80 protein-coding genes, 1 riboswitch and 1 other annotated feature (2 of these 82 cut by a window edge) are annotated in these 115,343 nt (G+C 43.9%); of the genes, 6 read left to right on the top strand and 74 right to left on the bottom strand.

Annotation, left to right across the window (positions count from 1 at the left end; translation table 11 throughout):
* The 24 genes from G630_RS0105870 to G630_RS0105750 form a co-directional block, all read right to left on the bottom strand.
* A protein-coding gene (locus G630_RS0105870; RefSeq protein WP_022762605.1) for an AzlC family ABC transporter permease crosses the window boundary here: on the bottom strand, positions 1 to 195 show its beginning. 522 nt of this gene lie to the left of the window's left edge; only the first 195 of its 717 coding nucleotides appear in the window; its start codon is at positions 193 to 195; the stop codon falls past the left edge of the window.
* Positions 196 to 212: 17 nt separating this feature from the next.
* Entirely contained in the window at positions 213 to 1,475 is a 1,263-nt protein-coding gene (locus G630_RS20915; RefSeq protein ID WP_044958790.1) for an alanyl-tRNA editing protein, read from the bottom strand.
* A gap of 83 nt (positions 1,476 to 1,558) precedes the next feature.
* On the bottom strand, positions 1,559 to 2,071 hold the full coding sequence (locus tag G630_RS0105860; protein WP_022762607.1) for a CarD family transcriptional regulator: 513 nt from the start codon (positions 2,069 to 2,071) through the stop codon (positions 1,559 to 1,561).
* Positions 2,072 to 2,408: 337 nt separating this feature from the next.
* Positions 2,409 to 2,864, bottom strand: coding sequence for a hypothetical protein (locus G630_RS0105855; protein WP_022762608.1), 456 nt, complete (start codon positions 2,862 to 2,864; stop codon positions 2,409 to 2,411).
* 249 nt (positions 2,865 to 3,113) lie between these two features.
* A complete protein-coding gene (locus G630_RS0105850) occupies positions 3,114 to 4,595 on the bottom strand; it encodes a DUF1846 domain-containing protein (RefSeq protein ID WP_334291021.1) in 1,482 nt (493 codons plus the stop codon).
* On the bottom strand, positions 4,595 to 5,641 hold the full coding sequence (rlmN, locus tag G630_RS0105845; protein WP_026498045.1) for a 23S rRNA (adenine(2503)-C(2))-methyltransferase RlmN: 1,047 nt from the start codon (positions 5,639 to 5,641) through the stop codon (positions 4,595 to 4,597). The genes G630_RS0105850 and rlmN overlap by 1 nt, the downstream gene beginning before the upstream one ends.
* Positions 5,642 to 5,665: 24 nt before the next feature.
* Complete coding sequence (rsmB, locus tag G630_RS0105840; RefSeq protein ID WP_026498044.1) at positions 5,666 to 7,051, bottom strand: 16S rRNA (cytosine(967)-C(5))-methyltransferase RsmB; 1,386 nt, start codon at positions 7,049 to 7,051, stop codon at positions 5,666 to 5,668.
* Position 7,052: 1 nt separating this feature from the next.
* Positions 7,053 to 7,775, bottom strand: coding sequence for a zinc metallopeptidase (locus G630_RS0105835; RefSeq protein ID WP_044958787.1), 723 nt, complete (start codon positions 7,773 to 7,775; stop codon positions 7,053 to 7,055).
* A 77-nt stretch (positions 7,776 to 7,852) separates the two neighbouring features.
* Positions 7,853 to 8,782: a methionyl-tRNA formyltransferase gene (gene fmt / locus G630_RS0105830; RefSeq protein ID WP_022762623.1), complete on the bottom strand. Its 930-nt coding sequence runs from the start codon at positions 8,780 to 8,782 to the stop codon at positions 7,853 to 7,855.
* 625 nt (positions 8,783 to 9,407) lie between these two features.
* Complete coding sequence (locus tag G630_RS20910) at positions 9,408 to 12,488, bottom strand: response regulator (RefSeq protein ID WP_049946113.1); 3,081 nt, start codon at positions 12,486 to 12,488, stop codon at positions 9,408 to 9,410.
* Positions 12,489 to 12,499: 11 nt separating this feature from the next.
* Entirely contained in the window at positions 12,500 to 13,702 is a 1,203-nt protein-coding gene (locus G630_RS20900) for a pyridoxal-dependent decarboxylase (RefSeq protein ID WP_049946112.1), read from the bottom strand.
* On the bottom strand, positions 13,699 to 14,847 hold the full coding sequence (locus G630_RS0105810) for a GGDEF domain-containing protein (protein WP_026498042.1): 1,149 nt from the start codon (positions 14,845 to 14,847) through the stop codon (positions 13,699 to 13,701). Before G630_RS0105810 ends, G630_RS20900 begins: the two co-directional genes overlap by 4 nt.
* A gap of 110 nt (positions 14,848 to 14,957) precedes the next feature.
* On the bottom strand, positions 14,958 to 17,012 hold the full coding sequence (locus G630_RS0105805; RefSeq protein WP_026498041.1) for a methyl-accepting chemotaxis protein: 2,055 nt from the start codon (positions 17,010 to 17,012) through the stop codon (positions 14,958 to 14,960).
* A gap of 182 nt (positions 17,013 to 17,194) precedes the next feature.
* Positions 17,195 to 17,683 carry a peptide deformylase gene (def, locus tag G630_RS0105800; RefSeq protein ID WP_022762628.1) on the bottom strand — a complete coding sequence of 163 codons (489 nt, stop codon included), beginning with the start codon at positions 17,681 to 17,683 and terminating at the stop codon, positions 17,195 to 17,197.
* Between the two features lie 151 nt (positions 17,684 to 17,834).
* Positions 17,835 to 20,099 carry a replication restart helicase PriA gene (gene priA / locus G630_RS0105795; RefSeq protein ID WP_026498040.1) on the bottom strand — a complete coding sequence of 755 codons (2,265 nt, stop codon included), beginning with the start codon at positions 20,097 to 20,099 and terminating at the stop codon, positions 17,835 to 17,837.
* A complete protein-coding gene (locus tag G630_RS0105790; RefSeq protein ID WP_022762630.1) occupies positions 20,099 to 21,595 on the bottom strand; it encodes a UDP-N-acetylmuramoyl-L-alanyl-D-glutamate--2,6-diaminopimelate ligase in 1,497 nt (498 codons plus the stop codon). The genes priA and G630_RS0105790 overlap by 1 nt, the downstream gene beginning before the upstream one ends.
* 175 nt (positions 21,596 to 21,770) lie before the next feature.
* Positions 21,771 to 23,555 carry a single-stranded-DNA-specific exonuclease RecJ gene (recJ, locus tag G630_RS0105785; protein WP_026498039.1) on the bottom strand — a complete coding sequence of 595 codons (1,785 nt, stop codon included), beginning with the start codon at positions 23,553 to 23,555 and terminating at the stop codon, positions 21,771 to 21,773.
* Between the two features lie 55 nt (positions 23,556 to 23,610).
* The gene (gene secD, locus G630_RS0105780) at positions 23,611 to 25,890 is read right to left on the bottom strand and encodes a protein translocase subunit SecD (protein WP_026498038.1); all 2,280 of its coding nucleotides are present in this window, start codon (positions 25,888 to 25,890) and stop codon (positions 23,611 to 23,613) included.
* Positions 25,891 to 25,910: 20 nt separating this feature from the next.
* Positions 25,911 to 27,338 carry a thioether cross-link-forming SCIFF peptide maturase gene (gene scfB / locus G630_RS0105775; RefSeq protein WP_022762633.1) on the bottom strand — a complete coding sequence of 476 codons (1,428 nt, stop codon included), beginning with the start codon at positions 27,336 to 27,338 and terminating at the stop codon, positions 25,911 to 25,913.
* Positions 27,339 to 27,463: 125 nt separating this feature from the next.
* A complete protein-coding gene (gene scfA / locus G630_RS20895; RefSeq protein WP_022762634.1) occupies positions 27,464 to 27,613 on the bottom strand; it encodes a six-cysteine ranthipeptide SCIFF in 150 nt (49 codons plus the stop codon).
* Positions 27,614 to 27,712: 99 nt separating this feature from the next.
* Positions 27,713 to 29,023, bottom strand: coding sequence for an HlyC/CorC family transporter (locus G630_RS0105765; RefSeq protein ID WP_026498037.1), 1,311 nt, complete (start codon positions 29,021 to 29,023; stop codon positions 27,713 to 27,715).
* A 24-nt stretch (positions 29,024 to 29,047) separates the two neighbouring features.
* Positions 29,048 to 30,439, bottom strand: a complete 1,392-nt coding sequence (locus G630_RS0105760; RefSeq protein WP_044958783.1) for an MATE family efflux transporter — start codon at positions 30,437 to 30,439, stop codon at positions 29,048 to 29,050.
* Positions 30,440 to 30,441: 2 nt separating this feature from the next.
* The gene (gene hisS, locus G630_RS0105755) at positions 30,442 to 31,710 is read right to left on the bottom strand and encodes a histidine--tRNA ligase (RefSeq protein WP_026498035.1); all 1,269 of its coding nucleotides are present in this window, start codon (positions 31,708 to 31,710) and stop codon (positions 30,442 to 30,444) included.
* 29 nt (positions 31,711 to 31,739) lie between these two features.
* A complete protein-coding gene (locus G630_RS0105750; RefSeq protein ID WP_022762638.1) occupies positions 31,740 to 32,012 on the bottom strand; it encodes a hypothetical protein in 273 nt (90 codons plus the stop codon).
* Positions 32,013 to 32,730: 718 nt separating this feature from the next.
* On the opposite strand from G630_RS0105750, the gene G630_RS0105740 reads away from it, so the two are divergent.
* Positions 32,731 to 34,524, top strand: coding sequence for a methyl-accepting chemotaxis protein (locus G630_RS0105740; RefSeq protein WP_026498033.1), 1,794 nt, complete (start codon positions 32,731 to 32,733; stop codon positions 34,522 to 34,524).
* 85 nt (positions 34,525 to 34,609) lie between these two features.
* Here G630_RS0105740 and G630_RS0105735 read toward each other — a convergent pair whose 3' ends face one another.
* The 15 genes from G630_RS0105735 to G630_RS23405 form a co-directional block, all read right to left on the bottom strand.
* Positions 34,610 to 35,917, bottom strand: a complete 1,308-nt coding sequence (locus G630_RS0105735; protein ID WP_026498032.1) for a GGDEF domain-containing protein — start codon at positions 35,915 to 35,917, stop codon at positions 34,610 to 34,612.
* A 99-nt stretch (positions 35,918 to 36,016) separates the two neighbouring features.
* Positions 36,017 to 37,324, bottom strand: a complete 1,308-nt coding sequence (locus G630_RS0105730) for a metallopeptidase TldD-related protein (protein WP_242829909.1) — start codon at positions 37,322 to 37,324, stop codon at positions 36,017 to 36,019.
* 39 nt (positions 37,325 to 37,363) lie between these two features.
* Positions 37,364 to 38,794 carry a TldD/PmbA family protein gene (locus G630_RS0105725; RefSeq protein WP_026498030.1) on the bottom strand — a complete coding sequence of 477 codons (1,431 nt, stop codon included), beginning with the start codon at positions 38,792 to 38,794 and terminating at the stop codon, positions 37,364 to 37,366.
* Positions 38,795 to 38,880: 86 nt separating this feature from the next.
* Positions 38,881 to 40,071: a nickel pincer cofactor biosynthesis protein LarC gene (gene larC / locus G630_RS0105720; RefSeq protein WP_026498029.1), complete on the bottom strand. Its 1,191-nt coding sequence runs from the start codon at positions 40,069 to 40,071 to the stop codon at positions 38,881 to 38,883.
* Between the two features lie 64 nt (positions 40,072 to 40,135).
* Positions 40,136 to 41,020, bottom strand: a complete 885-nt coding sequence (sdaAA, locus tag G630_RS0105715) for an L-serine ammonia-lyase, iron-sulfur-dependent, subunit alpha (RefSeq protein ID WP_026498028.1) — start codon at positions 41,018 to 41,020, stop codon at positions 40,136 to 40,138.
* Between the two features lie 95 nt (positions 41,021 to 41,115).
* Positions 41,116 to 41,784, bottom strand: a complete 669-nt coding sequence (gene sdaAB, locus G630_RS0105710) for an L-serine ammonia-lyase, iron-sulfur-dependent subunit beta (RefSeq protein ID WP_026498027.1) — start codon at positions 41,782 to 41,784, stop codon at positions 41,116 to 41,118.
* 68 nt (positions 41,785 to 41,852) lie between these two features.
* Complete coding sequence (locus G630_RS0105705) at positions 41,853 to 42,245, bottom strand: hypothetical protein (RefSeq protein ID WP_026498026.1); 393 nt, start codon at positions 42,243 to 42,245, stop codon at positions 41,853 to 41,855.
* A gap of 222 nt (positions 42,246 to 42,467) precedes the next feature.
* Positions 42,468 to 43,364 carry a hypothetical protein gene (locus tag G630_RS0105695; RefSeq protein WP_026498025.1) on the bottom strand — a complete coding sequence of 299 codons (897 nt, stop codon included), beginning with the start codon at positions 43,362 to 43,364 and terminating at the stop codon, positions 42,468 to 42,470.
* A complete protein-coding gene (locus G630_RS0105690) occupies positions 43,361 to 43,576 on the bottom strand; it encodes a hypothetical protein (protein ID WP_022762649.1) in 216 nt (71 codons plus the stop codon). The genes G630_RS0105695 and G630_RS0105690 overlap by 4 nt, the downstream gene beginning before the upstream one ends.
* Positions 43,577 to 43,701: 125 nt before the next feature.
* Entirely contained in the window at positions 43,702 to 45,204 is a 1,503-nt protein-coding gene (locus G630_RS0105685) for a GH39 family glycosyl hydrolase (RefSeq protein WP_026498024.1), read from the bottom strand.
* A gap of 137 nt (positions 45,205 to 45,341) precedes the next feature.
* Positions 45,342 to 46,109 carry a ParA family protein gene (locus tag G630_RS0105680; protein ID WP_026498023.1) on the bottom strand — a complete coding sequence of 256 codons (768 nt, stop codon included), beginning with the start codon at positions 46,107 to 46,109 and terminating at the stop codon, positions 45,342 to 45,344.
* A gap of 15 nt (positions 46,110 to 46,124) precedes the next feature.
* Complete coding sequence (locus G630_RS0105675) at positions 46,125 to 46,379, bottom strand: DUF6465 family protein (protein WP_022762652.1); 255 nt, start codon at positions 46,377 to 46,379, stop codon at positions 46,125 to 46,127.
* A 92-nt stretch (positions 46,380 to 46,471) separates the two neighbouring features.
* A complete protein-coding gene (locus G630_RS0105670) occupies positions 46,472 to 47,281 on the bottom strand; it encodes a creatininase family protein (protein WP_026498022.1) in 810 nt (269 codons plus the stop codon).
* Positions 47,281 to 47,925 (bottom strand): ECF transporter S component, encoded by a 645-nt coding sequence (locus G630_RS20890; RefSeq protein ID WP_022762654.1) that lies wholly within the window; start codon positions 47,923 to 47,925, stop codon positions 47,281 to 47,283. Before G630_RS20890 ends, G630_RS0105670 begins: the two co-directional genes overlap by 1 nt.
* A gap of 186 nt (positions 47,926 to 48,111) precedes the next feature.
* Positions 48,112 to 48,230: riboswitch (FMN riboswitch) on the bottom strand.
* 63 nt (positions 48,231 to 48,293) lie between these two features.
* On the bottom strand, positions 48,294 to 50,075 hold the full coding sequence (locus tag G630_RS23405; RefSeq protein WP_196805756.1) for a SpoIIE family protein phosphatase: 1,782 nt from the start codon (positions 50,073 to 50,075) through the stop codon (positions 48,294 to 48,296).
* A gap of 497 nt (positions 50,076 to 50,572) precedes the next feature.
* Between G630_RS23405 and G630_RS0105650 the strand changes: the two genes are divergently transcribed.
* A complete protein-coding gene (locus tag G630_RS0105650) occupies positions 50,573 to 51,451 on the top strand; it encodes an AraC family transcriptional regulator (RefSeq protein WP_026498021.1) in 879 nt (292 codons plus the stop codon).
* Positions 51,452 to 51,554: 103 nt separating this feature from the next.
* Positions 51,555 to 52,034: a flavodoxin gene (locus tag G630_RS0105645; protein WP_022763241.1), complete on the top strand. Its 480-nt coding sequence runs from the start codon at positions 51,555 to 51,557 to the stop codon at positions 52,032 to 52,034.
* On the opposite strand, the gene G630_RS20880 is transcribed toward G630_RS0105645, so the two are convergent.
* The 4 genes from G630_RS20880 to G630_RS20875 are packed head-to-tail and all read right to left on the bottom strand — an operon-like array spanning position 52,035 to position 54,151.
* Positions 52,035 to 52,928 carry a carbohydrate kinase family protein gene (locus G630_RS20880; protein ID WP_044958781.1) on the bottom strand — a complete coding sequence of 298 codons (894 nt, stop codon included), beginning with the start codon at positions 52,926 to 52,928 and terminating at the stop codon, positions 52,035 to 52,037.
* A gap of 52 nt (positions 52,929 to 52,980) precedes the next feature.
* Positions 52,981 to 53,370, bottom strand: a complete 390-nt coding sequence (locus G630_RS0105635; protein ID WP_026498020.1) for a C-GCAxxG-C-C family protein — start codon at positions 53,368 to 53,370, stop codon at positions 52,981 to 52,983.
* Positions 53,371 to 53,376: 6 nt separating this feature from the next.
* The gene (locus G630_RS0105630) at positions 53,377 to 53,964 is read right to left on the bottom strand and encodes a 4Fe-4S binding protein (RefSeq protein ID WP_026498019.1); all 588 of its coding nucleotides are present in this window, start codon (positions 53,962 to 53,964) and stop codon (positions 53,377 to 53,379) included.
* The gene (locus G630_RS20875; protein ID WP_022763245.1) at positions 53,933 to 54,151 is read right to left on the bottom strand and encodes a DUF362 domain-containing protein; all 219 of its coding nucleotides are present in this window, start codon (positions 54,149 to 54,151) and stop codon (positions 53,933 to 53,935) included. Before G630_RS20875 ends, G630_RS0105630 begins: the two co-directional genes overlap by 32 nt.
* Positions 54,152 to 54,811: 660 nt before the next feature.
* Here G630_RS20875 and G630_RS0105620 point away from each other — a divergent pair.
* Positions 54,812 to 55,027 (top strand): DUF1858 domain-containing protein, encoded by a 216-nt coding sequence (locus G630_RS0105620; protein ID WP_022763246.1) that lies wholly within the window; start codon positions 54,812 to 54,814, stop codon positions 55,025 to 55,027.
* 41 nt (positions 55,028 to 55,068) lie between these two features.
* On the opposite strand, the gene G630_RS20870 is transcribed toward G630_RS0105620, so the two are convergent.
* From G630_RS20870 to uxuA, 5 genes are all read right to left on the bottom strand, one after another.
* A complete protein-coding gene (locus tag G630_RS20870) occupies positions 55,069 to 56,460 on the bottom strand; it encodes a histidine-type phosphatase (RefSeq protein WP_196805755.1) in 1,392 nt (463 codons plus the stop codon).
* A gap of 561 nt (positions 56,461 to 57,021) precedes the next feature.
* Positions 57,022 to 58,650: a methionine--tRNA ligase gene (metG, locus tag G630_RS0105610; RefSeq protein ID WP_026498018.1), complete on the bottom strand. Its 1,629-nt coding sequence runs from the start codon at positions 58,648 to 58,650 to the stop codon at positions 57,022 to 57,024.
* Positions 58,651 to 58,735: 85 nt separating this feature from the next.
* Positions 58,736 to 58,997 (bottom strand) — a binding site (T-box leader).
* Positions 58,998 to 59,101: 104 nt separating this feature from the next.
* Positions 59,102 to 60,769 carry a hypothetical protein gene (locus G630_RS0105605; RefSeq protein WP_026498017.1) on the bottom strand — a complete coding sequence of 556 codons (1,668 nt, stop codon included), beginning with the start codon at positions 60,767 to 60,769 and terminating at the stop codon, positions 59,102 to 59,104.
* A 229-nt stretch (positions 60,770 to 60,998) separates the two neighbouring features.
* A complete protein-coding gene (locus G630_RS0105600; protein ID WP_026498016.1) occupies positions 60,999 to 62,624 on the bottom strand; it encodes a mannitol dehydrogenase family protein in 1,626 nt (541 codons plus the stop codon).
* Positions 62,621 to 63,700, bottom strand: a complete 1,080-nt coding sequence (gene uxuA / locus G630_RS0105595) for a mannonate dehydratase (protein ID WP_026498015.1) — start codon at positions 63,698 to 63,700, stop codon at positions 62,621 to 62,623. The genes G630_RS0105600 and uxuA overlap by 4 nt, the downstream gene beginning before the upstream one ends.
* 120 nt (positions 63,701 to 63,820) lie before the next feature.
* Between uxuA and G630_RS0105590 the strand changes: the two genes are divergently transcribed.
* Positions 63,821 to 64,711 carry an AraC family transcriptional regulator gene (locus G630_RS0105590; RefSeq protein ID WP_026498014.1) on the top strand — a complete coding sequence of 297 codons (891 nt, stop codon included), beginning with the start codon at positions 63,821 to 63,823 and terminating at the stop codon, positions 64,709 to 64,711.
* A gap of 538 nt (positions 64,712 to 65,249) precedes the next feature.
* Here G630_RS0105590 and G630_RS0105585 read toward each other — a convergent pair.
* From G630_RS0105585 to G630_RS0105555, 7 genes are read right to left on the bottom strand one after another with little or no spacing between them, the layout of a single operon-like run.
* Positions 65,250 to 66,182: an ABC transporter permease gene (locus G630_RS0105585; RefSeq protein WP_026498013.1), complete on the bottom strand. Its 933-nt coding sequence runs from the start codon at positions 66,180 to 66,182 to the stop codon at positions 65,250 to 65,252.
* Positions 66,183 to 66,223: 41 nt separating this feature from the next.
* Positions 66,224 to 67,693: an ABC transporter substrate-binding protein gene (locus G630_RS0105580; protein ID WP_044958778.1), complete on the bottom strand. Its 1,470-nt coding sequence runs from the start codon at positions 67,691 to 67,693 to the stop codon at positions 66,224 to 66,226.
* A 2-nt stretch (positions 67,694 to 67,695) separates the two neighbouring features.
* Positions 67,696 to 68,607 carry a carbohydrate ABC transporter permease gene (locus G630_RS0105575; protein WP_049946111.1) on the bottom strand — a complete coding sequence of 304 codons (912 nt, stop codon included), beginning with the start codon at positions 68,605 to 68,607 and terminating at the stop codon, positions 67,696 to 67,698.
* 21 nt (positions 68,608 to 68,628) lie between these two features.
* Positions 68,629 to 78,876 (bottom strand): non-ribosomal peptide synthetase, encoded by a 10,248-nt coding sequence (locus G630_RS0105570; protein WP_026498010.1) that lies wholly within the window; start codon positions 78,874 to 78,876, stop codon positions 68,629 to 68,631.
* A 12-nt stretch (positions 78,877 to 78,888) separates the two neighbouring features.
* Positions 78,889 to 80,061 (bottom strand): hypothetical protein, encoded by a 1,173-nt coding sequence (locus G630_RS0105565; RefSeq protein ID WP_026498009.1) that lies wholly within the window; start codon positions 80,059 to 80,061, stop codon positions 78,889 to 78,891.
* On the bottom strand, positions 80,045 to 82,285 hold the full coding sequence (locus G630_RS0105560) for an MFS transporter (RefSeq protein ID WP_026498008.1): 2,241 nt from the start codon (positions 82,283 to 82,285) through the stop codon (positions 80,045 to 80,047). The genes G630_RS0105565 and G630_RS0105560 overlap by 17 nt, the downstream gene beginning before the upstream one ends.
* An 11-nt stretch (positions 82,286 to 82,296) precedes the next feature.
* The gene (locus tag G630_RS0105555; protein ID WP_022763259.1) at positions 82,297 to 82,743 is read right to left on the bottom strand and encodes a Crp/Fnr family transcriptional regulator; all 447 of its coding nucleotides are present in this window, start codon (positions 82,741 to 82,743) and stop codon (positions 82,297 to 82,299) included.
* Between the two features lie 384 nt (positions 82,744 to 83,127).
* Here G630_RS0105555 and G630_RS0105550 point away from each other — a divergent pair, with 384 nt between their 5' ends.
* The gene (locus tag G630_RS0105550; RefSeq protein WP_022763260.1) at positions 83,128 to 83,529 is read left to right on the top strand and encodes a hypothetical protein; all 402 of its coding nucleotides are present in this window, start codon (positions 83,128 to 83,130) and stop codon (positions 83,527 to 83,529) included.
* 145 nt (positions 83,530 to 83,674) lie between these two features.
* Here the strand turns inward: G630_RS0105550 and G630_RS0105545 are convergent, their stop codons facing one another.
* From G630_RS0105545 to G630_RS0105455, 19 genes are all read right to left on the bottom strand, one after another.
* Positions 83,675 to 84,136 (bottom strand): hypothetical protein, encoded by a 462-nt coding sequence (locus tag G630_RS0105545; RefSeq protein ID WP_022763261.1) that lies wholly within the window; start codon positions 84,134 to 84,136, stop codon positions 83,675 to 83,677.
* 14 nt (positions 84,137 to 84,150) lie between these two features.
* Positions 84,151 to 85,962 carry a hypothetical protein gene (locus G630_RS0105540; protein WP_026498007.1) on the bottom strand — a complete coding sequence of 604 codons (1,812 nt, stop codon included), beginning with the start codon at positions 85,960 to 85,962 and terminating at the stop codon, positions 84,151 to 84,153.
* A 40-nt stretch (positions 85,963 to 86,002) separates the two neighbouring features.
* Positions 86,003 to 87,568, bottom strand: a complete 1,566-nt coding sequence (locus tag G630_RS0105535; RefSeq protein ID WP_022762093.1) for a hypothetical protein — start codon at positions 87,566 to 87,568, stop codon at positions 86,003 to 86,005.
* A 9-nt stretch (positions 87,569 to 87,577) separates the two neighbouring features.
* Positions 87,578 to 89,149 (bottom strand): KAP family P-loop NTPase fold protein, encoded by a 1,572-nt coding sequence (locus tag G630_RS20865; protein WP_049946110.1) that lies wholly within the window; start codon positions 89,147 to 89,149, stop codon positions 87,578 to 87,580.
* A gap of 90 nt (positions 89,150 to 89,239) precedes the next feature.
* Positions 89,240 to 90,829 carry a Y-family DNA polymerase gene (locus G630_RS0105525; protein ID WP_022762095.1) on the bottom strand — a complete coding sequence of 530 codons (1,590 nt, stop codon included), beginning with the start codon at positions 90,827 to 90,829 and terminating at the stop codon, positions 89,240 to 89,242.
* 11 nt (positions 90,830 to 90,840) lie between these two features.
* Positions 90,841 to 91,968 (bottom strand): BMP family lipoprotein, encoded by a 1,128-nt coding sequence (locus tag G630_RS0105520; RefSeq protein ID WP_022762096.1) that lies wholly within the window; start codon positions 91,966 to 91,968, stop codon positions 90,841 to 90,843.
* A gap of 16 nt (positions 91,969 to 91,984) precedes the next feature.
* Positions 91,985 to 92,695, bottom strand: a complete 711-nt coding sequence (gene deoD / locus G630_RS0105515; RefSeq protein ID WP_026498005.1) for a purine-nucleoside phosphorylase — start codon at positions 92,693 to 92,695, stop codon at positions 91,985 to 91,987.
* A 177-nt stretch (positions 92,696 to 92,872) separates the two neighbouring features.
* Positions 92,873 to 94,966, bottom strand: coding sequence for a hypothetical protein (locus G630_RS0105510; RefSeq protein WP_026498004.1), 2,094 nt, complete (start codon positions 94,964 to 94,966; stop codon positions 92,873 to 92,875).
* Positions 94,967 to 95,449: 483 nt separating this feature from the next.
* Positions 95,450 to 97,291 (bottom strand): YARHG domain-containing protein, encoded by a 1,842-nt coding sequence (locus G630_RS0105505; protein ID WP_026498003.1) that lies wholly within the window; start codon positions 97,289 to 97,291, stop codon positions 95,450 to 95,452.
* Between the two features lie 442 nt (positions 97,292 to 97,733).
* Entirely contained in the window at positions 97,734 to 98,252 is a 519-nt protein-coding gene (locus G630_RS0105500; protein ID WP_026498002.1) for a hypothetical protein, read from the bottom strand.
* Between the two features lie 223 nt (positions 98,253 to 98,475).
* Positions 98,476 to 100,239: a leucine-rich repeat protein gene (locus G630_RS0105495; RefSeq protein WP_026498001.1), complete on the bottom strand. Its 1,764-nt coding sequence runs from the start codon at positions 100,237 to 100,239 to the stop codon at positions 98,476 to 98,478.
* Positions 100,240 to 100,580: 341 nt separating this feature from the next.
* A complete protein-coding gene (locus G630_RS20860) occupies positions 100,581 to 101,468 on the bottom strand; it encodes a metallophosphoesterase family protein (protein WP_044958776.1) in 888 nt (295 codons plus the stop codon).
* 121 nt (positions 101,469 to 101,589) lie between these two features.
* Positions 101,590 to 105,162, bottom strand: coding sequence for an ATP-binding protein (locus G630_RS23400; RefSeq protein WP_049946109.1), 3,573 nt, complete (start codon positions 105,160 to 105,162; stop codon positions 101,590 to 101,592).
* 175 nt (positions 105,163 to 105,337) lie between these two features.
* On the bottom strand, positions 105,338 to 106,363 hold the full coding sequence (locus G630_RS0105480) for an ABC transporter permease (RefSeq protein ID WP_026498000.1): 1,026 nt from the start codon (positions 106,361 to 106,363) through the stop codon (positions 105,338 to 105,340).
* Complete coding sequence (locus G630_RS20850) at positions 106,360 to 107,880, bottom strand: sugar ABC transporter ATP-binding protein (protein ID WP_044958774.1); 1,521 nt, start codon at positions 107,878 to 107,880, stop codon at positions 106,360 to 106,362. The genes G630_RS0105480 and G630_RS20850 overlap by 4 nt, the downstream gene beginning before the upstream one ends.
* A gap of 26 nt (positions 107,881 to 107,906) precedes the next feature.
* Positions 107,907 to 109,034 carry a substrate-binding domain-containing protein gene (locus G630_RS0105470; protein ID WP_049946108.1) on the bottom strand — a complete coding sequence of 376 codons (1,128 nt, stop codon included), beginning with the start codon at positions 109,032 to 109,034 and terminating at the stop codon, positions 107,907 to 107,909.
* Positions 109,035 to 109,283: 249 nt separating this feature from the next.
* On the bottom strand, positions 109,284 to 111,920 hold the full coding sequence (locus G630_RS0105465; protein ID WP_044958771.1) for a hypothetical protein: 2,637 nt from the start codon (positions 111,918 to 111,920) through the stop codon (positions 109,284 to 109,286).
* A gap of 11 nt (positions 111,921 to 111,931) precedes the next feature.
* Positions 111,932 to 114,172, bottom strand: a complete 2,241-nt coding sequence (locus tag G630_RS20845; protein ID WP_044958769.1) for a glycoside hydrolase family 3 N-terminal domain-containing protein — start codon at positions 114,170 to 114,172, stop codon at positions 111,932 to 111,934.
* Between the two features lie 16 nt (positions 114,173 to 114,188).
* A protein-coding gene (locus G630_RS0105455) for a glycoside hydrolase family 43 protein (RefSeq protein ID WP_026497997.1) crosses the window boundary here: on the bottom strand, positions 114,189 to 115,343 show its 3' portion. 486 nt of this gene lie beyond the right edge of the window; the window shows 1,155 of its 1,641 coding nt (coding positions 487-1,641); the start codon falls outside the window, past its right edge; its stop codon occupies positions 114,189 to 114,191.

Below are 115,343 nucleotides of genomic sequence, written 5' to 3'. Positions count from 1 at the left end.
ATTAGTAGCTATGAGGTCGAGGGATGAAAACTGCCCCGCGCTCGTTACATTTGTAAGTGACATAAGAGATGCCTGAAAAACGGTCAAACCTGCTTCCGCCGCCTGAATGCCGAAGGCAAAGGATACCGCAAGGTATCCGAGGCAGACGGGAATTGCATCCCTTAAGCCTTCTATAAATTCGTTTTCTTTTTCCATAATTCTCCCCTCATCCGTCAGCCAAGCTGTCCGAATGTCTCCATAATATTATCAGCTGTTGCGCCTTCTATGCTGCCCTGGACCATGGCGGGTTTTCCGCCGCCGCGAACCTGAAAGCTTTTCCTGAGCTGCGTCAGAACATCGTTGCTGTTAAGTCCATCCGGGCATCCGATTATAAATCTGTAACCGCTCTCATCGTCTCCGAAAAAGATACCGCAGTACCCTTCTCTCTCGCTGACAAGTCTGTTCACAACACGTCTGATGACATTAGGATCCGAATCCTTGTCCGCTAAAAGACAGACATTTCGTACGTCTTCAGGTACCTTGTCAGCTTCTATATTCAGAAGCTTCTCGCCTGCCTCGGAAAGACTTCTTTTCAGAGTGGCTATTTCTTCCTGCTGCTTATGCACAATGTTTGGAATATTGTCACCGGAAGTAGATAGTTCTCCAGCTAGTTCCTGGATCATATTATGCTCACCCGACAAAAACTCGAGCGCTCTTTTCCCGCACAAAATGCTGACTCTTGTTCCGCCCTTATAATTCTGAAAACCAACAATTTTCAATATTCCGATCTCGCCGGTTCTCTTAACATGAGGCGCGCAGCAAGCGCAGACATCATAGCCGTCAACCTCGACTATTCTAACCGCCCCGGTCAGTTCCTTCTTACTTCGATAGTCGATATCCGCAAGTTCCTCAGGTGACGGGTAATATGCCCTGATCTCGCAATTTTCATAAATCGCCCTGTTCACCTGCAGTTCTACGTCCGCAAGCTGTTCGGGTAAAAGCTGACCGCTATAGTCCATTGTCACAATAGAATCGCTGAGGTGGAATCCCACGTTATCATAGCCGAATTCAGAATTCACTATTCCGGAAAAAATGTGCTCTCCGGAGTGCTGCTGCATGTTTGAAAAACGGTGACTAAAATCGATTTTCCCGAGAATCGTGGAGCCTTCCTCGAGCTCCTTATCAAGATAATGATAGATTATATCGGATTTGATCTGGACGTCGAGGACGTTGATATCATTTTCCCCTTGCGTAAAGGCATCGGCACTTTCAGATGTTCCTGCTGTTTTTAATCGCTCAATATCCTGTTCACTAAGGAGATAAACCACGCCTCTGTCGGGAGTCTGTCCGCCCTCTTCAGGAAAAAACAGAGTCCGGTCAAATACAGCTTTATACTGTCCGTTCTCGCCTTCTATCTTCTCACAGCTTATTACTCTTGCTGTGAACTCTGTTGAATATGCATTTTCATCATAAAGTTTTATTGTATTTTCGTTCATAATGCTTTATTTTACCACACTTTGAGGTTATTCAGAAATTTAAAAAAGGGATGCCTCATCGGCATCCCTGAAATAATCAATTATTATGCAAGTGTAAGCTGTGAAAGCTCGCTGGTAACGCGCTCTTTTACTGCGTCGAGCTTGGACTCCATTGAATAAGCCATCTCAGAATAAAGGAGCTTCTCAGCGATTCCGAGGTACTTCTCATCCATTGATGCGAACTTCTTGCCCTCGGCAGCTCTTGTAGCCTTAATCTTGCGAAGAGACTTAACAAGGCACATCATCTCGGGAGCCTTATTTCTCTTGATAACTTCTACGATAACAGCCTCAGCCTTCTTTCCCTGGGGAATATCGTATACTTCAAGCTCGTCGATCTCATCGATAAGTTCCTCGGCTTCGTCTGCATCAATAGCATCACGCATCTTAGCCTCTGCTCCGTCAACGGGAACATACAGAACCCCCTTGGTGTCTATGCTTGACACCATGCTGTAGTATAAGGTTTCATTGCCTCTCTCAAGAAAAGACGGAACCAAAATGTCTTTTACTTCACAAAGTCCATGGTTACCATAAACGACGCAATCTCCTCTACTCAGCATATTTTTTCCTCCTAAAAATAAAACAAGAAAAAGCCTTTTCGGACGGCAGAACCCCATCCGATGACTACTTCTAAAAAACAAGGGCGACACTAGAACAATCATAGCAATTTTTTACGATTAATGTAATATATCGGGCTCTTTTTTAAGAAAATCTTAAGAAACTATCAGAATATTGTTAGTATATGCTAATAGGGCCTGTTTTAACCGGCAAAAAGCCGCGCCAATGTAGCATTTCTAGCCAATAAAGAAGACCCGACGGAGGTATACTCGCGCCAGGCCATCTTCGCAACAATAACAATATAAGAAAGGAAAGGAGGAATTACTATAAAGCCGGGTGTTATAAAGCTTCACCGAGCTTTGTGTATATAAAACCTGTATTCTGACAGAACTCGTTAAGTTGCTGTCCAAACAGTTTCATATATGCATCTTCCATGTACTGAGCATCATTCGACAGGAACAACAGCACCTGTCCGCTCTTTAGGTCAAACTCAATATCCTTGGTGGGTTCAAGAGCATGTATGTCTTTAAACGACATTCCGTAATTTTCTCTGCACACTTCTTCTTTATTGGGCAGATCCATGGTCTCAGTGATAATCTGGTTCTTGATTTTTCTAAGGTCATCCAGAAAATGGAGAACCATAAACTCTGCAACATGGAGAGAAGTGATCTCATACCCGCCAAGTTTCATGTCGCTGATAACTTTTCCGAAATCTATAGTTGCGGCTGCAAAAGGATCAATCTTCTGCCCACCGACATCCACACAGAACACCGCATCGTATAAGCTTTGATTCATACTGAGCCTCCTGTCATCACGGGGAGTGAACTTCCATATGGTAATTATAGCACGCCTTCTTATAAACAAATCTTATAAATCTATAAAATCATTATTAATTAAATGTTTTTTCGTTAAGAATTTGTTACGAAATTGAAGTAACAAAAAAGAGGCCTGTGGTAGAGCCCCTCATCCGGCGCTGCGCGCCACCTTCCCCCCAAGGGGAAGGCTTATATTTTGGCGCTCCCCCTTGGGGGAAGACGCAAATTATCAACCGTGGAACAGTTTCTTGGTCTGGTATTGCGGCTCGCAGGTAAGGTTAACGCCCAGCTTGTGGAAGGTGGATTCATCAACAGGTGAAAGAATAACCGTTGAGTGAACCTCAGCGCCGCGAAGCTTGTCAACCTGCTCCAGTGCTGCTTTTGCCTGCTTATCGGTTGCAGCGCAGATTGTAAGAGCTATCAGTATTTCGCCAACATGGAGGTGCGGATTATGTCCGCCAAGCTGCTGGGTCTTGAGATTCTGAATAGGCTCGATAATTGTAGGTGAGATGAGATCAATTTCATCCGGCACTCCTGCCATCACCTTAAGGGCATTCAGCATCATAGCGCTGGTTGCACCCATGAGGGCACTGGTCTTACCTGTAACAACCTGGCCGTCCGGAAGCTCAATAGCAGCTGCCGGTGCGCCTGTAAGCTCTGCCTTTAAGTTAGCGGCAGCAACCACAGGTCTGTCCTGAATGCTGCAGCCGGCCTTCTGCATGAGGATTTCAAGAGTGTCGATTCGCTCCTGTGAGCTGTCACCCTTTCTCTTTTCACAGAGTTCCTTGTAGTAACGTCTGATTATCTCCTGTTTTCCTGCTGCCTGAGCGGCCTCGTCATCGATAATGCAGTTACCTGCCATGTTTACACCCATGTCCGTAGGTGACTTGTAGGGTGAATCGCCGTAAATCTCCTTGAACATTGTGTTGAGTACAGGGAAAACAGCGACATCTCTGTTGTAGTTGACAGTGGTCTGTCCGTAAGCTTCAAGATGGTACGGATCAATCATATTCATGTCAGCAAGGTCAACGGTTGCTGCCTCATAGGCAAGGTTAACCGGGTGCTGAAGCGGAATGTTCCAGATGGGGAAGGTCTCGAATTTTGCATAACCCGCCTTAACTCCGTGTCTGTTTTCATGATAAAGCTGAGACAGGCAGACAGCCATTTTCCCGCTGCCGGGTCCGGGCGCAGTCACAACTACAAGTGAATGCTTGGTCTCAATGTACTCGTTCTTTCCGTAGCCCTCCTCGCTGATGATGAACGGGATGTTTGAAGGATATCCCGGGATTGTATAGTGTCTGTAAACCTTGAGGCCAAGGGATTCAAGCTTCTTCTGATAAGCCATAACCTGCTCTGTGCCGTCATATCTGGTGAGGACAACAGATCCCACATAGAGTCCGTAGCCGTGGAAAGCATCGATAAGACGAAGCACGTCCATATCGTAGGTTATTCCGAGGTCTCCGCGGACCTTGTTTTTCTCAATATCACCCGAGTTAATAACAATTACAATCTCTACATCCTCTTTAAGCTGAGTAAGCATGCGGATCTTGGAGTCGGGCTGAAACCCCGGAAGAACTCTGGAAGCGTGGTAATCATCGAAAAGCTTACCGCCGAATTCCATGTACAGTTTTCCTCCGAACTGTCCTATCCTCTCACGGATCCTTTCTGACTGCATCTGCAGATACTTGTCGTTGTCAAAAGCCTGTTTCATCATTGGTTTTCCTCCTGGTTATTCTCTATGTGTCTTCTTCGAAGCTGTCCACAAGCTCCGTCTATGTCTCTACCCATCTCACGCCGTACTGTGGCGTTTATGCGTCGTTTTTCCAATTTCTTCTTAAAAGCCTGAACCCGCTCCGCGGTGCTCTCCACGAAATCCCGCTCCTTTATGGGATTGACCGGGATCAGGTTGACTACACAGTTTAGATTCTTAAGGATATCCGCGAGCTCGTCGGCATCCTCGTCCGTATCATTGACGCCGCCCACAAGCGAATACTCGAAGGTCAGCTGTCTTCCGGTTTTATCAAAATAGTATTCACAGGCTTCCAAAAGCTCCTCTATGGAATACTGATTCGCTATCGGCATCAGTTCCTGCCTCTTCTTCTGATTTGAAGCATGAAGCGATATGGCAAGATTTATCTGTAATTTTTCATCCGCGAGCTTTTTCATGTTCGGAACAATTCCGCAGGTCGATATCGTGAGATTTCGCTGCCCCATGTTAAGCCCGTTTTCATCTGTTAAAAGCCGTACAAACTTCAGAATGTTGTCGTAATTATCAAGCGGTTCGCCACTTCCCATGACCACCACTCTCGACACCTTCTCGCCGGTGTCGCACATTATGGAATATATCTGGTCAAGTATCTCAGAGGGTTCAAGGTTCCTCTCGACGCCGTCTATTGTCGATGCACAGAATCTGCAGCCCATTCGGCAGCCTACCTGCGAGGATACGCAGACACTGTTACCGAAGCGGTACTTCATAAAAACGCTCTCGATAAGGTTGCCATCGCCAAGCTCAAAGAGATATTTCCTAGTTCCGTCGATTTTGGATTCCTGCACCTTCACTACCTTAAGCGCCACAAAATCGCATTCTCCGGAGAGTTTTTCACGAAGGTTCTTCCCGAGATTGGTCATCTCTTCAAAGCTTCGAGCCTGCTTCTTGTGCATCCAGTCATAGATTTGCCCGGCTCGAAAGCCGGGCTCCCCCATGTCTTTAATAAAGCTTGTTAATTCTTCCTTTGTCAGTGATTTGATATCTGTCATTGAAAATCCTTAATGATACAAAAGTTATTCATCCTTGCGTCTGAACTTCGAAATAAAGAATCCGTCAGTGCCGAATTCCCCTGGTATTATCTGGATATAACCGGCTCCGGCCGTAAGAACTTCCTTCATCGGTCCCGGAAGCCTGTCCTCTATACTTACCGCCTCGAAGGGGAGATTTTCCAGAATCCATTTGTAATTCTCGAGGTTCTCCTCTTTTGTGAGCGTGCATGTACTGTAAATAAGTATACCGCCGGGCTTAACATAATTCCACACATTGTTTAGAATACTTCTCTGTTTTGCCTGAAGCGTCTCTATAGCATGCATGTCGGTGTTCATCTTGATGTCGGGTTTTCTTGCGATAACTCCAAGTCCCGAGCACGGAAGGTCACAGTATAACACATCCGCAGCATTTTCTAAAGTCTGATCATGTTTTTCGGCATCATGTTCTTCGACAACAACGTTATCGCATCTCATTCTGTTAACGTTTTCACGAATTAAAATACACTTATTTTGAGATATGTCTCTGGAAATGACTTTTCCTGTATTTCTCAAAACATCCGCAGCGTGAAGGCTCTTGCCCCCGGGTGCCGCGCAGACATCAATGACCGTATCTCCTTTTCTAAGTCCCGCAACCTCGGTAACGAGCATGGAGCTGATATCCTGCACCATGAAGGCGCCTTCTTCGAAGCCCGGAAGATATCTGATATTGTCGGTGTGATAGAGGTCCATCGCATAGGAAAGCAGCGGACTTGGTTTCATAACGATATTGCCGTTGTTCGCCTCCTTCATTTTTGCAAGAATTCCTCTTAGTTCTTCAGTTTCGAACCTATTGGAAAACCGCACCGTTACAGGTCTTGGTTCCAGGAAAAACTTGAATATTTCAACTGTCTTTTTAAAGCCAAAATCTTCCAGAAACTTTTTGGAAAGCCACTCCGGCTCTGAATATTTTACTGAAAGATACTTAATTCGCGATGCCTTGGATTCATCGTAATCCGGCCACTTTATATTGGCCTTGTTCCTTGCAATGTTACGAAGCACTCCGTTTACAAAGCCCTTGAGTCCCATGAAATGAAGTTTTGCCGCAAGCTTCACCGATTCGTTAACCGCAGCGGAATCCGGAACGGAATCCATGTAAAGTATCTGAAAAGTACCCATTCTTATTATGTACAGGATGGGCTTTGCCATTTTTGATATGGGTGTCTTGGAAAACAGGCTGATAACATAGTCCAGGCTTATCTGTCTCTCAATTGTTCCCTCCGCAAGATACTTGATGAAGGATTTTTGATTAGCATCAAGAAAATCATATTTATTTAGCGCAAGCTTTACCGCCGACTTCTGAAAAGAGTCGCTTTTTCCCATCTCAGCGAGAATGTCGTAGGCTATACGCCTTTCATTAATCTTCCCTGCCATTTTACCTCCGATTTCTGTTTCCGCCGTTTACCATCAAAACCAAACGAAGAAGCTGAAGTATTGATGATGCAGCAGCCGCAACGTAAGTAAGGGCAGCCGCATTAAGTACTTTCCTGGACTGGTCCACTTCGTCATCCGCAAGAATGCCGTAATCTCCGAGCATAACGAGCGCTCTGTGAGAAGCATCAAACTCAACCGGAAGTGTAACAAGCTGGAATGCCACTGCCAGTGAAAATACCCATATTCCGATCTTCGCAAGGGGTGTCATTCCGATAATAAGTCCAAGTATGATAATCGGTATTCCGATGTGTGAACCTATGTTGGCAGCCGGAACAAGCGTTGATCTGATCTTGATTGGCACATATCCTGTGTGATGCTGCATAACGTGTCCGCACTCATGAGCGGCGACTCCGATGGCCGCAACGCTGGTGGAATTATAGGTGCTGTCCGAGAGGTTAACGGTGTTATTTCTTGGATCAAAGTGGTCAGAGAGGTTTCCCGGCACATGGACAACCGCCACGTCATTTATGCCGTTTCTTCTCAAAATCTCGGTAGCAACCTGCGCACCTGTCATGCCTGACATGCTTCTTATTTTCGCATACTTATTGTAGGTGGACTTGACCATGGCACTGGCAATGATACACAGCAGCGCACCAATCAGCACCAATATATACGTAGCATCAAACATCATTCCCCTACCATATCCATAACTATATCTATACATACAAACTCCTCCAAAATGTAATAATACGGGCAAAGGTTCAATCTTTGCCGCCCAGTAATATATATAATATAAGAAAGTTACTCGAGGTTATCTCCAGTGTTTAAGGTGTATCCAAGGAGGAAGGATTTTACATCCATGCGTTTTTTGCCTTCGAGCTGAAGCTCGGTGATTTCAAGGAGGCCGTCGCCGGTGTTTACTGTAAAGCTGTCTTTATTGACAGCTGCTATCGTGCCGGGATTGCCATTTGATGTATTATTCTGAACTTTTGCTGTCCAAATTTTAAGCATTTTGCCGTTCAGATGAGTATAAGCGCTGGGCCAGGGATTCATGCCTCTTACAAGATAGGAAATCTTCGAAGCGTCGTCGTTCCAGTTGATCTGCCCCATATCCTTGCTGATCTTGCCGCACTTTGTAGCCTCGGCATCGTTCTGTGGAGTCGGTGTGAGCTCTCCCTTTTCGATTTTCGGAAGTGCTTCAACTATAAGGTCTGCTCCGAGGTACATGAGCTTGTCAAAAAGCGTACCTGCGGTGTCATCCTCTTCAATCGGGATTTCCTTCGTTATAAGCATATCGCCGGTGTCCATTCCTGCATTCATCTGCATGATGGTAACGCCTGTTGTTTTGTCACCGTTTAAGATGCACATTTGAATGGGCGCGGCGCCTCTGTATTTCGGAAGAAGTGACGCGTGGATATTGACGCATCCAAACTTCGGGATATCAAGAACTTCCTGAGAAAGGATCTGACCGAAAGCAGCAACTACAAAGATATCTGCTCCGAGACTTTTGAGTTCCTCGACTACCTCTGCCTCTCTGATTTTCTTAGGCTGCATGATCTTCAATCCGTGCTTTAGTGCACACTCTTTTACCGGAGAAGGAACAAGCTTATCACTTCTGCCCTTTGGTTTATCGGGCTGAGTCACAACTGCAACTATTTCATGACCTGCCTCTATCATTTTTTCAAGCGGTGGCACGGAAAAATCCGGTGTCCCCATGTAAACTATTTTCATACTAATTATTCTGTCTCCTTATACATCTATAATAATCCTTATAGGTTAGATGACTTCTACAAACAAGAAAAGCCCTCCATCCGTTATTTTAAACTAATGGAGAGCTTTTTACAATTTTGTAGGATTGATCCGTGGGCAAGGAAATAATCACATGCAACAAAAAATCCAATAATATTGGAATTTGTTGCACCTAAACTGAAGCTTATACAATAAAAATATTGATGCTCCCCGGATTTGTTGTAATCCATTTTCGTACAAACAATAAATATAAATGTATTATCTATATTTGTTGTCTATCAGAATTTTCTGAACAACAAATATGATGAAACGATTCAGATTTATTGCACTCCCAAATTATGCGTACAACAAAAGCAATTAGAAGATCAAGAATTGTTGCACTCTCAAATTTCCCACACAATAAACACGATGAAAAACACATGAATTATTGCAATCTAAAGACCATACATACAACAACACCCAAAGTGCTGTAAGTAGTGCACTCCTTCTCCTATTATTCGAAATATGAATGTCTATCCCAAATGATAGAGATTACGAAGTGCACATACCACTCATGTTTTGTTATCGCACTTATCAATTTTCGTATCTGAATCCGTTCAAGCTCTGCTCACTTTATAAACTCACTAAGTGTATCGAACAGCACTTCCGGTTGAACCGGTTTTGACAGGTGCGCGTTGAGGCCTGCCTGGAGGCTTTGCTGAACGTCCTCGTCGAAGGCGTTGGCGGTGAGAGCTATTATCGGGATGCTCTTTGAGTCAGCTCTGCCCATGGCTCTTATTGCAGCGGTTGCCTCGAGGCCGTTCATCTCGGGCATGCGCATATCCATCAAAATAGCATCATAGTAGTTCTCAGGGTGTGATTCGAACATTTCAACCGCAATTTTTCCGTTAACGGCAAGCTCGGTCTCCATCTCCTTCATTTTAAGAACCTTTATCATTATCTGTGCGTTGACATTCACGTCCTCCGCCAAAAGAATTCTGCGGCCCGTAAGATCTGCTTTCTTGGGCTTTTCCATTATCTGAAGGCGCTTCTTTTTCAGAGCGTTGCGGAATTCATCAAGAAGACTTCCCGAGAACAGAGGCTTTGAGATAAAGCTGTCCACACCTGCATCAGTAGCTTCACCATGGATTTCATCCCAGCTGTAGGCGGTCAGCATGATGATTGCAGAGTCATCCCCGATAATCTCTCTGATCTGTCTGGTTGTTTCAAGTCCGTCCATCTCGGGCATTTTCCAATCAACGATTATCAGATTGTAGGGCTCCATCCTGCCCTTATGCACCTTAACAAGGTCGATGGCTTCCTGGCCTGAGCGCACAGTTTCCACCGCAATACCTTCGTTGCCGAGCACAAGCTTTGCGTGATCTAAGGCAACGGGGTCATCGTCAATTACGAGAACGCACATCTCTTTGGGATTGATCTCTATATCACTGTTATCCTCGGAATGCTTTTTATCGGAATCCAGGAGTGTAACGGTTACGGTAAAAATACTTCCCTTACCCTTTTCACTCTGCACCTCAATCTTGCCATTCATCATTTCCACAATGCTCTTGGTTATAGCCATTCCTAGTCCGGAACTGCCATATTTGTTGGCTGCTGTGGTATCCTCCTGGCTGAAGGTCTCAAAAAGTGAAGGAAGGAATTCCTTGCTCATTCCTATGCCGGTATCCTTAATTCTAAAGCGCAGTGTGGAGTTTCCTCCGTAGCCTGCAGCCTTCTCAACATCCAGAGTTACCGCACCGCCTTCGGGAGTGAACTTAACCGCATTGCCCAGAATGTTTATAAGCACCTGCCTTAGCTTCGTGCTATCGCCGATATAATAGTCATTTAACTCCCCTATAATGTTGCATTTGTATTCAAGGCCTTTTTCCATGCACTGTCCGTTGAAAATGGTATTTATCTGCTCTAAAAGCTTCGAGAAGGCAAATTCCTCATTTCGAAGGACCATCTTACCGGATTCGATTCTGGACATATCAAGGATGTCATTAATAAGACTGAGAAGGTGCTGCGCAGATGATCCGATTTTCTCCAGATAATCCTTGGTTGCATCGGATATATCAGGTTCGTGAAGCGCAAGGGAATCAAGCCCTATGATGGCATTCATAGGTGTTCTGATCTCATGGCTCATGTTAGACAGGAAAATAGTCTTTGCTCTGCTTGCTTTCTCAGCGGTTTTAAGGGCATCAGAGAGTGCCTGGCTCTTTGCAAGGGAATCCCTCATCTGTGCATCTATATCTGAGAAGCCTGCTCCCACTGCATGAATCTTGTTATCCTGAACATCCCCCGGATGTCCGACACCTGCCATACGGAGCATCTCATAGGTCTCTTCGCCGTTTTTCTTTACAAGATATCTGTAGGCTATAATTGGCTCTTTTTCCAGCGCCTGCTTTATATTTTCAGGCTTTATGAAATCAATAAAGCCCTGGCGATATTCTTCTGCGACAAAAGACTCAGCATACTCTGTGAATTTTTCACTAAAGTTGAACCGGTCACCTTCACAGATGTCATCTTCGTGATTTTCATCTCCTCTGTAGCAGATTGCATTGTTATTCTCAAGATCAACATAATAAACACTGCGGTAATCCGAAGCCAGTGCGTTTATCATCTTATCCTGCTGCGTACGCACTTTTTCCTGGGCAATGAGCTCATCCTGGAGAGCAATCCTCTCCTCAAGTTCCTGCTGAAGTATTTCAGAGCTCTCCTGTTCTGCCGCGAGCTTCGCTGTCTTTTTTGTCTGGGTGATCATTATTACAAGAAGGGCAATCATTACAGCTGCCGTAAGAATAGACTGTATAAGGCTTCTGATGATTATGCCCTGAGAAATTGTATTTATCTGCTCGGTGATAACGCTCTCTCTTATGAGGTACGTAAGCACCCAGTCGGTTCCGCGCACCGGTACGAAAGCGATAGTTTCTTTTACTCCGTTGTAGGTAAATGAAGCTATTCCCTCAGTATTTTCAGCAAAGCACCTGCGCATCTCCTCAATGGAATATCCCTCATCAAACTTGGCTGATTCAAGCGCCGTGAGAATATTCTTATCCGCTGCAAGGCCGCCTAGAACCGCTCCTGTGAGGCTGCTTCCGTCAGCGGCATACAGATTACAAAAAGTGGTAGTACTGTCATTGGACTGAAGTGAAACCTCATCAAGGAAATTATTAATATCCATCTCCATGAAGCAGACAATAAGAGTGTGATCTTCCAGTTTCAGTCTGTCGATTGGAACAGCGATGATGATTTTCTTATTGTTTCCATCAGCATTTTTTATGGAAATCTCAGGCTCCGAAAGAGTCTTATGGTTGAAGGAATACAGATCTATATCCGTCCTGGTGCCGCGTGAGGTATAAATAATTCCTTCTTCATCAACAAAAGCGAATTTTTCAAGTTTGTAGAGCTGCTTCATTCTAAACTGATAAGCCTGAAGACTCTCCACGCTTTCCAAATCAGTTTTTTCAATAAGTCCTATCGCAGTATCAAGGTCACTGACATAGTTACTAAGGGTGGACGCAACAACCTGTTCCCTTCTGCCCGCCAGCTCATCAAGATAGAGGAGGCTGACTGTTTTGACCGCACTTTCCGTGTCTTTGCTCGCGCTCTGCCCCATCCATAATGTTCCTATGATCATTATGGCAACGACTATAATACCGCCGATAATTGCAACTCTTGTAAGCCCGCTCTTACTGTGAAGTTTCATAGCCTTGTTTTTCACCCTATAGAATCTTTAACTGCATCTACAAATACCTGAAGTCTGTCTTTAGTTACATGCTGCATAACTACGATATGAGAAAGATCGCCTCCCAGCCTGTCATCGTGGTCGGGAGCAAGTCCATATCTATCTGCAATTTCTTCTACCGGCCGCTTGAAATATACCGTGTTGGACATAGGCTCAAGCCATGCCGGCCATCCTATCTCGTCAAGCGCACCTTTAAGCCACCGCGCTCTTTCCAGCATTCCCTCCGACTGCTCGGTGAAGTCTTCCTTTGTCGTATGCTTTAATATCCACCAAAGCTTAAGCGGAGACATTGCGGAACGAGAGCAATTTATCATCGGCATGCTGGCATTCAGATAGCTGATTTCGAACGGAATCTGATTGTTCTTTACTTCCATCGATGTTAGGAAAACTCCGGCGGGTTCATCTATTCCAAAGAATTTATGTCCGCTTATTGCTATAGAATCAAACGGCTGCACCTTGCGGTATACGACATCCTTGAAACGTGTGTAGGGAAGGTATCCGCCAAAAAGCGCCGCGTCCACATGGCGATACACAGGTATTTCCGGATGCTTTGCAAGAATCGCATTTATAGCTGCCTGGTCATCCACTCCGCCCTTAAAGGTAGTGCCCATAGCAAACACAACAAGCGCAGGCTTATCAGGTACCAACGCCTTTTCAAATTCCTCGGGAATCATGCAGCCATGAATATCCGACGGAATAAGCTTCAGTTCAAGATTCTGAAGATTGGCAAGGCGCATACTTGAATAATGAGCAGCATCAGAGACATACAGAACCGGTCTTTGCTTCGTCTTTTTTACAATATAATTCGTGCCAAAGTATATTCCGTGATTGTTACCGTCGGTTCCACTGAAAGTGACAATTCCCCAAGTATCTCCGAGATCAAAGCCATACAGCGGTCCCATCATTTCAATTACTTCTCTCTCGAATACAAGAGTATTGAGTAATCCGTCATGAATATTGAACGGATCTCCCGCATTATTCGCCATTGCTAGATTGAGTCCGCTTCCGGAAAGCCATTTATAAAACTGCACCAGACGGCTCTTATGATTTATCGGGTATCCAAAGGCTCTGTTTTTCTTTGCAAACAGAGTACCGGCATATTCATCCAATCGAGCAACACACGGATCTTCATTTTCTGCATTGTTTAATACGTTATTGTTTTCACTGTTTGTCATCGTTCTCCCTCCTGCATCCTTACTTTAGTTTCAATTTCCCGGCTATTGACTACAACCTTGTTTCGGCCGCCTTCTTTTGCAATATATAATCTCTCATCAGCCAGATTTACCAGTTCCTCCGCAGTCATCCCATCCCTATAAGCAGCCGCTCCGATAGAAACAGTAATCTTCAGGTCTCTGCCATCTTCACGGAATGAGGTCTCCTCTACCTGGCTTCTTATGTCCTCCAGGAGACTCCCAAATTCTTCATAAGAAATGTCTTCCGGTGCTATAAGAAAAAACTCCTCACCACCCCATCTTCCGTAGATAAAGCCTTTGCTTGAATTTTTCTTAAAGATTCCTGCCAGCTGTTTTAGCACGTTATCACCGGCGATATGTCCGTAGGTATCATTGATATTCTTGAAAAAATCGATATCCAGAATCGCTACGAAAAGATCGTTTTCATCCGTCTCATTTTTCCTCTGCAATTCCTTATCAAGGATTCGCTGTACTCTCTGTCTGTTGTAAATCTCTGTCAAAAAATCGTAATCCGCAAGGCGCCTTAGTTCTTCATTTTTATGAGCCATGCTCTGATTGTATACGGCGGTATACAGCGTAATTGCACCAAAGCCTATCAAAGCATTTATACAATACAAAACTCTCGCCAGTCTTTCATCCGGATTATAAGTTGTAGGAAACATTTTCAGATCCGCACAGACATGAAGCATCAAAAAAGTTAATACGACGATAATGCTGAAATTTCCAATCTGTCGTCTTTGTTTTGAAGACATATAGGGCATGAAATATGGCAGGAAAATGCTGGCAAATGTGCCAAATAACCATAGCTGAAAACCGGATTTTATGCCAACGAAAACAGTGGCAAGGATTATATGAAAATAGACCTCCAATGCCATGAACCAGACAGAACGCAGGGTATTGCCGCTTCGAATAATAAATATGCTGACTACATAAACAAGCATGCTTACGATGTTAAGATAAATCATCGGAGTACAGGATAGCCAAATGTAAAAACCTTCAAAGAAAACGTGAGTAATCAGAAACGAAATGGCTATCATCATATACTGCTTTTGAGTAAAGTAATCACCATCTTCGGTTATATCGTTGTATACCCGGCTGCTATTCAGATTTTGATTATTATTATCCATAATTCGATTGTAAATCTACTGTTAGCAGTGTGCAAATTAAGAAAGTATAAACAAAAAAGATGTCCGAAGACATCTTTTTTGCTTATGGCTATGATCCCCAAGGGAACTCTTTACTGAATCTTGAACTTGCTGAGTTCGTCGTTAATCGATACAGCGGAGTCGGATACGGAGTTGGCAACACTTTCAACACCCTTGGATTCGTTTGCAATATCCTGAGCACTCTGAGCCAGGGTTGTTACGGTTGCGGTAACCTCCTCGGAGCTTGCCGACTGTTCCTCGGAAATAGCAGCCACGCTGGAAGCAATGTCGTTTACATCGCCCATCATTCCGATCATTTCCTTCATAGTTGCAGCTGTGGAATTAAGCTCCTCATAGATCTTGTTAAAGCTGTCGCCTGCCTTTGAAACCGCTTCGCTGTTTTCATTGATGGCATCCATATTAGCCTGCGATTTTTCTGCAAGGTTATGTATAAGCTGAGTTATCTCGCTTATGATGTCGCTGATCTCCTTAGTCGCATCCTGTGAATTCTGCGCCAGTTTTCCGATCTCATCTGCAACAACCGCAAAGCCTTTTCCTGCTTCACCGGCACGGGCAGCCTCAATACTTGCATTAAGTGAAAGGAGGTTCGTCTGCTGTGAAATAGAGTCGATCATCTCAACGATTTCGGTAATCTTATCAGCTGATTCGCCGACCGTTGTAACAACGTCGTTCATCTCACTCATGGATGTTGTGATAGTCTCCATATTCTGCTGAACAGTGTTCATGTCGTGCTGACCGACATCGGCCTGATCCACAAGTTCAAGCATGATCTCATTTGCTCTGTTTCCGCTATCGGTAAGATCAGCAACCGCACCTGCCAGCTGAGTTGCATTGTTTGCAAGCTCTCCAACCGCATTCGAAATATCGTCCATGGTGGTCTGAATCTGTCCCATGGAAATCGACTGCTCACTCGCACCCTCTGACATCTTTCCAGATGCATCTCTTGATGAAGTGGAGTCTGCCTTCAGCTGCTCTGCCTTGGACTGAATCGAATTGATGGTGCTATTCATAATCTGAACGTAATTGTCCATCTCCTTACTGATAAGACCAATCTCATCGCCCTTATCTGCAGGCATCTTGGTTGTGAAGTCACCACCGGAAATCTTTATAATGCTCTCAGAAAGTCCTTTTACAGGCTTTGTGATTACTCTGTTAATTGTGAAAAGAATTACAGCAGCTATGATGATAATAAGAACAATCATTGCAATTATTGCTATTGTCATGAATCTGTTAGCTGTTGCTTCAACATCACTTACGCTGACAGAAGAAATGAGCGTCCAGTTTGTTCCCTGAATAGGATAGGTTGCAATATACATCTTGGCCGAAGAGCCATCCTGCTGTATTGTTATGACCTCATCGGATCCGCTCTCAATATGTTTCTTCAGCGTATTGAGGTAGTTGTTCCCCGATTCCGAAACCTTGGTACCAACAAGGGACGGATCGAAGAAAGTGATGATGTAATCACCATCAAGTACCATTGAACCTCCGACTTTCAGAGGCTTTAAGTCATTTACAATATCCTGCAAATCATTTAGGTAAACATCCACACCGGCAACGCCGAATTCACCGTTATAAAAATCATTCTGCCTTACAAAGGTAACGCAGAGGTCTCCTGTCGTTGCATCCACATATGGCTCGGTTTCAACGAATGTCTCGTTTCCAAGACCGGCCTGATACCAGTCACGCTGTGTAGGTTTCCAATCATCATCCACTTCGGAATGATTTGCAAATATATAGGTATCATCCGAAAATCCAATATAGATACCTGAATTTTTAACTGCGCTGTAGCTTGCCGACGGTTCGATGTACTTAAGCATTGCATCGTGGTCAGCAAATTCCACCTGCTCAAGGGTGTCGCAGTATTCACCAAACTTCGCGGTCAGCATTCTGAATTTGGTGCCAAGTTCATTTGCATTAGCTCTGGTCTCAGCCTGAATGTCCATCAAAGCCATCTCGGTGATCGTATTCTTGGCGTTAATACTCAGCGCCATTATAATCGCAACAACTCCGATGATGATAATCGGCAAAAGGCTCATCAAAAGAGTTTTGCTAATGCTCTTCTTAACCTTATGTCTTGAAGGATTAGCTCCGTTTTTACTACCCTTTACATTAGTATCCTCTGCCATTTTCAAAACCTCCACCTAAGAAAACATCAAAAATATAATGTGGATTACATATTATAATTGTATACGGAATTACATCAATTAAAATGGATTTTATAGAAATGTTAGAGGGTTTAGAATACTTTTATATTTAGGGAAAATTGGCATAAAAAACGCCTTCCCCCCAAGGGGAAGGCGAAGTATAATTATTCTTCCGGTTGCTGGAGGTCCTCGTTATTTACGAGTTCTCCCTCAACCTTCTCAACGTACATATGTCCGTCAAGATGATCAAGCTCATGGCAGATTGCTCTTGCAAGGAGCTCTGTTCCCTCCAGTTCGAAGGGCTTCATGTCTATATCAAAAGCTTTTACCTTAACATAGTTGGGACGTGTAACAACTCCGGATTTTCCGGGAAGTGATAAGCATCCCTCGTATCCTGTCTGCTCGCCGCTGGTCTCAAGTATTACAGGGTTGATAAGAAGATGCGGCTCTTCTCCCTCCGGAGAACAGTCAATTACTACAATTCTCTTCAGGATACCAACCTGAGGCGCTGCAAGTCCCACGCCGTTAGCATCATACATTGTCTCAAACATATCCTCAATAAGCTCGCGAATCCTGGGAGTAACCTCTTTTACTTCCTTGCAGGGACGCGCAAGTACATCATCACCGTATTCTCTGATCTCTCTAAGTGCCATAATTTAGCCTTTCTGTCTGTTTTATTTCCCCTCATCCGGCGCTACGCGCCACCTTCCCCATAGGGGAAGGCTTTATTACAAATATAAAGTGTATGATAAACGGCATTATATTTCAATGCTTTATGTAATTCTTTCGCTTTTAGTATCGTAATCACATGAAATTCATGGGGTCGAAGTCGAACTGAACCTGGAGATTTCTTAAATATCCGAGCTTCTCCCACTCTGAAAGAACTTCCTCCAGAGTGTCCTTAATCAAAGTAAGTCTGCCGAAATCCTCATGCTTAACGTATATAACCATGCGATAGATATCGTTTATTTTGCCGATTGTCGCCGGCGCGGGACCGATTATTATTGCATTCTGTATCCGCATCCTGTCAATGAAGGCGCGAAGCTGATTTGCTTTCTCTTTTCCGAAATCCTCATCCTTAGCCCATAGCTGAATTGCAAGCATATGAGCTGCCGGAGGGTATCTGAGTAATTCTCTGTAGGAAATCTCCTCCTCGTAAAAGGCTTTATAGTCCTGCTTCGATGCGCTGACAATAGCATAGTTATCCGGCTGATACGACTGTATCACAACATTCCCCGGGACTTTTCCTCTTCCCGCTCTCCCCGCTGCCTGCGTAAGAAGCTGGAAGGTTCGCTCCCCCGCCCTGTAGTCGGAGGCGTTAAGTGACATATCCGCCGCGAGAATTCCAACAAGTGTTACATTAGGAAAATCGTGCCCCTTAACAATCATCTGCGTACCAACTAGAACATCTGCCTCTTCTGCGGCAAAGGCCGACAGAATCTTCTCATAGCTGCCCTTTGTCCTCGTGGTATCAGCATCCATTCGAAGAACCCTGGCCCTCGGGAAAAACTTAAGAACTTCCTTCTCAATCTGCTGGGTTCCTGCCCTGAAGGCTGACACGTACTTGGATCCGCACTCCGGACATATCTTCTGAATCGGCTGAGTGTGACCGCAGTAGTGGCACATAAGCATACCGCCTCTGTGCTCTGACATCGACACATCGCAGTGCGGACACTTAAAAACATAGCCGCAGGATCTGCAGGACACAAAACCGGCAAGTCCCCTTCTGTTTATGAAAAGCATTGCCTGATGTCCGTTATCAAGCGTCTCCTGTAGTCTTTCCTGAAGGCTTCTGCTAAAGATTGATCGGTTTCCGCTTCTAAGTTCCTCTCGTAAATCTGCAATCTCGACATCCGGCAGTGTGCCGCCCGTTAGTCTTCTGTTAAGCTCAAATAACCGGTATTCACCCTTTTTCGCCCTGTAATAGGTCTCAAGTGAAGGTGTGGCTGAGCCCAGGATCACATCTGCGCCTCCCGGCACAAGCTTTGCAAGCTCTATAGCTGTCTCCCTTGCGTGGTACTTAGGCATAGTCTCGCTCTTGTAGGTGGATTCATGCTCCTCATCTATAATTATGAGTCCCACATTGGGAAAAGGTGTAAAAAGAGCTGATCTGGGACCGATAATAATATCTATGTCTCCTTCTGCGGCTCTTTTTGCCTGATCGTATTTTTCTCCGGGTGACAATGTGGAATTCATCACCGAAACTCTCTCGCCAAAATGTCTGTAGAACCTCATGAGAGTCTGATAAGTAAGCGCAATCTCGGGAATCAGTACAATGGCCTGTTTTTCCCTGGCGATTATCTCATCTATCATTTTGATGTAGACTTCCGTCTTGCCGCTTCCGGTGATGCCGTGAATCAGGCAGGTCTCCCTGATGCCCTTGTCATAGTTTGAAATGACCGTGTCTACAATCTCCTGCTGCTCCTGACTGAGAGTAATATCCTTCTTCGCCGGATTGACTTCTCCCACAGGATTTCTGTAATATTCCTCGCTATCCGTAGCTATGACGCCCTTTTCGGAAAGAGCTCTTATCACAGCCGCTGAAACATTAAGCTTCCCTGTCACAAGTTCATAGGGAATCCGCTCCCCGGTATCCTCCAGTAGTGCTTCCAATAAGCGCGCTCTTGCCACCTGATGCTTTTTGACGCAGTTTTCGTAAAAATCCCGAGACTCCGCTTCGCTCATGGCAAGTCTTACATAACGCTTTACAAGGGCCTTGGACTTCTTCCTAACGGGGATGACTGTCCGAAGCGCATTTATCATGGTTGAGCCGTAGGTTTTCCTCATCCAGGCCGCCAGCGCAATCATAATACCCTCCGCGGACATCTCACCCTCTTCAATATCAAGAATTTCCTTGGTCTTTTCGGGATCAAACTCTGGAACATCGGTTATTCCTATGACGTATCCCTGTCTTTTAGTGTTTCCCCGTCCAAAAGGTACGCTGACGCAACAGCCTATCTCAATTTTGCCAAGAAGTCTGTCCGGAATTTTGTACTGAAAAGGTCTGTCCACCTTTTCATGGGAGATATCGATTATTATGTTGGCAAATGATAAACTCCCTCTTTCCATCAGGCTTTTTCCTGCATCTCCTCTAAAATCTCTTTGATAAGGACTCTCTCATCCATGGGGTACTTCACACCCTTGATTTCCTGATAGTCCTCATGTCCTTTTCCTGCAAGCACAATGATGTCGCCCTGCTCGCCGTGCTCTATTGCATAGCGGATGGCCTCTTTTCTGTCTGCAATCTTTATGTACTCACCGTCAGTCTTCTTCATACCGGTCTCGATATCGTTCATGATGTCCATGGGATCCTCGAATCTCGGATTATCCGAAGTTATGATAGTAAAGTCGGCGAGCTTTCCGCTGACCTCACCCATCTCAAATCTTCTAAGCTTTGAGCGGTTTCCGCCACATCCGAACACACTGATAAGACGAGTCGGATGATAATCTCTGAGAGTACTAAGGAGACTCTTAAGTGCCATAGCGTTGTGCGCATAGTCAATCATGAGAGTAAACTCATCTGATACTTTAACCATCTCGATTCTGCCCTTTACATGAGCCTTCTTTAATGCAGAAGCTATCTGCTCCTCGTCGCAGCCAAGGTGCTTAGCAACATCAATAGCGCAAAGTGCGTTATAAACACTGAATCTTCCCGGTGTGGGAACCTGTGCATGCATCTCGATTATACCTGTGGTATCAAACATAACCCCAAGTTCACCTGGCTTATGAAGATAAGCAAGGTTTATCGCACGAAGATCTGCATCTCCGGCAAAGCCGTAGGTTGTAAGCTCACAGGTGTGACCTTCAGTAACTTCCGTCATTCTGGGATCGTCCGCATTGGCAATTCCCACCTTACACTGCTTGAAAAGAAGTCCTTTACAGTGCATGTAGTCCTCAAAGTCCTTATGCTCTCCCGGACCGATGTGATCAGGCTCAATATTAGTAAAGACACCAATGTCATAAATGAATCCCTGGCTTCTGTGAAGCATAAGTCCCTGGGAGGATACCTCCATGACAACCGTGTCACATCCTGCATCCACCATTCTTCTCATGTATTCCTGAAGCTCATAGGATTCAGGTGTGGTATTTTCAGCATGAATATGCTCATCTCCGATGATTACCTCGATGGTACCGATAAGTCCACACTTGTGACCTGCGTTTTCAAGCATATTTCTAATAAGATAAGTTGTTGTAGTCTTACCCTTTGTTCCAGTAATTCCCACAGTCTTAAGGCTCTGTGCAGGATTTCCGAACCACTCGGCGGAAATAAATGCCATAGCATATCTTGTACTTTCCACTTTGACCACTACGGTCGATGAGTTTTCAGGAATTTCAACATCCTTCTGAACAACAATAGCTGCTGCTCCCTTCTCTGATGCTTCAGTCGCAGCGCTGTGACCATCGAAGTTCATGCCCTCGATACATATAAAGAGGCATCCTTCCGTGATCTTACGATTATCCTTTACTACCTCAGTGATCTCCACAGATGAAACATCCGCCTTTTCTTTGCTTCCCCCTACATAAGCTTCATAAGACAGATTTTTAAGCAGATTCTCCAGTTTCATAGCTTCTCTCCTCGTTTCTTAATAAAATCATAAACTTTTCTACTGTTTTTCTTAAGGTTTTGAACACAATCAGTTCACAATTTAACTGTATATTATAGACAAGATAGTTGATGAACTAACTATCTCCCCCTCATAAGAAACCGCAGACACACGCTTTTAGCGTGTGTTTTGTGGTTTATGGGATAAAATCTTTCAAAACGATCTGAATGCTTTCCACGCCTCTGTATTCATTAATTTTTGCCTGATATGCAATCTTAATAATCATTTTATCATGATTCGCACCGTTATATAAATTTTCCCGCTGTTCTTTTCCAAAATTCATATCAAGGAACTCATTCCATCTGTCAAAAACACTTCCAAAGACCATCATATCATAGAAATTGCCCTTTTCATCCCTGACTGACATCTTCACAGTATTGGCGTTCTTACCTATTACACGGCCTCTGACAAGCTCTACATCCCGCGAAGCAAAAAGCGGCTCAGGGTTTCCCTGTCCGAAAGGAGCAAGCTTATCTATCTCCTTTAACAATCCCATGGACAGATACTGTAGCGGAAGTACCATATCAAGGCGAAGTACCTCTTCAAAGTCATCTTCTGTGAGCTTACTGTTATCGTTAAGCGCTTCCCTGAAGGCCTCCACATTTTCCTTTTTTAGGGAGAATCCGGCTGCCATCTTGTGTCCGCCGTACTTCGTAAGGAGGTTCCTGCATTCACTAAGGGCCTCAAACATATGATACCCCTCAATTGAGCGGCCTGATCCCTTTACCAGGTCATCCCCTGTATCGGTAAGCACAAATACAGGGTGATTCACTTCCTCTTTCACTCTTCCGGCAATAATTCCCGCAAGTGATTCATGGAGCCCAGGCATATAGATAACAAGCACATCCGGAAGATTCTCTCCATAACCGGAAATGATTTCCATCGCCTCTTCCTTGCCCTCTGCGGTCATATCCTTACGACTGTCGTTGAGTTCCTTTAATTCCAGCGCTATCTCAGCAGCTGCATTTGAATTAGTCTCCGTCAGAAGCTCAAGGCCTCTCATAGCTGAATCAAGTCTACCCGTTGCATTAAGACACGGTCCGATGACAAAGCCGTATATATAACAGCTAACCCGGTAAGGATCTATATCGGTAGCACGAAGAAGCGCACGGAGCCCAATATTATCAGTTTGTGGAATGCACTTAAATGACTTCTTTACAATTATTCTGTTTTCATCTTTAAGGGGCATAACATCACATACTGTAGCCCAGCCTGCAAAGATTGACATCTCATCAAAGAAATGACTTAGTCTTTCATCCTGTGGCATTTCCATCTTCTCTGTAAGCACCTGAATGAATTTGTATGCCACCATTGCTCCGCAAATCTCAGGATACGGATATTCATCATCTAGTCTCTTCGGATCAACCACTGCATCAGCCGGAGGCAGAATCATCTCATCCCTATTCTCCTCTGAGTAGCTAACCTCATGGTGATCAGTGACTATGACAGTCATTCCCAGCTCTTTTGCATGCGCAATCTGCTCTATGGCTGCTATTCCGTTATCACAGGTGATGATAGTCCTCTTGCCTTCCTCATAAGCCTTATCAACAAGCCCTACACTAAGACCGTATCCATCCTCTATTCTGTGCGGAAGCCTTGCATCCACATCTCCGCCGCAGAGCTTTATTCCGGATATCAGAATATATGATGAGCATATGCCATCTACATCATAATCTCCAATTACCCTTATGGAATCCCCGGCCTGAATTCGCTCAGCCATAATCTCTGCCGCTTTATCTATATCTTTCAAAAGATGCGGATCATGAAGATTACTCTCATCAGCGTTCATGTACATGCTGATATCTTCATTGCTCGTAATATCACGATTTCTCAATAATCTCGCCGTTATAGGAGATATCCCATTCTCCTGTGCAATCTTATTAAAATCCGCACCTTTTCTAATTTCAACCCACTTTGCCATAAATTCCTCTTGAAATAAAACGGGCTGCCGTAGCTATCTGCGGCAGCCCTCTTTATTAGTTCTTTTTGAATTTCTTAAGATCAAGCCATATCGGTGATGCGATAAAGATTGATGAATATGTTCCGGCTACTACACCGACCATAAGAGGCAGTGCAAAGAAGCGGATATCCGGCACACCGAAAATAGCAAGTGAAAGAACCATGATGAAAGTTGTGATGGATGTAAACAAGCTTCGTGTAATTGTCTGGCTTACACTCTTGTTAACAAGCTCCTCGAGCTGATCCTGACGATTCATGAAAATATGGTTCTCTCTGATACGGTCGAATGTAACGATAGTATCGTTGATTGAATAACCGATAATTGTAAGAACTGCAGCGATGAAAGTACCACCGACCTGAATTCTTGTAAGTGCATAACATGTAATTACGATAAGTGCATCATGCGCAAGGGCAATGATTGCTGCTGCACCGAACTTGATATCTCTGAATCTGATCCAGATATATGCAAGCATAAGTACAAGTGCGATGATCAAAGCAACTGTCGCATCAGTACGCATCTCATTACTGATTGTGGAACTGATACTCTCAGCAGCGATATTCTCTGCAGGAACAGAGTAATCTGTCTTGAACATATTATCAACTGCTTCTCTCTGATCTACTGTAAGTGTTACAGTCTTGAAGATAACCTGGTTGGAACCTGCAACAGTCTGAACCTGAACGGAATCAACACCTGTAAGCTCCTTGATCTTCGGAACAACCTCGCTGTCAAGCTTCTCTGTTGTCCATGCCTCGTTAAAGGTTACGCTTGTGGATGTACCACCTACGAAGTCAAGGCTGTAGTTGAATGCGCCCTGTCCGCGTCCTGCATTTACACCCATGAATACAAATCCAAGAATGATGATTGCTGCAGAAATACCGTAGAACATCTTTCTCTTTGTAGTGAAATCGAAAAGCTTGAGTTCTTTTGCCTGTCCATACCACTTCTTATCCTCAAAGCCAAGGCCGTAGAAGATATTTGTAATAGCTCTTGTAACAAAGAGAGCTGTGAACATTGAAACAACAATACCAAGTGCAAGTGTGGAAGCAAATCCCTTAACAGTACCTGTTCCGCGAAGTCCGAGAATTGCTGCCGCAATAAGGGTTGTGATGTTACCGTCAAGGATAGCTGAAAGAGCCTTGCTGTAGCCGACCTTGATAGCTCCCTTTACATCCTTACCACCTGCAATTTCCTCTCTGATACGTGCAAATACAAGCACGTTAGCATCAACGGCCATACCTACTGAAAGGATGATACCTGCGATACCCGGAAGGGTAAGTGTAATCTCAAATGCAGAAAGAAGAAGAATCTCCAGTCCGCAGTAGAACATAAGTGCAATACTTGCAGCTACACCGAGCAGTTTATACAGAACAATCATGAATAAGATGATTGCGCAGAAACCTACGATTGCAGCGATCATACTTGTATGAATAGCATTTGAACCAAGCTGAGCTCCTACTACGTTGGAACGAAGTTCGTTAAGCTGAAGCTTAAGTCCACCTATACGGATCATGGATGCAAGATTTGCAGCATCCTCGAAAGTCTTCTCACCAGTGATGATAGCTCTTCCGTCTGTAATTTCTGCCTGAACGGTAGGAACTGAAATGAACTCACCGTCATAGTAGATACCGATTGACTCGCCGTTAGCATAAGCCTTCTTGGTAGCCTCAGCGAATGCCTGTCTTCCGGCCTCTGTAAACTCAAGAGAAACAACTACTTCCTGAGTGTTGGCTGTACCGGAATTCTGATATCCTGCCTCAGCCTGCGCAACATCCTCACCCTTAAGGACGATTGAACCTTCAGCCTCGAGTTCCTCGATAGTCTTGTTAAGTACGTATCCGATCTCACCATCGCCTGAAAGAACGTAGTTGCCATCCTCATCTACAGTGAAACCTGAATTGTATGTGTAGTTCTCATTACCCTGGCTGTCAGTCTGTGCAATAAAGTACAGATTACCGGGCTGACCTAGATCCTCAAGAATCTTGTTGGCATCTGTAACACCGGGAATCTCGATATTGATTCGGTTGGAACCCTCCTGATAAACCTGTGACTCTGTACTGTACTGATCTACACGCTGCTGGAGCTTGTATATAGTATCTGACATGTCTTCGGCACTGGGTGTTCCGTCGCCTACAACTTCATAGGTGATGCTGACACCACCAGCCAGGTCAAGTCCGAGATTGATACTCTTAAGTGAACCTGACTTATCGCTTCCAAGGCCATAATATGAAGTATAGCCAAGTCCGCCAAGTAGCAACAGCGCTACCAGCAAAGCGATTACTGATTTTACTCTTTTCATTTCTTAACCCTCCGTTATACTCATTCGGCAAGTGCGGCTTTAATCATGATTGCGCATTCTATACGCTTTCTCTGAAGTTCGCATCCCGTATGATAGGTTGTATTTATGTCGCCGTTAAAATTGTAGGCGTTTGCAGCACAACCTCCGCTGCAATAATATCTTGCAAAGCACTTCTGACACTCCGGTCTCGAGTACACATTGCTCTCCTTAAACTGTCTGCGGAGATCATCTCTTGTGATTCCGTCAAAGACATTACCCATAATGAAATCTTCATTACCGACAAACTGGTGACAAGGATAAAGGTCACCCCAGGGCGTAACTCCGAGATACTCACATCCCGAACCGCAGCCCGACAGTCTCTTAGCTACGCAGGGACCGCCCTCTAAGTCGATGTTGAAGTGGAAGAAATTGAAGCCCTTCCCTTCCTTATGTCTCTGAAGATAAAACTTGGCAAGTTCATCATACTGCTCACAAAGATAAGGGATATCCTCATCCTTGATTGCATACCAGTCTTCAGGCTTAGCCACAACCGGCTCAACCGAGATCTGTTTAAATCCGAGATCCGCAAGATGCTTAACATCCTCACAGAAATCCAGATTGTTGTGCGTAAAGGTTCCTCTTACGAAATATCTGAGCTGATGACGGCTCTCCGCCACCTTCTTAAACTTGGGAACGATGTTATCATAGGTTCCCTGACCTCCGCGCATGGGACGCATCTTATCATTTACTTCCTTGCGTCCGTCTATTGAAAGGACGATGTTCCCCATCTCCTTATTGGCATATTCAAGTATCTCATCTGTTAAAAGAGTTCCGTTGGTGGTAAGTGTAAAACGGAAGTTCTTGTCGTGTTCCTTCTCAAGGCCTCGTCCGTACTCTACTATCTTCTTAACCACATCCCAGTTAAGAAGCGGCTCTCCTCCAAAGAAGTCAACTTCAAGATTCCTTCTGCCACCGGAATTCTTTATAAGGAAATCAAGAGCAGCCTTACCGACTTCCTCGGTCATAAGCGCTTTTCTGCCGTGATATTCACCCTCATCTGCAAAGCAGTACTTACATCTGAGGTTGCAGTCATGCGCGATATTGAGGCAAAGCGCCTTGACTACGGTATCTCTCTCCTTGAACTCCTCAACATAATTCTCATAGACATCATCGGTATAAAGGACTTCACCTCTTCGAAGCTCCAATATATCGGAAATCGCGTCCTTCAGGTCCTCTTCACTGTAATTATCAAAGTCACCTGAAAGGGCAGCCGCAAGCTCTGAAGTAAGAGCCTCATCATCTGCATCGGAAGCACCCTCTGCTGTGATGTCGGCTGACTTAAAGCGCTTAATCAATTGCTCCTCCACGGGGTGGATAAGATCAAAAACAATGTCATCCACTACGTGAACAGAACCACTGTTTACATCCAGAACAATATCATAGCCGTTGTTCTTGTATGCATGTACCATATAAAATTCTCACTACCTTTTCTAATATGTGATGTTGTAAAAATGTATTCCTCACAGTTTTCATAAAGCAAGCAGCGGCATGGCCGCTGCCTGTTTAGTTATAACTATTTAGTTAAATACACCTATTACTTGTTAGCAACCTGCTCGCAGCTCTGGTTACCAACAGTGCAGGAAGTCTTGCATGCAGACTGGCATGATGTCTGGCATTCGCCGCAGCCGCCCTTCTTCATTGACTCCTTAAGATTTCTTGTTGCAAGTGTCTTTACATGCTTCATAACTCTTCTCCTTTTCATTCAGGATTAATACTGAAAAACAACACAGTTTTCCACGCTCCAGTAGTATACCATAATTTGTTCACTGCGAAAAGCACTTTTTCACCCAGTCACACTACCTTTTTCATCCTCGTTCTCAGTGCCGCTCTCCTTAGTGTCAAAAGCGCCCTCCGGAATATAAACCAGAACATCCGTGATACGGTTTCTCTTTATGGCACTCGCTGTGAGCTCCACACCGTTTTCAAGCTTTGTGGTCTCGCCGCCTCTCGGAAGTCTGTCCAGACTCTCGATCATCAGTCCTCCGATGGAATCGTAGTCGTCAGATGCAAAAGCCGTTCCCAGAGCATCATTGATATCATCAAGCTTCATATTACCTTCTACGAGGAATCTTCCGCCTCCGAGCTCTCTTATCTGCTCTTCTTCATCGGAGTCATACTCATCACGTATCTCTCCGACGATTTCCTCCAGAAGATCCTCCAGAGTGATCATACCAACGGTTGCTCCGTATTCACTAAGGACAAAAGCAACATTCTGCGCATTTTTTCTCATTTCCATAAGAAGATCCGCCGTCTTTTTATATTCGTAGGTGTAATAAGCCTCTCTCAGATAGTCGCTTATCTTGAAGTTATCCTTATCTGAAACCAGCACCATGTCCTTGATATTGATAAGACCGATGATATTGTCCTGATTGTCCTCATAAACTGGGATTCTGGTATACATCTCCTGTTTAAAAACACGCATAACCTCATGATACTCAGCATCGGAGCTTACACAGCTCATGTCTATTCTGGGAATCATGACATCCTTTGCAACCGCATCGGAAAATTCGAACACGTTGTAGATGATTTCCTTCTCACCGCTTTCGATTACTCCGTCCTCATGGCTTACATCGACATAGGTCTTAAGCTCTTTTTCTGTCATAAGCTGATGTGAATTCTTATCAACTCTTAATATCTTAAGCACAATATCCGCCACCGCATTAACAATCCAGATAACCGGAGAGAGGATTGTCATTATAAGAAGAATTATTCTCGCGTAAAAGAGCGCCATGTTTTCGGCATAAGTAGTCGCAATGGTCTTGGGAATAATCTCACCGATTATGAGAACCACGATAGTCAAAACACCGGTTCCGATACTGATGGCCCAGTCGCCCCACAATCTCTGAACAAAAATCGTCGCAAGAGCGGAAGCAGACAGATTGACTATGTTGTTGCCGATAAGAACCGCCGAGAGCATATTCTGATAATCATCGAGAATCTTCTGAACCGCCAGAGCTCTCTTATTGTTTTCCTCCACAAGCGTCTTAATCCTGACTCTGCTGACACAGCTCATGGCCGTCTCCGCAGATGAAAAAAACGCCGATAAAAATACAAGAAGAATCAGAACGATCAACTGTATTATATTTTGTTGCAAGTCTTTGTCCCCCTTTAGGTGTTGTTATGCTGTAACAGTACCGCCATCCATCTTCGATACCACTTTTTTCTTAATTATAAAGTAACTGATAAGATGTGCGGTAGATGTAATTGTCCAGGTCACAGGATAGGATATATAAAGTACCGTAAGGTCGTGATATATCCTGAACACAGTAAGTATCCATACAATTCGAAGTCCGCAGGCTCCAATGATCGAAACTATCATTGGCACAGTGGAATATCCCATTCCTCGGAGGCTTCCGCAGATGACATCCATGCATCCACAGAGGAAATAAACCGTGCAGATAACTGCCATACGCTGAACGCCGTACTGAATTGTAGCAGGCTCCTTGGTATATATGCTAACAAGCTGTGCACCGAAGAAATAGAAAACATTCCCCATCACAGCTCCGACCACAAATACAACCGCAAGGCAGGTTCTAAGTACCTTACCGATTCTCTCCGGCTTGTTTGCACCGACGTTCTGACTGGTGAAGGATACGCAGGCCTGGTATACGGAATTCATCGCCATATATACAAAGCCTTCAATATTTGCTGCCGCCGCACTTCCCGCCATAGCAACGGAACCAAATTCGTTGATTGAGGACTGGATCAGCACATTTGAAAATGAAAAAATCGCACCCTGAAGTCCTGCAGGAAGCCCGACACGAACTATCCTCTTTGTCTTGTCCATGTCCACTCTGATTTTTCTGATGCTCAGTTTATACATCTCATCCGTTGTTATCAGCGCCTTTACTATAAGACCTGCTGATACGGCCTGCGCAAGGATTGTTGCCAGTGCAACACCCGCAACATGCATATGAAAGCCTATTACAAAAATCAGGTTCAGAATTACATTTATCACGCCTGCATTCATAAGGTAGTAAAGAGGCCTTCTGGTATCTCCGGTCGCCCTCAAAATAGCCGCACCGAAATTATACAACATTGTTACCGGCATTCCGATAAAATATATTCGCATATACAAAGTCGAAAGGTCAATTACTTCCTTCGGAGATCCCATCATCTCCAGAATTGGTCTGGAAACAAGGATACCTATAACGGCAATAATAATTCCGCCGATAAGAGCAAGTGCAACTGTCGTATGCACTGTCTCTTCCATCTCCTTCTTCTGTCTTGCCGCAAAATATCTGGCAGCAAGCACATTGACACCCACGGAAAGACCCATGAATACACTAAGGAGCATGTTTATGACAGAGCCCGTTGAGCCTATTGCCGCAACGCAGTTGGCTCCCAGGGTATCGTCTCCCGCGAACTGGCCTACCACTACTATATCCGCAGCATTAAAAAGAAGCTGCAGTACGCTCGAGATAATTAAAGGTATGGAAAAAAGGAGAATCTTCGGAAGAAGAGCCCCCTTAGTCATATCTATCTCGTATTTTCTGTTTCTGTTTTTCATAATCAATGCTTAAATTCTGTTTTGTAGAAATCCTTGAAACCTGCGTAGCCCTGAGCACCAAGCTGTTCCTTCTGGAACTTTTTATTTTTGTTCATGCGCACAACAAGGACCTGGCGTCCGTTTGCTCTCTCCTTCTGTGCCTCGGCGATAATTTCGGAAAGCTGCTCGCCGCCGATACCCTTTTCAATAAGGAAAGCGACTTTATCCTTCTCATCGGGAATCTTGAAACCTTCATCCATCATGATCATGATAATACGCTCAAAACCGATTGAGAATCCGCAGGCAGGTGTGTCCTGACCCGTAAACTTGCCGACCATCTTATCATAGCGTCCGCCGCCACCGCAGCTTCCACCGTACTGAGGCATAGCTACCTCAAAAATAGTTCCTGTGTAGTAACTCATACCGCGAACAAGTGTGGGATCAAATACAAGCTCGAACTCCGCACTCTTTGTAGCATCAACACTTGAAATGATCTCCTGAAGGCTGTTCTTAACGTCAGCGTCAAGGAAGTCGCCGAGAGTATCAGCAAGGAAGCTTATTCCTTCAATAGCACCCTTTCCTTCAACATTTTTAAAGAGGTCAAGGTACTTATCAATGCTCTCCTTGGCAAAACCATCCTTAAGGAGTTCTTCCGCAACACCCTCAAGACCAATCTTATCCATCTTATCAAGTGTTATGAAAACAGAATCATAGGATTCCTCTGTAAAGCCAGCATACGCAGCCATGGCCTTAAGCATACGTCTCTCATTTATTCTGATCTGGAAGCCCTTAAAACCAAGTCTTCCGAGAGTTGTTGTCGTAGCAAGGATAAGCTCTATCTCAGCAAGATTGGTGGGCTCACCGAGAATATCAATATCACACTGCATAAACTGACGATAACGTCCCTTCTGCGGTCTGTCTGCTCTCCATACATAGCCCATCTGAAGTGCCTTGAAAGGTGAAGGCAGTTCATTCTGGTGGTTGGAATAGTATCTTACAAGCGGAACCGTAAGGTCATAACGAAGTCCCGAATCCGTAAGATCGTTTTCTTCCTTTGCGGTCTCGAGATTGAGCTTCTCTCCTCTTTTCATTACCTTAAAGATGAGCTTCTCGTTCTCGCCGCCCTGCTTGCTGTTAAGGTTTGCAAGAGATTCTACGCAGGGTGTATCTATGGAAGTAAATCCAAATCCTGCATATGTATCCTTAATAATACCGATCACATAATCTCTGAGTTTCATCTCCTCAGGGAGTATATCCTTCATTCCCGTTACGGGTTTCTTTATAAGTGTCATTCGTTAACCTCTTCTTTCTTTATTTATCCTTACAACCACCGCAAAGGGTTGCTGAGTACTTTTGCACGCTTTACGATTTCCTCGCGGTTATGCTTGATGTAGAACTCCAGGGCCGCAATCTCCTCTTCCTCAAATCCGTCGGATTTGAGAATTTTATATCCCGGGATAATGCCCTCGGCAGTATCGTTCTCCCTCAGCGATCTGGGCCGCGAAAAATAAATCCTTATGAATGTCTTTCCGGATTTTGACGTCAAAAAGCCTGTCTGCGTCATTTTCAGTTCCTGACCAAAATTCTTAGCCATATTTCCCCCATAAGCAAAGATAAAGTCTTAAATAATCCTTATCATCATACCATATAAAGGCATACATCAAAATATGATATATGTGACCGGCTAAAAATACAAGTCGGAATTCAAACTTCGCACAGCCCCCAGAGCTCCGTCCGCCGGCCCCGAACCGTATGCTCAGATGAACCGTCATCTGGCGAAATTCATCAGGCCCTTTGTTTGTCATCATGCGTGGGGCAACATGTCTGAGAGATGTTTGCTTAAAGCCACTAACGTCCTTAAGACTTTTTGCTTCTATATTCACTCGCTTGAATTTTCTAATGCTCACGCAGATTTCTTTTATTGTGCATGCTCGCTATAATCGCTTTTTCAAAGCTCGTTATCTCGCATGCACTTAAAATCTGCTATGTGAGCATAAGAAAATTCAAAGCTCAGAATAAATTGCAAAAGAGTCTTAAGGACGTTAGTGGCTTTTGCAAACAGCCTTGAGTTTTGTCCCACGCATGAATTAAAGAAAACAAAGGGCCTGATAAATGTTCTGAGCCAATTGACGGTGAAAAATGAGCATATGGTTCGGGGCCGGCGGACGGAGCTCCGGGGGCTGTGCGAAGTTTGAGTTAACGAATTATAAAATCTATTAAATTATTGTAAACATGCTCATTTTCATGCGTTTTATCGTAAAATTATAGTGTAGTGTATTCAAGTACATGTATTCGTAAAGGAGATCGTACAAATGGCTAACAACGAAAGCAACAGCGGATTCGAGAAAATCCCATTTATTAAGACCGTTGCCGGGATGAGTCTTATGACTTATCTTGCACTGCTGATTTTGTTCGCAATATCTATAGCAGTAGTTGTTACTGAAATGATGAATATCACGAAGAACTCCATAGCTCAAGCTGAGCAGGTGCAGGGTGTTATGAATGATATGCGTGTATTTGAAGTAGACATGCGTATTGTGGACAATGATGGTTTTGCCCTTGCATCAAACTATGAAACAATAAAGGGTCTGGGCCAGATTGAGACTAAGGTTCCGGAGCTTCAGAACTGTCTTGCAGAAATGGACGAAGCATCCGCCGGAATAACATCAACATTTACAGAACTTACCGGCGCAGACAGTACAGCTTCAAAAGCTGCTGCAGTTATAGCCGAAAACTATGCCACTTACAAAACAGGTTATGAAAAAGTTGTAACAGCTGCTCAGACAGGTGATGTAGACACAATCATTCAGGTCGTTTATGTCGAATGTGCAAATCAGCTTACAACCATGAAGGAACAACTTGAAATTCTTGATAAAGAAATTGATGCCGTTCAGCAGCAGTCCAGTGAAGCTGTCTATGCAAAAGCCATGAGAGCAATCGGAGTAGTTAATTTGAATATGGCAGTATATATCATCTGCATCATCGCATTCTGCTTCTTCAACTATCGCAAGGTGGGCCGAAAGGTTAATCTCATTGCCGATGAGATCAATGATATCATCACCAATATCAATAACCATCAGGGCGACCTGACAGTAAGACTTGAGACAAAGACCTCTTCCGAGCTTGTGCATATCAAGCAGGGCTTCAACCACTTTATGGAAACCCTTCAGAACATCCTTAGAGAGGTTAAGAACGGAACGGTTACACTTACCGAATCCTCTGAGAGTATGACAAACCAGATCGTTTTAGCCAACGATAATATAACCAATACTTCCGCAGCTCTTGAAGAGCTCGCAGCAAGCATGCAGAACGTATCAGATACCTCCAAGGTGATGAACGAGAAGCTCGACAACGTCAAGGAAGCTACCGACAACATCAACTTTGGTGTTGAAGACGGTACTGCTAAGGCTGAGGAGATCAGAGCTGAAGCTATCGAGATAAAAGATGGCGCCCTCCACAAGAAGGAGAATACCGGTGCCAAGATGGAGAACCTCTCAGGAGTGCTTGAGCAGTCCGTTAAGGATAGTGAAAAGGTTAAGCAGATCAACGAGCTTACCAATGTCATCCTTGATATCGCTTCACAGACTAACCTCCTTGCCCTCAATGCTTCAATCGAGGCGGCAAGAGCAGGTGAAGCAGGACGCGGATTCTCGGTTGTTGCTGAAGAGATCAGCTCCCTTGCCGACAACTCCCGCCAGACAGCTGCCAACATCCAGGATATCAGTAATGAGGTTACCCAGGCGGTTACCACACTGGCCGACAACGCTATGCAGGTTCTTGATTTCATCAACACCACAGTGCTTAGTGACTACGATGCTTTCGTAGAGACAGGTGAGAAATACGAAGAAACCGCAAAGCTCATCAATGAGATGCTTGACGGCATAGCTGATCAGACTCAGAACCTCAACACTATTATGGAAGAAATGAGTGATTCCGTTACCTCTATTTCACAGTCTGTAAACGAGGCTTCCGATGCGATCAACCAGTCCGCAGAGAACTCTCAGGACATCGTCGACGAGATCAGCGGCATCAGTTCCGCTATGGACACCAACAACGATGTTACAGAAAAGCTGAGCGAGAGCACAAGACAGTTCATAAATATCTAAAAAAATCTCTTGAAACAATAAATAGGGCTTGGGATCAATCTTTGGTCCCAAGCCTTTAATTATTTCGAAGTAATTCGAAAACCAATTATTTTAAAGTCACTTTATTTCTGCCACTTTCCTTTGACATATAAAGTGCTTTATCCACACGATTGAATACATCGTCGAAGGAATCCTCATCGCGAAGCTCTGTAACACCTACAGAGCAGGTCAGCTGACCGATTTCCGGAAAAGTTGCTGCTTCAACATTTTTCCTCAAAGTTTCAGATACCTCATAAAGCTCATCTCCGGTCTTCCCTCTGTAGACAATGACAAATTCTTCACCTCCCCATCTGCCAATATGGGCGTCTTTATCGACAACCGTCTCTTCAATGATGTGCGCGAATTTCTTAAGTGTGCGATCACCTGTGGAATGTCCGTGGTTATCATTAACCTGCTTAAAGAAATCAATGTCGATCATCATGAGGGATACAGACGTTCCCTCCTTTTTATGTGCATCGATAGCGTTAAGTATCTCCGTCTTAATTCCGCCATGATTGAGAAGTCCCGTCAGTGAATCGGCTATCGCAAGCTCCTCGTATTGCCTTAAGGTACTCATGATATCTTCAAAGTTCTCATGAATGTCCTGTACCATGAAGACAAATCTGAAGTCATCCTCATTAGCTGTTGCAGTCCTGCTGAAAATGAGTTTTACCCAGATATATGTACCCTCAAGGTTCATCATCATACAGTCAAGCGATATTGTGCGTCCCGGTGCCAGATTGGCCTTCAGGTATTCAGGATCCGTGATCTTAAGAAACTGATCCTTATCCTCCGGAGCGATCATATTTACAGTCATCAAGCGCCACTCTGAATATTTTATGCTTGAATTCACAGTCTCATCGGATATCTCCGTCACGCTTAAACTGCTGGTCGTATCCTGAACAAGGTCCACGTACATTGAAAACAGATAGGTGTTCTGTATCGTATTGACCTTTTTGGTGGTCATGAATTCCTCAACATACTCATCGTCGTCAAGTTCATCCATGACAAAAATATACTGTTTCTCATTTCTTGTCGGATAAACCTGCATCTGTACAAAACGAGGTGTACTGCTGCCTTCGAGAAAAACCTTCAGTCTTCTGCTGAATTTTCCTTTAAAATCCGCATAGTATGATACAAATGCCTTGTACTCGTCAGTAATCAGTTCACTTGAACCCTCAATATGAAACCAGAGCTTCTCTATCAGGTCATGATAATCACCGGTTTCCTCAATAAACTCTTTGAACATATTTCTGCGAGTCATTGCCCTGTATCTGTTGGTTGTTGCATCCACAAGAATAACAGCGTCGACATTTTCATGTAAAAGCTCAAGTACTTCCTTTTCCGTATAGCTTTCCAGGCTCTTTCTTGCCATTTTCCTTACCTCTGTAATGGGGCCTCTAATCATTCTTTTTATTGAGAATGAATTCCATTAACTTATTTATTATATATCAAATTCAGCCTGTATGCACGCTTATTCAACGCCTGTGACGCTGACATTCTCAAGCCTTGTGAGCGCAGGAATGTTGAAGTTGTCATACTGGCGCTTTTCCTTTGACATATACATCTCATTCACAAAGTCTGTCATGCAGCCTGAAATCGAACCTCCGCTTACAGGGGTAACCTTTTCGCCGTCGTGGTAATAACCAAGTCTTATCTCTCCCGCGATATCTCCCGAGATGGAATCAACAGCAAAATCCGAAAATTCAACTATCTCAAGGTATTTTCCGCTTCTGATCTCTTCCGAAGTCTTGGAACCGCCTTCCACATCAAAATTGCATGCAAGGTATGAATCCTTGATTCCAAGGTAATATCTGAATCTTCTTCCACCAAAGAAGGTGGTGGGAACATTTTTATCAAGAACTGTCATATCCCTTATTACAGCACCTTCATCATCCACATCGAAGTTTTTTGATGAGTTCGGCAGGTATTTTACGGATTTCAGTGTAACTTTATCTCCCTTTGCCCTAGGCGCAACTTCCTTGCCAATCTCCCAATCGGAATACTTGCTGTATATAAAACCCGCATTGCACTTTTCAACAAACCAGCTGTATATCTGGACCGCATCGCTTGTCGGGAAAACAACTGCTGCCTTTCCAAGCTTCGGAGTAGGTTTCGCAATCAGCTTATCCTTACCATATCTGAGTACCTCTGCAATGTCCTTTTTCAGATTCTCACTGTCGCAGCTTCCTGCCTTATACATGCGATAGAGCTCGATCTCATGCTCGCTATCCCTGGCATTTACCACAACCTCAACCATTGATGAGGGATATTCAAAGCTTATGTCTATTCCCTCCGAGTTGATGAATCTTCTCTTATTCTTCTCAGCAAAAATCTCATAGGAATTGATGTACTCTGTGTCCGTCTCCGGAAGCTCCTTCATTGCCTTTACGAAGTTTTCCGCAATTTGGGAAACATCCACGTCCTCACTTTTTGATACCTCATAATCTTCGGGCTTATTAAGCTCGTAAAAAGGGTTCTTTACATTTTCTGCCCTTGAGATGAGCTTATTGATTTCTTCTTTTATCTCTTCATCCGTAAGTGTCGGATATATCTCTCCCGAAGCACTTCCGAGCATCTTGCCGTCGTCAAGCTTCTTGTAAACCTTGACGTTAATATGCTCTACATCTCTTACTCTGTTCTGGTCCAGTCTGTGCTTTATGAAATAAAACTCATACGCCATTGTTGTTGTATCTGTAATCTCAAAGCCGTCCGCATCGGAGGCCTTGAGAATATCTATAATCTTGTCTGTCATTTTCTTTTCCTTTCGTCTTCCCCTCATCCGTCAGCTTCCCCCCAAGGGGAAGGCGCTTCGAGGTACTTAACCTAGTCTAGCAACCGCCTTCAGGTAAGGGCCACCGTCGGAGACTTTAACCCACTCCTTGTGTCCTTTACCGCAGCCGCCGTTACCGAAGGATTCACGGTCTGTACTTACCATTGAAATTGAGCCGAGAAGATCCGGCACATAACCGGTCATAACTACAGGAGCAACAACTTTTCCCGTGAACTTGCCGTCTATAATCTCACGGCCTCTCGCAACGATGCACTGAATGCCCCAGTGCTTCGGATCCTCCATGCCGGAGAACATACCCTCAAGATAGTAGCCCTTCTTAACTGAAGCGATCATATCCTCCTTGGAGTCACTTCCGCTGTCGAACATCGTATTTGTCATACGTGTATAAACCTTGTGCTCGAAGTTCTCGCGCTTACCGTTACCGGTGGGCTTTGTTCCAAGTCTGAGCGCAGCAAGAGCATCACAGACACCTGTTTTCAAAATGCCGTGATCAATCTCTGTAACATCACCTGCAAGTGTACCCTCATCGTCAAAGGCATAGCTTGCAACGTCAACAACGCAGTTTGCACCCTCGTGCATCGAAACAAGATCTGAACCGACACGCTTATCAATATACTCCGCACCGAGAGCTCTGCCCTTTACAAACATATCCATCTCAACGCCGTGGCCGAAGGCCTCATGGGCGATAAGTCCGGTAACCTCGGGACTTGTGATAATCTCATATTCCCCGGGAATCACGGGATCGGCATCCAGCATATCGCCAACAGAATTAACAGCCACCTCGATTTTCTCCTCAAGGTCGTCAAGAATTCCGGCACCACTTCTTCCCGAAACACCCTCGATTGACATGGTATTTCTGCCGTTCTTTGCACCGATTGCAAGAATAGAACCTTCTGTGTAGACATAGCTCTGGCGCATATCTCTGTTCTTTGTGAGGAACATCTTGCAGACGTGGGTGGACTTTGCGGATGCGGGTGCATCTATCATGAAATCCTTAAGCTTTACGGCTCTGTCGCTGTAGCTCTGGAGTTTTTCCATAAGTGCCCCGAGATCCACATCCTGAGGCATGATATCAGTCTCCATCTCTGTGAAAAGCTCGCAGGGCTCGTCGTCAAGCTTATCCGTATCAAAAACTTCTGTGGAAGTCTTTTTGATAATTTCAAACTGGTCATTCAGAATATTCTTTAGTTTTGAGGCGAAAGCGCTCACATCCTTATCAGGTTTGTTGAACGAATACTCGCTGTAAAGGCCATCCTTATATACTCTGACAACGCAGCCTCTTTCGGTCGTCATATTTTCACTCGTAATCGCCTTGCTCTTCTGCGATGCCTGTATAGAAAAGCCCTTGGAATCGCTGGCAAGAACGCTTACGTAATCATATTCCTCCGAGAGCTCATCGATCAGCATTTTAAGGCCGGGTGCAAGCTCTGTAAGGTATAAAGAAAACTTTGCTTTCATAAAATACTCCTAACATTATATTTTTTGCACAAATACTCCTCTATTATATACTCTCAGGAAAGATAAAGACTAATTTTTCTTCAGACTCACATCAATCCTGCATCCATATCTCTCGCTATCCTTGCAAGATCTTCGTACTCTTTCTTCTCACGCTTTACACCGTACCCGGAGACTTCCTTTACACGTATTTCTCCATCGGGAGTAGTTATCGTTTTCTCCTCACGGTGAAGCACGTAGCGATTGCTGATGTGCTCACGAATACCGATGGTTGTTGTATATTTGAAAATCTTTTTGACCAATTCTTCTTTTTTATCTTCCCTGCAGAGGACTGTCAGCATGGTTCCCGGCCGATTTTTCTTCATGAAAATAGAAGTGGTAAATACGTCCAAAGCACCCTCTTCCATGAGACGCTCAGTTGCAAAGCCTATTGCCTCGGGAGTCATGTCGTCGAGATTGCAGATGAGTTCTGTGATGGTATCGGTGAGAGCTTCGTCATCTTCATTGCCAAGCATCACCCTTACGCAGTTTGCCTTTGCGAAATCCTTTTTACCCATACCATAACCGATTTTATCTACACTCATAATAGGCTGAGGTCCAAAGCTTTTTGCAAAGTATTTGATAAGTGCAGCACCTGTGGGTGTGCATAGTTCTCCGTCGATATCTGCACTGTAGGACGGAATACCTTTTAAAAGAATTGCGGTGGCAGGTGCGGGAACCGGAAGAATTCCGTGCGCACATTTTACATGACCGCTTCCCACATGGATGGGAGATGCGATCACGCTGGCCGGACCTATTTCATTCATAATTAAGCAGGTCGCCGTGATGTCTGCAATGGCATCCATACTGCCTACTTCATGAAAATGTATCTCGGATACAGGCTCACCGTGAACGGTGCTCTCTGCCTCTGCAATCAGTTTATATACGTTAAGGATGTCCTTTTTAATGGATTCTTCTATTTTCAGTGATTCAATTATATGCTCGATATCATGGAGGCTTCTGTGGCTATGGTGATGCTCGTTATCATGGCTGTGACCATGCTCATGGTGATGATGGCCCACATCATCGCTTATCTCTTCTTCTCCATTTACCCTGACTTCCAGATGTTTTCCTGTAATTCCGCATTTTTCTGAAGTCACAAGCTCATAAGTCACCCCGGGAATCCCGGCTTCATTAAGCTTTTCAAGTATCTCATCTCTGTTCTCACAGATATCCAAAAGGGCTGCTGAGAGCATGTCTCCCGCAGCTCCCATCTTACATTCTATATAAAGTGTTTTCATGATAATTGTTATCCTTTCGATGGTTACGAGAATTAAATTGTATGCTACTTAATTATATCGCATTTTATTTATCTGAAAACACCATTTCTTTTAATTTTATTCCCGTAGGGGTCGTGGCCAGTCCTCCGGCCGCAGTTTCCTTTAGGGTTGTCGACATCACATCTCCGACTTCTTTCATAGCATCCAGGCATTCATCGGCAGGAATGTGAGCCTTAATTCCGGCAAGCGCCATGTCAGCACAGGAAAAAGCTATCATCAGTCCCGATACGTTTCTCTTAATACAGGGAATTTCCACCAGTCCTGCCACAGGATCGCACACAAGTCCCATTTGATTAGAGATTGCCATAGCGCATGCATCTGCGCACTGTGCAGGAGTTCCTCCCATCAGCTCCACAAGGGCTGCTGCCGTCATAGCTGCCGCACTTCCGCACTCAGCCTGGCACCCTCCCTCAGCGCCTGCGATACTTGCTCTGTTTGCCACAACCATTCCGATAGCTCCCGCGGTGAACATTGACATCACAATGTCCTTTTCATCAAAGCCTCTGTCCTCGTATAGGGAAACCAATGCTCCCGGCAAAATGCCGCAGCTCCCGGCTGTGGGCGCCGCAACTATTCGCCCCATTGACGCATTACAGCCAGCTACTGAAAGTGCTCTTGCTATCGCCTTTGACAACCCCTCCCCGCAGAGTCCGCCATCATTTTTTCCTGCGTATTCGTTCATGATATAGCCTTCACCGCCGGTAAGACCGGAAGTCGACTTAAGATCCTTCTTCATGCCCTCTTGAACGGATCTCTTCATAACATCGAAATTGATTTCCATCTTTTCATAAAGTTCAAGCTCTGTTATTCCCATGCTTTCAGCCTGATCCTCAAGAGCAAGCTGACTGAGCTTTATATTTCGGGCATTTGCAGCGGTCACGAGATCGCTGATGGATTCGTATTTTAACATTTTGTTCCCCTCATCCGGCGCTTCGCGCCACCTTCCCCCTAGGGGAAGGCTTTATTGTTATGCCTTCCCCCTAGGGGAAGGCTTAATGTTGCTCGCTAAACTCTTTTAATCAGAATTGCGTTAAGGACGTGGTCGATGCCTCTTATCTCATCTACCAGTGTCTCCGGCGGCTTGTTATCTATTTCGATGGTCATGATGGCTTCTCCGCCCTTTTCCTGGCGCGAGAGATGGAACTTGGAGATATTCAGATCCTCGTGTTCCCAGTGCATCATATTTGTGACGCTCGCAATAACACCGGGTTTGTCCTCGTGCATCACAAGGATTGTATTGTTGTCTCCGGAAAATTCCACGTCCATCCCGTTTATCTGTTTTACAAGAATATTGCCTCCGCCTACGCTGGCACCCTGCATCACGCCTTCGGAACCATCTTCAAGAAAGTAATGAATACGCGCGGTATTCGGATGTGCTCCCTTGATGTTCTCTTTTATAAATGTGTACTCTATTCCCCGCTCGGCTGCAATCTTATGCGCATCCCTGATCTCGGGAGAATAACTTTTATATCCCATTATTCCTGCGAGAAGTGCTCTGTCCGTTCCATGTCCCCTGTAAGTCTGGGCAAAAGATCCGGACAGGGTAATCTCAACCTTTTTTAGTTTTCTGTCATCTATAAGCTTGTTGACAACTCTGCCGAGCCGCACTGCACCCGCAGTGTGAGAACTCGAAGGTCCTATCATCACCGGTCCTATAATATCGAAAATGTTCATGGAATTACCTCCATTAAAAAAATGGAGCAGACACATCACACCAAAAGCGCTAGAATCTGCTCATCTTATTATTTTCCATCAAGGTCGGCAACTCTTACGGGTTCGCCGTTTAACAGGATGTAACCCTTTGGAAGCCTCGACGCATCCGACATGGAGGTATAGTGCCCTTTGTCATGTCTGTGTGGCATAGCACCTGCGTCGTTTCTTGCATTTTTCCTATTGTATGTATTATATACCCCGGCCGGCTTATGCGCGTGCGGCATCGATGAAGCTTCACGTTTACTGCTGTCAGCCGTTCCGCTCATAGCTGCCGTTTGTCCGGCCTTTTTTCTTAAAACTCTTCCAAATACTGATAGCACAAGAATCCAGACTACTAACGACACAAGTCCATCCAGATTCTCTCCTACCATGGGTAAAACTTCCTCCAACTTTTCTCCCAAAAGAGCTATTACCTGTTCCATATCTCCTCCCGATATCACATCATGATTCTTTACTTAATTCCTGAAGAATAGCATCCACATCATAATTAGGGGCATAGTTTTCAGCAATCTTGCGAATAACTTCTATTCTGGTCTCAGATTCTTCAAGGCGCATCTTACTCTTCCCAAAAGAAATTATACCACAAATAGGCATAGTTACACCGTATGATATGCCCCATATTCCATGTCTACCCCCCAATAGACCTAAAACAAATCCAGCATGCTATCCAGATATACTTCTTCCCTGACTTTTAGTTGGTATTCGGGCTTTGTCATGTAATAAAGTAAAAACTCCAGAATAATGGCGCTTCCAAGGCTTCTCCCTTCGATTTTGAAATTGGAGAAGCCCGCAGGCATGTATGTTTCTTGAATATCTTCAATTCCGATAAAACCGGGGTTCTTCATTGCATCGGAAAAGCGGTAGCCTCTGCCTGCTTCGGGAGAAACGCAGGCATGATCGGCGCAGTTTTCACCGAGACTTTTCCTGCTGACATTTTCATAGCAATTCTTTCTGTCATAACAATCAAACCAGCAGCATTCATTGCACAAAAATTCCACCTTCTGCTTCTGCAAAGGTGAAAGTGCGCATAGTTTATCCAATTCCTTATTTAGTCTGAAGTCTGGTACAACATAGCTGAATTCACTGCGGTCAAGCTCTTTTTCAAGCTCTGAAAACTCAGTCAACACCTTTGTCGTACTTGAAACAAAATAAAAACCGGGATAGTTTTCCTTTAGATATTTAAGAAGAATATCTGAGTGAAGTATTATTCCGTTACTCCCCTCTGCACCGCTTTTCTCAAACAAAGCACACAGGTAATTGCACTTCTTATCGGAAAGGTGCTTCTCCTCAAGCAGAGAATTACTGAACGTAAGCCGCGCAGAGATTCCGTACTGCTTCATCAGCAAGGCCACTTCTTCCGGGCCTGCATCTCCGAAACCCACTCTTCCGCCACCCCATGTGCAATCGCCGGGAGCGCCATAAATTGAGCCTATTTCACACCAATCATAAAAATACTCCCTGCGCTCTCTAAAGAGCGGCAGGAAGATTTTGTATAAGTCATAAAAATCGAATAAACCGGGGAGATGATAATAAGCTGTCATTTTATCCCTCGTCTCTCCATTGCCTGGATCAGATACTTGATTTTCTTTTTTACCACGTCTGCATATTTGGGTTTTAACTTATTCTGAACACCGATAAAATCTCTGATAGTCTCGATATCTTTATCTCTCATATATGCCAGAGTTTCTTCATCCAGTTTGAGTATATCAATATTTTTATCACAGATTCGTTTAGATGCTATATATCTTTCCATTCAGAACTTCCTTCTTTCAATAATTATAAAGCCTCTCTATATTATATTCCAGAAATCTAAACCTCCGATAAAGTTGAAATTAAAAATACGAAAAGCATCCGCTGCGAATTATATTCCATTTTGTGTTAATGAAACGAAATCACCTTGTCGTAGTCATAGCCTCGGTCAGGAGTGAAATCTCTCTTAGTGAGAGTAAAATATAATACTCCATGCTTTTTCAATGTAAATGAAACATCCACCGTTCCGTTCTTTGATACTTCAACAGAGCTCGTCGTAAGAGGCCATGCGGCGCTCTTAATCATTTCCTTCTCCGCCTTCGACGGGTATGCCGGCTCTCCCAAGTCGTGCCACAATTTCAAGGGATTACAGCAGGTCTCATCGACAGTCTTTTTGATAAGTGTATACTCACCGGCTTCCGGAAGCTCAAAGTCCAAATCAGCGCTAATCTCCTCCTCACCTATATTCCACAATACTCCCGCGTAGCCAAAATCATTCTTCACAATTACCGCCTTGTCATCGCGGTATACACAACCCTCGCCAAACATTTTTAACTGCTTATAAAAATAGAAAGTCCAGAAGGTCGGCTTGGGAATATTCCCATCCGCAACCATTCCAAAGCCTCCATGGAATAGGGAATGCTGAACTCCCTGCTCCTCGAACACATCTCCGAAGGTCCAGTAGGAATATGCTTCATTCACATCCCCAAGTCCCGCCAGCTGACCTGCGAGATATGCGGCATTTAAATTAGTGTCATGGATTACACCCCTTGGAGTATACGAGGTGCTAAATTCCGACAGATGTATGGGGAGCCCTCTGAATTCATCATAAGAATCCACAATATCCCTGGTGGACTGAAGATTCTCAAAACGCATCTTTGGATCCTCCAGTTTGGAATAATCATAATGTCCGATGCGCTCCGGGAATTCCACAGTGTAATGATGTCTGGTAATCCTGTCGGGTTTTATGCACTCCTTTTTGCAAAACTCAAGGAAAGCCTCTATCCACTCCGCATCCCTTACGCCGCAGATGGCAGGCCCTCCGACCTTATATCTTGAGTCATAGTTCTTAATTGCAAGAAAAGTCTCCTTGAACAATTTGAAATATTCCTGCATGTCAGCCTTGTACCAAAAGCCCGGCAGATTGGGCTCATTCCACACCTCAATAGGCCATGTCACAGTTTCTTCTCCGTAGCGCTTTTTGAGGTGTGACAGAAGAGCAATAACCATATCTGTCCACTTTTTGTAATCCTTGGGTGGAGTGGTATTCCCCTTCCAGTAAAAGATCGTCTGGGTTCCGCTGGCAAGCTGGCCGGGCATGAATCCAAGCTCAAGATAAGGCCTGATGCCAAGTCGCAAAAAGCTGTCAAAAATCCTGTCTATATAAGTGTAGTTGTACTCTACTTTTGTCTCGCCGTCCTCTTCGTACTCATTGTAGATAGCCACATCATCAGAGAAAAGGCCGTGACCTCTGATGTAGGAAAAGCCGATCATCTCCTGCACAAATTCAAGCTCTTTGAGGTATTCCTCTGTAAGTGCAAGCCCGAGCCTTCCCGTGCCGACGCAGTAATCCACGTTATTATTGAATTCCATCCTGTTATCTTTTTTTACGATTATTTTTTCTCTGCTCATACCCTGATTCTCCCTGTTCCCTAAAAAAAATAGAATTATTAACAAAATAAAAAGCCTTATATGCTGCATTTTTAATGTAGCATATAAGGCTCCCGCACTCTAAAACAATATTGTTTTTATCATGCCAATTATTGCGATTATTTCCGTGATTTTTTCAGAAGCTCCGCGGTAAAGTCGATATAATCAAGGCAGGTGTTGCACTTGGGAGCATAGTCTATCAAAAGTCTCTTGGCTTCCTGAGCTTCCTTTGTCTTTATACATTCACGGATAACTGTTTTAAAGAGCTTCGTATCCATCTTCTTTGCTGTCTTTTCTATATTGTCACGGGTTCCCTTCTCAAGGTTGGATCTCCCCGAATATCTGACAAGAAGAAGTCCGGCGATGGAAAGATTTCTGTTCTGTCTCTTTTTCACAGACATGATCGTGTCGTATAACTGACTGATTCCCTGCATCGCATAGGAGTCCGCAGTAACAGGGATTATCACTTTATCAGCTGCAATAAGGCAGTTATAAAGGATGATATTAAGTGATGGCGCTGTATCAATAACGATGTACTCATATCCATCGAGCTCGTCCAGTGCATCCTTAAGGCGATAGAAGCCTTCAAGGTCACCGTCAAGCATCTTCTCCGCTTTTACAAGAAGAGGGTCAGATGCTACAATATCGCCGTTTTCTGTATGCTGGATAGCTTCCGCAATCGGCAATTTATCAGAGTCGATTATTACATCATAAAGCGTAGCGACGTCCTCAATCTTGGCATCATAGGTGCTTGTGCTGTTGCACTGAGGATCAGCGTCTATCAAAAGTGTCTTTGCTTTTCTTCCAAGAATTCCCGCAAGATTGGTTGCAGTAGTACTTTTACCGATGCCGCCCTTCTGGTTGGCAACCACGAATATAGTAGACATTTTTCATCCCCTCCCTCAGAAATCAACGCAGCCGTTTACATTACCGTTAACAACATAGAAAACCTTGTGCTCCTCAGGCTTTATATAGACATCGATTTTCTGAAAATCCGCTTCCGATACTCCATGAGAAAGCGCATCCTCTTTGATTTTCTTTAAAATGTCATCGGTAGTGCGGTCACTGTTTTGATACTGAACGACGATGTTTTTCTGAGCAGTGGCAAAACTTCCGGTTGCTTCAAGTGCTCTCTTAACACTGCTTTGTCTGGCCATTTTTCATATCCCCCTTTGCAAGTCATTAGAAACTACAATGATTATTTTATCAAATCCTTTGCCCTCTGACCACTTAGAAGAGGTTTGTTTTTTCAGCAGGTCACCATAAATTTCATTATTTCCTTTATTCCGTTTGCGGCATCCCTCGCACTAACCTCAAGAATGATCTCACCTTTTTGGGCTGTCGCACCGCTGGGATCTCCGCCTATACCGATAGGCTTTCCTTCATCGGTGATGAAGTCCTCCCCCATCCAGGGAAGAGATGTGCTTCCGAAAAATGCAAGCTTTGCACCTTTTTCCGAGATTGAATAATGCCCCGTGCTTGAAGTCGTAAGGTCCACAAGGCTCTCATCCCTTGCCATCACCATGGCGGTTTCCATTTCTCCTCCGTGAAAATCGGCTTCATTTCCCGGAGTTATTGTCTTCTTTACTTCCGGATCCGAGAAAGAACCCGATGAAATCAAGTAGACATATATCCCAAGATCACGCCTTATCTGACGACTGACTATCTCTGCTGTTGCGCGGTTCCCTCCGTGGCAGATGAGAAGAGCTATATGCTTAAAGCCATGCCTTGTCAGGCACTCTGCTATGTCATACAAAACACTGTAGTAAGTCTGCGGTTTGAAAGATATCGAACCGCAAAAAGAAAGGTGTTCAACACTGTATCCCACAGGAATTGTCGGAAAGAAAAGAACCGATCCCGAAAGGACTTCATCGCTTTTATCCAAAGAGAGCTTCCCCATTATTCTCTTTTTCATCTCATCCGCAATGATCGTATCGGTGCCAAGAGGCGCCTGGTTTCCATGCTGTTCCAGTGCGCCGAGCGGTACCACTACGAGAGTCTTTTCTTTATCCACCTGCTCCATCTGCAGCCTTGAAAGATTTTGGTATTCCTGTATCATCAAGCTGCCTCCTGCACCTGTTCATTATCTGATCTGAGTCCCCTTGCTGAAGGAACAGCTGCGAGAAGTCTGTCATATACTGCGTAGCCTATGAGACTGTTGATTGCCAGTTTTACTACATTGAAAGGTATTGTCGCATAGATGATAAATGTCTGAAGGTTCTGGATTCTTGCATTTACTCCACCGACCATTTTTACGACATCATCAAGAGATACTCCCATCGCTTTTGCATATAAAGGAAGTGAAATGCAGGCATTTAAGAAGCATGCTGCACCGGTTCTTATAACAACACTGACTATAAGTGCTACCATAGCGGCCTTTCTTGTCTGTCCCATCTTCTTATAAACAATCCAGGTGGGAATTATGAAAAGAATGATGGCCATAAGGTTTACAAGCTCTCCGACATACATTGAGTTAGTTCCCGTGAGAAGTAGCTTTACTACAAGCTTGATGATCTCAACCAGTGCGCCTTCCGCAGGTCCCATAAGGAAAAGAGCGATGATTGCAGGCACGTCGCTAAAGTCAAACTTATAGAACGGCGGCATCATCGGCACCGAGATCTCCAGTGACATGAGTACGCCTGCAAGTGCTGCGAGCATTCCTGTTAATACGATTTGCTTTGTTGTGAATTTGTTTTTGAACATTTGATTGTTCCTCCCCGTGTTCTTTAGATTTTTGAACCGAAGGATTCCCGAGGAATAACAGCCATATCCGCATTTTTATGCGCCTGAATCACGAAGAAAAATCGTGAAACAAAAAAGGCGAAACCTGCATGGGGGCTTCGCCTTAATACGCGCACAATAAAACAGCAAAATAACAGCTATTATAATGCATTACTTCTACCATCCAGACTTTACTGTCGGTTTTGGAATTTCACCAAATCAGTCGCTTTCGCGAGTCGCGGACTGTCACCGCCGGTCGGGAATTACACCCTGCCCCGAAGAATTATTCGATTTTCTTTTTATACCTTATCAAAACACCTATGTATCGTCAATAGGAAAAACAGCGCTTTTCAGGCTTTTCCTCTATAGATGAAGCTCAGCATCGTAATGTCGTCAAACTGCGGTGCTTCTCCTACAAATTCATCAATCTCCTTTTTAACCGCCGGCAAAAGCTCTGTCGGTGACGCATCCGGATTTCGGTTCAGCGCATCAATAAGCCTCTGCTCTCCGAACAGTTCCAGATTGGCATCCGTTGCTTCCGTAACCCCATCCGTGTAGACAAACAGCCTGTCTCCGGGATCGAGATGGAACTCGCTCTGACGGAATTTAAGTCCTTCCATAGTGGCAACAGCCGGTGAATGTTTTGTCTTTATGAGTTCGTAGGAACCATTGCCTCTCCTAAACGCCGGATACTCATGACCTGCGTTGGCCTCGAGCGCATCACCTGTAGTAAGATCAATAACCACTGCCCATACTGTTACGAAGAGCTCAGCGTCATTTCCCTCGCAAAGCTGATTATTAACATTATATAGTGCCTCGCCCGGCTCTTCTCCCATCTGGAGGCGGTTCTTTATAAGTGTCTTTGCAATAACCATGAAAAGTGATGCCGGGACACCTTTTCCGGAAACATCTGCAATTACAAGAGCAATATGATTTTCATCCACCAGGAAAAAGTCGTAGAAATCACCGCCTACCTCTTTCGCAGGTGTCATGGTCGCATAAATATCAAGCTCTTTTCTGTCGGGGAACGGAGGAAAAATCTTGGGAAGCATATCCGCCTGGATCTGACTTGCAATGCTCAAATCCGCATCAATTCTCTCTTTTTCCGCGGTGACCTTCTGAAGATTAACCATGTAATCTTCAAGTTCCGTAATCATCTCTCCAAAGCTCTTTGCAAGCATACCAATCTCATCCATGATTTTCACATGAGACAGAATATCCTTTGCTATCTCCGGATCTTTCTTTTCGGAGTACTCTCTTACCTCGCGCTCAATGCCGATGATACGATGCAAAACATTTTTACTAAGGAGCAGGTAAAGAATAGCTGTAAATATGATAAGCACAACCGCTGAAACCAGTCCCTGGATGATCACATTTTTCATGATCTCGGAATTAACAACCGCCACACTTATTTCAGAGCATAGAAGTCCGACCTTTTCACCATTTATAACCACCGGAGCACAATAATTATACTGTTGGCCGAATTCGTTATTCATGATATCAAAGCCGTTCTGAGCTCTTCCTGTAAACCAGGTATCCCACATGGTTTGATGTATCTCCGGATCCTCGTAAACAACTTCCCCAAGCTTTAGAATTTCACGTCCATCTGGCGCTGTTTTCGTTTCCATCGTAGGATCAAACATATAGTTCATCTTCAGATCATTTTCACTCTCAGGATAGATGAAATATGTATACATCAGATCAAAACTGTCCGTCGCCTCAAAAAAAAGAGTAAACCATCGTTCAAAGGCGTAGTTGACATATAACCGCTGTCCTTCAAGATCAAGGTCATTAAAGAAAAGCGTTGTCCCGTAATCTTTTCCCGGATAATTTTCAAGAATATAATCATCAAAAGCACTCTTACTGACCGGAAGATCACTTTTGAAATCCACCGGAACCTGCACCAGATCAGGATGTTCCTGAAACCAGGCTTTCAGATATATGAACTCATCGCCTTCACTTTGTATCTGATTTACCAGATGTGTCGTTATCCTACGCAAATCCGAGACACACTCACTGTGATAGGATTCTGTCTGCGCAATATATGTCATAGTCCCGTTTACCAGGATCGTTCCCAGTGCAAATAAGGCAAAAACAATTATGAACATTTTTACCAGACTTTTTTTCTTCATTTCGTTAAGCTTCTGAGTATTTTCCATATCCACCATTTGTCCTTTTCATCATATGAAAAACCACATGAACCCTACATTTATATTGTATAAATGCTGATTCGTATAGTCTACTAACTTTAGAAAAACTTTATACTTAATTCCGTACTTCAAATGGCAATAAAGAAGGCTGTGCACTAATTTAATGCACAGCCTTCTTTTATAATTTTGAAAAGGTTTTACTTGGTGTTATCTGTAAACGTACATGTTGTACTTGCCAAAATATTCAACATACTCTTTCCATGCTTTTTTATAAAAATCAACGATTCTCTTCATAATCATAATTCCTTTCCGGCGTTATTACTATGCCTTCCGTATCGGTCAATTTCATATTACGTGATTATAATACCTCGGAGAAAAATATTAATCGCGTCATAACATGAATAAAAGTAGCCAAATCTTGCATTTGTTATCAGACAGGTTATACTAAAAGAAACGGTGTTTTTCAGAGAAGGAGCGCAATGAAGCCATTATTCGAGTCATTTGAGGATGATATAGAGATATATAAAAGAGCCAATATTCACACTCCGCCGCACCTCCACGGATTCATAGAATTCATCTACATTTCAAAGGGCACTATGGAGATCGGCGTGGGCCAGGAGCTCTACCACATGGAAAAGGGCGATATGGCTGTAATTTTCCCCGGTCAGATCCAGCACACCCAGGTATTTGATACGGAAAAAGGCACCGGACTGTACCTTATTGCATCGCCTTCCTACGCGGGATCAATCTCGGACACTCTGCTGAAAAAGGTCCCGGTCTGCCCGGTGATCAAAAGCAGTAATATACACAAAGAGATTCAGTTTGCCTTCAATGCTTTGTACGAAGAAATCGCAAAAAACAAGGAAAAAGGGCGTGACATAGATGCTTCAAGCAAGGTGCTTTACCAGTCCTACATCAGTATTATTCTGCTTAGGTCTCTTCCAGTTTTAAAGCTTACAGAGCGCGATGAAAAGGGAAACGGCGACCTTATCTACAGAACCGTTTCTTATATAGCCAGCAATTTCACAAAAGAGATATCCCTTACAAGCATGGCGAAGGATCTCTATGTCAGCCCGTTTGCCCTGTCGAGAGTTTTTTCCGGAACCTTCCACACCAACTTCAACAGATATCTAAACGAAACCAGATTCATCTATGCGCAGAGTCTGCTTCGCTACACCGACCAGACGATAACCGAAGTATATGAAAACGCCGGCTTCGAGAGCCAGCGAACCTTCAACAGAGTATTTACGGAGAAACTGCACATGTCTCCAAGGGAGTACAGGAAAATAATAAGACAGGACCTTGAAAACAGCACCGATGAGCTGTTTGTGTCAACCATGGGAAGCAAAGATGACTAATTCTTAAAGTTGAATGAACTTTTTTACTTTATGATGAAATAAGATTTGTGATGTGAGAAAATTGTAATTGGAAGATTTCTAAACAATCTAAGGAGGACATACTATGAGTAAAACATTGGTAGCATATTTCAGTGCCAGCGGTGTAACCGGGAAAGTTGCCGAAAAAATTGCAAAAGTAGCGAATGCAGACCTTTTTGAAATTGTACCTGTGACACCTTATACCTCTGAAGATCTTGACTGGCAGAACAGCAAAAGCCGCAGTTCTGTCGAAATGAATGATGCCACCTGCAGGCCTGCCATAAGCATCAAAATCGGAAATATATCAGGTTACAATCATGTTTTCCTGGGATTCCCGATATGGTGGTACCGTGAGCCCTCCATCATAGACACCTTCCTTGAGAGCTATGATTTTTCGGGAATCATTATTGTACCTTTCTGCACCTCAGGCGGCAGTAATCTTGGCGATACAGTAAAGAACCTTCAAAAAATGGCTAAAGGTGCAATGGTTATAAACGGAAAACGATTCACTCCGGATACACCCGAAGAGGAATATAAAAAGTGGGTGGACGAGATTATGGCATGATTATGCCTGTGTTCCTGTTTTTCCAATAATCTTCGCCGCAACTTCATTACCTTTTTTGCAGGCATCATCTATGCTCATATTGTTCATGAGTCCATAGGTAAAACCGGCTACGAAGCTGTCTCCCGCACCGGTGGTATCAACCACCTTAACCTTGCGGGTGCTCACCTCGCCTTTCTGGCCATCTGAGTAGTAAATGCAGCCTTTTTTGCCGCATTTGATAATTACGTTTTTCGCACCATTTTGAGCGAATATTTCAAGGCTCTCTTCCGGCGTCTTCCCGCCTGTTAAGAGAGCTGCTTCATGTTCATTTGGAATAATGTAATCTATGAATTCAAAAAGCGGTGCGATGTCTTTTATTGTCTCACCTTTTTTGGCTGTCGTCATATCGGCAATAAGTGTGCGCTCCGGTTTCTCTTTTATCTTTCCGAAAAGCACACCCATGTTTTCTATATCAAGCATCGGTGATACGAACATACTTGCAAAGCAGACAATGTCCGCAGCATCGTCTATATGCGGAAGGATGTGCTCTAGTGACAGCTTCCGCAAACTGCTGTAAGGATTGGTGATAAAATAGCGCTCACCTTCATCATCGTTGAGGACGATATTCATACCTGTTGTAAGACCATCCTCAATCGTGATTTTCTCTGTCGAAACGTTGTTTTCTCGAAGATTTTTCAAAACGCTCTGACCGGTTTCATCTTTGCCGATAACTGATATGATCTCGGTTTTCACACCAAGTCCGGACAAAACCACTGCTTCGTTCAGCGCATCTCCCCCAAAGGATATGCACATCCTGTCCGCAGGAACAGAGCCTTTGGAAAACAGATCCCCCGGAACAGGACCTGCATGGATATCCATTATTGCCGCGCCTATGACGGTTACTTCTTTTTTCATAGCATCCTCTTTTATAGTAATTATTTGTTTCAGGCCTTCCACTACATGATGGTTATAACCCCATGACTTCTCCGTAGATCATAACTGCGTTTCTGACACAGTCCTCACAAGGGCATAAGGGCTTTCCGTTTGTTACGGCTTTTAAATCTTTACATTTTAATGCGCCGCATCTTTTCCCAAACTCTACCTGAATCTGCTTCGTTACTGAAAGAGTTCCTTTTCCTTCTGTCTTAAGACCCGCTATCATGCCCGCACCGATAAGTGCACCGCAGGTGGCTTCCATGTTGCCCATACCTGCACAGAAGCCTGCAGATATCTGTTTAAGCTGCTCTTCGCTAAGTCCTGTCTGGTCTGCCAGTGCTGCCGTCACAGCCTGGGAACAGTTATACTGTCCGGAATTCTTTAAAGCTACTGCCTTTTCGGCTCTCTCACTTAATGTCATAATCTCTTACCTTTCCTTATTTTTCAATTTGCAGATTCCCTGCGTCATTGTTCCCATCGGACAAAATGAGCACCAGGTTCTCTCTTTATAAAGTGCCATTACTATAAGTCCTATCAGCGTTGATGTAAGCATCAGACTATAGAATCCAAATCCAAACTGCGCTACCCAGTCCGGGAATATACTTCCATTATAAGCCCATTTCCACGGCACTTTAAATGTCCAGAAAAGCTTTACCACTTTTCGAAGTGAACCCGCTCCTGAGAACACAAGATAGGTCTGGAAAATCATAGTTCCAAACATAGTAAGGAAAAATACAAGGAATCCATAGCGAAACCACTTGGAAGAGATCCACCTCGGAGCCTGTTTTCTTCTGGAACATTTAAGGTTCCTTCCGAGCACCCAGAAGAGCTGCCCTCTTCCGCACATGTGATTACAAAACCACTTATTGCCGCCGACTATTGCAAAAATCAGCGGCAATATGAAATCTATTATTCCGAGCCACGCAAACAGGATATTAAAAAATCCCAGCGCAAAATAAACTATTGTCCATATCCACAGGTAATCATACCAGTGCTTTTTTCTGTTTGTTGCCATCATCCACCTCTTCAACCTTTATAGAGCCCGCCGGGCATGCTTTCTCGCATATGCCGCATCCCACACATTTGTCGGTATCAACAACTGCGTAGCATCCCTTGAAAATATCTATCGCCTCTCTGGGACACTGCGCGGCGCAGACTCCGCAGGCAACACATCTGTCTGTATCGTTTGCTGCCTTTCTCATCTGTAAAGTCCTTTCTAAATTCTTTTTTCAGCTGATGGTTTTATTATAGGTGGTATTTTTTTTATATCAAGTACGCAGATTAATTATAGGTGGTACGAAAAAGTGTACCGGACGGAATACTGCGTGATATGGTTAATTGTCCCTTTCATATCATGAATTTGACTTTTGGTACGATTTAACCCTATGATGCAATAAATCTTTTTCTAATTCATATTTTTGTTGCACGCTCCCACGCTGGTTTACAACAAGTCTTGTTATTACCGGAATTATTGGTGTACACCAATTTTCAGAGTACAACAAATCTTAACCGACTCTTTGTATTTATTGTTTTTTAATCTCCGTCGTACAACAAATCCTAATTGCTATGTCATATTTATTGTTCCAATAGTTTTCGCATACAACAATCACCCTCTTCGTTACGATTTTTGTTGTTTACATATTTTCAGGTTACAACAATTCAGGGATATTTCTTCAAGCTTGTTGCATCATCCCTAAGATTTAGTGTATATCTGCTGCACTCAAATCAGCTCTCAACATGCAATAAAACGCCTCACACTTTTCGTGCTTGTAAAAAGTATCGATTCTTGTTAAAATGCATTATCTAAAATAGATTGTGCAAATTTTAATTTGTAATTTTTGAGATACAGGAGGAATAAAATAATGAGCGAACAACCTATCAGTTCAGATATGCTCGTGGGTGAGATCATCACAAAGCACCCTCTCGCAGCACAGTTTCTTATGGAGTGCGGCATGGGCTGCATTCACTGTCCCGCGTCACAGATGGAATCACTTTCTGAGGCATGTGCAGTACATGGCATCGATGGTGACGAGATCGTAGATGCACTTAACGATTATCTCATTGAGCATAATTCATAATAATATATAAGGGCTGCCGCATAATTGCGACAGCCCTTATTTTAGGCCGCTTTATCAGCGTATTGCTCATAAAGTTTCTCATACTCCCCGATTGCATCCTCGAACATTTTCATGATGTCATCATTTTTGTAGAGTCCATCACTGTTTTGTGATATCCCATCAAACTTCATGTTATAAATCATGGGCTGTTTGTTTAAATCCAAAAGGGATGTATCTCTAAGCTGCTGCGTGGACTGGTATACAAGATTCACTCCCCAGAAGGTCTCACCCTTGGAATCAGTCCATTTTGAAAATACAAGCTTACAGCCAATCGGTGTCTTTTTCTCAATGGTTCCCGGAAGTTCATAGCTTGAGGCGCCTAGAGCCGCAAGGACGCTGCCTACATTTGAGTCATGTCCGCAAAGGAAAGTGAACACTCTTCCATCAGTATTCATCTCGGAATAGATTTCCTCAAGAAGCGGATTTGCTACATTACATGCCACAAGCGGAGCTGTAAACAGGACATCACCGTAAACATCCTTGATCTCCGAAATACTTTCCCACTGCTCCTGACTGAGGCCATTTCCAAAGCCCGCTTTTTTCGCATCGCTTTCCTCATAGTACTGAAGGACAAGTGCATCACTTACAGAGCAGGCCGTTTTCAGAGAGCCTGACATAGCGGGCTCTGCGCCGGTCTCCAGCTTAATCACGCTGTCACTTGTAACAAAATCTCCTACATCTCCGCTTTTATAGCTCTCGGACTCTTCCATATCTATGACATCTGTGATCAGCTCGTAGTTGTCCTTCAGGCCTTCAATCGCAGGGCCGTACAGATCAAAAATCTGCTCCGTAGCATCATCAGCATACTCATCACCCGTAAAGGTAAGCTGCGGATTAAACACCGGATCCATCGTATCAAAATCGGCATGCCATTCAACGTCAAGACCTGCTGTCGGAAATGCCCCGCTCGAGAAATACTTTGCCGTAGCTATTGTGCGCTGCTTGGAGTTAGCATATATTCTGCACTCTTCACCGGTTGGATGCCAGTTTTCCGGGATAAGACTCTCCTCTTCCATCCATTTTCTGAAAAACTGCCCCATCTCTGTCTCGAGTACGCCGCCTCTAAGTGAAAGTTCACTGGGTGCTGACGACCACTCAAACCACTCATGCGGAGTAATTGTTCCAAGTAGTGACCCGCCTCCGCTAAGCGGAGACCTGATATTGTGCCTGCTCAGAACAACAACCTTCTCAAGCTTGTAGCCATCATGAGATAGTGTGCCGTTTTCCACAACATTAGTGACTGATTTCTGTTGTTGTCCCTTTGATTGCTCCTGCTTAGAGGCAGCTTGTTTCATAATTGCGGTACTTCCGACAGCGATCAATGTTGCCACTAAAGCAAAGACAACAATTATTCCAACCAGTTCCTTAGCCGTATGATTCAGTATTTTTTTCAAGTTTCATCCCCCTCATTTTTTGGTTGAAACTAATTAACGTTTACTAATAATTTTTCGTCATTTTCTTGGCTGTTCTTTATACTCCTTATTATTCTTTTCTGCTCTTTACTATGCTTTTCTATTCTTTATTGCTATATCCTTTGCTGCTTCCTGCTAAAATTTTTGTATTCTGCTATTTTTATCTGTTTTTTGCACGGAAGTTCGATAACCGTAAGTCTATTTGCTTACTTTTTGATTTTAGACTTATGCTTTTCGATGTTTTTGAGTCTATTTACGTTATATAGTTCATATTTGCTCAATATTGCATAAAAATATAGTGAGAATCCCCATTTTTCATTCTTAATATTGATAATTGGTAAGTCTATTTCAAGAAAATTGAGAAATAGACTTACGACCCAGTAAAATATTCTGTTAGAAGAATATTAATGAACTCAATAAAGTATAAAATCCCCTTCCCACAATATCAAGTATCTAACAGTAACTTATAACACTAACTTACAACATCAACTTATAGAAGCAACTGATAGCATTAACTCAAAACAACAGACCCTCACCACCGGCTCACAAATCCTTAAGTTTATCTCTCTCCTCCGCTATGACAGTTTTGTCGAGGCGCTCGAACAGGATTGATATCTCAGGAAGTCTGTAACCTGAAGGAATCACTTTGAACTCCCAGTCCGTATTTATTCCAAACCAGCTGCAGACCTTATCCGAGGAAAATGGCAGGAAAGGTGCAAGTACTACAGCCAGATTCGCAATAATCTGAACACACTGATACAAGGTATTTCTGCAGGCTGCCTCGTCGCTTGTTCTGGTTTTCCAGGGCTCCTGTTCGTCAAAATATTTGTTGGCTTTTCGCACCACTTCAAATACACCTTCTATGGCATCCTTGAAATTTCCTTTTTCGATCTGTTCACCTGTAGAGGTGTATAGCTGTTTCAGCGTATCATCCCAGTCTCCTGCGGAAGTTCCCTCCGGGATTACCCCATCAAAGTATTTGGCAATAAACGTAAGTGTTCTGTTTATGAAGTTTCCGTAAGCCCCGAGAAGTTCGCCGTTGTGATTATTGACATATTCTGACCAGGAAAAATCGGAGTCCTTTTTCTCGGGTCCGTTCGCCAGGAAATAATAGCGAAGAGAATCGGGATCATACTTATCCAGAAGGTCTTTTACCCAAATCGCATAATTTCTGCTTGTGGAAATCTTCTTTCCTTCCAATGTGAGATATTCACTTGATACTATCTGATCAGGAAGACGATATCCAGCGCCGTGGGCAATCAAAAGTGCAGGTAAAATAATAGTATGGAAGGGAATATTATCCTTACCATGGACATAGTAGTGCTTTGCATTTTCTCCGAAAAGCTCGTCAAAACTCTCACCTTCCCGGTCTGTTACCTGCTTAGCTGCAGACAAGTAACCAAGCACATTTTCTGCCCAGATATAAATTGTCTTTTTCTCATAGCCTTCCTTTGGAACAGGAATTCCCCATTCAAGGTCTCTGGTAAGTGCTCTGTCCCTAAGTCCCTCATCAATGTAGCGGTTTGTGAAAGATATGGCATTTTTTCTCCAGTTCACCCCATTATCAACAAGGTCGCGGAGCTGTTTTTCCAATTTACTTATAGCAATGTACAGATGAGTAGATGCCCGGAATGTCACCGGGTTCTTACAGACAGCACAGATAGGCTCTTTTAAAATTTCGGGATCAAGAACTGTTCCGCAGGCGTCACACTGATCTCCCCTTGCAGGCTCACCGCAAACAGGACAGATACCGGTTACAAATCTGTCCGCAAGGTAAGTATTGCAGCACTCGCAGTAGGCCTGAGGCGTCTCCTTTTCATAAACATAATCTCCGTCGTAGAGCTTTCTGTGGAATTCCTGCACAAATTCTTTATGCGCATCGTCGGAAGTTTTGGTGTAGCAGTCGTAGGTAAATCCAAGACGATTAAAGCAGTCCACAAATTCCTCATGATAATGATCACTGATTTCCCGGGGCGATTTTCCCTCAGACTTAGCCCTGATGGCTACAGGTGTTCCGTGACAATCACTTCCGGAAACAAAATACACTTTGTCCTTACAGGCTCTGTGATATCTTGCTAGTACGTCGCCGGGAAGAAGTCCCGCAATATGTCCGATGTGTAATGAACCGTTGGCGTAGGGCCAGGCACCACCTATCAATATATTTCTGTTCATCTCATTTCCTCCTTTGAATTAAGTTTGATAACAATCAGCAGTTTCTTAATTTTTTGTACAAAAAAGCCCTCCTCTCTGAATTATTTTCAGGGACGAGAGCTTACGCTTCGTGTTACCACCCTAATTCACTCACACCTCACGATATGAGCCTTAGCAACTACGGATGGGAAATGATCCATCGATAGTCCGGCACTGTAACGGGCGCACCCGTCGTAGCCTAAGTTCAAAAGAACCTCGGTACGCGGCTCCAAGACCATGTTCGGTTGCTGCTTGCTCACCGGCTCTCACCAAACGCCGACTCTCTGTAAAGCTCCTAACAACTTACTCTTTCTCTTCTCAGCTTTGCTATAGGTTAGTACAAACATATAGTTATGTCAACTAAAATAAAAATATAAACTCCCCGGAATCTGTTTATGATTTCCGGGGAGAAGAGAATTATCTACAATAAGTTTCACTCAGCGACAGGCTGGAAATTGATGATCTCTGCATTCATTGCTTCATCAAACATACGCTGAAGCTCTGTATCATCACCTACCTTGTCTTCGCCGACATAATAGGTTGCATTTCCGTCGGTATCGAAGGTCTCGGAAGCTTCCTCAGCTACTGCAAGTTTTCCATCCTTGATTGTGTTCTTGGTAACAAAGTGGTGACCTGCTGTGATAAGCTTGCCATCAGCCATTGCCAGGGGATTAGCTGTTCCCTGTGAAGTAACACTGCCAAGATACTCAACAGCACCGTTATCATCATATATGAAAATCGATGAATCAATTGCTGCGTCTGTGTCATCCCACTTGTAGCAGCCGCTTGCTACCAAAAGAGCATCCGTTCCATCGATAGTTACATTTGCGTAGCCCATTCCGGGTTTCAGGCTGTCAACGAGTTCAGTGAAGGTTGCGTACTGTGACATATCAACTTTTGAAAAATCTACAGGTGCAATATCTGAAAGAGGCTTTAGTTCAACGTCTGATTCCTTCTGGTCCTCATAGTTCTTCATAGCTTCATCGTACTCTTCCTCAGAGATAGGAGTCCACTCCTCCATATCATAGGTAGCAAACCAGGGCTTTTCCTCGTCCTCGTAGCCATCGTACTTATAGCCGTACTGACAAACCATATCTGTGTCATTGTTCATAAGTGCATAAAGTGTAACGCCGCTTTCCTCTGCTCCGCCGGAGTATTCGTTGGAGATAAATGAATTGTTGTATACATAGTATCTGTCTCTTGCTCCGCCGCTTACTACGTGAGTTGCTTCTTTGTCTACCATTGTGAATACATCGTAGATCGCACCGCTCTCAATATCACCTATGAAAAGTTCATCAATACCGTCTACGTTTACATCCTTGTATGCAAAGCCGATTTTTGAAAGGCCGTCCTCGCCCTCTGCCTGCATTATTGCATAGTAGTCAGGTGCATAGCCCATCTCCTCGAGCTTATTGGCATCTGCGCCTTCATTTAAAGCGTCAATGAAATCACTAAGTGTATAAGCGTAAAGATCCTCGCCCTTCATACCTGCGCCGTAGCTGAAGGTTCCGCCATTTGTAGCAGTGATATTTTTGATAATGTCCTCAGCAGCATCATAAAGTTTTCCGAAATCCTCGGGCATGTCCTTGTTGTAGTCCCACTGAACCTCGGTTGCTTCGCCCTTTACCACATCGTAGCTAGCGCCATCCTTGTCAAACAGCTCACCCTTCTTCATATAAGGTCCGCCGGCATATTCTGAAGGTGTCTCTCTTGCCCAGATTGAAAAAATCAGTCCGGGGAAGCCTTCCTCTCTGGTCTGCTTATGATAAATATCTACTCTGCCTTCGCTGACCTCTGCTTCAAAGATCCCTGAAAACTCATCAGGTATTGTTACTTCGAAAAGATCTGCTGTGATAACGTTGTCGGTTATAACCTCGGAATTCTCATCCTTCTCGCCTTCTTCAGAACTCTCCTCATCGGCTGCTTCTGTCTCCTCTGAAGCTTCAGCCTCTTCCGGTTCCTCTGTTGTCTCTGCCACTTCAGTTTCCTGCGCCGTTGTCTCTGCAGGCTGCGATGTTCCTACCTCTGTTCCGCCGGTCTGTCCGCATGCAGAAAGTACAAATACCAATCCAAGTGTTGCTGCTACAAGTCTCTTTTCCATAATTATCTCTCCCTCACAAAAAAGATTGTTTTTCGTTGTTTTCACCTTACACGCTTATTATATTTCCTTAATTATCACATTTATATCACACAGAAAAATCAGTTCATTCAAATCCGTTATAGAACTACTCAAATAATATTTTTATCGTGTAAGTATCATCACTTGAATACCTTATCATCTCCAGTCCTACAAAATGTCGTCAACATTATTACGTCATATAGAACCCCCATTATAAGCAGACCACATCTTTAAGCGTCTCCCTAACTGCGCCTTCGCCTTCAATCATGGCTGCAAAGTAGTCTGTTACCCTGTCTGCAAGACCTGTCTGCTCAAGGTCCACGCCAAATATCTTCTCATCCTTAAGAAGCGGAAGAACCTTCGCCTTCAGCTCATCTGCCGAAAGTTTCTCACCGAGACGAATATCCTTAACATACTCCTGACACTTTGTAAGAAGCGGATCGGGACTGGGCTCAAAGGTCTTACCATCGTCTGTTACTCCCATAAGGTAACGAAGCCAGCCTGCAAAAACAAGAGGAATACACTTAAGGTCCATCACATCAAGAGTATCAGAAGCCGCATAGGCTTTAATTGTCTCACCGAATCTGATCGGAAGCTTTTGCGATGTATCACAGGCGATTCTCTGCGGTGTATCCGGCATGAACTTATTAGGAATTCTGACGTTAACTACTGTGTCTATAAATTCCTGAGGTTTGATTACTCCGGGATCCGTAACAACGGGAAGTCCCTCGACATAGCCAACCTTCTTAACAAGTGCCACAAGGTCCTCATCCTTCATCTCTTCGGAAATCTTGTCATAGCCAAGGACGCATCCGAATACTGCAAGGGATGTGTGAAGTGGATTAAGGCAGGTGCAGACCTTCATTCTCTCAACTTTATCAACTGTCTCTTTTGTTGTGAAAATAACGCCGACCTTTTCAAGCGCGGGTCTGCCGTTCGGAAACTTATCCTCTATTACAAGGTACTCGCTCTCCTCTGCATTTACGAAGGGGGCTACCCAGGTGTTCTTACTTGTTACAACTGCTTCCAGTTCTTCTACTCCGTCATTTTTCAAAATCTCATTAACGGAGTCGTCGGGTCTTGGTGTGATCTTATCAATCATGGACCAGGGGAAAGATACCATGCTCTCATCCTTAATGTAAGAGAGAAAATCCTTGTCAGCCTTGCCATTCTTTACCCAGTTCTCCGCAAAGGCACTTATAGCTTCGAAGAGTTTGTCGCCGTTGTGTGAGCAGTTGTCGGTACTTACCATGGCGATGGGCTTTTTACCTGATAAAAATCTCTCATATAAAAGTGCCGCCACTTTTCCGATATAACTCGCAGGCTTTTCGGGGCCGTTCTCAAAATCTGCTGCCACAGCCGGGAGGAGCTCCCCTGCGGGATTTGTAAGACAGTAACCCTTCTCCGTGATCGTAAATGTAGTAAGCTGCAGAGAGTCTGCCCTGAATATCTCCTTAAGTCTCTCGAATTCTTTTTCATTTTCAGAATCTAAGATACAGGACTCGGCGATGCTTTCAACTACTGTTTTCTCCACACTGCCATCAGCCTTGAGAGTAACAAGGATTGAGAGGTTGTCGTGCGGTCTGTACATCTTCTCTATTATTTCATAGTCGAAGCCCTCAACTACGGTGAGGCCCTTGGTAGCGTGGCCTTCTTCCAGCATTCTCTGGGCGAGATTTGCCTGGAATGCTCTGAAAATGTTACCTGCTCCAAAGTGAACCCACTGGGGAGTGGCTTTGGTTTCTTCTATCATTTTGTCCCTGTCGAAGGTAGGAAGGATGTAACCTTTCTCCTTCCAGGTGGTGTCTGATTTTATGCTTGATGAATTTAGTTTCATGGTCTATTCTCCTGATTTGTTTTCTCGATTGCTTCCCAGAGGCCGTTTATGTAGGTTGCGCCGAGGGCTCTGTCGTAGAGGCCGTAGCCGGGCATTGCAACCTCGCCCCAGATCATTCTGCCGTGGTCGGGACGGATAGGGCCGTCGAAGCCGGTCTCGTAAAGGGCCTTGACGATCTCATACATATCGAAGGTTCCGTCTGAAGACAGATGTGCAGACTCCTCGAAGTTAGTGGGTGATATGAACTTGAGGTTACGGACATGTGCAAAATGAATTCTGCCCTCGAGAGCTCTTATCATGTGCGGAAGGTCGTTCTCAAGGCTTGTACCGTAGGAGCCTGAGCAGAAGGTCACGCCGTTGTGAACATCATCCACTGCCTTCATAAGCTTTAAGATGTTCTTTTCATTGTTGATGATTCTGGGAAGTCCGAAGACAGACCACGCAGGATCGTCGGGATGGATTGCCATCTTGATATCATACTTGTTGCAGACAGGCATGATAGCCTTAAGGAAATAGACAATATTTTCAAAGAGCTTGTCCTCATCCACATCCTTATAAATCTCAAAGAGTTCCTTTACATGAGCCATTCTCTCAGGCTCCCAGCCCGGCATTACAGAGCCGTTTGTATCACCTGCAAGAGATTCAAACATCTTCTCGGGATCGATGGCATCAACTGCTTCCTGGGTATAAGCAAGAACCGTTGAGCCGTCTGCTCTCTTTCTTGCAAGCTCGGTTCTGGTCCAGTCAAACACAGGCATGAAGTTGTAGCATACCATGTGGATGTCTTCTTTTCCGAGATTCTCAAGAGTCTTGATATAGTTGTCGATGTGCTCATCCCTGTCTGTGGTTGCGGCCTTGATGGCATCTGAGACATTTACGGACTCGATACCGGCGATCTTAAGTCCCTCTGCCTCGACATCCTTTTTCAGTGCCTGTATCTCACTCTGCTCCCAGAGTTCGCCCGCCTGTTTATTATAGAGAGTAGTGATTACTCCATGAACTCCGGGGATCTGTCTGATCTGCCAGAGCTTAACCGTATCGTAATTTGTGCCATACCAGCGAAGTGTCATTTCCATAAAAAGATTACCTCCAAAATTTTCCAAAATAACAACATCTATACCTTACTTTTTTGACCTTTGATTTAGAATAGAATTAGTTGTTGCGCACTTTGCAAAAATTGCCATATAATATTTTTCATGAAAAATAAGCTAAGATCATCCTTTAATACAAGACAATATATGCTCTCCTCGGATTTCGAGGTGTTCTACTATTCGGACAGGAATTTCCCAACCCTTAGTCCTCACACCCACGATTACTATGAGTTCTACCTTTTTATCGAGGGTGATATTACGATGGAGATTTTTACCGGAAAGGGCGAATCCACTCTTCACAGGATGTCTCCCGGCGATCTGATGATTGTTCCTCCCGGAACAGGCCACCATGCCATCATGAATGATCCCACGCAGAATTACAGACGTTTTGTCTTCTGGATCAGCAAAAAATGCTGTGAGAGCCTTACGGCAGAATCTGTTGATTACATGTATCTCATACAAAAAGCGGAAGCTTTTCACAAGTACATATATCACCTGTCACCCTCTGAATATCATCAGGTGGAGCACAGGTTTTTAAGACTTCTTGAGGAGATATCAGCCGAGCGCTACGGCAGCAGTACAGCAAGACATCTGTGCCTATGCGATCTCATCATAACAATAAACCGCGTGATCTACGAAGAGGAGCATTCGGGATCCAAAAATGATGAGCTCTCACTTTTCCAGAATGTCCTCTCCTATGTTGAAAATAATCTCGAAGAGTCTCTCTCCCTCGATGATATCGCGGGGCAGTTTTTCGTAAGCAAGTATTATATATCACATATGTTCAAGGACACCCTGGGCATCTCACTCCACCAGTACATAATCAAAAAACGCCTTGCCGAGTGCCAGAGCGCCATCACAAACGGCGAGAGCATCAGCAAGACGTATGAACGATTCGGCTTCCGAGATTATTCCAGCTTCTTCAAAGCCTTCAAAAAAGAATACGGCATGTCCCCCAAGGAGTACCAAACCCTCTACTCCCACGACCACGCATAAGCAGGCTTCGCCTCCAACGGCGCCTGCCGTAACCGCCCCTCAGGCCCCGGCCCCAGCCCCGGACCATATACTCAGATGAATCGTCATCTTGGCGAAATTCATCACGCTCTTTGTTTGTCATCATGCGTGGGGCAACATGTTTGAAAGATGTTTGCTTAAAGCCACTTACATTCTTAAGACTTTTTGCTTCTATATCCACTCGCTTGAATTTTCTAATGCTCACGCAGATTTCCTTTATTGTGCATGCTCGCTATAATCGCTTTTTCAAAGCTCATTATCTCGCATGCACTTAAAATCTGCTATGTGAGCATAAGAAAATTCAAAGCTCAGAATAAATTGCTAAAAAGTCTTAAGAATGTAAGTGGCTTTTGCAAACAGCCTTGAGTTTTGACCCACGCATGAATTAAAGAAAACAAAGAGCGTGATGAATGTTCTTCGCCAACTGACGATGAAAATGAGTATATGGTCCGGGGCTGGGGCCGGGGCCTGAGGGGCAGTTACGGCAGGCGCCGTTGGAGGCGAAGTCTCATATAAGGCATCACCCGAGGCTACTGTCTTCGTCTATCTTTTTAATTATGGTGTTGGTCAGGATAAGGAGGATACAGCCAACTGCACTCTGTAGAAAGGCCGCAGCGGATGAGAAGCTGAAGTTGGCCTGTTTCATCAAAGCCTTATAAACATACACATCCAGAGTCTGTGTCACAGGTTGCAGTGAATTAGAATCCAGCGGCACCTGATAGAATAAGCCAAAATCCGATGCCAGGAGACTTCCCGTCCGAAGGATCAGAATCGTTGCAATGGTTGGCTGAAGCAGCGGCAGGGTTATGTATTTCGCCCTGTCCATAAAGGTCGCTCCGTCGAGAGATGCACTTTCATAAAGCGAACGGTCTATCGCTGTAATCGAGCAAAGATAGATTATCATGGAATATCCGGTTGATTTCCAGAGCTCTGTAATTATCAAAATAAATCGCCAATACTGCGGAGACTGGTACCACTGCACCGAGGACAATCCAAAAAGGCGGAGAATGTGATTCAGCTGTCCTTCATCGGTTGCAAGGAATCCGTATACGCAGTAGCTCACTACTACAAAGGATAAAAAGTACGGCAGCACCGTGACCATCTGAACATAGCCGACAAAAACCTTATTATGTAATTCCGTCAGGCATATCGCCAAAATTACAGGTAATGCAATTCCCAGTATTAAAAAGATTATATTGTAAGACAGTGTGTTAAAAATTATCTTTGGCATGTCGGAGGATCTCAGCAAAAATGAAAAGTTCTTGAGCCCGACAAATCGGCTGTTAATAAACAGATTTCTAAACAGCGACTGCCCCGGCACCGGAGTAAACTGTTTGAAGGCAAAGGCCACACCAAACAACGGAAGATAGGAAAATAATAAAAACCAGATAATCGCCGGCAGTGCCATAAGAAGGAGATCTTTTGTATCCTTTCTTTTTTTCCTGTTAACCATTTATACAACCTCCGAAAATGCATTCAATATTGGCTTATGTCTCATTTTGCCTGAGTTTCCCAAGCCTGAAGCTGACTGTTTATATCATCCAAAAGTTCATCTATTCCTGCTGCTTCCATTCGCTTTTTTATCTCCGGAATAACCTTGTCCGGGTCGCTGGTTCCCGTGCACAGTTCAGTGGAATAATCACTGTAGACAGCTCTGACAGCGGTTATTATATCCTCATTATTTACAGGATCGTAGGCAAAGCCGCCGGCTCTGCTGTAAATGCCGTCCTCAACATATCCCTCATATACAAGCTTCCACTGATCGGGATCCGCCAAAATAGTCCGGCTTACAGATTCAACTGATGCACTTACTGCCGATCCCGTCTGATACAATCCCGTATGGTATCTGTCATTTCCTGCCGGAAGTCTAAGTATTGTTCCATTATCCAGATATTCAAAATGTGTTCCCTCAATCCCGTAAGCGAGAATATCTCTGAACTTTTGATCCGTATTAAGGAGCTCGAGATACTTAAGGCATGCCACCGCTTTTTCTTCCGGGCAGGCTGCACATATAGCAAACAAAGCCCCCTGCTCACTTGAGCGGGACAGATACGGTCCCTCATAGATTGAGGTCTTCACGTTAAATCCCCACTGATCCGGATTTGAATATCCCTTATATCCTCTCCAGGCAACACCGCCCCTTACAGGGATGGAAATGTCTGCTGCCGTCGACTGAATCGTAGCTGCATCCGGATGTATATATCCTTTGGAATACCACCTATGAAGTGTGCGGTACTTATTCACAAGTTCATCGCATTCCCAAAAAGGAATCGCCTTTACCGCTTCATCATCGCAGTCATAAGGGATCACAATTATACCATCCACTATTCTCTCAACGCAGTTCAGATACCCGGGAACTCCACTCTTATCCATGGCCAGAGGATATTTATCAGGATAGTCATTTTTATAAGTTTCAAGGAAGGGCTCAAGATCATCAAAGGTCATCTCTTCCGGAATTGTCATCCCCTTCTGCCCTTCAAAATAATCGGCATTTAATCTGAACATTTCTTCAGCGCCCATATCCTTAAGAGTGGGAACGCCGTATATCCTATCCTCCAGCTTTGCACAATCCCAGTATTTTCCGATGGTATCATAGAGCGCAGGCGTCTCTCTTTGCACGAGCTCAGTTATATCAAGGTAGCATCCAGCAGCCGCATTTTTATCAAAGCTGTTTAGCCATGAGCTGGTAAAAACCATGTCATAGTACTCACCGGAAGCCATCATCAAATTGATCTTTTCACTGGGCTGGAATTCCAGATCCACCTTCACTCCGATTTTTTCAGCTGATACTTTGTTAGCCTTTGCTATTACCTCTTTGGCATCCAGCGGGATGCTTCCGTTGTCATAGGTAACCCACCTGAGAGTAATTATGTCATCGTCTCCCTTAGCTGAACTTATACTGCAGCCTGTCAGGATCAGCATTAAGAGAAAAATTATGGAAAAATACAGATAAGCTTTCTTCATAATCATCCTTTCACAGCACCTACAGTCATTCCTGTGGTCAGAAACTTCTGGAAAAACGGAAACAGTATCATAACAGGAAGTACAACTATTACTACCATCGCCATACGTATAGTAGCAGCCGGAGCAACGCTCGCCTGCATTCCCGATAAGTACTGTGCATCCTTTGTTATGGCATCTATACTTCTCTCCATATTTACAAGTACATACTGAAGCGGATAAAGCTCGGTATGATTGCTGTCAATGTATAAAAGCGACGGATACCAGCTGTTCCAGAATGAAAACATCTGAAGAACTGCAACGGTCATTATTACAGGCTTTGCCACCGGAACAACAATAAAAAGAAAAATCTGCGGATGCCGGCATCCGTCGAGACCTGCCGACTCGATAAGTGAATCCGGAATAGCACTTTGAAAATAGTTCCTCAGAATCAGAATGTACCAGGTGGAACATAATCCCGGGAGGATCAGTGCAAAATAGGTATTGTTCAAATGCAGCACCTGTGTGTTGACCATATAGCTGGCAACCATTCCTCCGGAAAACAGCATCGGAATCATAAGAAATACCAGAAGAATTTGGCGATAACGAAATTCTTTTCTCGAAATGACATACGCCATGGGACACATCAGAAAAAGTCCCAGGAGCGTTGCAGAGATGGTGATCAGGACAGAGTTAAAGAAAGCTCTTACCAGATAGCTCCCGGAATTCATAAGATACCGGTATGCATCGAGTGACAGCCCTTTCGGGAAAAAACTGTACCCAACTTCCGTGATACTGTCCATAGTTGAGAACGATACGATAAACACAAGCAATATTGGCAATAAAATCAAAACCGTCAAAATAAAGAAAAGTATTGTAGCAACAGCGTTAGCGCGCTTAGAATAAGCGCTGTCATTTGGACTGACTAAATTTTCCACCTGCTTATCTCCCCTTAATATCTACCTCATAAGTGTTTTCAATATCTGCGATATCTGCTTTTTATATTTAGATAAAAATGCAAGATGATCGTCATCAGGTCCGCCGATAATATATGCCTCTCCTTCTGTCTGTGAATATGAGCTCCATGGATCATTATCGCATTTAGCCGCATTTCCTTCGTTCATATCACCGTTTTCGCAAAGAACGACACTGTCTATCTCTGCCTTAACCTTCCCGCTAATATTGACGCTGTTCATCACGTTTGATGAATAAACCAGGTAGGTTTCAAATATAGCGTGAAGCAAAGCATCATTAGCATTATCTCCGAAGTTTTCTTTAAGATACTTTTCAAAAAATGTTCTCTCAGACAGGCTATCCTCTGCGCCGGGATCTGCGATTTTTGTCTCTGTCCTTCCCGCAAAGATTGCAGCTGCCGCAGACATTCTTTCATACTTACTTTCTTCATCGTATGTTTCACCTGGCTCCGGAGCTTCCAGCATAATAATCCTGTCTGCTTTAAAGCCTTCACTTTCAAGCCTTTGTGCTGCAAGAAACGCAGCCGGTCCACCCTGCGAATATCCGATAATAATGTCTCCGTCCTTAAACAGACCTTGCATGCTTTCGTAGTAATGCTCTATAGTTTTGCCCCACATGTCTGCACTTTCCGGCTCGTATGCCATAAGCTCCTCAAGCGTCATATCTGCAAATAGTGCATACTTATCATCCGTAAGGCCGTATACTCTTCCGTCGTAGTCAAGCTCTTTTATCAGCGGAAGATAACATAACGGCATTCCTCCCGAAGGTGGAATACAGAACAGTGCCGGCTTATCCTTGCTTCCTTCTTTAAGCAGAGCTGCCTCATCTTTCCTTCGCTCCCATCCTCTGTATCTCTCAAGCAGGAGTTCACCGAAAAGTCTTGGCGTAGGCGCCTTGGCAACATCTGAAATACTTATGTTGTATCCGTTAAGTTCCGAGATAAGGCGCATCATATCAAGGGAACTTCCGCCAAGTTCGAAGAAGGAATCATCCCTTCCAACCTTCTCCATGCCCAGTATTTTTTCATACAGAGCTGCTATCATCTCTTCAAGATAGCCCTCAGGTTCTGCTTTATTCTCAGTAAATTCGGGAACGGGCAGTGCGTCAGTATCAAGTTTGTCACTGGCATTTCTTGGCAGGCTATCAAGTGTTACTATCGCTACAGGCACCATGTAGGCCGGGAGTTTTTTCTTAAGATAAGCCCTAAGCATATCCGTATCCACAGCCTCGTCGCAGGTGATATAAGCGGCAAGATATGCTTCCCTTCCGTTATCACTTCTGCTAATAACCGCGGCTTCCCTGACAGATCCGAACTCTCTTATGCGGCTTTCTATTTCTCCGGTCTCAATGCGGTATCCGCGAATCTTGACCTGGTCGTCATATCTTCCCTGGCAATATACGTCACCCTTCGCATCAAAATATCCAATATCACCCGTACGATAAATGCGCTCCTTTGTATAAGGATTTATTACAAAAGCCTTGGAATTAAGTTCCTCTCTGTTATGATAACCTCTTGCAAGACCCATTCCACCAATGCATATCTCACCCTTTTGCAAGGTTCCGCACAGCTTATTACCCTGAAGGATATATACCTTTTTATTTACATAAGGTCGTCCTATCGGTATAGCTCCCAGGTGACCCTCCTCATATTTATAGGAGAGCGCATTGACACAGGCTTCGGTCGGGCCATAGTCATTTACCATAAGCCTTGCATGCGTTACCCATTTTGCGAAAATATCATTGTTTGCCGCATCTCCGCCTGCGCAGACAGCATCGATGGTTTCGAAGTCATCCGGATTAAGTGCCTGCAAAAAGGCATTTGTTGTCGCTATGCAAGTCACTTTGTTTTCCTTGCAATACCTCGCAATGGCTTCAGAACTTCCAAGTTTTTCCTTCGAAATCATGCACACTGTGCCTCCGTACGCAAGAGGCACAAATATTTCATATACAGAGGCATCAAATACATAATTGGCCATCTGTAGTATTACATCTGTCGTATCACCGAAAAATTCCCTGTTGGACCTTACCATAACAGTAAGGGCCTCATGATCTATCTCAACACCTTTGGGAATTCCCGTTGTTCCCGAAGTATAAATCATATATGCAAGAGTCCCCGCCACATCGCTTTCCGGCCTGGGCACACTATAATCCGCATCTTCCTGACTAATAAGTTCCTCGGTGCAGACATCTATGATACGTAAATCTGCTTCATTAAAAAGCTCTGATCTATCCTGTGTTCCCGGGTTTATACTCCGAAGCACAGCCACAGGTTCACAGTCAGAAAGAATAAAGCTTATACGATCATCCGGATATTCGGGATCCAGCGGCACATACGCAGCACCTGCAATAAACGAGGCGATCAGCGCCACTATCATTTCGGGATTCCTGTCGGCATAAACTGCCACGAAACGTTCCTCTCCAAAGCCAAGTTTTGATGCAAGAGCGCAGGCTCCTCTCCATAATTGCTCATAGCTTAGAGTATTGCCCTCCATTATTACCGCGGCTTTATCCGGATTTTTCTTTACATTCTCATATAACATGTGGATAAATGTTTCAGAGCCAAACTCCTTACGGGTTCCCGATATATCCGAAAGCATGTAACTTATCTCGCTCTGAGGCACCCTTTCAAGCTCTGAGATTTTTATATCCTCGTTTGATATTATCTGAAGGATCAGGTTCTCATATCGTCCAAGAAGCCTGTCTATGTAAGCGCGTTCATATATTGTTTCATCATACTGAATTTCAACGCTGAAACCGTCCTGTTCCTCTATACCTATAGAGAAGGGATAATCAACCTCCTCATGTTCCATACTTATCCTGTATCTGTCATCACTGTCCTCTGCCGGATAATTTTCATAGACATAAAGAGTTTTTATAAGACCGGCGCCCGCCTTCTTTCTGGACATTATCTTATCAAGAGGCGCATTTTCATAAGGCTGCATACTAAGATAATCTTCCTGTCGCCTCTTCATAACGAGGGAAACAGGTGTATCAGCCTCCCATTTAATCCTTGTGGGTATTGTATTAATAAGCATGCCTACAGCATCTTCGATACCTTTGGCATTTATGTTTCTTCCCGATACCGTCTCTCCAAATACGATATCCTTCATATCATTTTCAAAACCGAGAAGAAGTCCGAAGACCGTTCCGAAAAAGGTGCTTAAGGTAATCGCTCTGTTCTTCGCATATTCCCTTATCTTCTTTTCTTTTTCACCTTTTATGGAAAGTTTCACATAAGCAGCTTCGCCCCCGCCCTCGCTTTCGGCGGATTCTCCGATTCCCGCTCCCTCATTTATTCCGCTGAGATATTCCTCCCACTTGGTGAGAGCGCTTTCGCTGTCTCTGTCGCCTGTAAGACGCAGATATTCCGCAAACCCGAGTCCCCCGGCAGCTCCTTTTAACGCTTCATTCCTAAGCTCGTCATAGGACTCATCGCCGCATAATCTGAAATAATAATCCGTAACAGTATCTATAAGTATTCTGAAACTCCATCCGTCAAATATGCAGTGATGGGAAGTTATAAGAAGTTCCTTTAAATCCCTGTCCGCAGAATCCGCATTGAAGGTTACTCTTAGCATCACATCTTCTTCCGGATCAAAACCTCTGCGTAAATCGTTTGCTGCAATATCCTCGATGCTAAGTCCGCTCATCTCACAGAATTCAGGAGAAGCTGTGCCTTCACTAAGTATTATCTGCCAGAGCTTCTCGTAACCGTTTATAGCAAAACGTATTCTGAGTGCATCAAAACGAACGGCTGCAAGACTCAAAGCCGCGCAAAAAGCGTCCTTATTCCATTCACCCTTAAGAAGGAGCTTATCCTGTAACATATATGCGGCTGTCCCGGGCTCAGCAGCAAGGCGGTACAGCATGCCCTTTTGAAGAGGTGTCGGAGTGCCTATTGCCACAATATCTTCAGGAGATATTGACATAGTAAGCCTGTTCCAGTCGCGCATACTCATGATGTCCGAAACGCAAAGATCCGAAGGTGAAATAACTCTTCCCTCGTCAGGTATGCTCTCTATCGATGACTCAATGAATGATATGTATTTATTTATAAGCTCTTCGATTTTGTCAGCGGAATATATATTGTCATATACGCACTCAATTTCAAAGCCGCTGAAGGCCGCCCTGATATTAACGGATATTGTCCCCGGATCAACATTCTCTGCATCCGATTCACGGCCAGCATATTCATCGGAGTATTCTATTAAAGCTCCGTGGCTGCTGCGAAGGCTTCCAAGATAGTTGAAAACAAATCCGCCGATATCGACCAGATCATCAAATAAAAGGCCGTATCCCAGACCATAATTGGGCACAGCTGCCAGCTCTTCCTTGACCTGAACGATCTGCTCATCCGTGTCTTCAGTAGCGGAAATGAGCATAGGATATACAGCGGTAAACCATCCTACTGTTCTATCGCATCTGATATCCTTCCCCAGCTTCCCTCTGCCGTGACTTTCCATCTGGAATAAAACAGTTCTGTCGCCGTATAAGCCATTGATTGTCCTTACTAATCCTGCCAGCAATATCACAGCAGGGCTCGCCTTATACCTGCTGCCCGAAATCCTTATCAGCTTATCCGATATTTCCTTCCCTACAGACGCAGTTATATAGCCAGATCCATTTGTCTGTGATCCGTCATTTTTCAAGAAGTTACTAAGAAGTTCTTTGTAACCCTTTCTGTATTCACTTATTCTTTCATGTATCCTGCCCCAGTAATTTCTCTCCGGGATGAAGCCCTGAGATTTGCTGTACATCTCTAGTTCCTTGGACCATTCCCCAAATGACACTGTCATAGGAGGCAGAACGTCTTCGCTTTTTGCACCGCAAAGTGAATTAAGATCCTGCGCTATAATCTCCCAGGATACCTCATCAATCACATAGTGATGGAAGGTAAGGAATAACCTGTCACCTGCTTTTTCTCTGAAAAGAGCAGCCTTCATAATCCTTCCGCTCTCCGGATCAAGCGAAGCATTTAAGTCATTCATTACCTTTATTCTTTCCTGCTCATCGAGATCACTGTATACGGGAAGGTCTATCCTGCTAACTTCTTCCTTTTCACGAATCCTTATTGTGCCGTCCTTTTCCAGTACCATCCTGAGCATACCGTGATACCGGACAAGAGCATTAAGAGCCTGTTCAAGCGACGCAGCATCAGCACTTTCTTTGATAGTGAAAACTGCTGCCTGATCGTAGTACGACGGATTGCTCATCTTTGCCATATTGAACATGCGCATTACAGGAGTCGGTATGACCTTTTCAAATTCCTTGTACTTCTTCTCCTCTTCCTTCTTAATATGCGCACTAAGTCCGCGCACCGTCTGGCTTCTTAAAATATCTGCCGCATCAACGTTGTAACCCTTCTTGCGAAGAAGCGATACAATCATTATTGCTTTTATGGAATCACCGCCGTATGAAAGAAATTCATCGGTGACACCCATATTCTTTATATCCAGAACTTCCTCAAACGCCTCAAGGAGGTCCCGTTCTTCCTGCGTTGCCGGAAGGACTCGACTACTTGCATTTTTAAATTCTTCCCGATAATCTTGGGGATCCGGGAGCCTTCTTCTGTCAATCTTGCCGTTTATGGTGAGTTTAAACTCCTTAACGGGAATGATCACAGAAGGAATCATATAAACCGGAAGGCGCTTTTCAAGCTGTTTTCTTATATTCCGGATTTCCTCATCCGAATTTTCTGCGTTCTGTAAAATGCAATATCCAAGTAGCTGTCTCTCGCCTTTTTCATTCTTGCGAATTATAACTACAGCGTCATTAACTTCGGGGAGCGAACGCATAGCTGCTTCTATTTCGCCTGTCTCAATTCTGTAGCCCCTTATCTTGACCTGGTCGTCAATGCGGCTTATAAACTCGATATTGCCATCCTTAAGCACCCTTACAAGGTCACCGGTCCTGTACATTCTGCCCTCACCAAAGGGATTATTTACATACTTCTCTTTAGTGAGTTCCGGTCTGTTGTGATATCCTCTGGTCACCTGCCTTCCGGATATGCAAAGCTCACCCTGCACACCGATTCCGCAAATACTGTCTCCTCTAAGGACATACGTCCTTGTTCCCGGGATAGCCCTTCCGATTGGAACATTTTCCTTTTCACCACGAGCTTCAAACAGTATTCTGCCCTTGTCCGCAAACTTAAAGCTCGTTGCATTTACTGTTGTCTCAGTGGGGCCATAGGTATTAAATACCGTCCTGTTCTTGCTCCATGCCGTAAGAAGCGATTTATCCGGTGCCTCACCTCCGACATCAAGGAGTCGCAATTTCGGTAGTCTCTCAGGATCCATAAGTCGTAAAAATCCCGGAGTGAGAGATGCGACGGTAACGCCCTTGTCCTCGCAGTATTCAGAGAGTCTTTCCGGATCCCTGACAATATTCTCAGGGATGGTACAAAGACATCCGCCCACGGTAAGTATATGAAAAATGTCCCACACTGACTGATCAAATACAAAATTTGCGAACTGAAGAACAGTGTCGTTGCAGTCAAGCTCATAAATATTCTTATATGCATCAAGAAGTGACGACAGCTGTGCATGCTCTACAACAACGCCCTTTGGCTCCCCGGTTGATCCTGATGTATATATCATGTAAGCATTCCGGTTCGGCATGACCCTTGGAAGCCTGCAGTTTTCATCAGCCTTCTCTTCAGTTCCGGTACCAAACTCTTTTTCCGATAACCTGATGACAGGCAGCTTATTCAAATTCTCTTCTATGTCATCGCAAATGTCCGAATCCGCATCGCATACCAGCACAAGATCAGCTCCCGAATCCTTTAGCATAAAGCTAATACGCTCATTTGGATATTCGGGTGATATCGGCACATATCCCGCACCTGAGCGCAGTATTCCAAAGATTGCCGCAATCATCGAAAAGCCGCGTCCCGCTATAAGGCCAACCCAGCGCTCCTTACTCTCCTTATCATTTTTAAGAGAACCATATTCCTTCAAAAGTCTCCCGGCGATTCTGCCCGAAACCTCCCACAGCTGTTTATAGGTCATAACTGATTCGCCATATACAACCGCTTTCTTATCGGGATGCTCCTTTGCCTGCTGCCCCACTCTGTCTATGACAGTGTCCGATAAAAATACCTCATCGTTCCCGGCGCCATAATTCATAATAAGAGACTTCTCTTCCTCACCCAGCATGGAAACAGCACTTAGTGATTCCTCCTCTTTTCCTACACACGCTTTAAGAAGAGTATTAAAATGTCTGCTCATCCACCTGATGCTTTCCTCATCAAACAGATTCCTGTCATACTCGAAAACAAAATAGTATGAGTCCTTTTCTATTCCGCCTTCAAGTGTGAGGTCGTACATCGGCATCTCATCATAGGGCCAGTACATTTTCGAAGGTCGTCCGTCCATGTCAGGCAGCGCACTGTCAAAATCACGCATCACAAAAAAGACATCAAATAACTGGTGCCCGTGTGCAGTGCGCCTTGTGCCTCCAAGCTTTTCATAACCGGCTGATATATCCTCCAGTGAAGCCTGCCTGTTATCCAGCATGAAAAGTACCTTATCCCTGACACTGTCAAGGAGCTGTGAAAAGGTCATACCTTCCTTTACGTTCATGGCTATCGGCAATGTATTTGCGAACATTCCCTGAAGTTTTACCGTGCCTTGCTGCTGCCTTCCATCCACTGCCGTTCCGAGAATAAGCCTTTTCTTTCCTGTATACTTATGGAGCATAACCGCGAAAACCGTGACAAAAAACATGTAGGGCGTAACTCCGAGATCCCTGCAGTTTTTCCCGATTTCCTTCGATAGTCCATCACCGAGTTCAAGCTTTACATGCCCTGCCTTTGCCTTTTCGGACTCATTAAACACTCCATCATATGGAAGCCTTAATTCTCTGCTATCGGCATGATCTGATAGGAGCCCTATCCACTCATCTATACAATGCTTATAGGCATCCGCCTCCATCCATTCACGCTCCCACGAAGCGTATTCCTTCTGGTGAATAGCTGTATCTTCAAGCGCTTCTCCGTTATAGAGAGCAGCGAATTCCTGTCCAAACATAGCCATTCCGGTACCATCATTTATGATGTGATGCCAGTAGAATGTAAGTCCCTTATCTCCAATACTCCACATAAAAAGCGGAGCATCTTCAAGTTCAAAACATGCGGGAGCTTCCTCTGTATATGCCTTTTCTACAGCTTCCGTTATCCACTTGCTGTCAGCTGGCTGAATCCTCTGAACTATATCAGATCCCTGCATATAAAATGAAGTTCGAAGGCTCTCATGACGTTCAAAAAGCTTATAAAGCACCTCTTTGGTTCTTCCCTTATCAGGCCTTTTTTCAGTCATTACAGACATGCTAAGAAGATACGTGGAATCGTTATCGTCAAGGAGCTTCTGCGCAGTGTATATTCTCTCCTGCGCTTTACTAACAGGATAATAATCCTGCTCCGGCAGAAGTTTTTCATCGATAGGTCTAAAGCCCGAATCCGTATCTTCCAGACTCCTTTTTTCAATAAGGTTAGCAAGCTCGGAAACAATAGAATTCTCCATGATATCCCGCGTACTTAATCTGCATGAAAAATGTTTTTCGATTTCAAACAGGAGCCTTGCAGCAAGAAGTGAGTCGCCGCCTATCCGCATAAAATCGTCGTTTCTTCCGACTTTCGTAATGCCAAGAAGCGCTTCATAAATTAGTGTCAGTTCCTTCTCCGTATCATTCGCCGGTGCTTCATATTCAGCCTTGTTAAGGTCAAAATCCGGCACCTCAAGCTTTTCATAATCCACCTTTCCGTTTGTATTAAGGGGAATACTGTCTATTCGTATAAAAAAGGACGGAACCATATAAGAAGGCTTAAACCTGCGAACATAATCCTCAAGCTCATTGGTATCAAGTTCTGAATCCGCAAGATAATAAGCGGCTATAACTCTCTGTCCTCCTACCTCGGGAGTCGAGATAACCACATCATCTATTCCGTCATAGCCTCTTAAGAGTTCCTCTATCTCTGCAGGCTCTATTCTTATTCCGCGTATCTTGACCTGTCTGTCGGCCCTTCCCATAAATTCGAAGATTCCATCTTCATGTCTTATGACAAGATCACCGGAGTGATACATCCTTTTGTATTCGGGATCATCAGAAAAAGGATTGTCCGTAAATGACTTCTCTGTGAGCTCCGGACGATTTAAATATCCAAGTGCAACATGGGGACCTGCTATGCAAAGTTCGCCTATCTCTCCCGGTTCTTTCTCCTGTCCGTTCTCATCCACCACATATAATCTGACCTCGTCAACTGCTTTTCCTATGGGCGCCTTGCCCGGATATTCTTTATCTATAGGAAAAATCGTCGTATACAGTGTGCACTCAGCCGGGCCGTAATCGTTAGTCAGTGTGTATCCGGTCGGAGGAGCCACTGATACAAGTGCTTCTCCGCCAACTGTCAGATGACGAAGACAGTGGTTTGAAACAGTCATTGCAAACTGTCTTCCAAGCTGCGTTGTCATTGTAAGATGAGTGATTCTATGCTTTTCAAGAAAGCTGTTGAGCTCACCTAAATCTGTTCTTATCTCTTCGGGAATGATATAGATTGAAGCACCTGAAGTAAGCGGAAGCAAAAGTTCCACTATCGCAAGATCAAAGACAAAACTCGGATGCTGTGCCATACGGCAGCTATCATCCACTTCATAATATTTCAGATGCCATTTGCAGGCAGAATATATATTGCCATGTGTCAGGACGATACCCTTGGGCACACCGGTGGTACCTGATGTGTACAGTATTACAAAGCGGTCATCGCCGTTTACGTTTTCCCAAATAACTTCGGATGTATCCGGCAGCTTAGGGATATCCTCCATATAGAGTATTGTGCACTGTTTTCCGCCTTCACACGCAAACGTTATCAGATGTTCAAGCTCTTTTGAAACTATAACGACAGGTGCATCCGCATCCTCTATCATAAAGCGCAGACGCTCTTCGGGGTAAGAGGGATCCAGTGGCTGATACGCTGCTCCCGCGCGAAGTATCCCAAGCGGAGCAATAGTCATATATTCGCAGCGGGGCACAAGAACGGAAATGACATCCCCCTTTACTATGCCCTGTTTCTTTAAAAAGGCTGCCAGTTTTCCGCTAAGCTTATCAAGCTCACCGTAGGTATATTTATTTTCCCCACAATAAAGCGCAGGCATATTTTCATATGCCCTTGCAGACTCCGCTATCAGCGGCAATATGGATTTTATTTCATAAGGTCTGACCGGTTCGTGCATCATCCATGTTCCCCATCACTTTTTATCATCTCTGTAGATATAGTCCACCAGCTGAAGGTTGCTAAATGAAATGTCAAAATCTACTTTCTGCGCCGTTGTATAATTCACTCCTATCTTCGGCGTAGTTTCACATACCATATCCAATTGATCAAAGGGTACCCCCTCCTCGGCATATCTTCGAATCTGCTGTACCACATGATTTGCCGACTCACTGCAATCAGTCATGGTAATTCCGAAAAGGACACCGTTGACAACAGGCATAAGCTCATCCTGAGCCATGGTTTTAATCTTTTTCGGAATAATACAGTCATCAAGAAGCTCCTGCATTTTTTCCTCGTACTCAATGGAGGATATCGTAACAAGCAGACAGTCTATGCCTTTATCAGCGAGCTTCCTGTAGGCCTGTTTTAATTCATCATAATATCTTTCATAATCATCATCCGTAACAGGCTCATCCACATTTTCATATACAACCTCGAAGCCGTATTCCTTTGCCTTTGCTTCTATCGTCGGGATTCCTGAATAGATATATGCATCCCGGGAATCCTCATATACAACTCCAAGCTTTTTAAACCCAATGAATTTGTAGCCGGCATCCAACTGTCTGATATAAGGCGTGGTATCCATAAGCGCAAATGACCTGTCATCGAACCGCTCCGTCTCGCTTTTTACAATGCCCGCCTCAATGGGATCTGCCGCATACATATTTATGAACTTATTCTTTTTCTCGTTATTTTTAAGATAAACACCCGACGCTGTTCCCATCGACAGAATAATATCTACATCATCGCGGTTTGTGACGCTCTTATAATCCTCTTCATTCATATCATCAAGATTGAAAAATGCATCTCTTACAAATACATATTTTGCCCCGGCAACACCGGCATCGCAGATATCGTTCCATAATTTTAATGTATCACCCGATGATAATTTTTCTTCAAAATTCACGTTCTTATATTTCTCTGCAAAGGACTGACTAATGCTTCCCTCATAGGTGAATTCAATGGCTATATCCAACAGGAGCTGGGTAAACGAACCGTATTCCTCGCTCTCAACATATCCTAATCTGATGGGAGTGCCGGGAGTTACATTTTCCGAAGCATTCGCTTCGCACACCTTAGTAAGGGAGGAGATGATTAAAATACAAATTATGCAGATAGTTGCAGTCAGCTTATTTCGTGTTTTCATTATCTGCCACCTCCTTCGCTCTATTATCCTTGCTTTTAAAATAGAGTATTGCCGCTCCGTAAACTACCAGGCCGATTACCAGAGCTACCACGATAATTCCGGTAGCATTAGCAGCGCCTTTGTTAAGACGCGAGGTTATTGCAATAGGTCCTATTCCTATCGCGATCTTACCAAACACCATCTGAAGAAGTGTACTCTGCTCCGTGACGGTTCCCTCGACATGATCCAGTCCCGAATCGATTACAACCATACCGAAGCAGTCCCACAGACTTGTAAAAATGATAGCCAGTATCGCAGCCCAGATACTTGATGTTAATACAAAAAGACCAATGCTCAGGGTCTGAAACAGCATATAAAGAAACATCGCCGGCCTTGTGCGCATCCTTTTCGTAACCCATTCCGAAATCGGATCTGTAAGGTATGCAATTATCATGAAATTGGCCATCAGGAGTCCCGCCACCATTGAATTGGAGAAATTCATCTCATCTCCGAACAGCGGGAATGTATACTCCACAAACAGCGAAGCCATGTACAAAGGAATAACTACAAAGATCATGAATATGCTGACCTGGGGGATTCTGAGTTCCTTTACAGCTTCGAAAAATGAAATTCCTTTCTCGTTTTCCTGCTTTTCAGGAAAATGGGCGATGAATATAAGAAACAGACACAGACATCCGATAGCCGCACCTACCAGGAATACAACTGCATAGGATGCCACATCCGCTATAAGTCCGCCTATTACCACACCGCAGCATACACCGAGATTAATTGCCGCCATGTATTCCACGAGAAGTCTGTTATGCATCTCCTGATTTTTCTGAGATGCCGCATACAGCCTTATGGCATTTACAATTATGCCGTCGCAAAAACCGAATATAAATCTGGATACGATAAGGAAAGGCAGATTAGGTGAAAAGGCGCACAATATATATCCGAGGATTCCGGCTACTATTCCGGCAATCAGCGTCTTCTTCATACCGAATCTGTTTATCAGAGTGCCGCAGCCAAACAGGCCGATTAGCACCGCAACCGAGAACATGGTATTGGGCATTCCGCCTAAAAAGGACATGGACTCGGGCAGATTCATCGCATCAAACATTTTATTACTGAACACCGAGAAAAAGCCGCTGTCCAGTGCAAAGGCAATACCTTCTGCAAAGACAAACAGACGAAAGCCCGGGATATATAGCTCTTTTTCCCGGCGGCTGTCCCTGTATTCGATGTGATTGGTAAGGAACTTTATCGTCTCCAAACTCATAAAGATTGCTATGAGAATCAATATGATAATATCTATGGCATTGTTAATTTTTTTTCTGTTTATATAATCAATGCTGTAATTACAATTAAGGTTAATTCCATCCTTGTTCTGAACATCAATATTTATACATTTATTCTCGTCGCCATCACTCCCGGCTTCCGTCATTATCTCCATACTTGATATTTCCGGAATGTTCAGTGACAGGTCCTCAAGGTATTCCTCAAGTCCTGTGAATTCATCATAATCTACTCCCTTGTTGATGACCTCGTTTATATCATTTTCCACCGAGCGCGCTGTCATTATCGCTATCTTATCCAGGGAAGTATCGAAAGCAGAACTCACCTTCATCATCGAAAATGTGCCAAGCAGACACTGGGATGCAACAAGTATTACGATAGCCGTAATGCGCATCCGCTTTACGGTAAGTTCCTCTCCTCCCAGGATGAAACAGGAGGCGAAAGCCGCTATGATTACTGTAAGCATGACAGCTAAGCTTACCCTTGCTATGTATTCCAGATATTCTCTCGTAGCAGCTTCTACTGATTCCTTATCAAACTTAAGAATCATCTCACCGCCATCGAAATCCACAAAAGCGTACAAACCATCAGACCTGATAACGTATTCCTCATCCGGAGTAGTTCTTCTTACCGGCTCATCAATGTCACCGATTGCCTCTACTCTCTCCCTTTTGCTGTCAGTGACCTCCACACCGATAATGTCTGTAGACAACGCGGCTATGCCCTCCATGATGTCCGTAAGACCATAGAACTTATTGATCGGTTTTCCAAAGCTCAGCGCATAGTTCATCTTCCTCACGGCACTTGTCGTATTAAGGACTCCGGAATGGACCACCGTGTCAGCCTGCAATTTGCGGTATGACATGGTATTCAGGGCAGCGGAAAAAAGCGTCATTACGACACCCAGGAGAATCATTGTAAGAATTACGCGATTTCTCTTTATCTTCATAATGTCTGTCCTTATCTGTTATAGATATACCGCTTTAGCATTTCCTTATTTTTTCCGACTATGCGTTTATTGACTTTGTTTTTTTCATCCAGTTCCGTGCTGAGCTGATTTATATGGCTCTGCATCAGCATCATCGTGCTCGCCATGCTCTTCATCATCTGCAGGATATTCACATGGTTTTCACGGATGAACTCATCTATCTTATCCTCTGTCACTCTGTATATGATGATGTCCGAATAGGCAATTACCGTATACGGAGACTTCTCGTGAAGCAGCAGTCCGAATTCCCCAAAGCAGGCACCTTTCCCAAGGAGTCCAAGAAGTGTCTCATTCTCCGTGCCATGTGCCAGATACACCTCGGCATTCCCTTTTAGTATCTTGAACATGTCCTTGCTGTCTTCTCCCTCACGAAGGATTATTTCGTCGGGATGAAAAGTTAAGATGCTATTGTTATCCACTAGCTTTCCCTTTCTGCGCCGGGGCAAATGGTTTCTGCACCGGGCAGAATGTTTTCTTTGCCGGGCAGAATGCTGAAAAAGTAAATACAGAAGCAAAATAGCACTTTTGGTACCCTTTTGGGGCGGATTTTCCTGCTTTTTCATTACCTGTTGTAAATGAGCGCTCATTTTTGCCAGTTTGGTACCCCTATTTTCTCAAATCATGGGTACCAAAACCGAAAAAATCCACTTATATTTACTTTTTATTACTTTTATCCATTAATTTTACCATTTTCCATACAATGATTATCTAAAATAAGTATAAAAATATTCTCATGTAAAACAGTGTATAAATGATAGAATCTGACATTGTACCGGTTAAAGAGTCTCGTTATACTATTAGATATGGATAAGTACGCAGAAATAATTAATCATGAAAAACCGATCTCGAAGAAACATCCCCCTATGCCCCTCCAAAACAGGGCTGCACAGTTCATGCCCTTTGCTGCTCTTGTGGGTTATGATGACGAGGTGTCAGAAGCGGGAAGATTTACCCGCGAGAAGATCGAGCTGACTGAAGAAAAACAGTCAGAACTAAATGAAAAGCTCACGGAAATGATTAATTCCCATGAGCCCGGTGATACATTATCTGCGACTGTGACATATTTTGTTCCCGATGGATTAAAAGATGGTGGGGAATATGTCACGAAACAGGTTAATATTGGAAAAATCGATACCTTCAAAAGGTGTCTCGTACTGGATGATAAGTCCGTAATTCTGATAGAGGATATTATATCTATTGAGTAAGACTCTTTGTTCTTCCCCAAAATATTATAATTGCGGTCGCATTTTGTGACCACAAATGCAGGTTTCCTATATCAATCCTAATCTATTTTGTATTTTAACAATGAGAAATCTGGTAATCCTTCTTCCTACATATGCTAAAGCATAGCTACTTTTTCTTTTTCCTAAAAATAGACACAATGCTCAATACACCCAGTGCAAAGAATATCAGTGCAAAAATCGCTGAATATTGCACGCCACTATTTAAGGCTGATGACGAAAGCAAAAAGCATACGACTGCTGCTATGACTTTCGTCCATAAATCTGTACCATTGGAATTGCTTCGTACATTTACATCAACACCACCCGGTGCTTTATGTCCTCTGACATAATATGGACACTGCGTATACCTTCCGTATCCTTTGAGCACTCTTCCTCCACATCTTGCAGCCTCCTCCGTATTAGTAGGCATATGATATCCAGTAGTTCCTCCGTTAGTTTGAGGTCTTTTGGGGCTATAGCACCACGCTTCATATTGAGTCCATCCACCACCCTTGCCATATGAAGTCATCTTGGCACATGGACAAACCTTATAATGAGTCCCATCATAATTCCCTCTTCCTCTCGCCATACATTATCACTCCTTTAGCTTATATCAGTTCCTGTAATAAGTTCGTTCCATAGCAATGGTTTCTGGTTCCAGGAATCCCCTAAAACACTTTTTTCAGTATCCGACCACTCATTTGCATCCAATCCATCAAGCACAATAACACGGTCTGCCATCTCTTCATATTCGACCATATCATCATCCGTTACCCATTCTTTGGGTGATACAATAAGCAGTTTAGCTTTTTCCCCATCTACTTCAGGTTGCCAGACATCATGTAATGGTTCTGCTGCCATCATGTAAAATTCGCATGCAGGTGAATGCTGACCATGATACACAGTAAGAATCCCGCTTTCATAGATGCTTACATCATCACACCACGAAAGCCCCATAAATGTTTTAAATACTACTTTATCATCCTCACAAAATACCTGATATAAAGTTCCTTCTGTCGTTGCACATTGATTCAAAATGTATAAAATGCTTTTACCATCATGCTCCATCATGCAATAGAAGCATCCAAAATCTGATGGGATTTCTATAGAGTTATCATCCTGTTGTTCAATTCCCCCTTGATTATTTAAATACTTTCTTATATCTTCTGCCAAAAGTTCATAAATACTTATCTGTTCTCCACCATTTTCAGCCGTAATCTCTCCATGTAAAAAAGCTGAAAACATGCGAGCTGTTTCAGAATTTAAGTTTGAATCTGCCACAACATCATTAAGGATTAGATTGTAAGTATTATCACTCTTAGCAGTATCCTCTTCATTAAAGTTCTTAGCTGCTTCATTAAATGCTTCCAAAGGCGAAAATTCAGGTTCTCCGGCATAAAATTCATCTACGCTTAGCCCAAATTCTTCAATATATTTTTTTACCTCAGAATCATATTCCTGCTTTGGAATCCAGGGCATACCTCCTTCTGTAAGTATCTGCTCAACAGTAAGCGAGTCAATGCCACTATCAAAAATTTCATATGAATAGATGGTTTTACCATCATCCTGACCAAATGAAAATGTAGTTGAGTACAAATAAACCTTGTCTCCCCATTCATTCCACTTATCACTCATTGAAGATAGATCAATACCATTATCTCCACCACAATAGGTCGAAGGTATTGCCTCTGCATAACACTCATCTGTATAGAAAAGATCGCAACGCTTTCCATCTTTATCCACACCGGCGCAATCCGTATCCATTCCACAGCCGGCATATGCCGTCATAGATCCAAAACTAATTCCATATTTGTTTATCGCCCCAGCATTTCTGTAATGCCATATTTCCTCAGTGCAAAACTGAAGTTTGCCATCAATATATTTGATAACAATTGCACAATCCGTATCACCCTCATATTCTGACATTTCAGTTGAATCAGAAAATGATATAAGTAGCTCTGGAATACCATCATTTCCACAATCTATATAGGCATATTGAAAGTCATGATAATTGTGTTCTTCAAATCCACCATTCTCAGAAATAGCCTTTATAACATCCCGGAAGACATACCCCTGACCAGCAACAAGTCCATCCATCGCGTAATTATCAAAATATAACTCTTCTTCCAAATGTAGAAATCTCTCGTATGCTGCCATGCTTTCATCACTTAGAAGTTGCTGTTTATCAAGGTTATTATTGTCAGAAGAATCAGCATTATCAGCAACCACGAGCTCAGAATCTGGATCTTTCTTAGCCTCTAATACTGTTTCTTCCACCGTAGACATATCCTCATTATTATTCTTTTCATCCACAATCGTGTTTTCTGTATCAATAGTTGTATATCGATTTGAACACGCCATCAAAAATACTAAATTAGCGCTTATTAATAACAGTATAATTTTTCTTTTTCTCATAATTTTGTTCTTTTTCTAATAAATTGATATACAATCGACACTAATTCCATTTATCTATTCCAACGCGCTCCTTTAATATCAATGTCGCTTGAGGATTAGTTCTTGCCAGCCCTTCAAAATCGTCAAAATTTCTAGGTAACTGTGATACACCATTTGCATCATAATCACAATAAACATATTTTGAAGAAACCAGAATTGACTCAGTGACACCATGTCCTCCACCAGACAGACAGTACTCTTTACCATTTCGTGCATATCTGCATAGTTTTGAATAGTGCGGAGCAACATAACAGTTTTCAAAGTCGAAATATAATAACTGGCTACTACATTCTGAAACAGGGAAAACAGCTGGCTTTCCACTTTGCTTAAATGTTGCAATTCGTTCAAGTCCAGGATTGTTGTACAAAGGTTTTAACACCCACCACTCCATTCCTTGCGGCGGTGACACAGGGATTGCAAAAGAACAATTAATGTTATCAATTACAGAAAGCTCTGTTATAGCGCATTTACGATTAAAATCAATTGTCTTTATACGAGACACGGATTTTATTTCGTCCTCCATGACTCCTGACGATTTTTGATAAATCCGACAGACAGATGATATTTGCACCCCCTGGGCCTTGTCATAGAAATCCGTGTTCATTACTACTGCATATTTATCCTGGCCACAAACAACCCTGCATATATGTGAACTGTCATCTTCATGGAGCGCCAGAGATAGAATTTTATGCTCTCCTCCTTCATTGACTCTATACGCTGTTTCTATGGTCTCTGATTCCCTGCAGAAATAGAAAAGTTCATCTCCATATATGTAAATATTCTTGAGTAACAGAACACCTTTCTTTTGATTAATCTTATATGCCTTTACTTTTTTATTTACTATATCGCAACATACTATACGATTAATCCATTCACTATCATCCCATGTATAACCTGTGCCATATTCAGCGAACCAAACTCCTTCATTATTAAATCCAAGCAGAAATGAATAATTATTGCAATCCGGCAGCTTTTCCTTAACCAGAAAATTTCCAGTTTCTGTCATAAATTGCAGCATATTTTTGTATGGATCCCAATACAAAATCCAATCTCTGTTTACTTGCATTCTCCCTACAAAGTCCTCGTGCCCAGAATTAAAATAAAACTCTTTATGAGCCGGTACGGAATCAAGGTCTGTAAAAATATCTTCCAACTCGCGTTTATGAATTGCATCCTGGTCTTCTTGCAACCTCCACCCGTAATCAAATTCTGATTTAGCTTTTTCCAAACTATCATATTGATAATTATTGTCTAAATCTACATTATCAAGAGATCCTTCTGATACAATATCGCCATCATATTCATTCCCACATTTCGTTATTATAATCAGCCTAGTATTCTCATCCCACTCTGCTGAAATAACATCGCCTTCACTAAAATTGGAATACTGATATAGTTTTGCAAGTCCATCAATTCTTCCTTTTGCTTTAGAATGCATTTTCGCCTGATACTGGTTGTGCTCATATTGTACCGTAACCGATGTACCCGCTCCTATATCAAAATCCTTTCCAAATGTCATAATTTTATATTGAACATCTGTATGTCCCAACTTTTTTATAGCTTTCATATTTCCCCCTTATTCCTCAGTTATTTTTTCAAACAACAAATGACCTTCGGCATAATCGTAAAACACATGTATGCGATCACCTTCATGTAAATCATTATCACTAAACAAAGCTCCAAGCCTATCTACTCTTCCTTTTATAGAATTGTGCATTTTAGCATTATAAATTTTTCCGTTGTATTCCACTTTCACATACTGTCCAAGTCCAATATTAAAATTCGTTCCTAATACACATATCTTATATTTTACATCAGTAGCACCTAAAACTTTTACTTTTTCCATGTTATGATCAAGCACTTTCTCACCTTGCATTTTGGAATCCTTTTCTCCTGATGCAGTAACTGTAGAAAGTGCTGTAGTCTCATGTAATAATTTTATTCGCTCTTCATCATTACCTGCACTTCCGTCTATCAATGAAACAAATACTTGAAAGAATGGTCTCCATTGTTTTAATTCCTCTTCATCAATAAACTCAGAAAAAACATCTGGTACTATTTCCTCAGTTGCCAGCGCTCGTATATCGTTCATCTCCAATCCTGATATTTGTCTTATAATAATATTATACAAATTCTCATCAGCATACTGCAGGCATAGTGTTGCAAAAAGAAGATTCCGTGTAGCTGTATTATCCCAAAGTGATTTTGGTGTTATGTACCGAAGAAGCAGATATGCATTAAACAGTCGCTTTATTGCCCTTGGATTTGCACCAATAGAACATTCAATCAAATTTTCACAATTTGATAGCTCATTATCATCACTTTGTATTCCTATCTCCTCCAAACAGTTTTTCACGTAACGAGTTATATTATAATTTGCTACAGGGAGTCTAAATGGTACCTGTATTATTTTATCAAAAAAGTTTTTTCCTTTATCTTCATCATCAAATCCATACTTAGCTTCCACTCCACTAACAACGACATCATAATCAATAGCCAGAATAAAAACGCAATTTGGACAATCCAAAAATAATTTCAAAACCTCAAGAAGTTCTACTGCTCTACGAGGTTCAAGCCGATCTAAATCATCAATAAAAATCACAATCCGACTTTTTTCTCTCTTTATCAGCGTTTCCTGTATATAACTTTCGAAACGTTCACGCATATTGCGCATTGCTTCTATCGGATTAAAGTTCTTCTCACCGCCGCTAAGTCCCCGTTCCAAATTATCCGCAATTCTTCCCCCAAGCTGAGAGTCCACTATAGACAGTAATATTTCCTTTGATGCAGATGTAACTTTCCTAAAACCTTGTGTAAGTCGTGATATCTCATCTTTATCAGATTCAGACAACTCGAGCTCTGAGCATAAATACTCCAAAAATGACAACGCCAGCTCATCATCCATATGGAACTGAGAAAATTGCCAGGTGTTAAACCAAATCATTTGTATATCATCGCACTGTTTTAAGGAATCCCTAACAATATTCATCACTGTAGTTTTCCCTGTCCCCCATGCCCCCTGTATAGAAATTGTCATTGGCGTACGGCATGCGGATATAAACTCGGTAAGCCCTTTAGTATATTGGCCAATATCAAACAAATCCTCTACAGATGCCACATCAGTAAAACCAATATTACTTTTTTTCATCGTCTAGCTCCTTGAAAAATCAACAATTATTGTTTCTGTCTCACAACTTAGATAATCTTAAACACATCTGAATAGCAATCTTACATACCTTCATGCCTTATGCCCGCCGATTTGCTTTCCTCTCTCCAATCCGGTGGCACCTTCCTGAAGCGAAGTGCCTTTTACTATGGCGTTTTTCCCGAATTTCTTCTGAATCTCAAGAGTTGCCTTCTGAAGGGCAAGCTGCTTCTCATCGGACTTGGCAAGCTGCTTTTCGTCGGACTTAGTCTGCTCATTTTCACCGTCTCTGCCCTGCTGCCGGGCATCAGCTTTTTGCGGATTCATAACATCAAAAAGTGAAAGCTGTTCGTAAGATTCCTCTGCCATCTTTTGTGAAGCGGTTTCATCAAGTACATGCGATGCGACGATTGTCACTCTTCTTATCAAAAGTTCGGGAGCCACTTTTTCATCATAAATCTTTAATGCTGCATCTATGATATGTCCGGAGAGGGCCGTGAATTCGTCAAGGTTACAACTTCCGTGCGCATGCTCCGGAACCTCTCTTCCATAATAGTCCTTCTTGATTTTCCCCTTGTATTTCTTAGCTATTCCGGGAAGCTTAAGACTTTCCATGTCATAGCCTATGGTCAGAACTATCTGGTCGGTGACCTTTTTCTCCTCCAAAAGCTGCATGGCAAGGGCATCTGCCATCTCCCTTACAATTATCCTAGCCTTATCAAAATCATAGGGACAATGAAGAACCTGACCCTGACTTAGGCTGCTGTTCTCGGGCTTATAAGCCTTTATCATCTCCATCGTACAGGGTTCGTATCCCCACGCATGATCAATGAGGAGCTCAGCGTTAATTCCGAAAAGCTTGTAAAGAAGCTCTTCGTTATGGAATTCCATATCCTTTCCGAGACTGCATCTTGCGATATCTCCCATCGTATAAAGCCCGACCTCGGAGAGCTTTTTCACGTAGCCTCTTCCGACTCTCCAAAAGTCCGTGAGAGGAGTATGATTCCACAGTTTTTCCCTATAGCTCATCTCATCGAGCCCTGCAATTCTGACTCCGTTTTCATCGGGTTCAACATGCTTAGCCACGATATCCATCGCAACCTTTGCAAGGTAGAGATTTGTACCAATTCCCGCAGTTGCCGTAATTCCGGTGGCCTCCTGAACATCCTTTATCATGTCCATTGCCAGCTCCTTCGGAGTTCTGTTATAAGTCCCAAGGTAGCCCGTGGCATCTATGAAAACCTCGTCAATCGAGTAGACATGTATATCCTCGGGGGAAATATACTTCAGGTAGATTTTATAGATCTCAGTGCTTATCTCCATGTATCTTGCCATCCTCGGCACGGCGGCAATGAAATCCAGCTTAAGAGATGGATTTGAAGAAAGCGCGTTGTCATCATCAGATTCTCCGGTAAAAGTTCTTCCCGGAGCGTTCATCAGCCTCTTCGCATTTATCTCCTTAACCTTCTGCTCAACCTCAAAAAGTCTGGCCCTCCCGGGGATCCCATATTTTTTGAGAGCGGGAGAAACAGCCAGACAAATTGTTTTTGAAGTTCTGCTTCTGTCCGCAACTACGAGATTTGTAGTCAGCGGATTCCTGCCAATATCATGGCATTCGACAGAGGCATAAAAGGACTTCAAATCTATGGCAATATATGCTTTTTGTTTTTCGTTTTGAGACATAGACTTAAGTATCAGTGTATATTGTCAAATACCTTAATTTTTATTTCAGTAGTCGGCATCGCTGCGATGTCATTTGAAATATTAACATTTCCCTCATACATTGATGAAACAAGTGCCTTGTAGTCATCAATGGTAAAGTTTTTCATGGACCAGGTATCCATCGGAAGCTGTACATAATTCGCTTCAGGGTCATCGCCCGAAACAATTCCCAGACTCATAATTTTGCCTGCGTAGTTGTCCCAGTTTCCGTCGAACAGATCTGTAAGCGCTGCCTTTATTGACGGAGCAATTCCCTTCATGGCAGAAGTCACACAGATTCCGTCTCCGTAAAGACCGTCCAGAGATACAGACTGATCGACATCAACACCTATGATCTTGCCGCCTGCCTTCTTTGCAGCTTCTCCTGCTGATGTGAAAATTCCGCCGCCGCAAGAAAATACTATCTCTGTGCCATTCTGGTACCAGGTATCCATAACTGCGGTAATCGACTCATCGCCGAAGAACTGCCCTCCGTATACATAGTTTACTTCAACTTCCGAGGTATTTCCAAGTTCCTTTGCCGCATCGTCGGCGCCCTGGATGAAACCGTAACCGAATCTGATAACCGCAGGAACTGCCATTCCACCGAGAAATCCAAGCTTTTTGTATCCTTCCTTAACTACAGCATAGCCCGCCATATATCCCGCGAGCCCTTCGTTATATGTCAGAGAGCAGGTGTTCTGAGGAAGCTCGTAGACTCCTGCGCTTTCGAAATCGCCCTGACTGCAGTCAACCACGATAACATGAACATCTTCGTTACTGCCGGCCCAGTTTGCAAGGACTTCTGCAAACAGATACCCGGGCACTACTATTACATTAAAGCCATCAGCTACCGCATTATCAATAGCAGCAATTCTGGCATCATCAGTGTCCTCGGTGGGTTTGTAGTACTGGAAATCCACACCTCTTTCCTCCGCAAACTCTTTTGATGCCTCATAGGTCGTCTGGTTAAAGGACATGTCCGTGACATCACCGGAGGTAGTAATCATCGCTATCTTGTAATCTCCGCTATCGCCGCCCTTGCTCTTCGAAGATGCGCCGCAGGCAGTCACGCTGATTAAAAGTGACAGAGTAAGTAACATTGCTATAATTTTTTTCATCTTGTGCCTCCTATTTTCATAGTTCTACAGCAGTCTGAAGTGCGATTTCAATCATATCCGTGAGAGTTGTCTGCCTCTCCTCCGGAGTTATATTATCCTTTCTGAAAAGATGATCCGAGACGGAAAGGATAGAGAGCGCATTTTTCCCGGCATCAGCGGCATTCATGTAAAGACCGGAGGTCTCCATTTCAGTCGCAAGTGTGCCAAAATCTCTGTAGCGCGCATACCTGTCCAGAGTGTCCGAGTAGAAAATGTCAGTCGAAAAGACATTTCCTACATGATATCTTACGCCTCTTTCTCTAGCTTTGTTCACGGCTCTCTCTAAGATGCTGTAGGAAGCTGTAGGGCAAAAGCACCCCACCAGTCCATATTGTTGTCCGTAAGAGGAATCGTAATGAGCTCCCACCGCAAATATCAGATCTCGGGCTCTTATGTTATCCTGCAGTGCTCCCGCAGTGCCGATTCTTATGATGTTATCAACATCAAAGAAATTGTAGAGTTCATAGGTATAAATACAAATTGAAGGGATTCCCATTCCATGCCCCATCACGGACACTTCCTTGCCTTCATATTTTCCTGTGTAGCCAAGCATCCCTCTGATCTCATTTACACACTTTACATCCGTAAGATAATTCTCCGCCACGAATTTTGCCCTGAGCGGGTCTCCCGACATTAGAACTGTCTTCGCGAAATCACCTGGTTCTGCGCCTATATGCGGTGTTGCCATAGTTACTGCCTCCTCATTAGTAAATCTCCTTTCATTTTACTATATTTCGTCCCAGGATAATCTTAAACAAGTATAAAATATGAAAAGGGACTCATGCCCCAAACAGGCAAAAGTCCCTTGAAATCATATACCCTTCAGAATCTCCTTAAGGTAATCCATATATGTTTATAATTGTGTTTATCCCTTGGGCCAGTTATCGGGGTCTTTGTAATAAAGCTGTCCAGCGTAATCCATCATGTATCCGAAATCATCAACCGGTGCAAATTCAAAGTCCTTGTAAAATGTGCCGTCGGAATAAAAGAGTCTGTAAATCTCGCCGTCTTCTAAGATGGGATCCTTATCCCTGAATTCGACGTAGCCTGTAGCCTCCACAAAGCCATCCGCATCATGGGCAGTGAATGTTCCCACCGTATCGAATTCCATCCAGGTCGGTGCAATTCCGTCATCGTAGTAGAGATACCAAATTCCGGGAATAGCTGCGGCATGTTTTCCTTCAAAAGTAACTTCGCCTTCTTTTAAATAGGAGTCGTCAATTATCGGTGCTCCAACCGGTGTTAAACCTGTAGGGGCAGCGCTTTTCATATGTGCCAAAGTGCGCTCAAAATCCTTGACATCATTCAGCCTCATGCCCTGAATATCGGGAGACTTCAGGAACCTTGTTGCATCCTTATCTAAGTCATAAGGTTTCGTCTTGTCACTTCCAAATATGTTTATTTCCGCATTTCCTGCCGGTATATAATAATTTGGAAGTATCTCTCCCGTTTTTGGTGAGTAATACATCAGTCCGTACATTGAGTACTCTCCGACCTGCTTCACTTCTCCTTCTTCAACTGTGAAAAGGTGCACAGGATTCCAGGGACAGTCCCCATTTGCAAGCACAAGGTCCGGAATATCATCATCGTTTACATAGATGAGTTCGAAAACCACATCGCTAGCGTCTACAGGTCTGTCTTCCTCCCCAAAACCTTCTTCATACATAGTAGATATAACCGGATGCTGCATGTAATTTTCCAGAAAATCGGCGTAGGCTTTTATGCTATCTGCAGTGCCTAAGAAACAGCTAAAGGTTCCGCCGTAATCCGATTCAAAAAATCCTGCCTTCTCATTGTCCCAGGGATTGTCGTATTTGCTTGTTCTGGAATCATAGGTGGCGTTTCTGTACTCAATTGATTTAGAACCGTCTTCATTCTCTGTTGTCTTTGAGTAATTTATGTTTACTATGCCATTGTCTCTTTCGATTATGCTATCCAGTGTATATCCCTGACTCTTCAGTTCTTTTTCCGCATTGATTCCGTACTTTTCATCCAAGATATCCTCATCTATAAACCTTGCTTCGTATTCGGTGAAATCGCCTTCACTTCTTGAGTAATAATAGTAATACGGCTTCCAGGTGTGCCCTGTCCACATGGGTTTGTCTGACCCTTTCTCATAGTCGCAGTAATTGTCATAGGCATCGATGGTTATTATCAGATCGCCTGTGCTTTGATCCACTTCTGCATAACCCATTCTTGAAACAGATGACTCGTTTAATTTATCCCCGTCAACATAGTAGAGATTCGTCACCCTGCTTGTCACATAGACATCGCTGAATGCAATAAATCGCTTATCCGCACCTTCGATAATTCCAAAGACATTTTCATTATCAGCTGCAAAGCCAAATTCATCATGAATCTGTCTGCATTCGTTCTCGTTTACAAACCAGATGGTTCCTTCACAAGCACCAAGTTCATCCATGACTCCATCACCAACATAAAAGAAGCCCTCGATTTTTCCATCGGTATCGAAATCGTCCACAAGATAATACTTGGATGCCTTTTCCGGCGACACGCCTGCTGCCTTGGCAACCTTAGCAGTGAAGGTGTCTGTCATCTCTGCAATTTCGCTCTGCGACACTACAGGTGCCTTCAGGCCGTCTGAATCCGGCTCGTCTTCATCGGAGGATGTGGATTCATCGATGTCGTTCTTTTCTGTATCGTTTGTTCCGGTGCCTGTTTCTTCGATGTCGTCACCTTGGCCATCGCCGGCTTTGCCGGTGCTGTCCACATCTTCGCTGGCCTTGTCCTTATTTGCTTCGTTGGTATTGTCCTTTTGAGCCCCGTTCGTATTTTCTTCATTTGCCACGTCACCTTGCTCAGCCTGCGCGGAATCTACTTCTCCACCGTTGCTATTGCTATCTGAACCGGGATTATTACTATTTCCGCATGCTGTTGCAGCAAGTGATAAAGTGACTATTGTTATCGATAGTAGTGACAACAAAGATTTCTTTTTCATGCTATCTCCCTCATATCATGTTGTGCCAAGATATATCATGTTTCAACCTTATCTTGGCAATGAAATAGTTCTCATGAACCAAGATATTTCTTGTTTTGACTTTATCTTGGTAACAAAATCTTCCTCCTGTACCAAGATTTTTCTTGTTTTAACTATATCTTGGTAAAAAAAATGTTTTCCTATACCAAGATTTTTCACGTTTCGCCTTTATCTTGGTAATGAAACAACTTTCATGTACCAAGATTTTTCTTGTTTCAACTTTATATTGGTAATGAAATGGTTTTCCCGTACCAAGATATAAGTGATTCTCCTAATATCTTGGCGGTGCCTATACTTAGCCATGCCAAGACACCTCTTGTATCAACAACTATTGTAGACAGGAATCTGCGTTTTAGCACAATTCTTCTATTCCACAGATTCCCACCGATCTACTCATCTGTGCTTTCACACAAATCTTTCATTCCATAGAAAAAGAAATCGAACTTACTTCTTCATCTTCTTCTCATACTTACTGATAAAGTCCAGATTTTCCTTTTCATATACGTTCAAAAGGCTCTCATCAAAATCGTCCGGCTCGGTCATAGGGAAATACCATTCCATTGTCTCAAAGTATTCCTGAAGCTTCTTATCTTTGAACTTTCTTCCCCAGCGGGCGTAAATCTCATTTCGTGCAATTCTGAGTTCTTCCTCACTGAAGCCCTTTAAGTCATCCTCGGTTAAGTATCTCTGGTCGCTGTCGGGAATAAGCTGTCCCTCTGTGATCGTACTCTGATCAATATCCGGCTCGTATGACGGATTCTTTGCAATATAGTCAGGAAGATTGGATTTAAAACAATATGTGCCATTTTCCTCGGTGAAAGTTACACCGTACTCCTTGCCTTCATAGTTGGTGTAAATAATAGTATACTCGCCATCCTCCAACATTCCTTCGTTAACTGTGACAAAGGCCATATTGGTATCGCCATGCTCAGAAATGAAAAGATCATATTTCTCAAGATAAACCCAGTCGAGGTCGTTTACCATTTCATCGTAGTCAAAGCCGGTGGTCTTCTTCACATAATCCCTGACGTCCTTACCGGAAACAACCGTGAGATCAGTGTATATCTCATCATCACCGGTTGCCTTCAAAAATGCATCCCTGACCTCCTTCGTAGCTCCGTGCTGATCAAATCCGGCACCTGTATAGAACACTTCATTCCAGTCAATGTAGTGAGGATCCGTGAAAGACCTTAGCAGGAAACCATAGTAACCGATACTGTTCAGCTTTTTCTCAATTACCCTAAGCTCGGCCGCTGACATATTGTTCTTAAATACCTTCGTGGGCTCCCCACTATCTGCCTCCACGCCATCACCGCTATCTTTGAAAAGTGTAAGCGGAAGCTCTTCCTTTACCAAACTGTCTTCCTCATTTGAAAAATCCATATCGGTGATGTCCAGTTTTTCTGATTTTTCCACATCATCCGTTCCTAATGTATTATGGTAATAGGAGGCGGTTCCGTCATGATTATCTTCTGAAAAATAGAAATCCTCCCATACTTCCTTGGTGCCATCATCGCTTAGATGGCATAACCCAAAGTACTGGTACATAATGCCGCCTGAACCCAGATAGCTGAACTTTCCGTCGCCTGCCCAGTAATAGCAGCTTCGATTAAAGCCATCAAAGACTAAAACAGGCTTATTATCCTTGCAGGTATAGCAGCAATAGACAATTCCTTCATTCCCGGGTCCTATAAAATCTTTTTGTCTGTTTCTTCCAACCACAAGCTCCGGCACGCCATCACCGCTGAGGTCTTTTATCAGATAACCGACGGTATCATTCATGATATCTTTTTCAACATAATTCACGTCTTCCAACATTCCCATCGCAATATAGTCGGAAAGCGGACCTTCGTAGTCGTAGCCGTTTTTCAGAATGTCACGATAGGCATCGAGAACAGGCGCGTAAACTTCTTCGTAAGCTGCTATAGAAATCGCATCTGTTCCGGCATCGTTTTTAGCAGAATCAAGTGTGGACAATGAATCATCGCTGTTATTCTCGGATTCTGCATTGGTCTCCTCTTGGGAATTTGTATCAGCTTCGTTCTGAGCGTCTGCGACATCTTCGCTTTGGGAATCCGCATCAGCTTGTGCATCTGCATTATCTTTATCTGCGTCATCCTTGCCTTCGGAAACAGCACTGTCTTCTTGAGCTGTTTCTGCTACGCTGCTATTCTCATCCTGCGTGTTTGAAGTCTTGTCGTCACCCGCTTTTCCGCAAGCAGTCATATTCAACGCAATCACTGCCGCAAGTGTTAATGAAAATGCCTTTATATAATGATTTTTCATATTCCCTCCATGTGAGCAGTATTAGTATATTTTCATAGTGCAACAACTCTTCTTATCATTTCTGGATTTGTTGTACCTAAGAATTCTCTGAACAATAAATTGTGTTGGTATCAGCCGGTTTGTTGCACCTTAGAATTCTCTATACAATAAATTGAGCTGCTATCAGCCGGTTTGTTGTTTACAAAAATAGTCGCAACAACAAATCTAACTATTCTTTACGGATTTGTTGTACAGGTGCCCTTTCCCTTACAACAAATATATCCATAGCTGCTCCATTTATTGTATTGCTCATTTTTCCTTACAATAAATTCAAGCAACACTACTTCTTTTGTTGTTTCCCTTATTAATCATAATACATTTCTTATTCTTCACTACCGCCATAAGTAGGTAATTTCCGATTTTCTGCTGATTCCAAGATAATAAACAAGACTTCCGTAACCTATCACTTCACCTTAAATCCCATATCTACAAGATCATCAAGTTCTTCCAGGAAAGGATACCCATAAGGAATATTGTCGAATTGTCCGCTGTCGGTGACCCTGGTTCCGTCTGACAGCCAGTATTCCAAATAGAAATCCATGCCATCCAGTACGAAGTCATCACTCTTAATTTCTTTGATCTTATAGATATTGTACTTATCCAGAATATTTAGGAAAAGCTTGACCTCAGCATCACTCGCCTTGTAATATTTCTCCCAATCATTCGAGAAGTAATATCCGTCAGCCAGCTTTACCACTTGAATCTTGTAGCTATTCGGCACAGCAGCCATCCCACCACCGGCAGAAAAGACAAAGTTCGTTAATTCCAGATCTTCTTCGCTATCCAGCACCACGGTGTAGCTTTCTTTCTGCAATTTCAGCATTTCATCATGAGAGATGGTTTTCTTGCTCCCGCATCCTATAAGCGAAAAAAGCATAAGTAAAGTTACAGAAACTGCGACAAATAATTTCATAAATTTCATTATGGCTCCCCTCATAACAAGTCCCATGCAACTATATTTAATCATATAAAAAAAGTGGAATCGATTCTATATAAACCTTCTTTTGAAAATACGGAGGAATCTATATATGGACTCCCCCGTATTTTTTATCTTTTTATTCACTTCATCAGCTTGCTATTCTCTTTGCTATCTTTCGCACAGTAAGCTTACTGATTTCTTAGCTATTTTGTATTTAGCCTGCCATTTACTTCGTGATCTTCTGTCCCTTGCCGTTTAAGCCTTTGCCCGGAAGGAATTTCTTGTAAGCTTTAAGTACCTTCTTCGGAACTTTTGCTTTTGCCTTGGCATTTACGCCCTTGAAAGCATTCTTGCCAACTGTCTTCTTGGTAAGAAGAACTGTCTTGAACTTTATGTTCTTAAGATTCTTGCAACCAAAGAAAGCATTTGCTCCGATCTTATTTATGTTCTTACCGATAGTTATCTTCTTAAGCTTCTTATTGTTTTTGAATGCATTTGCTGCAATCTCAGTGACCTTATATTCCTTGTTATCGATGGTTATAGTGTCCGGAATTGTAGCGCTTGCAACCTTATTGGACTCAGGCTTAGCATATGTAACCGCTTCTTTCCCTTCATCTACTGATGAGATTGTGTAGGAAGCTCCGCCGTTCTCTATGGCTTCGCCTACAGTATGGGCAGATGCGGGTTCTTCTACCTTTACCGCTTTTTCTTCCTTTTCTACTTTTCCTGTCTCTTCTTTCTTACTTTCTTCCGGTGGTGTGGATGGCTTTTCATCAGGGAAAACAAATGTAGCTTCTCCATAATATGACCGTTTTCCCATATCTAATGTCTTTTTAATAGACTCGCTAAGACTCTTGGTAATCTTTGTCTTGATGCTACTTGTAGGCAGTGCTGTTATAGTCATATCAACAAAATCAAGGGATGCAGTTAATGTCAAATTAATGTTTATATCCCATGTTCCGTCTTTGTCCAGATCAATATCTGCTTCGGTAGGCGATTTTTCATTTTCTTTAATACTTCCCTCATAAATGCACGCTTTATAAAAAGCATAGAAATAGCCAATATTTTTCACATTACTTGTAAAATAAGGTCCCTTTGATAAATCTATAGTGGGTGAACCTTGATTAAATCTCGATTTGCCAGAAGGCTCAGGAAGCTTTATGGTAAGTGCGCTGTAAAAGCGAGTTTTGCTCTCATTCAAGTCGTCCATTGTCTTATAATTTAGACGAAGTGTAATCTGGTCTTTTACAGAATTATCGACATAAGGGCTAAATATGTAATTCCCACTAGAATCCCAGTCATAATACATGTCACAGGAGCCGTCCTGATCCAAATCATAGCCTTGCAGAGGTTCACCAGCTTCAACATACGCATTATCTCTGCTTATTCTATTATCCATATTTCTTAATGCGTAAAGAGTATCGTAAATAATTTGTCCAGACAAATTATCCATCTTTACATTTCCTTTTGACAGATCAAGCGTGTATTCTCCCATGTCATAAGGAGGATTAAAACTCGCCTTAACATACCCTTCAAAAATAATTGTATGTGCCCCTTTGTAAGTACTATTTACTGTTCCGGCCTGCCATACTACGCGGTCTTTATTATGCTCACTATCGATTGTAAAATCGCTCAGGTCTTCTTTAGGCGCATATACTACAACTTCATAGTGATAATAATGCCCTCCTTTAAAAGTATCATTATTTCCAAAATAGAGTGACGACCCTTGCTCAATCCAGCTTTCCTGAAAAGTAATCGTATTTTTGGCATCCAAATAATGCGTATATTTTACGATTCCGACATCACCCATTTTATTACCTTCAACAGGCTGATTAATTTGAAGAGTTATCTTTTTTTCTTTCACCGATACAACAGGGGTGAAATCTTCAGCCGCCTTCGCCTTGATCCCCGACACCGGCAGCGCCGAAATAAAAAGTGCCACAGCCATAATTAAAGGCATAATGTTTTTAAATATTCTCTTTGTCTTCATTAAAATTTCTCCCTTCCCAAAGCATAAAGTATGAACACAAAAAACACACCCCAAGTAAACTTAGGATGTGTCATATACTAAGTAGATGCGAAACCGTATTTGACTATTACTCTGCCTTCGTAGTCCAGTCTCCAGTTTCATATTTTGTATCCCTCAAAGAAAATCGTTTCCCATACCCATGACGCTGTCCAGATTTGCAGAAAAGAAAGCGCCAATAGTATTATACACGAAATCCTTGAGGGTTTGCCTACGAATTATGAATAAGTCAGTTCATATTTCGTACTTGACTTATGCGAATTTTTATCTTTTGAATCAGAATTCTTCATCTAATATCTGAAATATCAATCCATCACCGGTTCAGCTATCGGAATACTGTAGGAATCAAGCGCCATGTCCCAGTATTTCTCCGGAATCTTCCCCCACTGGGCAAAGCCTTCTGCCTTTTCGCAAAGTTCGAAAGCCTTCTTCAGGATCTTGCCCTGAGAGACATCGCCACCGAGGATTATGGATCTTGTGACCTGATACCAGGCGGGTGCGTGCTTCCACAATTTTTCCTCGTCCATCTCTCTTATGACCTCTTCCACCTCATAGGGGAGGGATATGAACTCAGGCTCCCATCTTCCGTCATTTCCGTGAAGCATCATGAACTGGGCCTTTCCGCCGCACCTGAAGGACAGGCCTACGGAGCCGGGATTTATTACGCGCTTTCCGTTTCTTACATACTGCATCTGAATATGAAAATGGGCGCAGATTGTAAGCTCGTTCTCAAGCTTTTCCGTAAGTTCATCAATATAATCGTTGCCTTCCCTCATGCTCTCTGTGGCACTGAAGGGTGAGCCGTGGCATATGGTAAAAGGCGGCATCCCCTCACGCTCTATCACCATGGAAATCGGCATCTTTTCAAACTCATCTATCTGACTGTCCGTGATCCTGTCAAAGCCGTACCTGAGCATTCCTGTGTTTGAGGTCCCCGGCTTCCACTCCCACTCGTCATGATCTGCCTGTCGGTAATCTATCCAGTAATCCTCCTTATTCCCCCTGATAAATGTGCAGGGAACTTCAGAGCGAAGCTTTTCAAGGTACTTAAGTGTTTTCTGAGGATAGGCGAGATCTCCGACGTAATCTCCAAGAAAAAGGAACTCATCTGCTCCAAGCCTTTGTGCCTGCCTGACACACTTTTCAAGTGCTATATGATTGCTGTGAATATCAGCCATTACCGCTATCTTCATACCATTTCCTCCTGACTTTATCATCTGAAAAGAATTATAAAGTTTGCCCCAAGGGCGAGGTCAAGACATAGAAACACCCTCCGGAGAATTTCCGAAGGGTGCGAAAAATCATACGACAATATCACAGCGCAGCTTCACAGATAACTTCATTAATTTTGCGATACTCCTCCATCATAGCCTCGTGATTAGCCTTGATGTAATCGGCATCACCTTGCTTGGCCGCTTTTTCCAGAGCAAAGGCCTTCTCTGCAAGCTCCTGCATTCCGATTGCACGAAGATTACCCTTAAGTGCATGGATCAGAATGTCATAATCATGCCAGTTTTCACTCTCATAATAAGACTTGAAATTGCTGCTCTTCGATTCATAATCACTTGTGAAAACAGAGAGCACTTCAAAGAAGGTGTCGGGATCACCTGCACAATAGGCAAGGCCTGTCTCGGTGTCCATACCTGCCTCCTTCAGTCTTTCTATATCATAGACAGGTGCATCATCATCGAATACTATCGGCTTATATTCAGGCTTCTCGGGCTGCTTGTTTTTTTCAGTATTCACCGTTACAGCTTCGGTTTCGCGCACATGTTCATATGCGGTTTTCGGAAGATACTTTTTAAGCTGCTCCACAAGATTTTTGAGCTCTATGGGCTTGGACAGATAATCATCAAAGCCCTCCCTCAAATAGTTTTCCTTAGCTCCCACAACCGCATTGGCAGTTAGGACTATCATCTTCGTCCCGGTAGGAATGAGGCTGCATTCCTCAAGTTCATGCAAAGTCTCGATTCCATCCATACCCGGCATCATATGATCAAGGAAAACAATGTCATAAGACTTCTTCCCCATGAGGTTTATTGCCTCTCTTCCGGAAGCCACTGCATCAGGAAAAATATTGCACAGCTTCAGAAGGCTCTTGGCAACCATGAGGTTCAGGTTATTGTCGTCCACCACAAGGACCCGGGCGCCAGGCGCGCTTATCAGGTCCTCGTTCGTGCGCTCTTTTTTCCTGTTCTCCAGATTCTTTGCAAAATCGCCTATAGGCGTTCTGTCCACAATTCCCTGTTCAATAACAAAATAGAAATTTGAGCCTTCGCCATAGGTACTTTCAACGCAGATCCTACTGCCCATGAGATTCAGAAGGTTTGTAACGATGGACATTCCAAGGCCCGTTCCCTCGATGTTTCGGTTTTTCTTTTCATCAAATCTCTGGAACGAAAGGCTGAGTCTGTCTATATCTTCAGGCTTGATACCAATACCGGTATCCCGCACGGAGACGTAGAGCTTCAACTTGTCACCGTCAATAATAACATTTTTCATGGTGAGCCAGACAGATCCGGTCTCAGTATACTTCACGGCATTAGTAAGAAGATTAACTATAACCTGCTTAAGGCGCACGTCATCACCGAAAAGCGTGCAGGGAATGCTCTCGTCTATCTCCGGAATGAGCTCCAATCCCTTTGTCTCCGCTCTTCTCTTGATGGAATTTATCAGATCAAGAATGAATGATGATGTATCATAATTTACAGGAATTATATCCATCTTACCGTCCTCGATCTTTGAAAAATCCAGGATGGTATTGATAAGCGCAAGCAGGATGTTCCCCGCAGAATCAATGTTATTGGCATATTCAAGAGTCTGTTCATCCTTCGAGGTGCGAAGGATCATCTCGTTCATGCCAAGCACTGCATTGATAGGCGTTCTTATCTCATGAGACATCTGTGCCAGGAACTGACTCTTTGCCTTGTTAGCCTCATTCGCAGCTGTCTCTTTTTGCTTGAGTACCTGAGCCTCATACTCATGGCGCATATCCGCGCTTCGCATATCCTCCATCTTTCTGGCATTCAGCTGTTCATTTTTATAACCCAGATAGTAGAAGAAGGAAATCAGCAGGAAAATCAGCAGTGACACAACTATATTCACTGCCAGCTGTCCGTTGGATTCAGCAAAGAGCTCGTTATCACTTATGGCAATCACCACATACCACTGATTTATGACGGAATCTATGAAAAGAGTACAATCACGGTTCTCCAGTCTTGCTTTCACAGAGCTGTTGCAGTTTTCGGTAATAGTTTCTATGAGTCCGGTTCCGTATATATCCTCTATATTGCTGCCGTTTAAGGAGCGATTGGGGTGGGCTATTATCATCCCGTCTTTGTTTACAACGAACCCGAAGCCCTTGCCGCCGATATTGATATCCTCGGTAACCTTCTGAACATGATTGACGACAAGATCCAGTGCAACGACATCGCGTTTTTCATAATTTCCGTGTTCATCTCTGTTATCAATCAGTTTACAAATGGTTATAACCAGCGATCCCGTCTGCATATCAACATAGGGATTAACAATGATGGTGTTGCCGTTCGCATCCACCGCATTCTTATACCAGTCACGCACTTCCACGTCGTAATCCGCAGGCGGAACCCATCCGGAGCCGTCCAAATACTCTCCGTTCACATAGGCGTAGAGACCGGTGAAGTTCTCATCAAACTGCTCAGACTGATTCTTTGTCTGATCCGTGATGTAATCAAGGACATTTTGCTGTGAAGAGCCTGTTTCCAGCATGATATCTACCGTATCCGCCGTAACCCATAGAATCGACCTCGCAACACCTATATAATTCTCGAGTTCTTCCGAGGTTGAATAAACCCTGTTCTGCCCGTTTTCTATTACACCCGTAACAGCCACTTTGTAAAACAGCCTTGATGTATAAATAACGGAAATGATCATCAGCGACAACGTGATCACAATAGTCAGCACAAAGTTGAAGCGTCCGCGCTTTATAGCAGCATCTTCGGGCATATTGCGCTCTATGGCCTTATAGCGCATGGCTGTCATCGTGATTATCATCATTATGAAAAGTACAAGAACAATTGAAATGACAAAGAGAGTAATTGCGATATTTTTATAGTTTCCGGGATCCGATGCCCCTTTAGGCAGAGCATTTTTCATCATAAGACCGGCAGAGTAGCCGCCAACGCCGCCGAAGAAAATAATTACAGCGATTGTCGCCTGAAGAAGAATTGTAAAACGGGTTTCCTGAACGCTTCTCTCGGGTTTAACACAGCCTCTCTGGGCATATTCCTTGTCAGTGGCAGGCGCCAAAAGGAGCAAAGACCCGCACTCAAGGAAGCTGAACACATAATAGGGATCTACCGGAGCCCAGCTCCAATCGTAGCATGAAGAGGTCCACATGCCATATTCGAAGAGTATGAAAAGAGCCAGAGCAACATGAACATACGGGAAAGCTACATTCTCTGCCCTGTGCATGAAATAATGCAAAATTACCTGCAAACATATGCACATGATAGCAGTAGCCAGAGCCCCTTCCCAGATATTATTGAAGATTCCGCCATACTGGATATATATGAAAAACTGCCAGATATTCAGCGGTATCGGAAGCAGCATCAGAAGATTGAAGAACCCTTTTACATAATCCGGGCGCATTTTAATCGCCAAGAGCAACATAACAAGATAGCCTACATTCCAGCCGAAGTAAGCCATCAGCGCCGAGACATCAGGATCCTCACCGATTACCAGAGTATATGTAGTCCAATAATAATCGCTGAGAAGATGTGTCAGGAAAAAGATGGAAATGTAAAGCCACCCACGAAGCGGCGTCTTGACGTATTTAAAAAGCGAATACAACGTCCCGAAAATAACGACCAGCAGGGTGCATACGTTTTCAATGATATCGATGCCCATAACACAGGTTCCTCTATAAGAAAAAAAGGCACAATTTAACCTTTATGCATATATTTTACTATGGTATTTCATCCAAAAATCTTAAATAAACATAAAAAATCACAGACCCAATTGGCTGGATCTGTGATTTATGCCTTTCTACTCATGGCGGCTTCTGTCGCGCATCTTAGTTATCTTATTCTTTAGATGTCATGAACTTCTCTTTGATCTGAGGGCCTGCAACCTGGATAAGGATTACCAGGATGAGGATTATTCCCTTGATTGCGTTGTTAATGAGTGAATCCATCTTAAGAGCGATGATGATCTTGTCAATTACGGTATAGGAAAGTGATCCGAAAAGAACACCGATCATTTTGCCCTTGCCGCCTGACATTGCGATGCCACCGAGCACTACTGCTGCGATTGCATACATCTCATAGCTGTTACCTGTTGTTGCGGGATCTGATGAACCGTTCATGCAGATCCAGAGGAAAGCTGCTGCACCGATCATAACTCCCATGATCACGAAGGACATCATTTTCATGAGTCTTACGTTGATACCGCTCATAAACGCACCCTTTTCACTGGAACCAACGGCATAGATCTTTTTACCAAACTTTGTATCGTTTGTGATGTATACGAAAAGAACAGTGAAAAGGATAAGCACGATTCCCACGATGGGAAGTGTTGCAAGCTTGCCGTTACCAAAGCCGTACATTGAATCGTAGCCCGCAAGGCCGGAGGTCATCTTGTATACTGAGCTTCCTCCGCCGATAAGCTTCTTTGAAATATGCTGGCAGAAATACTGTGCAAAGGATCTGTAGATCAGCATGGTTGCAAGAGTTACGATAAAGGATGGCATTTTCACAACGCCGACCAGTATTCCGTTGATGAGTCCGAGAAGCGCTCCCATTACAAGTGAAAAGATGAGCGTTACTGCGATGTTGCCATTTGTCATGTTAAAAATGACTACTGAAAAACCGCTGACAAAAGCCAGTGTTGATCCGGCTGACAGATCTATCTCTCCCGTGAGGCACACAAGGCCCATGCCGAGTGCCACTATTCCGATAACCGCGGAGTGACGGAAAATATTCATGGTAGCACTCCAGGTAAAGCCGCTGCTGGTCAGAGCATAAACCAGAAAAATTATGAAAAATACAAATATGAAGCTGTAGCCTCGCCATATTTTTCCAATCATATTTGTTTTTGACTTGTTGTTCATTTCACTGTTACCTCGTTATCGTTTTTCTTTGCTCCGGTTTCCGTAAGTCCTGTGGACATCATCATCACCGTGTGCTCTTCTATCTCCTCGTGACTCAGAGTCCCTGCTATTTGTCCCTCATAGAAAATCAGACATTTGTCCGCTACCTTCTGAAGCTCAGGTATTTCGAGCGTGTTTACAAGTACTGTTTTGCCCTCATTTGCAAGAGACAGGATCAACTTGTATATCTCTTCCTTTGCGCCGACGTCTATACCCTGAGTCGGGTTGTCGAACAAAAGGATATTAGCATCTGTGTTAAGCCATCTTGCTATGAACACCTTCTGCTGATTACCGCCGCTCAGCGATACAATAGGCGAATTCCCCGATTCTGCCTTGATGTTAAGCTGCTTCTGATAGCGGTCGTATTTTTCCATTTCAGCCTTCCTGTTTATGTGGAATTTACCTGCGGACAGCGTCTGCTCCGCAAGATACATATTCTCCACAAGGCTCATATCCGGTATTACCGATGTTTCTTTTCTGTTTGCGGGAAGAAGTCCTACTCCCGCTTTCATAGCTTTGTGAACACTACCGCTTTTTACAGGCTTTCCATTTATCTCCAAAGTTCCCTCTATTGGCGCTGTTATTCCGAAAAGACACTGTAAAAGTTCACTGCTGCCGCACCCCTGAAGTCCGGTCAGCCCTATAATCTCCCCTTTTTTTACCTCAAAAGAAATGTTTTTAAAGCCCTTACCCGACAAGTTTTCGAGCTTCAAAACCGTATCTCCGGTCTTTCTCTTTTCGTAGCTTCCTGCCTCCTCGGCGTGACCAACCATAAGCTTTGTCACCTCCGGAGGAGTAGTGTCCGCGATCTTACCGCTTCCAATCAGTTCTCCGTTTCTGAAAACAGTATAAGAGTCGCAGTAGGCAAAAATCTCAGGCATCTTGTGTGAAATGAAGATGAAGGATATTCCTTTATTTTTCAGGTCCTTTACCATACCGAAAAGGTGCTCAACCTCATCATTGTTGAGTGAGGTGGTGGGCTCATCAAGTATGAGGAGCTTTGCCCCTGTAAGAAGAGCCTTACTGATCTCAAGAAGCTGCTTGTCTCCTGTCCTTAGGTCGGACACCATAGCCTTCGGATCCATTTTTATTCCCAGTCTCTCAAAGAGCTCCTCGGACTGTCTGATCATTTCTTTCTTATTCAGTTTTCCAAAAGCTCCCGTGATCTCTCTGTTTATGAAAACATTCTCAAAAACCCGAAGATCGTTAAAGAGATTAAGTTCCTGGTGAACGAAGGCTATTCCAAGCTGTTCACTTTTTCTTACTGTGATATTCTTAAGGTCCTGTCCGTCAAATTTGATGCTGCCGCCGTCACACGGTATTGTTCCGGTAAGTACATTCATGAGTGTGGATTTTCCAGCACCATTCTCACCGAGAAGGGCATGAATCTCACCCTTCTCAACTGTAAGATCCACGCCCTTTAATACCGGCACACCACTGAAGGACTTTCGTATACCTTTCATTTCAAGAAGTGCCATGATTTTTACCTATCCTACATTATGATTTAGTTAAATCCTACGAAGTCAGCTACGTTGTCAGAAGTTACGTTCTGGCACTCGATTACGTGGTCCTGAGTAACCTCTTTGCCGTCAAGTGAATCAACCATATCCTGGATTGCTGTCTGGATCATGCTGGGGCTGTATGTTACAGACATGATGCCGCCAAGCTTCTCTGTGATGTCTGTGTAGTCCTCACCACGAAGAACGCCGTAAAGCTCATCGAGACCGCCGCAGCCTGTGATAACGGGCTGATTTCCAAGGAAAGCTTCCTTAGCTGCATCGTCGATTCCGCCGCCCTTAAGTGCCTCAAGGATACCCATAGCAAGTTCGTCGTCCTCAGCATAGAACCACTTGATATCTGTGTTTGAAGAGTCGCCCATAAGTGTCTCGAAAGCTGCCTTGGTATCGGAACGGCTCCAGTTCATAGCGCCTGAATATGTGATGTTTGCATCGATCTGATCCTGTGTCCACTTTGCATCATCAGCGATCTTCTGTCCGTCAAATTCAATCTCGCCAAGAAGATACTCTGTGAAGCCCTGGTCACGAAGAGTTGTAACTGAAGAAGTGTCTCCCTCGTATACATATACCTTTTCACCGGGCTTCATTCCAAGTGATACGAAGTATGCTGCAGAACCTGCGCCGATACCTTCGTTGTCACCCTTAACGTTTGAAACTGCGCTTGATGCAACGCCGTCGATGATTCTGTCGAATGCTACATAAGGAATTCCTGCATCTACAAGCTCCTGAATAGCTGACTGTACTGTGTCATCGATAGGCTGAACAACTACTGTGATGTCCTTCTCGCCCTTAGCGATGATGTCCTCGATCTGTGTGATCTGGTAAGCAGCGTCCTCACAGGTAATAACCTCTGCTGAGTACTTTCCGCCGCCGTTTACTTCTGCTACCTTCTCCTTTGCAAATGTTGCAACGGAACCTGTCCAGCCGTGATCCTCAGGTGCTGTAAGAACGTAGATGTGAGATGCGCCTTCAGCTGCCTCTGTGCTCTGTGCCTCATCTGTGCTCTGTGCTGTATCTGCTGATTCTGTTGTAGAGTCTGCTGATGAGCCGCCGCAAGCTGTAAGTGATAATGCCATAACGCCTGCAAGAAGTCCTGCTAATAGTTTCTTTTTCATTTTGATAATCCTCCCTAAAGTGAAAAAAATTATGTTCGACACAAGTGCTGTGCACATGTGCGTGTTTCATTTGATGTACATATGATATCGCGGGGAGAAGGGTGCCCGCTTTTCCCTCTATTGAATATAGCCGCCCTTTTATTGCAAAAGTTTGAAGACATAAAAAAAGCATGCAACAGAAGTCAAATATCCGTTGCATGCATGTGCCCCTCATCCGCCCTTCGGGCACCTTCCCCCAAGGGGAAGGCTTTATTTAAGGTACAGTTTCACCTTCCCGCATATACCCGTCGGGTCTGTGGTTTCATGATTAAAGTCAAAAGGTGCAGAGGGGTAGTTTCTCTGGTCTCTGGCGGGTGTTGTTGCAACCTCGCAGAGAATCTCGTTTTCACCCTCCTTCAGAAGTTCACCGATGCTTACCGTGTAGGGCGGTGTGAGCCTTACTTCAGACTCTTTTCCATTTACAAAAAGCTTAACCACATCATAAACCTGTTCCATCTCAAGGTAAGCTTCCTTCACAGGGCGGCCTATGGTGACATTTTTCCTGTATCGAAGAACACCTGCGAAATCCGGGTGCGCATTGCTATAGGGCTCCAGATCTCTGTAGGTTTCTTCCTCAGAAAAAGTGGGATAATCTTTTGCTTTTGTTGCAGAGACCTTCCACTCATGTGAGATATCTTCTATTTTATCCGCAGCGCGAAGTCTTCCGGAAAGTGAACAGTAGGGCTTTAGGCCCTCTCCGTCCTCTTCTATTAATAGACAGCTCTCTCCTGCAGGTACTTCGATTCTTACCCTGCCATCTGCCATCCTGCTAAGCGCCCATTTTTTCTGTCTGAAGGCGTCGACATATACTGCACTTCCCTCAAACGGAAGATTTATCACGCCGTTAAAATCTTCCTCGGGAGACTCGTTCATAAGCATGATAATCTGCTTACCCTCTTTTTCATAATGATAGAGTGTGAGCTCCGAAAACTCCTCATCAAGGAAAGGCTTACTCCAGTCATTGCACTCAAGCTCTCCCGACACCTCATCAAGGCTGACCATGCTGAAAAGCTTCTTCCATTCCTCTTTCGCAGGCGCTTTTCTCACTTCATCCATAAGCATGGACTTCGGGTAGCCACCGACAAAGTAAACGGGGAAGGTAGGATTTTCCTTCTTAAACGCATAGAGCCTCTCGGGGAGATACTCCGCATAGGGCACAAGAAGCACATCAAAGGTCTCTCCGTTTATGCATACTTTGTTTCCGTCCGCATAGCCGTTATAGGCCTTGAGGTCACACAGCATATCCAGGCATATGATGTCGAACTCTATCTGGTTAGTAGTGAGCGCGCGGCACACCTTTTGCATCGGCATGCATGAACCGCTCCAGTCGCCCTCGCCGTCATAGAGCACAGCTATTCTTGCTTTGTGGACACCGCCGTTTAAGAGGTCGCACATTCTGTTTGCATACTTCATGAGTTCTGCAAAATATGGAAATTCCGGGTTGTTTCCACCTGCATAGAAATGCGGCGGGCAGTCGAAATCCGGATACTGTGCCATGGAAAATGCATGCGGAACAAGACGATTGATACCTCTCACAAGAAGGTGATCAAGAAGTCTCTTCTGATCGCGCACTCCGAAGTTCCATCCGTAGGCTCCGAAAAGCTCACACATAGTGCGGCCTTTTTTCTTCGGATCAAGGTGACCCGCTGAGGCACCCATTTTTCCTAAGGCATAGTGATAGAACTCGCCATCGAGAACAAGCGGTCCCATGCCCTTTCTCTCCTGAACCGGCGCGCCGTATACAACCTGGCCTCCAATCACGTCAATGCCTGCCATATCCTGGCCGCTTATAGCGCGGAACCAGTGGGCATCTCCGAGACCGAGTCTTGAATGAACTCCGTTGTCCTCAACCACGTGTCCGATATATTCGACACCATGCTCGTGGCACCATCTTCCGATGGGCTCTGAAAAATTCTTCTGATAAAGTCTGGAGACACAGTCCATGTAATCGTAGCGAATCTGAGGCTCATCCTTTTTCTCCTCACCCTCTGCAAAGAGAAAAGCAAGGAGTCTCTGATAATCCTCTCCGCAGCGCTCCTTCAGCATCTGTGCAAGCTCATCGCTCCAGGGAAGCTGCATACCGGGCTTACCGAGCCTCGTATCATAGCCCTGCTCCATTGTATTGCCAAGCTGCGGTTCATCTGAAAAGAAGCCCGCGATCACATTTCCGAAAAGATCCCCGTAGTGCTTATAGTGCTCCTCGTAAACCCCCTCTATCTGAGTATGCGCGGAAACGCTGTCTATCATGTTTATGTAGCTCTCATTGCCACCATCGGTGTATGTTGTGTAAAGCACGTGTATCCTCCACTGTCCCTTGGGGAGAGTGAAGGTTATCTCATCCTGTCCATGGTACTGGCCCATGAGGTTTATCTCTTTTTCATGAAAACGGTTGCCCTCTGCGAAGGGCACAGCTACGATTGAGAGTATCTTATTCTTTGCTCTCTCCGCGTCGTTTGCCGGCTGTCCTATCTGCCAGAAGCCTATGGTTGGCTTCATCATACGGCGAACGTTAAGTGTGCGCGATCTCACGGAACCGAATACATCGCAGGCAGTACATGCAAGATACTGCTTTTTCCTTTCGGGATACTTTTCCTCGATAAGTCCGTTGGCGTAGCCTGTGGGAAAATGTTTATCGTCCAGTATCCATATTTTCATGTCGCGCTTCTTTGCTTCGTCAATGACAATGTCCATGTCATGCCACCAGCCGGGACCGCAGAAATCCTTGTGCGGTCTTGCTTCCACGCAGACGGCCTTTATGCCGCATTCGTCTATTTTTTCCATTTCCTTGCGGATGGTGGCTTCGTCCTCGCCGCGCATCCACAGGAATGGGAAGATGTAGTTGTTCATGGTTGTTCTCCTTATTCAACAGGATAATCCGGCTCCTTCTCGACGCCTTCAAACCCTACCCTTAATTCTTCACAAAGTTCTGTAGCTGAGTCTGCACCTGCATAGATTCTGAAAAGTCCATCCTCCAGGCAGTACTTACCCTGATTGTTCCAGAAGCCCATATGCTTCTTTAAAAGTCTCGCCTCGACATTTTTTTCCTCGCCGGGGTTTAATTCAACTTTTTCAAAACACTTAAGCTCCTTAACGGGTCTTACTATTGATGCTGCGACATCTTGCATATAAAACTGAACTGTCTCGGAGCCTTCCCTATCACCGGTGTTCTTAACCTTAACAGAGATTTTGAGCGCATCGTTGTCCTCGGTTACTGCAAGGTCAGAGTACTCGAAGCTTGTGTATGAAAGACCAAATCCAAACGGATAGAGCGAGGTGAACGGTGCATCGAGGTATCTCGAAGTGAACTTGAAGTTACCCGCAGGTCTTCCTGTGTTCGGATGATTATAGTAGATAGGGCACTGTCCTGTAACTGCAGGGAATGAAGATGAAAGTCTTCCCTCAGGATTCTTTTTACCTGAAAGAATGTGTGCTATCGCATTACCCATCTGAATTCCAAGATGCCAGCCCTCAAGGATTGCAGGAACATTTTCTGCTTCCCACTGAAGGGCAAGGGGTCTTCCGTTCATAAGAACAAGAACCACAGGCTTTCCGGAAGCAATGAGCTTTTCAAGAAGCTCTCTTTGTTTTCCGGGAAGTGTGATGTCCGCTCTTGATGAAGCTTCGCCTGACATAGCAACAGTTTCTCCGAGAACCGCAACAATCACATCGCCGTTATCGCAGGCTGCCTTGACTTCATCGTCATTTATATCACCCTCGGGACCACCGCAGGGATAATAATTTACATCTGAAAATTCCTGCTTCATTCCATCTAAAATAGAAACGCAGTCCTTTTCCTTCCAGCTTATTGCCCATGCTCCAACTACCTCAGACCTGTTGTCGGCAAGACTTCCCACAAGACTGATTTTGGTGTCCTGTTTAAGGGGCAGTAAATTGCCTTCATTTTTCAGAAGTACTGCCGATTTCTCTGCTGATGCAAGAGCAAGTGCTTTATGATCTTCCGGAATCTCCTCATATCTCTTCATAACCTCTTCGGACACATAGGGATGATCAAATAGCCCAAGCCACATCTTTACTGCCAGGACTCTGCGGCAGGCATCGTCTATGACCTCCATGGAAACCTGGCCTTCCTCTACAGACTTCTCAAGGTTCTGAATATATATTTCCGTTCCCATGTCCATGTCGAGTCCGGCATTGGCTGACTTTTCGCCTGCTTCCTTCTCGTCCTCTGCGATGCCGTGAACAACACATTCTTTTATTGCATTGGCATCACTTACGACAAATCCCGGAAGTCCCATGTTGTCCTTAAGGATGTCACGGAGCGCCCACTTATTCACGGTGCTGGGAACACCATTCAAATCGTTGAAGGACGCCATAGCTGTCTGCGCGCCTTCCTCTACTGCTGCCCTGAAGGGCACGAGATAATTGTTATATAAAACGTGGTTAGCCATGCTTACGGTGTTGTAGTCCTTGCCGGCCTCTGCCGCTCCGTATCCAACAAAGTGTTTAAGACATGCTGCCACGTAATTTTCATTTTCAGAGTGGTCGTTCTGAAGTCCTCTCACCTTCGCCCTTGCAAAGCATGAGCCAAGATATGGGTCTTCTCCCGGTCCCTCGGATACTCTTCCCCATCTTGCATCCCTTGCAACATCAAGCATCGGTGCAAAGTGCCATGCAACACCTGAGCATCTCGATTCCTTAGCTGCCATCGCAGCAGTTTTCTCCATAAGCTCTGTATCAAAAGATCCTGCTTCCGCTATTGCAATAGGATAAACCGATCTGAATCCGTGAATTACATCGAGTCCGAAGATAAGCGGAATTCCGAGTCGTGTCTCCTCCACCGCAATTTTCTGAAGTTCATTGCACTTCTCAGGATCCTGCACCATGAGGGAGCCCACTTTTCCTTCTCTGATTGCATCTTCATGGTAGTCGGTCTTTGCGGTTTTCATGATGTTTTCAAACTCTTCTTTCGAGAGTCTTCCGTCAGTCATCATCTCGATGAGCTGTTCAAAAGGCACATCAAAGCCTCCCACAATCGAAACGGACTCCTGATTCATCTGTCCGATTTTTTCAGTTAATGTCATTTTTGAGAGCAGCTCTTCCACCCTTTTTGTCTGCTCTGCTGTTAATGCTATACCCATTTTTTGCCTCTCTTATTTATCTGCCTTTATATTCTGCGTAACCAAACTTTGCCGTGTTATCAGATACTCTTCCGTTTCCGGATGCATACATGCCAAGCATGGTTCCGACCATGCCACCCACCTCTTCGGGATTTATCTTCTTTCCGTCTGCATGTGCGTAGAATTCTTTTAAGTCATCTGCACTTTGTCCCATGTAGAAAGTGTAATCCTGCCCTTTTGCTTCTAACTTAAGAATTACAGGCCCGTCAAATTCCACCTCAGATTCCTTTAAGATGGTCTCAGTTGACTCGCTCTCATATCCCGGCATGAAAGGAAGTCCCTTCTGCTTTGTAGTCACAAGTACAAGTGCAATAATCTGTTTTCCGTCCTTGCTTTTTTTCTCAAAGCGGTATTGATGATTGCACTGCTGCATTATCACCATGCCTGCGCTTTCACTTATCCCTTCATTTGTGCCTGCCTTGAAGTCCATGCTGATTTCGAATGAAAAGTCTATGTGTCTCTGTCTTCTTCCGACAAAGGCTACGTTCTCATCCTTTTCGGTTTTCGGCGCAAAGCTCACAGGCTGAAGCTTTCTTGTCATACTTCTCTTAAGGCACTTGAGCTGTAATGCACTGTCTTCTATTTTGTAGTAGTCCTCCGAAGGTGTTCCCCAGAAGCTCCAGTCTATGCCAAGTGTTTTTCCATCAAAATCATCTCTGTCTGCGGATATTTCATCCCCATCCTCGCACCACGGAAGATCCGGATCTGCAGGATAAGTCAGCTCAACTTTTCCTGTCTCCTTACTGAAAACAGGCCACCCTCTCTGCCATTCCACCGGGCAGATAAAGGACTCACGTCCCATGTTCATGTGCTGACCTTCAATGATTCTGACCCCCAGCATAACGGCGTACCATTTTCCCTGAGGTGTCTCCACAAGATCTGCATGACCGACATTTTCAATAGGATAATCCCATCCGAGATGTCTGTGCGTGAGTACCGGATTCGCAGGGTTGCCCTCATACCATCCGTCTATGGTCTTGCTTCTTGCAATCATTACGGAATGGTTATGCTCTGTGCCGCCCTCAGCGATCATCAGATAGTAATAGTCACCAACATGATAGACGTGGGGAGCTTCAGGAGCCCAAGCTCCTCTCATAGCACTGTTCCAGATCTTCTTTCTCTCACCGCAGAC

This window comes from Butyrivibrio sp. WCD2001 (assembly GCF_000424485.1).
Lineage (GTDB): Bacteria > Bacillota > Clostridia > Lachnospirales > Lachnospiraceae > Butyrivibrio.
Note: the sequence above shows the minus strand (reverse complement) of the source record. Positions and strands in the feature narration are given on the sequence as shown.

Bases quoted from the DNA above. Each gene is read 5' to 3' on its own strand.
- G630_RS20915 (WP_044958790.1), bottom strand. From the start codon at position 1,475: ATGAACGAAAATACAATAAAACTTTATGATGAAAATGCATATTCAACA.
- G630_RS0105860 (WP_022762607.1), bottom strand. From the start codon at position 2,071: ATGCTGAGTAGAGGAGATTGCGTCGTTTATGGTAACCATGGACTTTGT.
- G630_RS0105855 (WP_022762608.1), bottom strand. From the start codon at position 2,864: ATGAATCAAAGCTTATACGATGCGGTGTTCTGTGTGGATGTCGGTGGG.
- G630_RS0105850 (WP_334291021.1), bottom strand. From the start codon at position 4,595: ATGAAACAGGCTTTTGACAACGACAAGTATCTGCAGATGCAGTCAGAA.
- rlmN (WP_026498045.1), bottom strand. From the start codon at position 5,641: ATGACAGATATCAAATCACTGACAAAGGAAGAATTAACAAGCTTTATT.
- rsmB (WP_026498044.1), bottom strand. From the start codon at position 7,051: ATGGCAGGGAAGATTAATGAAAGGCGTATAGCCTACGACATTCTCGCT.
- G630_RS0105835 (WP_044958787.1), bottom strand. From the start codon at position 7,775: ATGTATAGATATAGTTATGGATATGGTAGGGGAATGATGTTTGATGCT.
- fmt (WP_022762623.1), bottom strand. From the start codon at position 8,782: ATGAAAATAGTTTACATGGGGACACCGGATTTTTCCGTGCCACCGCTT.
- G630_RS20910 (WP_049946113.1), bottom strand. From the start codon at position 12,488: ATGAAACTTCACAGTAAGAGCGGGCTTACAAGAGTTGCAATTATCGGC.
- G630_RS20900 (WP_049946112.1), bottom strand. From the start codon at position 13,702: ATGACAAACAGTGAAAACAATAACGTATTAAACAATGCAGAAAATGAA.
- G630_RS0105810 (WP_026498042.1), bottom strand. From the start codon at position 14,847: ATGGATAATAATAATCAAAATCTGAATAGCAGCCGGGTATACAACGAT.
- G630_RS0105805 (WP_026498041.1), bottom strand. From the start codon at position 17,012: ATGGCAGAGGATACTAATGTAAAGGGTAGTAAAAACGGAGCTAATCCT.
- def (WP_022762628.1), bottom strand. From the start codon at position 17,683: ATGGCACTTAGAGAGATCAGAGAATACGGTGATGATGTACTTGCGCGT.
- priA (WP_026498040.1), bottom strand. From the start codon at position 20,099: ATGGAAAGAGGGAGTTTATCATTTGCCAACATAATAATCGATATCTCC.
- G630_RS0105790 (WP_022762630.1), bottom strand. From the start codon at position 21,595: ATGAAACTGGAGAATCTGCTTAAAAATCTGTCTTATGAAGCTTATGTA.
- recJ (WP_026498039.1), bottom strand. From the start codon at position 23,555: ATGGCAAAGTGGGTTGAAATTAGAAAAGGTGCGGATTTTAATAAGATT.
- secD (WP_026498038.1), bottom strand. From the start codon at position 25,890: ATGAAAAGAGTAAAATCAGTAATCGCTTTGCTGGTAGCGCTGTTGCTA.
- scfB (WP_022762633.1), bottom strand. From the start codon at position 27,338: ATGGTACATGCATACAAGAACAACGGCTATGATATTGTTCTGGATGTA.
- scfA (WP_022762634.1), bottom strand. From the start codon at position 27,613: ATGAAGCATGTAAAGACACTTGCAACAAGAAATCTTAAGGAGTCAATG.
- G630_RS0105760 (WP_044958783.1), bottom strand. From the start codon at position 30,439: ATGAAAAACAGAAACAGAAAATACGAGATAGATATGACTAAGGGGGCT.
- hisS (WP_026498035.1), bottom strand. From the start codon at position 31,710: ATGACACTTATAAAGAAACCCGTAACGGGAATGAAGGATATACTCCCT.
- G630_RS0105750 (WP_022762638.1), bottom strand. From the start codon at position 32,012: ATGGCTAAGAATTTTGGTCAGGAACTGAAAATGACGCAGACAGGCTTT.
- G630_RS0105740 (WP_026498033.1), top strand. From the start codon at position 32,731: ATGGCTAACAACGAAAGCAACAGCGGATTCGAGAAAATCCCATTTATT.
- G630_RS0105735 (WP_026498032.1), bottom strand. From the start codon at position 35,917: ATGGCAAGAAAGAGCCTGGAAAGCTATACGGAAAAGGAAGTACTTGAG.
- G630_RS0105730 (WP_242829909.1), bottom strand. From the start codon at position 37,324: ATGAGGGGAAGACGAAAGGAAAAGAAAATGACAGACAAGATTATAGAT.
- G630_RS0105725 (WP_026498030.1), bottom strand. From the start codon at position 38,794: ATGAAAGCAAAGTTTTCTTTATACCTTACAGAGCTTGCACCCGGCCTT.
- larC (WP_026498029.1), bottom strand. From the start codon at position 40,071: ATGAAAACACTTTATATAGAATGTAAGATGGGAGCTGCGGGAGACATG.
- sdaAA (WP_026498028.1), bottom strand. From the start codon at position 41,020: ATGTTAAAATACGAATCCATCAGCGATCTCGTGACCGCTGCAAATGCC.
- sdaAB (WP_026498027.1), bottom strand. From the start codon at position 41,784: ATGAACATTTTCGATATTATAGGACCGGTGATGATAGGACCTTCGAGT.
- G630_RS0105705 (WP_026498026.1), bottom strand. From the start codon at position 42,245: ATGGAACAGGTAATAGCTCTTTTGGGAGAAAAGTTGGAGGAAGTTTTA.
- G630_RS0105695 (WP_026498025.1), bottom strand. From the start codon at position 43,364: ATGACAGCTTATTATCATCTCCCCGGTTTATTCGATTTTTATGACTTA.
- G630_RS0105690 (WP_022762649.1), bottom strand. From the start codon at position 43,576: ATGGAAAGATATATAGCATCTAAACGAATCTGTGATAAAAATATTGAT.
- G630_RS0105685 (WP_026498024.1), bottom strand. From the start codon at position 45,204: ATGAGCAGAGAAAAAATAATCGTAAAAAAAGATAACAGGATGGAATTC.
- G630_RS0105680 (WP_026498023.1), bottom strand. From the start codon at position 46,109: ATGTCTACTATATTCGTGGTTGCCAACCAGAAGGGCGGCATCGGTAAA.
- G630_RS0105675 (WP_022762652.1), bottom strand. From the start codon at position 46,379: ATGGCCAGACAAAGCAGTGTTAAGAGAGCACTTGAAGCAACCGGAAGT.
- G630_RS0105670 (WP_026498022.1), bottom strand. From the start codon at position 47,281: ATGATACAGGAATACCAAAATCTTTCAAGGCTGCAGATGGAGCAGGTG.
- G630_RS20890 (WP_022762654.1), bottom strand. From the start codon at position 47,925: ATGTTCAAAAACAAATTCACAACAAAGCAAATCGTATTAACAGGAATG.
- G630_RS23405 (WP_196805756.1), bottom strand. From the start codon at position 50,075: ATGAAGAAAAAAAGTCTGGTAAAAATGTTCATAATTGTTTTTGCCTTA.
- G630_RS0105650 (WP_026498021.1), top strand. From the start codon at position 50,573: ATGAAGCCATTATTCGAGTCATTTGAGGATGATATAGAGATATATAAA.
- G630_RS0105645 (WP_022763241.1), top strand. From the start codon at position 51,555: ATGAGTAAAACATTGGTAGCATATTTCAGTGCCAGCGGTGTAACCGGG.
- G630_RS20880 (WP_044958781.1), bottom strand. From the start codon at position 52,928: ATGAAAAAAGAAGTAACCGTCATAGGCGCGGCAATAATGGATATCCAT.
- G630_RS0105635 (WP_026498020.1), bottom strand. From the start codon at position 53,370: ATGACATTAAGTGAGAGAGCCGAAAAGGCAGTAGCTTTAAAGAATTCC.
- G630_RS0105630 (WP_026498019.1), bottom strand. From the start codon at position 53,964: ATGGCAACAAACAGAAAAAAGCACTGGTATGATTACCTGTGGATATGG.
- G630_RS20875 (WP_022763245.1), bottom strand. From the start codon at position 54,151: ATGAGAAAGGCAGCAAACGATACAGACAGATGTGTTGCCTGCGGAGTC.
- G630_RS0105620 (WP_022763246.1), top strand. From the start codon at position 54,812: ATGAGCGAACAACCTATCAGTTCAGATATGCTCGTGGGTGAGATCATC.
- metG (WP_026498018.1), bottom strand. From the start codon at position 58,650: ATGAACAGAAATATATTGATAGGTGGTGCCTGGCCCTACGCCAACGGT.
- G630_RS0105605 (WP_026498017.1), bottom strand. From the start codon at position 60,769: ATGGAAAAGAGACTTGTAGCAGCAACACTTGGATTGGTATTTGTACTT.
- G630_RS0105600 (WP_026498016.1), bottom strand. From the start codon at position 62,624: ATGAAACTAAATTCATCAAGCATAAAATCAGACACCACCTGGAAGGAG.
- uxuA (WP_026498015.1), bottom strand. From the start codon at position 63,700: ATGGAAATGACACTTCGCTGGTATGGCACAAATTACGATACGGTTAAG.
- G630_RS0105590 (WP_026498014.1), top strand. From the start codon at position 63,821: ATGAAAAATAAGCTAAGATCATCCTTTAATACAAGACAATATATGCTC.
- G630_RS0105585 (WP_026498013.1), bottom strand. From the start codon at position 66,182: ATGGTTAACAGGAAAAAAAGAAAGGATACAAAAGATCTCCTTCTTATG.
- G630_RS0105580 (WP_044958778.1), bottom strand. From the start codon at position 67,693: ATGAAGAAAGCTTATCTGTATTTTTCCATAATTTTTCTCTTAATGCTG.
- G630_RS0105570 (WP_026498010.1), bottom strand. From the start codon at position 78,876: ATGATGCACGAACCGGTCAGACCTTATGAAATAAAATCCATATTGCCG.
- G630_RS0105565 (WP_026498009.1), bottom strand. From the start codon at position 80,061: ATGAAAACACGAAATAAGCTGACTGCAACTATCTGCATAATTTGTATT.
- G630_RS0105560 (WP_026498008.1), bottom strand. From the start codon at position 82,285: ATGAAGATAAAGAGAAATCGCGTAATTCTTACAATGATTCTCCTGGGT.
- G630_RS0105550 (WP_022763260.1), top strand. From the start codon at position 83,128: ATGGATAAGTACGCAGAAATAATTAATCATGAAAAACCGATCTCGAAG.
- G630_RS0105545 (WP_022763261.1), bottom strand. From the start codon at position 84,136: ATGGCGAGAGGAAGAGGGAATTATGATGGGACTCATTATAAGGTTTGT.
- G630_RS0105540 (WP_026498007.1), bottom strand. From the start codon at position 85,962: ATGAGAAAAAGAAAAATTATACTGTTATTAATAAGCGCTAATTTAGTA.
- G630_RS0105535 (WP_022762093.1), bottom strand. From the start codon at position 87,568: ATGAAAGCTATAAAAAAGTTGGGACATACAGATGTTCAATATAAAATT.
- G630_RS20865 (WP_049946110.1), bottom strand. From the start codon at position 89,149: ATGAAAAAAAGTAATATTGGTTTTACTGATGTGGCATCTGTAGAGGAT.
- G630_RS0105525 (WP_022762095.1), bottom strand. From the start codon at position 90,829: ATGTCTCAAAACGAAAAACAAAAAGCATATATTGCCATAGATTTGAAG.
- G630_RS0105520 (WP_022762096.1), bottom strand. From the start codon at position 91,968: ATGAAAAAAATTATAGCAATGTTACTTACTCTGTCACTTTTAATCAGC.
- deoD (WP_026498005.1), bottom strand. From the start codon at position 92,695: ATGGCAACACCGCATATAGGCGCAGAACCAGGTGATTTCGCGAAGACA.
- G630_RS0105510 (WP_026498004.1), bottom strand. From the start codon at position 94,966: ATGAAAAAGAAATCTTTGTTGTCACTACTATCGATAACAATAGTCACT.
- G630_RS0105505 (WP_026498003.1), bottom strand. From the start codon at position 97,291: ATGAAAAATCATTATATAAAGGCATTTTCATTAACACTTGCGGCAGTG.
- G630_RS0105500 (WP_026498002.1), bottom strand. From the start codon at position 98,252: ATGAAATTTATGAAATTATTTGTCGCAGTTTCTGTAACTTTACTTATG.
- G630_RS0105495 (WP_026498001.1), bottom strand. From the start codon at position 100,239: ATGAAGACAAAGAGAATATTTAAAAACATTATGCCTTTAATTATGGCT.
- G630_RS20860 (WP_044958776.1), bottom strand. From the start codon at position 101,468: ATGAAGATAGCGGTAATGGCTGATATTCACAGCAATCATATAGCACTT.
- G630_RS23400 (WP_049946109.1), bottom strand. From the start codon at position 105,162: ATGGGCATCGATATCATTGAAAACGTATGCACCCTGCTGGTCGTTATT.
- G630_RS0105480 (WP_026498000.1), bottom strand. From the start codon at position 106,363: ATGAACAACAAGTCAAAAACAAATATGATTGGAAAAATATGGCGAGGC.
- G630_RS20850 (WP_044958774.1), bottom strand. From the start codon at position 107,880: ATGGCACTTCTTGAAATGAAAGGTATACGAAAGTCCTTCAGTGGTGTG.
- G630_RS0105470 (WP_049946108.1), bottom strand. From the start codon at position 109,034: ATGAAAAAGAAACTATTAGCAGGACTTCTTGCAGGCGTTATGGCATTA.
- G630_RS0105465 (WP_044958771.1), bottom strand. From the start codon at position 111,920: ATGAACAACTACATCTTCCCATTCCTGTGGATGCGCGGCGAGGACGAA.
- G630_RS20845 (WP_044958769.1), bottom strand. From the start codon at position 114,172: ATGGGTATAGCATTAACAGCAGAGCAGACAAAAAGGGTGGAAGAGCTG.